Source organism: Azospirillum sp. NS33, assembly GCF_059703765.1.
Genome location: NZ_BAAKJB010000019.1, coordinates 1 through 113,354, shown reverse-complemented (window position 1 = coordinate 113,354; position 113,354 = coordinate 1). Strand labels below are relative to the sequence as shown.

Genomic DNA, 113,354 nt, shown 5'->3' with positions numbered 1-113,354 from the left:
GTCCATCACGAAGAGGCCGTTGAAGGTGACCACCCGCCCTTCGCCCAGGCCCAGCGACAAGATGGCGGCGAACAGCATCGCGACGACCGTGAAGTAGGCGACCGGCCGGGTGAACCCGTCGCCCCGGAACACGCCGAGCATCAGCAGCACCAGGCCGGCGACGGCCAGGAAGATCTCCGGCAGCGCCGGCCAAAGGTCGGGGAACTGTGCAAGCATGGCGATTCCTCTAGCGCGCGGCCAGCTCGGCGCCACCGGCGGCGGCGGCGAGCTTGGTTTCGTAGACGGAGATGAGCTGCTCGACCGAGGCCGAGGTCATGCCGAGGAAGCTCGACGGGTAGATGCCCATCCACAGCACCACCAGGATCAGCGGCACGAACACCGCGACCTCGCGCGGGCCCATGTCCATCATCGCCCGCACGTCGTCCTTGGTGATCTTGCCGAAGACGACGCGGCGGTAGAGCCACAGGGCGTAGGCGGCGCCCAGCACCAGGCCGGTGGCGGCCAGCGCCGCGACCCAGGTGTTGTCGCGGAAGGCGCCGAGCAGGATCAGGAACTCGCCGACGAAGCCCGAGGTGCCGGGCAGACCGACCGAGGCCAGGGTCATGAACATGAAGACCACGGCGTATTTGGGCATGTTGTGCACGAGGCCGCCGTAGCGCGCGATCTCACGGGTGTGCAGGCGGTCGTAGACCACGCCGACGCACAGGAACAGCGCCCCGGACACGATGCCGTGGGACAGCATCTGGAAGATCGAGCCCTCGACCCCCTGCTGGTTCAGGGTGAACATGCCGATGGTGACGAAGCCCATGTGCGCGACGGAGGAGTAGGCGATCAGCTTCTTCATGTCCTCCTGGGCCAGCGCCACCAGCGAGGTGTAGATCACCGCCACCACCGACAGGGTGTAGATCAGCGGCGTGAAGAACTCCGTGGCCTCCGGCATGATCGGGATGTTGAAGCGCAGGAAGCCGTAGCCGCCCATCTTCAGCAGGACGCCGGCCAGGATCACCGACCCGGCGGTCGGCGCCTCGACGTGGGCATCGGGCAGCCAGGTGTGGACCGGCCACATCGGCACCTTCACGGCGAAGGACGCGAAGAAGGCCAGCCACAGCCACATCTGCATCTCCCGCGGGATCGCCGTGGCGGTGATGGTCGGGATGTCGGTGGTCCCGGCGAGGAAGTACATGGCGAGGATCGCCAGCAGCATCAGCACCGAGCCCAGCAGCGTGTAGAGGAAGAACTTGAACGCCGCGTAGACCCGCCGCACGCCGCCCCACACCCCGATGATCAGGAACATCGGGATCAGCACGCCCTCGAAGAACATGTAGAAGACGACGAAGTCGAGCGCGCAGAACATGCCGACCATCAGGGTCTCGAGGACCAGGAAGGCGATCATGTACTCCTTCACCCGCTTCTGCACCGACTCCCAGCTGGCGAGGATGCACAGCGGCATGAGGAAGGTGGAGAGGATGACGAAGAGCACCGAGATGCCGTCGACGCCCATGTGGTAGGCGATGTTGAAGGTGGGGATCCACTCCACCTTCTCCACCATCTGGTAGTTGGGGTTCGCCGGATCGAAGTTGATCCAAATGAACAGGGACAGCACGAAGGTGATCAGGGTGGTCCACAGCGCCACATTGCGGGCGTTGCGGTTCACATCCTCGGGCGTGCCCCGGATGATCAGGATGAACAACGCGCCCACCAGAGGCAGGAACGTCGTGATCGAGAGGATCGGCCAGCCAGCCATTGTTCTTGTTCCCCCTTGCCCGGTCAGCCGAACATCGACAGCCAGATGACCAGCAGCACGACGCCGATCACCATCGCGAACGCATAGTGGTAGACGTAGCCGGACTGCAGGCGCGCGGTCCGCGCGGCGACGTCGCGGGTGGCCGCGGCGATGCCGTCGGGGCCGACGCCGTCGATCAGCGCCCCGTCGCCCGACTTCCACAGCCCGTAGCCGAGCGCCCGGGCGGGTCGGACGAAGGCCCAGTCGTAGAGCTCGTCGAAGTACCATTTGTTGTAGAGGAACTGGTGGACCCCCGACAGCGTGCCGGCGATGCGGCCCGGCACGCCCGGCCAGAACATGTACAGGAGGTAGGCCAGGCCGATGCCGATCAGGCCGCAGAAGATCGGCAGCACCGGCACCCAGCCGGGAAGATGATGGTGGGCCGCCTCGATGCTGTCCTGGACGTGCAGGACGAAGATCGACTCGCCCCAGAACGCCTCGCGGCCGTCGCCGATGAACCCGTCGTGGAACAGGGCGCCGGCGAACAGCGCGCCGGCCGCCAGCACGCCCAGCGGCACCAGCATGACCAGCGGCGATTCATGGACATGGGCCATGACGCGCTCGTTGGCCCGCGGCTTGCCGTGGAAGGTCATGATCAGCAGGCGCCAGGAGTAGAAGGCGGTCATGATCGCCGCGGCGATGCCGAGCCAGAAGGCGAACAGGCCGACCGGGCTGTGGGCGGCGTAGGCCGCCTCCAGGATCATGTCCTTGGAGTAGTAGCCGGCGAAGAACGGCAGGCCGGCCAGCGCCAGGTTGCCGATCCACATGAAGGCGTAGGTGACCTTGATGTGCTTCCAGATGCCGCCCATGTGCCGCATGTCCTGCTCGTCCGACATGGCGTGGATCACCGAGCCGGCGCCCAGGAACAGCAGCGCCTTGAAGAAGGCGTGGGTGAACAGGTGGAACATGGCGGCGCTGTAGGCCGACACGCCGATGGCGAAGAACATGTAGCCGAGCTGCGACATCGTCGAATAGGCGATGACCCGCTTGATGTCGAACTGGGTGAAGCCGATGGTCGCGGCGACGAAGGCGGTCAGGGCGCCGACCACCGCCACCACCTCCAGCGCGGCCGGGGCGTACTCGAAGACCGGCGACAGCCGGCACAGCATGAACACGCCGGCGGTCACCATGGTGGCGGCGTGGATCAGGGCCGACACCGGGGTCGGGCCCTCCATGGCGTCCGGCAGCCAGGTGTGCAGGCCGAGCTGCGCCGACTTGCCCATGGCGCCCATGAACAGCAGAAGGCACGCCACGGTCAGCGCCGGCACCTCCCACGACAGGAACGGCATGGTGGCGCCGGCCAGGTCGGGGGCGCGCTCAAAGATGGTGCTGAACTGGACCGACCCGGTCAGCACGAAGATGGCGAAGATGCCCAGCGCGAAGCCGAAGTCGCCAACCCGGTTGACCAGGAAGGCCTTGATCGACGCGTTGTTGGCCGAGGGCTTGTCGTACCAGAAATTGATCAGGAGGTACGAGGCGACGCCAACGCCCTCCCAGCCGAAGAACATCTGCACGAGATTGTCGGAGGTCACCAGCATCAGCATGAAGAAGGTGAACAGCGACAGGTAGCCCATGAACCGCGGCTTGTTGGGGTCGTGGCTCATGTAGCCGATGGAGTAGACGTGGACCATCGCCGACACCGTGTTCACGACCACCAGCATGACGGCGGTGAGCTGGTCGATGCGCAGGGCCCAGGACAGCTCGAAGGTGCCGACGTCGATCCAGGTGAACAGCTCGGTGGTGCGGGGCTCGCCGCCGCCGGTGATCTGGAAGAAGATCACCCAGGACAGCACGAAGCAGACCAGCAGCGACCCGGTGGTGACGGCTTGCGCGGCGGTGTCGCGCCAGTCGGCCTTGTGGGGGCCGCCATGGCCGTGGTCGCCGTGACCATGGCCGTGGTCGTGATCGTCATGGGGCGCGCCGGCGAACAGCGCGATCGCTCCGGCGACGAGGAACGCCAGCAGCGGAAGGAAGACGACGAGAACGTCCATGGCGCGGCTCAGCCCTTCATCAGATTGATGTCTTCGACTCGGATGGAGCCGCGGTTGCGGAAATACACCACCAGGATCGCCAGGCCGATCGACGCCTCGGCGGCCGCCACGGTCAGGATGATCAGCGAGAAGACCTGGCCCACCAGGTCGTTCAGGAACACCGAGAAGGCGATGAGGTTGAGGTTGACCGCCAGCAGCATCATCTCGACCGACATCAGGATGACGATGACGTTCTTGCGGTTCAGGAAGATGCCGAAGACCCCGAGGGTGAACAGGATCGCGGCGACCGTCAGGTAATGACCGAGCCCGATGTCCATTTTTAGATTCCTCCTCCGGTCGGCACTTTCCGGATTGCCACGGCCTCGTCACGGCGACGCGCGAGCTGGCGTCCGACGTTCTGTTTGCGCACGCCCTCGCGCTGGCGCAGGGTCAGCACGATGGCGCCGATCATGGCGATCAGCAGGATCAGGCCGGCGGCCTGGAACAGGTAGACGTAGTGGGTGTAGACGAGCATGCCGAGCGCGTGCGTGTTCGTCACCTGGTCGGCCGCCGGGGCGGGTGCCGCGGCCAGCCCGGCGGCCTCGGGTGCGACCACCCAGGCGCCCAGGACCACCGCCAGCTCGGCCAGCAGGATCAGCCCGACCAGCCCGCCGATCGGCAGGTAGGCCAGCGCCCCGCTGCGCAGCTCCCGGAAGTTGATGTCGAGCATCATCACGACGAACAGGAACAGCACCGCCACGGCGCCGACGTAGACGATGACCAGGATCATCGCCAGGAACTCGGCCCCCATCAGCACGCACAGGCCTGCGGCCTGGAAGAACGCCAGGATGAGGTACAGGACCGAGTGGACCGGGTTCCGCGCGGAGATGACCATCACACCGGAGGCCACCAGGATGGCGGAGAACACGTAAAATGCCAGGCTTTGCACAATCATCTTAAGTCCCCGCCTCCGCGGTCGAGGGTGTATCCGTCCCGTCCGGGCGCTGGACCGGGGGCCGGCCGCGTCCCTTGCGGGCGCCCGGCCAAAGCCCCCTCGCCCGGGGGGTTCTTAGCGGTACGGCGCTTCGGCCGCAAGGTTGGCGGCGATCTCCGCCTCCCAGCGGTCGCCGTTCGCCAGCAGCTTCTGCTTGTTGTAGAAGAGCTCCTCACGGGTTTCCGTGGAGAACTCGAAGTTCGGACCTTCGACGATCGCGTCCACCGGGCAGGCTTCCTGGCAGAAGCCGCAGTAGATGCACTTCGTCATGTCGATGTCGTACCGCGTCGTGCGGCGGCTGCCGTCGTCGCGCGGCTCGGCCTCGATGGTGATGGCCAGCGCCGGGCACACCGCCTCGCAGAGCTTGCAGGCGATGCAGCGCTCCTCGCCGTTGGGATAGCGGCGCAGCGCGTGCTCGCCGCGGAAGCGCGGGCTGATCGGCCCCTTCTCGTGGGGGTAGTTCAGCGTCGCCTTCGGCTTGAACATGTAGCGGAAGGTGAGGCCGAGGCCGGTCACCAGCTCGCTCAGGAACAGGCTGCGCGCCGTGCGATCCAGGAATGCCATGGCCGCTTCGTCTCCTTGTTGCCGCGGGCGCCAGGGCGGCGCGCCCGCGGTTTTCATCCGTGTTGCCTGTGTCCGACGTCGCTCAGTTGGGCAGCCATCCGAAGGTCACCAGCACCCCCGCCGTCAGCACCACCCAGAACAGGGAGAAGGGCAGGAAGACCTTCCAGCCCAGCCGCATCAGCTGGTCGTAGCGGTAGCGCGGCATGGTGGCGCGCACCCAGATGAAGACGAACAGGCACAGCGCGATCTTCAGCGCGAACCAGACGATCCCCGGGATCCAGTTCAGCGGCGCGATGTCCAGCGGCGGCAGCCAGCCGCCGAGGAACAGGATGGTGGTCATCGCGCTCATCAGGATCATGTTGGCGTATTCGCCGAGGAAGAAGAGGGCGAAGGGCATGGCGCTGTACTCGACCATGAAGCCGGCGACCAGCTCGGACTCGCCTTCGGGAAGGTCGAAGGGCGAGCGGTTGGTCTCGGCCAGGATCGAGATGAAGAAGACGATGAACATCGGGAACAGGGGAATGGCGAACCACACCGTCTCCTGCGCCCGCACGATGTCGGTCAGGTTGAGCGAGCCGACGCACAGCAGAACGGAGATGATGACGAAGCCCATGGAGACCTCGTAGGACACCATCTGCGCCGCCGAGCGCAGCGCGCCGAGGAAGGCGTAGCGCGAGTTCGAGCCCCAGCCCGCCATGACGATGCCGTAGACGCCCAGCGAGGAGATGGCGAACAGGTAGAGGATGCCGACGTTGATGTCGGCCAGCACCAGGCCGTAGTCGAAGGGGATCACCGCCCAGGCGACGAGGCTGAGGAAGAACGTCAGCATCGGCGCCATGTAGAAGACGATGCGGTTGGCGCCGGCCGGGAGGATCTGCTCCTTGGCGAACAGCTTGAGGCCGTCGGCGAAGGGCTGCAGCAGGCCGAACGGCCCGACCATGTTGGGGCCCTGGCGGAGCTGCATCGCGCTCATGATCTTGCGTTCGGCGTAGGTCAGGTACGCCACCGCGACCAGGAGCGGAACGACGATCGCCAGGATCTGGAGGACGATGATGATCAGCGGCAGCAGGAAGCCGCTCCAGAACTCAGCCATGGGTACCGGTCCTCTCCTGGGCGGAGCCGTCGAACGTCTCGGTGCAGCGGGCCATCGTCACCGAGGCCCGGCTGATCGGGTCCGTCATGTAGAAGTTGGCGATCGGCGACACGAAGGGCGCGGCGTCCAGCGCCCCGGCCGCGCCGAACGGCAGCCAGGTCGCCGGGGTCACGGCCCCCACCGCGGCGAAGATCGGGTTGACCGCCGCCATGCGCGCCCGGACCTGGCCCAGCGTGTCGTAGGGCAGCGTGCGGCCGAGCCGCTCCGACAGGGCGCGCAGGATCTTCCAGTCCTCGCGCGCCTCGCCCAGCGGGAAGGCCGCGAGGCGGGCCTGCTGCGGCCGCCCCTCGGTGTTGACGTAGGTCGCGTTCTTCTCGGTGTAGGCGGCGCCCGGCAGGACCACGTCGGCGCGCGCCGCACCGGCGTCGCCGTGGTGGCCCTGGTAGATCACGAAGGCCTGGCCGAGCCGGGCGGTGTCGATCTCGTCGGCCCCCAGCAGGTAGACCACCTCGATGTCCCCCGACGCCGCGCCGTCGAGGATGCCGGCCAGGTCGCGGCCGCCCTCGCCCGGCAGGAAGCCGATGTCGAGGCCGCCGACCCGGGCCGCCGCGGTGTGCAGCACGTTGTAGCCGTTCCAGCCCTCGCGGATCATGCCGGTCGCCTCGGCCAGCGCCCGCGCCGCGGCCTGGACCGCCGGGCCGTCGGCCCGCCGGAAGGCGCCCATGCCGACGATCAGCATCGGGTTCTTCGCACCCTTCAGGGTGTCCGCGAAATCGCCCGTGCCGTCCACCAGGTCTTGCAGCGCCTGCGGCCCGGTGCCGAGATGGGCGTAGGGATAGGTGAGGTCGCGCTGCTCGCCGATCAGGGCCACCTTGAGGCCCCCCATCAGGTAGCGCTTGCGGATGCGGGCGTTGACCAGCGAGCCTTCCCAGCGCGGGTTGGTGCCGATCAGCAGGATGGCGTCGGCCTGCTCGATCCCGGCGATGCCGGTGTTGAAGAGGTAGCCGCTGCGCGCCGAGGCGTCGAACCGCGCCCCGTCCTGGCGGCAGTCGAGGTTGCCCGAGCCGAGCGCGGTCATGGTGTCCTTGAGCGCCAGCATGGCCTCGACGTCCACCGTGTCGCCGGCGATCGCCGCGATCCGGTCGCCGGACAGCCCATCCAGGCGGGTGGCGATGGCCGCGAAGGCCTCGGCCCAGCTCGCCGGGTGGAGGCGGCCGCCCTTGCGCACGTAGGGCCGGTCCAGACGCTGGCGCTTCAGCCCGTCGCAGTGGTAGCGGCTCTTGTCCGACAGCCACTCCTCGTTGATGTCCTCGTTGAGGCGGGGCAGCACCCGCATCACCTCGGGCCCGCGGGTGTCGACCCGGATGTTGGAGCCGACCGCGTCCATCACGTCGATGGTCTCGGTCTTGCGCAGCTCCCAGGGCCGCGAGGTGTAGGCGTAGGGCTTGGAGGTCAGGGCGCCCACCGGGCAGACGTCGACCAGGTTGCCCGACAGCTCCGACGACACCGCCTTCTCCACGAAGGTGGTGATCTCCATGTGCTCGCCCCGGTTCACCGCGCCGATGTCGGGCACCCCCGCCACCTCGTTGATGAAGCGGATGCAGCGGGTGCAGTGGATGCACCGGGTCATGATCGTCTTGATCAGCGGGCCCATGTACTTGTCGGGCACCGCCCGCTTGTTCTCGGCGAACCGGCCGTGGTCCATGCCGTAGGCCATGGCCTGGTCCTGGAGGTCGCACTCGCCGCCCTGGTCGCAGATCGGGCAGTCCAGCGGGTGGTTGACCAGCAGGAACTCCATGACGCCCTTGCGGGCCTTGTGCACCAGCTCGGTGTTGGTCCGGATGACCATGCCGTCGCCGCAGGGCATGGCGCAGGACGCGACCGGCTTGGGCGCGCGCTCCATCTCCACCAGGCACATGCGGCAGTTGGCCGGCACCGAGAGGCGCTCGTGATAGCAGAAGCGCGGGATTTCGATGCCGAGCTGCTCGCAGGCCTGCAGCACCGAGGTGCCCGGCTCGACTTCGATCTCGATCCCGTCGATGGTGAGTTTCGGCATGGGACCTTCGGGCTCCTTACTCGGCGGCCACGCGCTGGGCGGCGTTGCGGTACTCGAGGATGCGGCGCTCCATCTCCGGCCGGAAATGGCGGATCAGGCCCTGCACCGGCCACGCCGCGGCGTCGCCCAGGGCGCAGATGGTGTGCCCCTCGATCTGCTTGGTGACGTCGTGGAGCATGTCGATCTCCGCGACGCTGGCGTTGCCCTTGACCATGCGCTGCATGACCCGGCTCAGCCAGCCGGTGCCCTCGCGGCACGGCGTGCACTGGCCGCAGCTCTCATGGGCGTAGAACTGCGACAGGCGGGCGATCGCCTTGACGATGTCGGTGGACTTGTCCATCACGATCACCGCCGCGGTGCCGAGGCCCGAGCGCACCTCGCGCAGGCTGTCGAAGTCCATCAGCACCGTGTCGCAGATCGACTTGGGCAGCACCGGCACCGACGAGCCGCCGGGAATGATGGCCAGCAGGTTGTCCCAGCCGCCGCGCACGCCGCCGGCGTGGCGTTCGATGAGCTCCTTCAGCGGGATGCCCATCTCCTCCTCGACGTTGCACGGGGTGTTCACGTGCCCGGAGATGCAGAACAGCTTGGTGCCGGAGTTCTTCGGCCGGCCCAGCCCGCCGAACCAGCCCGCGCCGCGGCGCAGGATGGTGGGAACGACGGCGATCGTCTCGACGTTGTTCACCGTGGTCGGGCAGGAGTAGAGGCCGGCCTGGGCGGGGAACGGCGGCTTGTTGCGCGGCTGGCCCTTCTTGCCCTCGATGGACTCGATGAGCGCCGTCTCCTCGCCGCAGATGTACGCGCCAGCGCCACGGTGGATGTAGATGTCGTAGTCGTAGCCGGTGCCGCAGGCGTTCTTGCCGAGCAGCCCCGCCGCGTACGCCTCGTCGATGGCGCGCTGGACGTTGGAGCCCTCGTTGTAGAACTCGCCGCGGATGTAGATGTAGCAGGCGCTGGCGCCGATGGCGTAGCCGGCCAGCAGGCAGCCCTCGATCAGCTTGTGCGGATCGTGGCGCAGGATGTCGCGGTCCTTGCAGGTCCCGGGCTCGCCCTCGTCGGCGTTCACCACCAGGTAGACCGGCTTGTCCGCGACGTTCTTGGGCATGAAGGACCATTTCATGCCGGTCGAGAACCCCGCGCCGCCGCGTCCGCGCAGCCCGGATTCCTTGACCTGCTCGATGATCCACTCCTTGCCCTTGGCGATCAGGCCGGCGGTGCCGTCCCAGTCGCCGCGCTTCTGGGCGGCCTCCAGACCGAAATCCTGGAAGCCATAGAGATTGGTGAAGATGCGGTCTTCGTCGCGCAGCATCGTCCGGGCTCCTCAGTCGTCGCCCTGGGCGACCGGGCGGTCGCCGCAGAAGGCCTTGAGCGTCGTCGGCCCGCCCATCGGCTCCGACGAGCGGCGGCCGATCTGCGAACCGGCCTCGGGGGTCTCGCCGCGCTTCAGCGCGTCGATCAGCGTCGCCATGGCCTCGGCCGAGACGTCCTCGAAATAGTCGTCGCCGATCTGCACCACCGGCGCGTTGACGCACGCCCCCGAGCACTCGACCTCGCCCAGGGTGAACTGACCGTCGTCGGTGGTCTCGCCAACGTGGATGCCGAGCTTGGACTCGCACGCCTTGACGACGTCGTCGGAGCCGCGCAGCCAGCACGGCGTGGTGGTGCAGACCTGGATGAAGTGCCGGCCGACCGGCGCCTTGTTGTACATCGTGTAGAAGGTGGCCACCTCGTACACGCGGATGCGCGGCATCTCCAGCAGGTCGGCGACGTAGTCCATGGCGACCCGCGGCAGCCAGTTCGCGTTCTGGCGCTGCGCCAGGTCGAGCAGCGGCATGCAGGCGCTGGCCTTGCGGTCCGCCGGGTACTTGGCGATGATGCGCTTCGCCAGGTCCAGGTTGTCCTGGGTGAAGGCGAAGGTGGCCGGCTCCCCGGCCGGAACCGCTGGGGTGGCGCTCATCGGTCGATCTCTCCGAAGACGATGTCCATCGAGGCGATGTTGGCGACGGCGTCGGCCAGCATGTGCCCCTTCGACATGAAATCCAGGCCCTGCAGGTGGGCGAACCCGGGCGCCTTGATGTGGCAGCGGTACGGCTTGTTGGTGCCGTCGGACACGAGGAAGACGCCGAACTCGCCCTTGGGCGCCTCGATCACCGTGTAGGTCTCGCCCGCCGGGACGTGGAACCCCTCGGTGTAGAGCTTGAAATGGTGGATGAGCGCCTCCATCGAGCGCTTCATCTCGCCGCGCGGCGGCGGCGCCACCTTGCGGTCCTGCAGGCGCACCGGCCCCTCGGGCATCTCCCGCAGGCACTGGCGGATGATGGTGTTGGACTGGCGCATCTCCTCCATGCGGCAGAGGTAGCGCGACCAGCAGTCGCCGCTGAGCCCCACCGGCACGTCGAATTCCATGCGGTCGTAGACCTCGTAGGGCTGGCTCTTGCGCAGGTCCCAGGCGACGCCCGAGCCGCGCAGCATGGGGCCGGTGAAGCCCCAGTCCAGCGCCTGCTCCTTGGTCACCACACCGATGTCGACCGTGCGCTGCTTGAAGATCCGGTTCTCCGTCAGCAGGTTGTCGATGTCGTCGCAGAACTTCGGGAAGCGCTCGGTGAAGGCCCAGATGTCGTCGACCAGGCCAGCCGGCATGTCCCAGGCGACGCCGCCGGGCCGGAAGTAGTTGGCGTGGAGGCGGGCGCCGCAGACCCGCTCGTAGAACTCCATGAGGACCTCGCGCTCCTCGAAGCCCCACAGCGACGGCGTGATCGCGCCGACGTCGAGCGCACCGGTGGTGATCGACAGGATGTGGTTGAGGATGCGGGTGATCTCGGAGAACAGCACGCGGATGTACTGGGCGCGCTCGGGCGGCTTGATCTGCAGGAGCTTCTCGATGCCGAGCACGAAGGCGTGCTCCATGCACATCGGCGACACGTAGTCGAGGCGGTCGAAATAGGGGATCGCCTGGATGTAGGTCTTGTACTCGATCAGCTTCTCGGTGCCGCGGTGGAGCAGGCCGATGTGGGGATCGCAGCGCTCGACCACCTCGCCGTTCAGCTCCATCACCAGGCGCAGCACGCCGTGGGCCGCAGGGTGCTGCGGCCCGAAGTTCATGGTGTAGGGCTTGATCTGGGTCTTGGCCGTCTGGGCGGCCATGGCGCTGGCGGACGTGGCGATGCTCACGGCTTGCTCCCCGTGTCAGGTGCCTGGACCTTCTCGTCGCCGGGCAGCATGACGTTGGTCATGCCTTCCCACGGGCTCAGGAAGTCGTAGGTGCGGAAGTCCTGGGTGAGGCGCACCGGCTCGTAGACGCAGCGCTTCTCGTCCTCGTCGTAGCGCATCTCGACGTAGCCGGTCAGGGGGAAGTCCTTGCGGAACGGGTGCCCCTCGAAGCCATAGTCGGTGAGGATGCGGCGCAGGTCGGGATGGTCGGCGAAGAACACCCCCAGCATGTCCCAGGTCTCACGCTCGAACCAGTTGGCGGCGCTGAAGACCGCCACGGCCGACGGGACCGGCGTGTCCTCGTCGGTGGCCAGCTTCACGCGGATGCGCTGGTTGTGCTTGAGGCTGAGGAGGTTGTAGACGACCTCGAAGCGCTCCTCGCGCTCGGGATAGTCGACCGCGGTGATGTCCATCAGCTGCTCGAAGCTGCAGCTGGAGTCGTCCCGCAGGAAGGTCAGCACCTTGACGACGGCCGGGCGGCGCACCGTCACCATCAGCTCGCCGAGCCGGACCTCCGTCTTGAGGACGTCCTCGCCCAGCTTGACGGCGATGTGGCCCCCGAGTTCCTTGAGCGCTTGTTCGGACATGGGTTTCAGCCTGCGTCCTTATGATTCGGTGAAGCCGGCGCGGATCACCGCGCGATGCGGTTGCCGCGGCGGATCTTCTTCTGGAGCTGCAGGATGCCGTACACGAGGGCCTCGGCCGTCGGCGGGCAACCGGGAACGTAGATGTCGACGGGCACGATGCGGTCACACCCGCGCACCACCGAGTAGGAGTAGTGGTAGTAGCCGCCGCCGTTGGCGCACGATCCCATGGAGATCACCCAGCGCGGCTCCGGCATCTGGTCGTAGACCTTGCGCAGGGCCGGGGCCATCTTGTTGGTCAGCGTGCCGGCGACGATCATGCAGTCGGACTGGCGCGGGCTGGGACGCGGGATCACGCCGAAGCGGTCGAGGTCGTAGCGCGGCATGTAGGCGTGGATCATCTCCACCGCGCAGCACGCCAGGCCAAAGGTCATCGGCCACAGCGAGCCGGTCCGGGCCCAGGCGAGCACGTCCTCGTACTTGGCGAGAATAAAGCCCTTTTCCTGGACCTCCTCGGTCACGGCGCGCAGATAGGCGTCCTGTTCCGGTCCGGGCGGAATCGGCGCCATGCGGTTGGCAGCCTCTACTCCCATTCCAGGGCTCCTTTCTTCCACTCGTAAACGAAACCGACGGTCAGGACACCGAGGAACACGATCATCGACCAGAAGCCGAACAGGCCGATGTCGCCCAGGGCGATCGCCCACGGGAACAGGAAGGCGACCTCGAGGTCGAAGATGATGAACAGGATCGAGACCAGGTAGAACCGCACGTCGAACTTGGCGCGCGTGTCCTCGAACGGCTCGAAGCCGCATTCGTAGGTGGACACCTTCTCGGCATCCGGGGCGCTGGGGCCGACGATGTACGACCCGGCGACCATCACCACCGAGATCGCGATGGCGATGAGCAGAAACACCAGGATCGGAAGGTATTCCATGATCAGCGGGTTGGACACCGCATTCCTCCCATGGGCCTCAAACGCGAGCGACGCTGCGGCCCGGGAAGGCCGTGGCGCCACACGCGGTGGGTGAAGACTGGATTAGCCCGTCAGACGCAGCGCAATATATGCCGCTTGACGGACCAAGGAAAGCGCTTTGATCGGCCCGCCAGGGCGGAATCTCATAGGAATCCCACGCTCTAGCGCTTTGAAAAGGTTCAAATTTTGTATGATGGAAAACAAGGAGGAAGATGGCGCGAGTGACGGGACTTGAACCCGCGGCCTCCGGCGTGACAGGCCGGCGCTCTAACCAACTGAGCTACACCCGCGCAATTGCCGTGTACGGCAAATCCACATTTTAAAACCCGCCACGGAGCGATCGATTGCTTTGAGGACCGCGCCCGGCGGAGGCTGTGGTGGGGCGGTTTCTAGCCCCGCCACGGCCCCCTGTCAATCAGGAAAACGCACGGCTTCCGGCCCTCCGGGGCGGCTCCGACGGCGCTGCGCGGCTAGGCCGCATCGCCGGCTGCGGCCCGGTCCCGGCGGCGCAGCCGGTCGAGGCGGTCGAAGGCGTCGAGCATGCCCGGCGGCAGGTCGCGGCGCTCGTGGCGGCCCGGACCGCCGAAGCGGGTCAGGGTCTCCTCCAGGGCGCGCGCCAGATGCTCGCTGACCTCCAGGTCCTCCTCGTCGATGGCCAGTTCGAGCGCATGGAGGATGCGGTCCCCCAGGCGGCGTTCGTCCGTCACCGTGTCCTTGCCCCCGGTGTCCTTGCCCCCGGCGTGTGCGCTCATGGCCTGCTCCTCCCACCGTCGTGCGGTCCGGGATGCACTCTACCACACTCCGGCGCGCCGCGCGCGCCGTGCTGGGGCCTCGGCGGGCGCCGCGCCGGGCCCTCGAATGCCTCCCGCGACAACCGAGTCGCCGCCGCCCCGGCGGCCGGGGCACCCCGTCGCGGCCGCCGTCATAACCGGGATACCCCCATTGATCCGGCCCGGCGGGCCACCACCTTTAACGATTGTTAACCAGACCGGAGCCATCCTTCGGGTGTTCCGTGACCCCCGGCAGGTGACCATGCTCCAGACGACGATCGATGCCCCCGCCCAGACCGACGCCGCGGCCACCCCCGCGCCGTCCCTCTCCCCGTCGGCCAGCAGCGGGTCGGCCAGCGCCGCAACGTCCGGCTCCCTGGCCGGCCTCGCCTGGCCGGCCGACGAACCGGCGGTGACCAAGCTGCGCGGCGTGCCGCTGATCGCCACCTGGGTCGTGCTGGCCGGCGCCCCCTGGGTCGTGGTGTGGCAGGTGTTGGAGCATGCCCTCTGACAAGGCCCGGCGGGGGCTCTCCCGCCGCGGCGCCGGGCCGATCGGACGCCCCAGCGCCGCAGGCGGATGAACGGGGGCGTGTGCCGGGATCATCGGGGCGCCAGTGCGCCGGGGTCATTGATGCGGCGATCCGCCGCTGGGCATGGTGGGCGATGACGGGATCGAACCGCCGACCCTCTCGGTGTAAACGAGACGCTCTACCGCTGAGCTAATCGCCCGAAATCCGTGTCGTCCGGGGCCGGCCCGGACACGGCGAACCGGCCGGTCAGGAACCGGCCGGCGCACGCGTATGCCCCGACCGGGCGTGTCAGTTCAAGGCGTCCTTGAGATTCTTGCCGGGCTTGAACTTCGGCTGCTTGGACGCCGGGATGGCGATCTTCTCGCCGGTCCGCGGGTTGCGCCCTTCGGACGCCGCACGCTCCGCCACCGCGAAGGTGCCAAACCCCACCAAACGCACCTCGTCTCCCTTTTTCATCGCGTCGGCGATGGTGTCGAACACCGCGTCGATCGCTTTGCCCGCGTCTGTTTTAGACAAACCCGCGACATCGGCCACATGTGCCACGAGATCATTCTTGTTCACTTATTCCCCCTTCCCGTTCAACGAATATAGGACAAACAAAGTCACCCCACGACTTCGCGAGATCAAAATGTAAGCACAGCGGCCACCACCCGTCAATTGGCGACGGGGGTGGCCGCTGCCGTCTGTGGCGATTTGCCGGGCGCGAGCACCCGTCAACGCCTCCTAGTGGCGCAGGACCTCGCCTCCCTGGTCGCCATCACGCGGCTTGGCGGCCGGCTCGATGGGGTCCTCGGGTTCGGTCCACTCGATCGGCTCGGGCACGCGGACCAATGCGTTGCGCAGCACCTCGTCCACCGAACTGACGGGGATGATCTCCAGCCCCCGCTTCACGTTGTCCGGGATGTCGGCCAGGTCCTTCTCGTTGTCCTTGGGGATGAGGACGTGCTTCAGGCCGCCGCGCAGGGCGGCCAGCAGCTTCTCCTTGAGCCCGCCGATCGGCAGCACCCGCCCGCGCAGGGTGATCTCGCCGGTCATCGCCACGTCCTTGCGAACGGGAATGCCGGTGAGGACCGAGACGATCGACGTGAACATCGCCACGCCGGCCGACGGGCCGTCCTTGGGCGTGGCGCCCTCGGGAACGTGGACGTGGATGTCCTTTTTCGCGAACAGGGTCGGCTTGATGCCGAAGGCGGTGGCGCGCGACTTGACGTAGCTCTCGGCCGCCTGGACGGACTCCTTCATGACGTCGCCCAGCTTGCCGGTGGTGGTGACCCGTCCCTTGCCGGGCAGCGTCACCGCCTCGATGGACAGCAGCTCGCCGCCCACCTCGGTCCAGGCCAGGCCGGTGGTGACGCCCACCAGATCCTCCAGCTCCGCCTCGCCGAAGTGGAACCGGCGCACGCCGGCGTACTTGTCGAGGTTGCGCCGGGTGACCGCCACCTTGCCGATCCCCGACGGCTTCAGAAGGATCTCCTTCACCGCCTTGCGGCAGAGGTTGGCGATCTCGCGCTCCAGGTTGCGCACGCCGGCCTCGCGCGTGTAGTAGCGGATGAGGTCGCGCAGCGCGTCGTCGGAGATCGAGAACTCGCCCTTCTTCAGGCCGTTCGCCTTGATCTGCTTGTCGATGAGGTGCCGCTTGATGATCTCGACCTTCTCATCCTCGGTGTAGCCGGCGACGCGGATCACCTCCATCCGGTCCAGCAGCGGCTGCGGCAGGCGCAACGTGTTGGCCGTGCACACGAACATCACGTCGGACAGGTCGTAGTCGACCTCCAGGTAATGGTCGTTGAAGCTGGCGTTCTGCTCGGGGTCGAGCACCTCCAGCAGCGCCGAGGAGGGATCGCCGCGCCAGTCGGCGCCCAGCTTGTCCACCTCGTCCAGGAGGAACAGCGGGTTCGACGACTTCGCCTTCTTCATGCCCTGGATGACCTTGCCGGGCATGGAGCCGATGTAGGTGCGGCGGTGTCCGCGCACCTCGGCCTCGTCGCGCACGCCGCCCAGCGACATGCGCACGAAGTTGCGCCCCGTCGACCGCGCGATCGACTTGCCCAGCGACGTCTTGCCGACGCCCGGCGGCCCGACCAGGCAGAGGATCGGCCCCTTCACCTTGTTCAAGCGGTTCTGGACCGCCAGGTACTCGAGGATGCGCTCCTTGACCTTCTCCAGGCCGTAATGGTCGGCGTCGAGGATGGTCTGCGCGTGGCGCAGGTCCTTCTTCACCTTGGTGCGCTTCTTCCACGGGATCGAGAGGATCCAGTCGAGGTAGTTGCGCACCACCGTGGCCTCGGCCGACATCGGGCTCATCGACCGCAGCTTCTTCAGCTCGGCCAGGGCCTTCTCCCGCGCTTCCTTGGACAGGCGGGTCTTGTTGATCTTCTCCTCGAGCTCGGCGGCCTCGTCGCGGCCGTCCTCGGACTCGCCCAGTTCCTTCTGGATCGCCTTGAGCTGTTCGTTCAGGTAGTACTCGCGCTGGGTCTTCTCCATCTGCCGCTTGACGCGGTTGCGGATGCGCTTTTCCACCTGCAGCACGCCGATCTCGCCCTCCATGAAGGCGTAGACGCGCTCCAGCCGCTCCGACACCGTCGCGCACTCCAGGAGCTGCTGCTTCTCCGGAATCTTCAGCGCGAGGTGCGACGCCACCGTGTCGGCGAGCTTGCCCGACTCCTCGATCTGGTTGATCGAGACCAGGACCTCCGGCGGGATCTTCTTGTTGAGCTTGATGTACTGCTCGAACTGGGAGACCACGGCGCGCGACAGCGCCTCCAGTTCCTGGGTGTCGCCGGCCTTCTCCTCGATGAGGTCGCCGTAGGCCTGGAAGAACTCCTCGTTCTCGGCGAACTTCACGATGGAGGCCCGCTGGCCGCCCTCCACCAGCACCTTGACCGTGCCGTCGGGCAGCTTCAGCAGTTGCAGCACGGTGCCCACCGTGCCGACGTCGTAAATGTCGGCGGGGGTCGGGTCATCCTGCGCAGCGTTCTTCTGGGTGACGAGAAGGATCTGCTTGTCATCCTTCATCACGTCTTCCAGGGCGCGCACGGATTTCTCGCGGCCGACGAACAACGGCACGATCATGTGGGGGAAGACCACGATGTCCCGCAGCGGCAGGACCGGATACAGGGCACCACGGGGGATTTCGAACATCGACAGGGCCTCTTGATGGGAAGACCGCCAGCCCGGGAGGGGCCTGGGGCGACACCGCCTCGTGATGAGCGCGGCGTCTTCTACGGCACCGCACTAACGTGGCACACCCCCTGTCCCCCTTCAAGGCCCGACGGCGGGGAATAGGACGCGCCGCGAACCGTTGCGCAGAGCCGCTTCCCGGCCCGGGCACGCATCGGTGGACAACCGCCGGGCGATGCGGCATCACAAGCCCATGGTCACGCCCGCCCCAGCATCGCCGGCCATGCCGGCCCCCGCGGACCGCCCCGCCCACCGCCCCGCCGACCGCCCGGCGGCGCGCCGGCTCGCCGCGGTCGACGCGCTGCGCGGCGGCGCCATCCTGGCGATGGTCGCCTATCACCTCTGCTGGGACCTCGACGCCCTGGGCTTCGCCCGCTTCGCCCTGACCGAGGCGGCGGCGTGGCTGGCCGCGCGCACCGCCATCGTCTCTGCCTTCCTCGCCCTGGTGGGGGTCGGCCTGGTCCTGGCGACCCGGCACGGGCTGGCCCCCCGCCGCCACCTGCGCCGCCTCGGCCTGCTGGTCGCCGCCGCCGCGGCGGTGTCGGCGGCGTCCTACGCGGCGTTCCCGGACAGCCCGATCTTCTTCGGCGTTCTGCACCACATCGCCCTGGCCAGCGTGCTGGGGCTGGCGTTCGTCGGTCTGCCGCCGCTCCCGCTGGCCGCGCTGGGAACGCTCGCGCTGCTCGTGCCGGCCCTGGTGGGGCCGCTCCCCGGCTTCGATGGACCGTGGCTGCGCTGGGTCGGGCTGATGAGCCACCCGCCCGCCTCGAACGACTACGTCCCGCTGTTCCCGTGGTTCGGCGTGGTGCTGCTGGGCATGGCGGCGGCCCGGGCGTGGCGGCCCGGGCCGGCGGTGGCGGCGTGGCGCCCCGGGCCCACCGGGCGCGCCCTGGCCTGGGCCGGCCGCCACAGCCTGGTCATCTATCTGGTCCACCAGCCCGTGCTGTTCGGCGCCCTCTGGCTCGCCGCGTCCGCGCTGCCCGGCCTCGCGCCGTGGTCCGACGCGCGCCAGACCCACGACTTCCTGGTGAACTGCACGGCCAGCTGCCGGGTCAACGGCGGCACCGCCGCCTCCTGCCCCGCCGCCTGCGCCTGCGTCGCCACCGACCTCAAGGCCGCCGGGGTGTGGCAGGACATGCTGGCCGGCCGGCTCCAAGGGGAGCGTCAGGCCCGCTTCGACACGGTGGTCCTGGCCTGCCTCACCGCCGACCCGAGTTGACGGGCGCGCCGGTTCAGGCGCGCCGCCGTCCCACGGTGTCGGCCACATAGGCGCCGCGGTGCCCCAGGGGCGCGTCGGGCGCCTGGGTGGTGTCCTGCGCCGTCTGGTGCTCCAGCTCGGCGTTCAACTCGGCGCCGATCAGCACCGCGTAGGCGGCCAGGTTGAGCCACAGCAGCAAGATCACCGCCGCCCCCACCGAGCCGTAGGTTTCGTTGTAGCTGGCGAAGTTGCTGACGTAGAGGGAGAAGGCGATGGAGCCCACCAGCCACAGCGCGGTGGCGGCCACCGAGCCCCAGGTCACCCAGCGCCACTTCGGCTCCCGCCGGCACGGGGCGAAGCGGTAGAGCACCGCCAGCGCCAGCATCACCGCCGCCGCCAGGATCGGCCAGCGCGCCAGGCGCACGACCCAGTCGAGCCCGCCCAGCGGCACCATTGCCAGCACCGCCGGCACCACCACCACCACCGCCAGGGTGAAGAACAGGAAGAGGATGCCGGTCAGGGTCAGGGTCAGCGACAAGGCCGCCTGGCGGATGAACCCCCGCCCCTCCTCCTCGTCGTAGACGATGTTGAGGGCGGTCACCAGGGCGCCGACGCCGCGCGACGCGCTCCACAGCGCGAACAGAAGGGCGCCGAGCGCGCCCAGGGTGAGCCCGCTGCCCGACGCCGAGGCGACGCTCTGGGCCTGGGCGCGCAGCACGTCGAGGCCCTGCGGCGGCACGATGCCCGCCAGGGTCTCGATGTGGGTTTCCACCGTCGCCAGGTCGGCAACCAGGCCGTACACCGACACCGCCGCGGCGATCGCCGGGAACAGGGCGAGCAGGGCGTAATAGGCGACGCCGCCGGCGACCATGCCCAGGTTGTCCCGGGACTGCTCCTCGTAGACGCGCCACAGCACGTCCTTCCAGCCACGCCGGGGAATGGCCCCGGGCCGGGCGGCCCCGCGCCCGCGCGGCCCCGCCTCCCGGGGGACACGGTCGGCCGCCGGCCGGTCGTGATGACGGCGGCTGAGGCCGAGCATCAGGCCAGGGCCTCGCGCACGCTGGAGAGCTGGTGGCGGATCGTCTCGATCTCGTGGAAATGGGCGCCGACCACCACACGGACGTCCTCCGGCAGGCGCTCGTGCAGGGCATCGCGGAAGAGCGCCAGCGTGCCGTCGACGCCGTGCTCCAGGGCGGCCAGCGCGTGGGCCCGCGACCGGGTGGTGGCGAGCACCTCGAACAGGTCGCGCCACGCCGGGTGCAGCGGCCCGTCGGGCTCGGGCCCGCCGCCCAGCCCGTCCAGCTCATGGCCGAGCGCGGCGGCGCTGCGGTCGAACTGGCGCGCCATGTCCGTCAGCCGGGGGGACAGGCGCAGATCGTCGAGCGCCGCGTCGGCCTCCCGGCTGCCCTCGGCGCCTTGCCGACAGGCACCGGCGAGGCCGGTCAGGAGGATGCGCACCCGCTGCTCCGAGAGGGCCGGACCGCGCTCCTGTGCGACGCCCGGCGCCTCGTCGGGCGTGCGCGAGATGGCCCAGGCCAGCCACAGCGCGCCGATCCCGATCAGGGCCACCGGGATCGGGTTGTTGCGGATCGCCCGGGCGATCCGCGTCGGCCGCCCCTGCACCACGTCGCGGACGATGTCGGTGACGGCGCCGGTCATCTGGCCCGGCGACATCCGGTATTCCAGCTCGTCAAGAGTGGAGTCCATCCGTGCGCGAATGGCGCCGATGTCCCGTTCGATGTCGCCCATGCTGCGCGGCCGGGCCGTCGGGGCTGGGTTGTCGTTGCGATCATCGGCCATGCCGGAACCTCCCTGTGACGCTGCCGCAAGGAACACCGGCGGCGCGGCAAAGGTTCCGGCAGCGCTCCCGGCGGCTCAGAGGGTGCCGGCGGCGGCCAGCAGCTCGCCGCCGCCGTCGACGATCATCCGCACGGCGACGTAGAGGATGACCGCCAGCCCGACATAGGCGATCCAGTGGTACCGGTTGAGCACCCGGGCCATCACCGTGGCGGCCGCCCCCATCAGGGCAACCGACAGGATCAGCCCGATCACCATCACCCAGACATGCTCGCGCGCCGCCCCGGCCACCGCCAGCACGTTGTCCAGGGACATGGAGACGTCGGCCACCACCACCTGCCAGATCGCCACGCCCATGGGCTTGCTGCCCGGCGCCGGGCCGCCGGCGCCCGGCTCGCCGCCGACCAGGGCCCCACCCTCCGCTTCCGCGCGCGCTTCACGCAGCTCGCGGTAGAGCTTCCAGCACACCCACAGCAGCAGGACGCCGCCGGCGAAGGTCAGCCCGATGATGGCCAGCAGCTGGGTGGCCAGGACGGCGAACAGGATGCGCAGCAGCACCGCGGCGACGATGCCCCAGAAGATCACCCGCACGCGCTGCGCGCGGGCCACCCCGGCCGCGGCCATGCCGACGACGATGGCGTTGTCGCCGGCCAGCACCAGATCGATGAAGATCACCTGGCCCAGCGCGGCCAGCTCGTTCAGGAAGAGGTCGGAGTGCACGGGTGGACGTCCTCACGCTGCGCCAGGCCCGGCTATAGCCGCCCCGACGGTCCGGCGCAAGGCGCCGGACGGTGCCGGGCCGTCACCCCTCGTGCATGAGGTCGCCGAGCTTGGAGAGCAGGTACTCCAGGTCGTCGGCCGCCAGGTCCTCGTACTGGGTGAGGATGCGCTCGATGATCCGGCGGCGGTGGCGCAGGACGTCGTCGGGCTCGCCGTCGTAGGGGGTCTGGCTGGTGACGTCGATGGCGATGCGGCAGGCCGGCAACAGGGCCGAGGGCATGCGCGCCTTGTCGTAGACCGATTTCAGGCCGAGCGGGCCGACGTCGTGGATCAGCAGCCGGGCGTTGGTCAGCGGCACGCCGGCGCGCTGCGCCATCCCCGCCTCGAAGAACGCGACGTCGCCCATGCACAGCGCCCGCACCATCAGCGACGGCGTCAGGCGGCCGGTGCGGGCGAGCTGCGCCACGAGGCGCTCCAGCGCCTGTTCGTCGCTCTCGCCGGAGAACAGGCCGACGGTCGCGCGCTCCCGGCTCTGCAGGATGAGGTCGGAGGCGGTCTTGGCCGGCAGGTCGTGGTGGGCGACCAGATATTGCTGGAGCTTCTCCGACACCACCGCCACCAGCCGCTCGGCCACGGTGACGGGCAGGCGGCTGCGGTGGACCAGCGGAGCCTGCACCACTTCGCTGCCGCCGAAGCGGTCGAGCACGCGGCCCAGCACCGCCTCGCCCAGTTGGGCGCCCTCGTTGGCCACCAGCGCGGCCACCACGCCCTCGCCGGCGGTTTCCACGATCGCCTGGGCCACGGTGGCCGACACTTCCGGGCGCTGGGCGACCGCGCCCTGCTTGGCGTCGCTGCCCGAGCGGATCACCTCCAGCAGATCGGCGTCGGTCAGGACCTGGGAGACGCTGAGGATCGGGATCGCCACGGCCTCGACGTCGCGGGCCAGGGTCAACGCCACGTCGCGCGGCAGCGACGGGCTCGACTTCAGGTTCTCCGCCAGGGACTGGCGCACCCGCACCACGGCGTCGCGCGCCATCACCCGGACGATGTCCTCCGCCAGGCGGCGCTCGTCGCTGCTCAAGGTGTTGGCCTCGAACTCGCGGGCGACCTTGATCGCAAGATCGGCGCGGGTGGCGGGCGAAGGGTCCGTCAGCAGCCGCGCGACGTCTTCCCGGCTCAGATGCTCTTTCATGGGTGCCCGACCCTCATGTTCCGCCTGGGCGCTTCGTCGACCAGGCTCCACAACGCCCGACCCCGCCGGCGGCCGCGCCGCGGCCCGCCGCGGGGATCGCGTGCAAGGCCGAATCATGGGCGGCGAAGGGTTGAACCTTCCTTAATGCCACCACGGGGCCGTGTGGTGCGCCGGACCGGCCCTGATACCCGGCCCTGTCCTCAGATATGGAACGCCGGCGGCTCGGGGAACAGGGGGGAGCGCCGCCGTCCGCCGCGCAGCACCGCGTCCAGCGCCGCGATCTGCTCGTCGACGTCCACGGTGATCGCCGAGGCCACCTCCAGCGCGCGGTCCTCGTAGACGTAGCGGTCCGGATGCGCCCGCGCCCAGGCGTCGACCGCCGCGTCGCGCCCGCGCAGCAGCTCCACGATCTGGGGCCGGAACAGGCGCAGGAACGCCGTGATCCACCGGTTGGCGGGCCAGGATGGGCGGGCGTGGTCAACGACGAAGAGGTCGAGCATGCGCACCACGTCCGGTGCGGCGTACCACGTCTCGCCGGTGACCCAGCGGTTGGTGGTGAAGAGACGGGTCGGCCGGCCCAGCGCGTCCATGCCCACCGCCACCAGGTGGCACAGCGCGTCGTTGCCGCCCCCGGCTCCGGCGGCGTCGGGCAGCGCGGCGGGACGCACCCCCTCGGGCATGCCGAGCGGGCGCAGGAAGGTGTGGAAGTGGCCGTGCTCGCCGCCCGGCCGCTCCCCCTCGGGATGGCAGTGGTAATAGTACTGGGCGTGGTACTCGCTGTCGTAGACGTCGCCCGGCGGGTAGTGCTGCCAGGCCGAGGGGGCGCCGTGGCCGCGCAACAGTTCGCCGATCACCGTGTCGCCGGTCTTGGCGAGCACCCTCAGGCAGGCGCGCACCTCGCGCCCGGCGGCGTCCATCGCCTCAAGCTCCTCGCGCGTCAGCCGCGCCAGCACCTCGGTCGACCGGTCGCTCATCACTCCCGCATCCCGCCCGTTCGCGAGCCCCCAGCATAGTCCAGAGCGGCGCGGCGATGGTACGGAAATGTCCCTATCCGTCGGCAGGTTTCACCGGATCGGGCCACAGCACCGGCCCGGCGAGACCTGCGGAGCCCTTGGTTTTGCAGGGTTTCCGAGCCCGCCCCTGGGTGGGCGGAGGTCGGCAACCCTGCCCAGGGTCAGGTGGCGCCGGCGGCCCTCACCGCGGCGCCGCGGCGCAGCGTCCAGCCCGCCAGCTGCTCCGTCACCTGGCCGAGCGCCGCGTCGAAGGCGTCGATCACCGCGGCGAAGTCGCCTCCCTGGACCGGCGCCGTCGCCTCGAAGGTTTCCCCGGCCTCGATCGTCCGCCGCGGCATCGCCACCAGCTTGGCCGCCAGGCGCACCTTGACCCGTTGCGGCTGGCCGGTGACGCGCCCGTCCGTGTACTCGGCCTGGAAGTCCCGCAGCTCGGTCTTCAAGGTGAAGTCGGCGCGCAGGCCCAGGCTGTCGCGCCCGACCGACACGATCTTGCCGCTCTCCTCGAAGGACTCCACCACCAGTCCCTGCACCATGGCCGGCGCGCGGTCGACCCACGAGACGTCGGCGAAGTAATCCAGCGAGGTCGGCGACTTGGCGACGGCGATGCGCGGGGTGTCGAGGCCGGCGGGTGCGGTGGGCGCCTCCACCAGAAGCTGCCAGTCGGCGCGCGGCAGGGCGGGGTCGAAGGTCTCGTGGGGGGTCAGGGTGTAGAGGCTGGGGGCGGTCGGGTTGAGGGCCGAGGCGCAGGCCGCCAGCGCCGACGCGGCGATCACGCCGGCCGCCAGGCCGCGCCGCGCCCGCCACAACGACGCAGGCCACGTCCCCGCCTGCGGGCGGGCCTGCCGCGGGTTGTGCCGGCTGCTCGTCATTGTCCCACCTCCACGCCTTGCCGGGTCCCGCCGAACAGGAAGTTCGTCGGGCTGTTCTCGATCCGCGTGACCACCCGGGAGAGCTGCGCCGACAGGTCGCGCAACTGGGTGACCAGCAACGTCACTTCATACAGGCCGGTGGCGGTGAAGTCGCGCACCGGTTCGCGGTTCTCCTCCACCATCGCGCCGACGCGCTCCGCCGTCACCGACAGGTTGCGCGTCAGCGTCGCCAGCTCCGCGCCCAGCGTGCGGGCGGTGCCGTCCAGGGTGGCCAGGGTGTCGGTGGCCTGGGACACCGTGCGGCGCAGCTCCGGCGCGAGATCGCCGACCGTGCCGTCCAGGGTCGCCACCAGACGGGCGACGCCGGCCATGGTGCGGTCGAGGTCCCGGGTGGCGGCGGCGAGCTGGCCGGTGATCGCCTGGCTGTTGGCGAGGATGCCGGCGATGGCCTGCTGGTTGGCGGGACCGAGCAGCGCGTCGACCCGCTCGGCAATGCCGACGATGCGGTTCAGGAGCTGCGGCGCGGCGTCCACCACCGCCGCCAGGGTGGAGGGCTTGGAGTCGATCACCGGAACGCCGCTCTCCACCGCCTTCAGCAACTCGCTGCGGTCGGTGCCGCCGGTGATCTGCACGTAGGCGCCGCCGGTGATGCCCTGCATCTCCAGCGAGGCGATGGAGTCGGTCTTGATCGGCGTCCCCTCCTGCAGCTCGACGCTGACCACGACCCGGCCGACATTGGTGGGGTCGAGGCCGATGTCGGTGACCGTGCCGACGGGGATGCCGCGGTAGCGCACCGGGCTGCCGTCCTGCAGCCCGGTCACCGAGCCCGTGAAGTAGATGAGGTAGGGATCCCGCTGCTCGTCCAGCTGGACCTTGGCGATCCACACCGTGAACACGAAGAGCCCGGCGATCAGCGACAGCACGAAGACGCCGACGAGGATGTAGCTGGCACGCGTCTCCATCGCCCTAGACCTCCGCGCGCCGCGCCGCGCGGCCGCGCGGGCCGTGGAAATAGTCGCGGATCCAGGGATGCTCGTCGTCGAGCAGCGCCTCCAGCGTGTCGACCTTGATCCTCTTGTCGATCAGCACGGCGATGCGGTCGCAGATGGAGGTCAGGCTGTCGAGGTCGTGGGTCACCATGTAGACGGTCAAGCCCAGGCTCCGTTGCAGGTTTCGGATGAGCTGGTCGAAGGCGGCGGCGCCGATCGGGTCGAGGCCGGCGGTCGGCTCGTCGAGGAACAGGATGTCGGGGTCGAGGGCCAGCGCCCGGGCGAGGCCGGCCCGCTTGCGCATGCCGCCCGACAACTCCGACGGGTATTTGGGCCCGGCCTCGGGCGGCAGGCCGACCATGGCGATCTTCACCCGGGCGATGTCGGCGACCAGCGCCGCCGGCAGCCGGGTGTGCTCCTTCAAGGGGACCATCACGTTCTCGGCCACGGTGAGGGAGCTGAACAGGGCCCCGTCCTGGAACAGCACGCCGGTGTGGGCCTTCAGCGCCCGCTCCTCCCGCGCCGACAGCCGTGCGGTGTCCCGCCCCAGCACCTCAACGGTGCCGGCGGCGGGACGGATCAGCCCGATGATCTCTTTCAGCAGCACCGACTTGCCGGTGCCCGAGCCGCCGACCACCCCCAGCACCTCGCCGGGCAGCACGTCGAGGTCGAGTCCGTCGTGGATGACCTGCCGGCCGAACCGCGTCACCAGGCCGCGCACGCGGATCACCGGCTCCGCCGGGACGGGCACCGGCTCCGCCGGGGCGGTCCCCGGGCGTGGGCCGGGAGCCGCCGCAGGGCTGTGCGCGTTGCCGACCGCCATCGTTCCCCCTTCCGCCCTAGACGCCGACAAACGAAAACAGAACCGAGAACACCGCATCGAGCACGATGACCAGGAAGATGCCTTCGACGACCGCCTTGGTCGTCAGGGCCCCCACGCTCTCGGCGCTGCCCGACACCTGGAGCCCCTCGTAGCAGCCGACCATGGCGATGACGAGCGCGAAGACCGGGGCCTTGACGATGCCGACCAGGAAGGTGCCGAGCCCGACCGCCCCCTGGAGCTGCTTGAGGAACTGGGCGAAGGTGATGTCGAGTACGACGTAGCTCATCACCGCTCCGCCGAACAGGCCCATCACGTCGGCGTAGAATCCCAGCAGCGGCAAGGTGATCATCAGGGCGATCGCGCGCGGCACCACCAGCAGCTCCATCGGGTCGAGACCCAGCGTGCGGATGGCGTCGACCTCCTGGTTCACCTTCATGGTGCCGATCTGGGCGGTGAACGCGGAGCCGGAGCGGCCGGCGACGATGATCGCCGTCATCAGCACGCCGATCTCGCGCAGCACCGAGACCCCCAGCAGATTGACCACGAACAGCTCGGCGCCGAAGCGGCGCAGCTGGTCCGCCCCCTGGAAGGCCAGCACGACGCCGATGAGGAAGGTGAGCAGGCCGAGGATCGGCATGGCGTTGAGGCCGGTCTGCTCGATGTGGCTCAGCACGGCGCGCAGGCGCAGCCGCGAGGGATGGCGCGCGATGCGCGCCAGGGTGATCGCCATCAGCCCGAAGAAGGACAGGAGATCCAGCCCCTCGCGCACCAGCGCCACCGTGCCGCGCCCGGTGCGCTCGACCATGTCGATCACCGGGTGCGGCCGCGGCTGGACCGGGCGCGGCGCGGCGGCGGCGCGGCCGACCGCCTCCAGCAGCGGCGCATGCTCGGGCCGCACGGCGGCCATCTCCACCGGGTGGCCCCCGGCCCGCAGGCGTTCGGCGAGGCGCGCCAGCAGCATGGCGCCCACCGTGTCGAGCGCCTCCAGGGCCGAGAGGTCGACCCGCACGGCGGCGGCGGCGGCGGGCCGGACGGCGTCCAGCTCCCGCGTCAGCCGCGACGCGCCTTCGAGGTCCCACCGCCCGCCGGCCGCCACCAGCCAGCCGCCGCCGTGTCCCGGCGCCGCCGTCATCCAAGCCTGTTGCGGCGCCATGCGCCCCGGTCCCCTTCGCGTTGCGTGTCTCGACGGCGCGGGCGCGCACGGCGCCGTCGCCCCCAGGTCCTGTTAACCGCGATTTGCGCGAAAAGCACGCGCCACGTACACTGCCCGCGCCCCACGACGGCGGCCGGCCCTTCCGGGCCCGGGCCGCCCCCGGCCATCACACATGGGACCGCCCGCCATGACGTCACCCACCATCGACCTGCGCCAGCACATCCGCGGGATCGCGGATTTCCCGAAGCCCGGCATCCTGTTCTACGACATTTCGCCGCTGCTGGCGAACGCCGCCGCCTGGCAGGAGGCGATCGGGCAGCTGGCCGAGGCCATCCGTCCGCACCAGCCGGACGTGCTGGTGGGCATCGAATCCCGCGGCTTCCTTCTCGCCGCCCCCCTGGCGCTGGCCCTCAACACCGGCTTCGTGATGGTGCGAAAGCGCGGCAAGCTGCCGGGCGACAAGATCACCCATTCCTACGACCTGGAATACGGCACCGACACGATCGAGGTCCAGGCCGACGCGGTCACCCCCGGCCAGCGCGTGGTCGTGCTGGACGATCTGCTGGCCACCGGCGGCACCATGGCGGCCACCGTCACCCTGCTGCGCCAGGTCGGCGCCGACGTGCGGGCCGCCGCCTTCATCATCGAACTGACGTTCCTGGGCGGCCGCGGGCGCATCGACGTGCCCTGCACCACGCTGATGCGCTACGAGTCGTGACCCCGCCGGTGCCGGCGACGCCGGGCGTCGCCCGGGCGTCCGGCCCCGGGGGCGCTCAGGCGTCCGGATCCAGCTCGGCCGCGCCGTCGAGGGCGGCGCGGTCGACCACGCCCTGGGCCGCGGCGACCAGGCAGACGTCCAGGCTCTGGTCGAGCAGGCCCATCATGGTGTCGCGGAACGCCGCCTTGTCGCCCATCGTGCGCGCCCGCTCCAGCGTGTCGCGGTAGGCGGCGAGATCGCCGGTGCGGACCACGACCGGCGGATAGCCGGCCCGGTTGAGCAGGAGGTTGGTCAGCAGCACCGCGACCGTCGCGTTGCCCTGGTAGAACGGGCGCACCGCCATCATGCGGACATGCGCCTCCACGGCGCTCTCCGGCCCCGGTTCGGTGCGCCGCAGCCAGCCGCTCAGCGCCGACATGGACACCCGCACCTTGGCCGGGTCGGGCGTCGCCGCCGCCGGCCCGTCCTCCAGCGCCCCCTCGCGGTAGGCACCGGCGCCGGGATCGATCCCCTGGAACAGGACGGCGTGCAGCGCCGCCACCGTGCGGTCCGTGACCACCCCCTGCGGCTCGTAGGAGAGGCGGGCGGCGACACGCAGCGCCTCGACGTGGTTGACCACCAACCGCTGGTCGTGGGGCCGCCGGTTGCGCAGCACCGGGCCTTTCTCCATCACCCGGACGACCTCGGCGCGGGCCAGCCCGCCGCTCTCCAGGCGTTGGCACGCCACCGTCAGCTCCGTCTCGAACCAGTCGGCCAGCGCGTGGACGACCGGCGGCGCGAGCGGACGCACGGCGTCCAGCGCCCGCTTCTTCTCGATGAGGTCGTTGAGCTGCACCACGCGGTCACCTCGCCATCGGCCGTCGGCGTCGCCGCCGTCACCCGGGGATGTATACGGGGTCGCGCCGGCGCCCGGAAGCCCCGACGTCCGCGCGGGAGCGCTTGAGGCCGCTGGATTGCCGGCGTTGGATGAGGGCTGGGGCGCGGGGTGTCCGAAGGCGGCCGGGATGCCCTCGGCGCCCTGCTGGCGGAGCTCCACGACCACACCGAGGCCCATTTCCGCCGTGAGGAGGCGGTCATGGAGGCGTCGGGATACCCGGACCTCGACCGCCACCGGGCGGCGCACCGCTCCTTCGTCGACGACGTCGACACGATCCGGCGGGCGTTCGCGGACGGCCACCCGGTGACGCTGCGCATCGACCTGATCCTCCTGCTCAGGGGCTGGCTGATCGACCACATCCAGACGGTCGACGTGCAGGTCAGGCCGTTTCTCGGCGGCGACGGCGGCGCGGCGGCGGGGCGCGGCGTCACTCCAGCCCGGCGAAGAACGCCATGATGGCCGCACCGGCGCCGTCCGGCCATTGGTGCGGGTAGAAGCGGCCGCCGGCGGTGCGGTCGGCGGCGTGGGGACACCACAGCACGGGATGGCGCGCCGCCGCGGCGCCGTAGCGCCGGCAGTTGAAGCGGTGCGGCGGCGCCGGCCGGCTGCCCGCGTCGACGCCGTTCTGGGCCAGCAGCGACCGCCGCACCCGCAACCCCTCCGACACCGGCACCAGCCGGTCCCGCGGGTTGTGCATCACCAGCGCCGCCACCGCGCCCGTGCAGGCCGCCGGGCGGCTGATGCCGCCAGCCACGGAGGCGACGCCGCGGATGGCCGCGCCGCGGGCGCAGGCCAGGCTGTTGGCGAAGGACGCCCCCAGCGAGTGGCCGACCACGAACACCCGCCCGAGGTCGAGACAATAGGCCCTGGACAGCACCCCGACCACCGTGTCGAACAGGGCGAAATCGCGCTGCCGTCCCGGGGCATCGGCGGGCGCGGCCCAGGTGTAGCGGCCCTGCGCGTCCTGCCGCCCGGCGGGGTAGACGAAGATGGTCGGGGCGCGGGCGTTGCCCTCCAGCCCGAGGTAGCGGCGCAGCCGGGCGTTGGCGGTGGTGCGCCCGTGGAAGGCGACGACCAGGTCGTGCGGCCGGGCGGGGTCGTACCCGGCCGGCGGCACGACGATCAGCCCGCGGTCGTGCCCATCGGCCCGGACCGCCGCCGGCGGAAACGCCGGGGGCGCCCGCCCGCATGCAGCCGAGGGTTGCGGGCCCGCCGCCGCGGCCGGGCCCGCCGCCAGCAGGACCATTGCCAGGGCAGCGCCCGCGACCGCCACTGTGTTCACCATCCCCGCACCTTCGGACATGTCCTTTCGTCAACAGCGGACTCGGGCCGGTGTCACAGCGCGGCGGCCGGGAGCCGCCTTAACGAAGGCGTAAACTTTTCCGGCAACCCTTGGGAGAGACGAGGAGGCGCGCATGGGTCGGACGGTGGCGGTTCTGGTTCGGGTGGTGGCGATGGCCGCGGCGATGGCCGCGGCGGCGGCACCGTCCGTCGGCGCCGGCACCGAGGCGCACGCCGCGGCCGCGACGGCGCTGCCGGACGCCTCCCTGCTGCGGACCGACGGCGACGACGGCACCGTCCTGCGCATCGACGGGGTGGTCACCGAGGATCTGGAGCGCCGCTTCACCCACGCGCTGGAGGCCCTGCCGGCGAACCGCGCGGTGGTGGTGGAGCTGGACAGCCCCGGTGGCTTCACCACCCCGGGCTACCGGATGATCGACCGCATCCTGGCCGAGCGGGCCGCCGGCCGGCCGGTCGCCACGCGGGTGCGCGGCGGCGAATCCTGCGAGAGCATGTGCGTCGGCATCTACCTCGCCGGCTATCCCCGCTTCGCCGCACCCTCGGCCGAGTTCATGGTGCACGCCCCGCGCATGGCCGACACCGGCTCGATGACGCTGCGCACGACGCGGGTCATGGTGGAGCGCCTGGTGTCGCTGGGAGCCGCCGAGGGCTGGATCGCCCGCGTCCGCAAGGCCGGCGGCTTCTCCGGCAGGGCCGATTACCGCGCCAGCGCCGATCGCCTGACCGCCGAGCGGGCCAACGTCGTCACCGAGCTGACCCGCTGACCCTCCCGCCCGCGCCGCGCCTGGCCGGCCCCGTCCTACCACTCCAGCCGGAACACCAGCACCTGCGGCCCGGCCGCGGCGGCGGCGGGGCGCAGGCCATACGCCTCGGCGAAGCGGCCGGTCACATAGGCGTGGACGGTGCGCGGCGACAGCTCGTCCGCGCCGGCCTCGCCGGACAGCGCCCGCTGGGCCTCCGGGCCGAGGGCGCCGGGGCGCCCCTGGGCGGTGAGGGTGATCCGGCCCGACGCCGCGTCGCCCTCCCCGGCCACCGACACCGTCCCGCCATGGGTCAGCGCCTCGTCGGCCAGGACGATCAGGTTGAGCAGCACCTTGGCCACGCCCTCCCGTTCGGTCATCGCGTCAGGAACCGCCCCGGCCGGCCAGTCGAGCGCCGTGCGCGAGCCCGCCACCCAGCCCTCGGCCGCGGCCCGGGTCTCGGCGAAGCCGCGCTGGTCCCGTCCGGCCATGCCGTAGGCGAGCCGGAACAGCTTCAACCGGCGCTCCGCCTGCCCCGCCGAATGCTCGATCAGCTTGATCGACTCGCCCAGGAAGGCCGAAGCCGGCTCATCCTCCATCTCCTCGATCAACTCCAGCCCGTTGTGGATCGCCCCGACCGGACTCACCAGGTCGTGGCAGACGCGCGACGCCAGGAGTTCGAGGACGCGGATGTCGAGAACCATGGACTTCCCCGGCTGGGTGGCGGCTGATGCGAACGGTTGGCAAGGGGAACTTCACGGCCCCACCGTCCTTCTTGTATCATCCATCACCGCGGGATGCCGCCGCTTTTCGGGACAGACGCCATGGATGACACGCTGGTTCCCGGCGCCTGGGTGCGCCACCCCGAGCGCCCGGACTGGGGCCTCGGCCAGGTGCAGTCCGCCATCCGCCACCGCGTCACCGTGAACTTCGAGCATGCGGGCAAGCTGCTGATCGACACCGCGGTGGTGTCCCTGGACGTGGTGGATCCCGACGGGACCCCGTCATGAGCGCGCGCCGGGCCGCCCTGGCGGTGCTGCGGGTGCTTCGGCAGGCAGCCCTTGTGCTGCCGGGCCTTGCGCTGGCAGTTCTTGTGCTGGCGACGCCGGCGCTGGCCGGGCCGGAGCCCGCGGGGGATCCGGCCCAGGGGGAAAAGCTGTTCCGCGCCTGCGCCTTCTGCCACACCCTCGAGCCCGGCGGCGGCCACCGCGCCGGACCGACCCTGCACGCCCTGTTCGGCCGACCGGCCGGGGCGGTGGAGGGCTACCCCTATTCCGAGGCGCTGCGCCGCAGCGGCATCGTCTGGACCGAGGACACCGTCGCCCGGCTGTTCGAGGTGGGCCCCGACACCATGACGCCCGGCAGCAAGATGCCCCTGCAGCGTCTGCCCGACGCCCAGGCGCGCGCCGACCTCGTGGCCTACCTGCGCCGGGCGACGGCCGCGCGCTGACGCGGCCGATCCGCCGCCCGCCATCGCCCGGCGCACTGGCGCGCGGGCGCGGCCGGCACTATTCTCCTTCCGCCGGGACCGGCGGACGCCGGCCCCGGAGAACGACACAAAAGTGCAGGGAGAGGCAGAGGCATGAAGGCCATGGTCATCGGGTTCGCGGCGGCGATCGTCATCGCCATCGGCGCCGCCGTCGTGCTGGACCGCGTGCCCAACGGCTCGGCCCAGTCGCAGTCGTCGCCGGCGGTCCGCCTGTGAGGCGGCCCCGGGGGGGCGCCGCGGCGCCCCCTCGGCCGACGGGGGCTCAGTGCGCGGGGTGCGCGGCGCCGTGCACGCCGGCGTCCTGGTCGGCGACCGGCGGGCGTTTGCGGGCGATGTAGCTGTAGACGGTCGGCACCACGAACAGCGTCAGGACGGTTCCCAGGAGCATGCCGCCGACGATGACGACGCCGATGGCCTGACGGCTCTCGCCGCCCGCGCCGTCGGCCGTCGCCAGCGGCACGGCGCCCAGCACCATGGCGCCGGTGGTCATCAGGATCGGCCGCAGGCGCATCACCGCCGCGTCCTCCACCGCCCGGGCGACCGCCACGCCGCTCCGCTGAAGCTGGTTGGCGAACTCCACGATCAAGATGCCGTGCTTGGTGATCAGCCCGACCAGCGTCACCAGGCCGATCTGGCTGTAGACGTTCATGGTGCCGCCGGTCAGGTAGAGGCCGAGCAGGGCGCCGGTCATCGACAGCGGCACCGTCAGCATGATCACGAAGGGGTCGACGAAGCTCTCGAACTGGGCCGCCAGCACCAGATAGATGAAGGCGAGCGCCAGCACGAAGGTGACGTAGAGGCCGGTGGCGGATTCGCGGAACTCCCGGCTCTGGCCGGCGTAATCGGTCTGGGCGGTGGCCGGCAGCACCCGTTCCGCCGCGCCCTGGAGGAACGTCAGGGCCTCGCCCATGGAGGTGCCCGGCGCCAGCGTCGCGGTGATGGTGGCCGAGCGCAGCTTGTTGAAGTGGTTCAGCTCGCGCGGGCTGACCCGCTCCTCCACCCGCACCAGGTTGGCCAGCGACACCATCGCGCCGGCCGTGCCGCGCACGTAGATGGCGGCGATGTCGTCGGGGTTGTTGCGGTCGAGGCCTTCCACCTGGACCATCACGTCGTACTGCTTGCCGTCGCGCTTGAAGCGGGTGACCTGGCGCCCGCCCAGGAAGGTCTCCAGGGTGCGGCCCACCGCGTCGACGGCGATGCCGAGGTCGGCGGCCTTGTCGCGGTCCAGGAAGATCCGCAGCTCCGGCTTGTTCAGCTTGAGGTCGGTGTCCAGGTTGACGAGGCCGGGAACCGTGCGGGCCTCGGCCATCATCGCGTCGACCATCCGCTGCAGGGCGGGGTAGTCCAGCGACGTCTGGATCACGAAGTTGATGGGCTTCTCCGTCGGGCTCTGGCCGAGCGACGGCGGGTTGGTCGCGAAGGCGAGCACGCCGGGGATGCCGAACAGCTTGGGGGCCAGCTGCGCGACCACCTGCTGCTGCTTGACGTCGCGGTCCGCCCAGTCCTGCAGACGGACGAAGCTGATGCCCTGGTTGACCACGGGGAAGCCGACCACCATGAACCAGGCCTCGACCTGCGGCACCTGCTGGAACAGCGCCTCCATGCGGCGGGTGTAGGCGTCGGTGTAGTCCAGGGTCGACCCCTCCGGGGCGATGGCGATGGAGACGACGGTGCCGCGGTCCTCGGTGGGGGCCAGCTCCGACTGGATGCGCGCGAACAGGGTCCAGCTCGCCGCGGCCACCAGCAGGCCGACCAGAAGCACCAGCGGCCGCGCCCGCAGCGCCGCCCGCAGCAGACGGCGGTATCCCCCGGTCATTCCCTCCAGGAAGCGTTCGACCAGGTTGTAGACGACGCCGTGCCGGGCCTGGTGGCGCAGCAGCTTGGAGCACATCATCGGCGACAGGGTCAGCGCGACGAAGCCGGACACCAGCACCGCGCCGGCCAGGGTCAGCGCGAACTCCGTGAACAGGCGCCCGGTCCGCCCGGTCATGAAGCCGATGGGGGCGTACACGGCGGCCAGGGTGATGGTCATCGCCACCACCGCGAAACCGATCTCCTTGGCGCCGATCAGCGCCGCCCGGAACGGCGGCACCCCCTCCTCGATGTGGCGGTAGATGTTCTCCAGCATGACGATGGCGTCGTCGACCACCAGGCCGATGGCCAGCACCATGGCCAGCAGGGTCAGGGTGTTGATGGAGAAACCGAAGAGCAGCATCAGCGCGAACGCGCCGATCAGCGACACCGGGATGGTGACCAGCGGCACCAGGGTCGCCCGCAAGGAGCGCAGAAAGAAGAAGATCACCAGCACCACCAGCACGATGGCCTCGAAGATGGTGCTGAACACGGCGTCGATGGAGCGGGCGATGAAGATCGAACTGTCGTAGCCGATCGCCACCGACATGCCCTCGGGCACGCTGGCGTCGATCTTCGGCAGCTGCTCGCGCACCGCGGTGGAGACGTCCAGCGGGTTGGCGGTCGACTGCTTGACCACCCCCAGGGCCACCGCGCTGCGTCCCTTGAAGCGGGCGTTGACCCGCTCGTCGCGGGCCGCCAGCTCGGCCCGGCCGACGTCGCCCAGGCGCACAAGATAGCCGTCGGCGTCGCGCAGGATGATCCGCTCGAACTCCGCCGGCGTGCGCAGGTCGGTCTCCGACACCACGGTGAACTCGCGCGCCACGCTTTCCACCCGGCCGGCCGGGATCTCCACGTTCTGCCGGCGCAGCGCCTCCTCCACGTCCTGGGGCGTGACCCGGTAGGCCGCCATGCGCGCGGGGTCGAGCCACAGCCGCATGGCGTAGCGGCGCTCGCCGAAGATCCGCACCTCCGCCACGCCGGGCAGGTTCTGCAGGCGGTCCTTGACGTAGCGGTCGGCGAAGTCGGTGACCTCCAGCGGCGAATGGCGGTCCGACGAGAAGGCCAGGTAGATCACGGGCTGGGCGTCCGCCTCGACCTTGGCGATGGTCGGCTCGTCGATCTCGTCGGGCAGGTTGCGGCGCACCCGGCCGACCCGGTCGCGGACGTCGTTGGCCGCCTCGTCGATGTCGCGGGTGAGGCGGAAGCGCAGGGTGATCTGGCTGCGCTCGGCGCGGCTGACCGAGGACAGCACGTCGATCCCCTCGATGCCGGCGAGGCTTTCCTCCAGCACCTGGGTCACCTGGGTCTCGATGATCTCCGCCGACGCGCCGTTGTAGACCGTGGTGACGTTGACCACGGGTTCGTCGATCTTGGGGTATTCGCGCACCGACAGGCGGTCGTAGGAGACCACGCCGATCAGCACGATGGCGAGGCTCATCACCGTCGCCAGCACCGGCCGGCGGATCGAGATGTCGGACAGCACCATCGGCTCAGCTCCCCGTCGGCCGGTCCGGCGCCGCGCCGCCGCCGGGAACGGCGGGCGCCGGGTTGGGCGGCATCACCGTCACCGGCGCGCCGTCGCGGATCTTCATCTGCCCGCCCGTCACCACCACGTCGCCGTCGGACAGGCCCTCGGTGATCTCCACCGCGCCGGCCCGCCGGGCGCCCAGGGAGACCCGGGTCTGCACCGCCTTGCCGTCGGCGACCGTGTAGACGAACTGGGTCTTGCCGAACGCGACCACCGCCTGCTCGGGCACCAGGATCGCGTCGGGGCGGACCGTCAGGGTCAGCTCGACCCGCGCGAAGAGGCCGGGGCGCAGGGTGTGGTCGGGGTTGGGGACGCGGGCGCGGATCACCACCGCCCGGCCGTTGACGTCGATCAGGGGGTCGATCGCGTACACCGCGCCGTCGAAGGCGCGCCCCGGCACGGCGTCCACCGTCACCGCCAGGTCCTGGCCCGGGCGCACCGCCGTCAGGTAGGCCTCCGGCACCCGGAAGTCGAGTTTCAGGGTGTCGATGGCCTCCAGGTTCACCAGGTCCTCGCCGGCCTGGACCACGTCGCCCACCGACACCCGGCGCAGGCCGAGGACACCGTCGAACGGCGCCACCAGGGTCAGCCGGTCGAGCTGGGCCCGGGCGAGCTGAACCGCCGCCTCGTCGACCATCATCTTGGACAGCGCCTGCTCGCGCGCCCGCACCGAGCCCGCGTTGTTGCGCTGCAACTCCTCGGCCCGCCGCAGGTCGCTGCGCGAGAAGCTCAAGGACGCCTCGGCCTGGGCCAGGGTCGCCGTGGCGATGGCGTCGTCGAGACGCACCAGCACCGTGCCGCGGGCGACCCGCTTCCCCTCCTCGAAGGCGATCGCGGCGACTCGGCCGGCCACCTCGGGTCGGATCACCACGGACTCGTCCGACACCAGCGTGCCGACGGCGGTCACCGTCCGGGCCACCCTGCCGACGGTCACCGGCACCGCCTCCACCGGCATGCCACCCGGCGGACCGCCCCGTCCCGCCCCCGGGCCCGCGCCCGTCCCCGACCCCGGCCCCGGCCCCGACCCCGGGCCGCCGGGGACGGGCGCGGGACGGCCGGTGGCCAGCGCGAGCAGCCCGTCCACGGTGCCGCCCGTCTCCACGAAGTGCCAATAGCCGCCGCCGGCAACGGCGACGAGACCGATCAAGGCGAAGAGGCGGAACGCGTGGCGCATGAGGAGGACCCGTCGTACCCATGGCGGACGCCCCCCGAGAGGGGCACCGCGGGTGAACTATAGCGTTCAGTCAGGGTGCCCTGTCGATGACAACCGTCACGGCCTGGCGGGCGGGGGGGTGCAGACGCGGTCGAGGCACAGCGTGCAGGGGCCATCGGGCTTGCCCCCCACCAGAACCACCGCGCCGCCGCGGCCGTGGGTCACCCGGAGGTCGGCGGGGCATCCCGGCGCGACCCGGCCACCGGGTTGGTGCGGACGGATGCACCCGCCCTCGAGGTCGATGCCGCGGCTGCAGCAGGGCGCGCCGCCGGCCGCCACCACCGCCCGGATCACCCCGGATTCAATGCGCACGTCGACCAGGACCATCGGGTCCTCCGGCACGCCGGGCTGGGCGGTGACGCCAGGCGCGTCACCGGCCTCGGCCACGCGGACCAGCGCCCGCTTGAGCCAGTACCGGTCATGTGAAAACGCGCGATCGGAGCCGGTCATTGCCTTGGCACGCCAAACACGCCCCCAGTATTCCAGCCGGCCCAATATCCCAGCCGGGCGGTCCGGTCTCAACAGGTCTTTCGCCGCGCTGCGGAGCGCGGCGCCGGCGCCCTAGTTTCCAGCCTCGGGCTTGGCGATCTCCTCGAACAGCTCGTCGCTGGCGATCAGGATGTCGACGGGGGGGTCGTAGCCGATGAGTTCCGCGGTCTTGAGGTTGAGGGCGATCTTGGACGGCGCCACCCAGCGTTGCTCGAGGTCGCGCGGCTTGGCGCCGTTCAGGATCTTGGCGATGGTCTCGGCATGGAACTGCCCGACATAGCTGTAGCCGGCCTGGGAGATGCTCATCAGCACCCCGTGCTGCACCTCCTGCGCGCCCAGCATGGAGAACGACGGCACCTTGAGCCGGTTGATCGGCTCCATCACCTCGGGAAGATTGGCGATGGTGACGCCGCGATGCACCGTGATGTAGACGGCGTCCACCTGGGGCGCCAGGTCGGCGTAGCACGCGGCGACCCGTGCCTCCGCCTCGGCCTGCGGCACGCCGCTGAACGGCGCCAGGCAGCGGACGATCTCGAAGCCGCGCGCCTCGGCCACCTTCTCGACCTCGTCGACTCCGCCGAAGGTGCGTCCCTCCGGCGTGTCCTCGTAGACGATGCCGAGGCGCTGGAAGCCGATGATGTCGTGGAAGACCTCGACCTGGCGGGCGTAGCGATCGGGCTCGACCTTGGCGTGGAGGTGGTCGAATCCGGAATCGGTCGCGCTCTTGACGATCTTCGAGGCGATCGGGTTGCTGGTCGACTCCACGACGGTGGGCACGTCGTGCTGGTCGTTCGCCAGGTCCTGCCCGGCCCAGGTCCCCATGGCGATCATCAGGTCGATGTCGCCGCGCGTGTTCAGACGGTCGAGCACCGTCGCCTTGGTCGACGGGCGCAGGTCGACGTTGAAGTTGCCGGAGGTGTAGTAGGCGTCCTTCGGAAACTCCAGATAGTCGCTGTGGACGGTGTCCGCGAACCAGCGCCAGAAGCCCCCCGGCTCCGGGTTGTTCTCCGGCGGCAGGGTCGCCGGCTCGATCCAGCCGAGTTCCATCAGCCCGCGCAGCGTCGCTTTCAGGATGACCTCGTAGTCCGGGTACTGGCCGCCTTCGAGATAGCCGATGCGCCATTTCGCCCCGTCGTGGAGGGTCGGCGCGGTCGCGTAGGTGCCCTTGTCGCCCAGCGGTTGCTCGGCCCGGGCGGGCGCCGCCGGCAGGGCCACGACGGACGAGGCGGTCAGAAGGGCGGCGACGAGCACGCCGCGCAGGCGCCGGTAGACTGAAGGCATGCTAATCCTCTTTGCTGGCCGAAGCGGGCTCGGGCGCGGCACCGGCAGGGTCCCCGTCGGACGGCAGCCCATAGTAGCGGAGCGCCAGCACGGTGATGTCGTCGGACTGCTCGGCCCCGTTGGCGTGGGCGCCGACGCTGGCCACCACCGCGTCGACGATCTCCCGCGCCGGGCGCCCGGCCAGCCGGTCGCGGGCGAGATCGAGCAGCGCCCCGTCGGAATACTGCTCGTCGTCCGGGTCCATCGCCTCGGTGACGCCGTCGGTGTAGAGCAGCAGCGTGTCGCCGGGGGCCAGGGTCACCGTGGCGGTTCCGTAGGGGATGCCCTCCATGATGCCGCACGCCATGCCCGGGCTGGCGTCCTTCAGGTAGTGCACGCCGCCGCCGGCGATCAGCAGGGGCGGGTTGTGGCCGGCGCTGGCGTAGCGGATGACCCCGGTGCGCACGTCCAGGATGCCGATCACCAGAGTCACGAACATCATGTTCGGGTTGTCGCGCGACAACTCGTCGTTGACCTGGGCGAGGATCTCTGCGGGTTCCCAAACCCGGTCGGCCACCACCTTGATCAGGGTCTTGGTCACGGCCATGAACAGCGCCGCCGGAACCCCCTTGCCCGACACGTCGCCGACCGTCAGGCACAGGTGGTGCGGGTCGAGGAAGTAGAAGTCGTAGAGATCGCCGCCCACCTCCTTGGCCGAATGCAGCGTCGAATAGAGTTCGAAGCCGTGGGATTCCGGCGGTTCGGGAAAGATCTTGGGCAGCAGGCCGATCTGGATGTCGCGGGCGATGGTCAGTTCGCTCTCGATGCGCTGGCGCGCCGCCGTGGCGTCCATCAGCAGGCGGACGTTGCTGCGCAGCGAGGTCTCCATGTAGACGAAGGCCTTGGCGAGACGCCCCACCTCGTCGCGGTGGCGCCGTGGCAGGTCGGCGATCGAGCGGCCCGTCTCGCCCGCCGCCGGCGCGGAGAAGTCCTGGGTGGAGAGGTCGTTGGCGTAGCGGGTCAGCGTCACCAGCGGCCGCGACAGGCGCGCCGCATAGAGATAGCCGAGGCCGGCGCTGACCAGCAGAACGACCGCGAAGATGCCGCCCTGACGGGCGATCAGCAGGCGCGCGGGGCGGCCGATCTCCTCGGTCGAGGTGGTCGCCACCACGTACCAGTCCAGCGCCTTGAAGTACGAGGCATGGGATTCCATCGGTTCGTCGTTCGGACCGATATGGAACACCGACGTGGCGCCGGCCTCCGTCGCCGCCGCCTTGAGGTCGTCGAGCAGCCGGTTTCCCGTCAGCGGGTTGCGCCCGGCGATGATGCCGGGATCCCCGCGCGGCGGCACGACCACCTTGTCCGACCCGTCGAAGATGAAGACATAGCCGGTGCGCGCCACCCGGATCGCCGGCATGCTGTCGCGCAGATCCTCGACGAAGGCGTCGATCTTGCGCCGCACGTCGTTTTCCACGTCGCGGATGTCGTTGACCGTGCCGACGATCCAGTCCCAGCGTGCGAACCGGAAGAAGTGGCCGAACTTGGCGACCGGCCTGTCCGCACCGGCCTCCAGCACGCGGTAGGTGGCGAAGGTTTCGCGGTAGCGCTCGGTTTCGGTGCGCACCGTGTCCACCAGGCTGCGCCCCTTGTAGTCGGTGAACCCGCCCAGGTCCTGGCCGACCATGGCCGGATCGGGATGGGCGGCGGCGTGGCCGTCGGCGTCGATGACCAGCACGTACTGCCGGACGTTCTCGTCCAGGCGCAGGGCGGCCATCCAGGCCAGCGCGGCGGTGCGCGCCCGATCCTCGCTCAGCGTGCCGGCATCGGCCAGGGCGGCGAAGTGCTCCAGCGCGGCCTGGATCACGCCGCTGGTCTGGCGCAGGTGCTCCTTGCCCGCGGTGATGGTGCGGACCTTCTCCATCAGCAAGCCGCGGTAGCGGTTGGTGATGTCACGCTTGACCAGCGTCACGACGTTCTGGGCCGCCTCCACCTCGGACTCCAGCATCGCGTGCTCGACGTCGCGTTTGCTCAGCGTCATCACCGTCGCCGCGACGATGCCCAGCAGCACGATGACCAGCAGGAAGACCTTCGCCTTGAGCGAATTCAGCACCGCAGCCATGCGCTGCCCCCGTTTCGAACCGCATCCATCCCAGGCTCCCCGCTCCACCAGGCCCGCGCGCCCGCGTCGCACCAACTAACCGCGCCCAGCCTACACCGCCTTTTCGTCGATAGGCCACTTCGGAGCGCAATATTTTCCGGCACCTTTGTTTCAGGAGCGTAACACGCACCTGTCTTCCGAATCGATTGCGACCGTGCTATTGCAGGCATGATTGCATAAGGTGCTCGCAACGGCACCGTTTGTTTGCAGCCGGGACGGGAACATCCGTTCGTGCCGCGGACCGCGGGCACCGCCGACCGCCGGCACCGCGGACGACGATCCCGGGGGCGGAGCGGGACGGGGTTCTGGCAAGGTGGGAGCGACGATGGCACGGCGCGCGGGCGGAGGCTTGTGGAAGGTCCTCCTCGGCAGCATTCTGATTCTGATCGTCGCCCAGGCGCTGAACGGCGGCCTGTCCCTGGCGTCGCTTCACAAGATCTATTTCCAGTCGCTGGTCGCGGGCATCAAGGTGGCCGGCAGCAACGGCGCGCTGAAGGTCGAGGGGGCGGTCCGCTTCGGCAAGCCGATCGAGGCGTTCTACGGCATGCAGAAGGTCGCCGACGACATCCGCAGCGCCCTGCCGGAGATCGACGACGTCGTGCTGGCCCTGCCCGACGGCACCCAGACCTACCACTCCGCGGCCACCGCGCGGCCGATCGGCCGCGCCCTGGGCGTCGCCCGGCAGGCCTTCGCCAGCGGCGAGAGCTTCGTGATGGAGGAGGAGGGCGAGGAGCATCTTGCGGTCTTCGCCATCCGCGGCAAGGGCGGCACGCTGGCCGGCATGCTGACGCTGTCCTTCCCGGACTCGCTCGTGCGCGAGCGGTTCGAGGGCGCCCTCGTCGACAACCTGAACGTGCTGGGCGTGAGCACCGCCGCGGCCATGGCGATCATGCTGCTGCACTTCGCGCTGGTGGGCGGCGGCGATCGCAGCCGGCTGCACGGGGCGCGGCTCTACGCCGTCCCGATCATCGCCATCGTGGCGGCGCAGGCGTACTACTCGTTCGAGACGGTGCAGAACTTCCGCGACCAGTACGTGTCCGTCACCCGCAGCAACGCCGGCCGCCTGACCGATCTGGTGCGGCGCGACATCGAGAGCATCCTCGGCAAGGGCATCAAGATCACCAGCCTGGTGCGGATCGAGGACCATTTCCATCGCATCGTGCAGAGCGTGCCGGAGATCGCCGACATCGAGATCCGCGACGCCGACCGCTCCCTGCTGTACCGGGTGGACCAGTCGGGCCGGGTCGCCGCGCCCGGCGTCCCGCCCGCGGACACGGACACGGACACGGACCAGGCCGCGGACGCGGAGTCCGAGTTCCAGGTGGTGTTGCCGCTGCACCGCGTCGCCGGCGACGGCAGCCGCAGCGTCGCGGGCTTCATCGAGATCCACCTGTCGCCGGAACGGATCGGCGCGGGGGTGCGCCAGCGCATGTTCGACGCCGGCACGCTGGCGCTGCTGTCGGCGCTCGCGGTGTTCGAGCTGTCGATCCTGCTGACGGTGCTGGTGCGGCGCACCCTGGGCGGCCACGGTGCCGACGACCCGGCATCGCGCCATCTGCTGGCCCGCCCGGCCGTCTTTTCCTTCCTGCTCGCGTGGGCGCTGCCGCTGTCCTTCGTGCCGCTGCAGATGCGCCAGCTCTACGAACCGATCGCCGGCCTGCCCGCCAGCATGGCCATGGCGCTGCCGATCTCGCTGGAGATGCTGTGCGCCCTGTTCGCCGCCCTGCTCGCCGGCGCGCTGACCGATCGGCGGGGCTGGCACGTGCCGTTCCTGGCCGGGGTCGTCGTCAGCATCGCCGGCGCCCTGCTGGCGGGAACCGTCGATTCGGCGATCGCGTTCGTGCTGTGCCGCGGCGTCGTCGGCCTGGGCTACGGCCTCGCCTGGATGGGCATCCAGGGGTTCGTGTTCCAGTACAGCACCCTGCACACCCGGGCGCGCGGCATCTCCAACCTGGTGGCGGGCATCTTCGCCGGCCACATCTGCGGCACGGCGATCGGCGCGATGATGGCGGAGCAGATGGGGTTCTCCTTCGTCTTCCTGGTGTCGGCCGGGGCGATGACGGTCCCGCTGCTGTTCGCCTTCGCCTTCATGCGCCCGCTCATGCACGCCCCGGACCCCGGCACCAGCACCGTGAGCGGCCCGTCCGAGGCCGCCCCCGGCGGGTCGCGCCGCGGCCTGCGGTCCGTGCTCGGCGACCGCAACTTCGTCGCGGTCATGCTGTTCAGCGTCATCCCCTTCTCCATCGCCCAGGTCGGCTTGCTCTACTACGCCCTGCCGATCTACCTGGCCGAGCAGCAGGTGAACCAGTCCAACATCGGCCGTATCCTGATGATCTACGGCCTCTCGGTCATCTACATCGCCCCCCTGGTCGCCCGTGCCGTCGACCGGACGCGGCGCAAGAAGCCGTTCATCGCCGCTGGCGGGCTGGTCGGGGGGACCGGGCTGGCATGGCTCTACGTCGACCAGGGCATGAGCGCCATGGTGCTGGCCGTCTTCCTGCTCGGCCTGGCCGCCTGTCTGGCGGGCAGCGCGCAGTCGGCCTTCGCCCTGCGCCTTCGGACCGTCCAGGCGTTCGGCGCCGGCAAGGCGATGGGGGTCCAGCGCGCCGCCGACAAGATGGGCCAGATGCTGGGCCCCCTGATCGTCGGGGCGCTGTTCACCGCGGTCGGCATGGAGGTCGGGCTGGCGGTCACCGGGGTCATCTATCTCGCCGCCACCGTGCTGTTCATCGTGGTCGCCAGCGAACGCCCGTTCCGCTCCCGCGCCGACGGCGACCCCACCCCCGACCTCGCCGCCGGCGCCGGATCCGGTGCGTCGTGACCGGCGACCCCGCGACCGCCATGATCGGTCTCGAAATGGAGATGGCCGTCGCCGACGGGGCCACCGGCGCCTCGCACGCCGTCGGCCCCTTCCTGCCCGCGCTCCACGCCCTCAAGACGGCGCGGGAGGGCGCCGCGCAACTGGAATGCGCCGGCGGGCGCCCCGTCGCGGTGCGGACGGACGGCGTCGTCAGTTCCATCGACAACGGGTTCAACAACCTGGAAAGCGCCATCGGCCCGGTGCCGGCGGGCCACGCCAACCTGGTCGAGCTGGACCGCCGGGTGTGCCGGGAACTGGACGCCGTCTGCACCGCGCTGGCCGGGGAGGGCGCGACGATCCTGAACCTGGCCGAGCATCCCTGCGCCCCGGACGACCGCACACGCTACCTGGCAACCCGGGCACCCAAACCGATCTACGACTACTGGACCGACACCCGTGGCTGGGATCACGCCGCGGGAATCGACGCCAAGGCCCAGAACAGCCCCTCGACCAGCGTGTCCTGCGACACCGCGGTGTCGGCGCTGAACACCGTGCTGGCGCTCGCCCCGGCCTTCATCGCCCTGTTCGCGAACAGCCCCTTCGAGGGCGGGCGGCTCACCGCCCGCAAGGAGAACCGGCTGACCCTCTGGCCGCGCATGTTCGCCGGGGCGGCGTTCCCCGGGGACCGCACGCTGCACACCCTGCCGCCGGCGCCCTTCCGCGATCTGCGGGACCACGTCCGCTGGATGTTCGGGCCGGGCACGGCGATGCAGTGCGTGCCGCTCACCCCGCACCACGCCTACAAGACGCTGTCCGACCTCTATCACATCGACGCGGCGCCGGACCTGCTGCGCTTCCTGGCGCACCCGCGCTGGACCGGCCGCCACATCGTCACCCACCGCGCGGTGGAGGTGGTGCCGGCCATGCACCACCTGGAGTTCCTCCAGTTCGCCAGCTTCCTCGATGCGCGCATCCGCTTCCGCTTCTCCGACGCCCCCTTCGCCACCGAGGAGTTCCTGGACGCCTGGCACGGCCCGGCGCCACTGGAGACGCTGTTCGGCGCCAGGCTGAGCGCCTGCTACATCGAGGGCCGGGCGAGCGGAGCCAACTTCCCGGACCGGGCGATGGCCGGGCTGGCCGACGGCCGCGTCGCCCGCTCGGTGGTGATCGCCCCGAGCGCGCTCCAGGCCGGGCTGCTGCGCAACCTGGACGAGGCGGCGCGGCTCGCCCGCAGCGTCCCGTGGGGCGCCGTGCCGGCCTTGCGCGCCGCGGCGATCCGCGACGGGCTGGACGGCAGCGCCGGCGGCATCGCCCTGAAGCGCCTGTGCCGGGAGGTGGTCGAGGTGGCGGCGCGGGGACTCGCCGTCGAGGAGCACTGGATGCTGACCTACCCGCTGCATGTCCTGCGGACCGGGTTGACCGGGGCCGACCACGCCGTGCGGGCCTATGACCGGTTGAACGGCCCGCCCCGGGAGCGCACCCTGGCGGTCGCCCGTGAGCGCGCGATCGCCTGGCCCCTGGCGTCCCGCCGCGACACCCCCGCGGCGGCCGACACCCTGCTGGCCGCCGGACGGTCCGCCCCCTCCGCCGCGAAGGCCGCCTCATGCTGATCGCGCAGATCACCGACCTCCACGTCGCCCCGCACGACCCGGCGGCGCCCGCCACGACCGGCTCCGGGGCGCCCGGGTCCGGGGCAGCCGGGACCGGGGCGGCTGGCACCAACGCCCGGCTCGCCGCCACGGTCGCGCACCTCAACGCCCTCGACCCGCGCCCCGATCTGGTGCTGGTCACCGGCGACCTCGCCAACACGCCGCAGCCCGGCGAGTACGAGATGCTGGACGCCCTCCTCGCGCCGCTGCGCCTGCCGCTCCGCGTGCTGCCCGGCAACCACGACGACCGCGCCGCGCTGCGCCGCGTCCTGGGTGCCCGGTGCGGGCTGCCGATGGACGGCGCGTTCCTGCACCACGTGGTGGAAGCCGGCCCGCTGCGGGTGCTGATGCTCGACACCCAGAAGCCGGGGCGGCCCGAGGGCGAGCTGTGCGAGCGGCGCCTTGCCTGGATCGCCGAACGCCTGGGCGAGGAGCCGCAGCGCCCGACGCTGCTCGCCATGCACCACCCGCCCTTCACCACCGGCCTCGCCATCGACACCATGGGCTGCGGCGGCGCGGCGGCGCTGGGCGCGCTGGTGCGCCGGCACGCCGGCCACATCGTCGGGATCGTCTGCGGCCATGCCCACCGGCCGATCGTCGCCGGCTGGGCCGGCACCACCGCCTTCGTCGCTCCCGCCACCGCGCCGCAGTTCGCGCTCGACCTGCGCCCCGGGGCGGCCTTCCGCCGCACGCCGGAACCGCCGTTCGTGGCGCTTCACCTGTGGACCGCCGACACCGGGCTGGTCACCCATCTCAGCCCGGTCGACGGGGTCGGCACCGGCGCCCCCTGAGCCGCGCCGGCGATCCCGCCCCGGCGGCCCGGCGGCCCGCTCAGCGGTCGCCGCTCCACAGCCGGTCCAGCAGGCCCGCCACCGGCATCAGCGCCAGGATGGACAACCCGGCCAGCAGCCCGGCGAAGCCGGCCATCACCGCGGCGGCCAGGGCCGGAACGGCGATGCCGGCCGTGGACAGCGCCGTGCGCACCGGGCCCGGGCGCGGGTCCGACGCCGCCCACAATGCGTCGGGCAGAACCTGCCAGGCCAGAATCAGCGCGAACGGCAGGGCCGACAGGCCGGCGTAGTGGGCATCCCAACCGAAGGTGACCGGCAGCAGGATGGCGGCGAGCACCAGCGCCAGGGCGAGGTAGGCCGGCCGGCGGTCGCCGGCCCAGGCGCCGCCGCGGGCCAGCACGGCGAAGGCCGCGCCGTAGCAGAACGGCGCCAGGGCGACGGCGGGTGCGGCGGCGGAGCCCGCCATGCCGCCCTCGGCCCCCAGCAGGTGGAGGCCGGCCAGGGCCGCGCCCGCCACGGGCGGCCCGGCCCAGGGCCGCCGGCCGAGCCCGCCGGCCAGCGCCGCGGCGGCGGCGCCCGTGAGAAGCGCCGTCATGCCCGCCATGGCCGACACCTGAGCGGCCGCCGCACCGGCCAGCACGGTCAGCGCGCCGGCCACCGCGAGCGCCACCGCGGCGGTCGGGGCCGGCGCGCGGTCGGGGCCGGCCGCGCCGGATCCGGCCATCGGTGCGCCGCCCCACAGCACCGCCGCGACGAGGCCGAGCGCCACGGCGGCCGCGAGAAGCCACGCCAGCGCAGCCGCCCCGTCGTCGGGGACCGCGGCATGGCCGGCCAGCACCGCCGCCACCGCCCCCACCACGAACGCCGGGCGCAGGCGGGCCGCCACGGAGCGCCAGACGGCGGCGCGGCGCGGCGGGAAGGCGTGGCCGGCGAGGCCGGATTCGGCATAGGTCTGGTGCGACGACGGCATCGGGCCGTGCTCCGGTGTCATGTCCATGCGTGGGTGTATGGACAACCCCGGGGAGCCCTCCCTGTTCCCGGCCACACCCTTCGGGTGGGGCGGTCACGAAAGAGTGAGAGGGGGGCCGGTGGGCGCGTATTCCGCTGGCGCGCCACCCCCGCGCCCGGCATCGTCGTGCCGTGTCGAACGCCATAGGGAGGGTCCGAACCGTGACCGCCGCCTTTACCGTCTACGGAAATTTCCTGTCCCAGCCGGCGACCCGCGTCGTGCTGTTCCTGTCCATGGCCGGCGAGTCCTTCGCCTACCGCCATGTCGAGCTGTCCGCCGGGCAGCAGAAGACGCCGGAATACCTGGCGATGAACCGCTTCGGCCGGGTGCCGACGCTGGCCCACGCCGGTTTCCACCTGGCGGAGTCCGGCCCCATCCTCACCCACCTCGCCGCCACCACCAACCGCTTCGGCGGCCACGACGAGGCGGAGCAGCTGCGCCTGGCGGAATGGCTGTCGTGGCTGGCCGACGCCCTGCTGCCGTTGCAGCGCGCCCGCGCCATCCGCCGCTTCAACCTCGACCCCAACGCCCTGCCCTTCACCGACGGCGCCGCCGCCGCCGGGATGCGCCAGTTCGACCGCCACCTCGCCGGCAAGGCCTTCCTCGAGGCCGGCCGGGTCACCATCGCCGACATCTTCGCGTTCCCCCTGGTCGACCTGGCCGAGGAGTCGGCCCTCGACCTGGCCGGCTATCCCAACGTGCAGGCCTGGCACGCCCGCATGCTGGAGCAGCCCGGCTGCCGGCGCCAGTACGATCTGATGCCGCGCGAGGACGTCGGCTGACCGGATAGGGGCCGGACGGCCGAAGGGACCGGGCCGGGGGGACCGGCAGCGAAAGGGGCGGCCGCGCGTCGCGGCCGCCCCCCGTTCCCCCTGCTCAGGATCGGCCGGCCGGTCAGTCGGCCTCGTCCGCCACGGCACGGGTGCCGGGCACCTCGTCGGGCTCCAGCGTCACCTCGGTTTCGGCATGGTGCGTGGCCTTGCGGGCGGCCGCCCGGGCGGCCAGCGTGCCGATGGCGACCACCCCCGCCGCGCCCAGCAGCGGCGCCACCGTGTGCAGGAACGGTGCGGTGTGCTCCACCCAGTCGTGCAGCATCGGGTCGGTCACCACGACCTCGCCGGCGATGTAGCCGAGCAGGGCGGCCCCGGCGGTCACCAGGATCGGGAAGCGGTTGATCGCCTTCAGAACCAGGGTGCTGCCGAACACGATCATCGGGATCGAGATGGCCAGGCCGACGATCAGGAGCACCATGTCCCCCTTGGCCGCCGCGGCGATGGCGATGACGTTGTCCAGGCTCATCACCGCGTCGGCGATGACGATGGTCTTGACGGCCGAGGCCAGCGATCCGCCGGACTGGACGTTGTGGCCGCCCTCGTCCTCCGGAACCATCAGCTTGAAGGCGATCCACAGCAGCAACAGGCCGCCGATCACCTTCAGCAGCGGGATCTCCAGCAGATAGACGATGAAGATCGTGAACACCACGCGCAGCACCACCGCCGGCGCGGTGCCCAGGATGATGCCCAGTTTCTGCTGGTGCGGCGGAAGGGAGCGGCAGGCCAGCGCGATGACGACCGCGTTGTCGCCGCTCAGAAGGATGTTGATCCAGATGATCTGGACCAACGCCATTAGAAAGTCTCCGTACTCCATGACCGTCTCAGTCTCCTCCCCTTGGGGTTTCGCGAGAACGCCAGCCGGGGGCGGTGCGCGCCTTGGCACGAAGGCGTCGCCGCGAGGGGCTGCCCGCCGATGGGGCGCCCGTCCTTGCACCTGTCCCGCCCGGCGGCGCCCTTAGCCGCCGTCCGTCCGGCCCCTGCGGCCGGGTTCGAGTGACGTCATTTGACCAGCGTGAGCGGCAGGCCCGCCGCGTTGAGCAGCTTCAGCGGGGCGCGCCGGTGGAACAGGTCGGCCAGCCCGCCGCCGCCGCCGACCGCCATGACGATGTGGCCGCACCGCTGGTCGGAGGCGTATTCGGCGATGACGGCGGGGCCACGCCCGACGGCCATCGCGCTGCGATAGTGGATGTTCGAGGATTCCAGCAGGTCGACCGCGCTGCTCAGCGTGTTGCGCGCCCGCTCGTCATGAAAGCCGCAGCGGTCCTCGGGGTCGACGAAATCGCTGATGCTCTGCGGAAGCGGCGGCCGGACGTTCAGAAGATGGATTTCGGCGCCGGTCTGCCAGGCCAGGCGAATGGCCTGGCGCACGGCGTGATCGGATGGCCCGGACCCTTCGATCGGCACCAAGATCTTCATCGCGTCCTCTTCCCAGGGATCACACCGCCCGACCGATCGTCGATGTGGGGGAAAGCCTACCATGCGGACAATTGGGGTGCAATATATTACACGCGACATGTGGCATGCCAGATGCCAAATGCAGTGCGCCGCGCATTGCCGCGCGCCCCCGGCCGCCCTATACTTCCGCCCGGGGCCGGGCGGGCGCCGGCCGGTGGCGGAGGGCCGAGGGATGGAACGAAGCAGGGGGATCACCGCGGTGCACCTGGCCGGGCTGAAGGCGCGCGGCAACCGCGCGACGCGGCCGGCGGTGCAGCCGCTGGCGCGGCCGCCGTCGCTCACCGAGGCGGCCACCGATCAGCTGCGCGCGCTGATCGTCTCCGGCGACCTGGCGGCGGGCGAATCGCTGACCGAGCAGACGCTGGCCGGCATTCTGCAAGTCAGCAAGACGCCGGTGCGCGAGGCCCTGGCGCAGCTGCGCAGCGAGGGGCTGGTGACCATTCTGCCGCACCGCGGCACCTTCGTCTTCACACCCGACGCCGACGAGGTGGCGCCGATCTGCACCCATTGGTCGACCCTGGCGTCGACCGCGCTGCGGCTGGCCATGGCGTGCGACCGGGCCGGCCTCGCCGCCGATCTGCGCGGCCTCGCCGCAACGCTGGCGTCCTCCGCCGCGGCGGAGGACGTGGCGGCGGTGGTGCGCGCCGAGGGCGCCGTCCAGGAGGCCCTGTTCGCCCGCTGCGGAAACCCCTTCCTGGCCGACGCCCACCGGCTGGTGGCGGCCAAGATTATGGCGATGCGCGTCAGCGTCGGCGCGCTGGAACGGCCCTTCGCATCGGTGCGCCACGACGCCGACGCGCTGCTGGCGGCGGTCGAGGCCAACCAGCCGGACCGCGCGGTGGAGCTGCTGTCGAGCCGGATCGAACGCGTCGCGATGTTCCTGATCGACAGCCTCGCCGCCGCCCCGGACGGGGCTGCGGACGACGGCCGGCCGACGTTCGCCGCCGCGCTCATGACCTGCTTCGGCGAGGACGGCGTGATCGCGTTCCTCCAGGAAGCCTCGATCTACCTGATGTAGGGCGGCCGGCTGCAGGGCGGCCGGAGGCGGTGCACCCCGGTGCCGGCCGCGCCCCCTACCCCGCCACGCCGAGCCAGGCGCCCAAGGGCGGCAGCGCGAGGGTGCGGCCGGCGCCGTCGGCCGCCGCCGCGCCGGCCCCGGCGGGACCCGGCAGCTCCAGCGCCCGGCAGCGCGGACGGTGCTTCAGGGACAGTTCGGCCGGGGCGTCGGCGGTGTTGAACACCGCCAGAACCCGCTCGCCGGCGGCGACCCGTTCGAAGGCCAGCACCGGCCCCGCCACCTCCACCCCCGCGACCTCCCCGGCGCCGAGCGCCGGATGGGCCCGGCGCAGCGCCAGGGCGGCGCGCCACACCGCCAGCGGGCTGTCCGCCCGCGCCTCCTGGCGGTCGATGGCCAGGGGCCGGTGCGCCGCCGGCACCGGCAGCCACGGGGTGTCGGCGGTGGTGAATCCGCAATGGTCGGCCTCGGCCCGCCAGGGCAGCGGCGTGCGGCTGCCGTCGCGCCCCTGGAACTCCGGCCAATAGGTCTTGCCGAAGGGGTCGCGCAGCTCGGCCTGGGCCAGCAGCGCCTGGGGCAGGCCGAGCTCCTCCCCCTGGTAGAGACAGACGGTGCCGGGCAGCGAGCAGAACAGGGTCGCCAGCAGGGCGTTGAAGCGTTCCGGCTCCGCCCCCGCCGGCAGCCAGCGGCTGACCGCCCGCTCGACGTCGTGGTTGGACAGGCTCCAGCAGATCAGCCCGGGGTCCGCCACGCCGGTCAGCGCCTCGGCGAACGCCTGGGCGGAGAGCGGCTGCTTGGCGACGCCCAGGGTGTAGGCGGCGTGCAGACCGCCCGGCGCGGTGTAGGCGGCGATGCGGGCGGCGCCGCCGGGTTGGCTGGACAGCTCGCCCAGCAGCACCCGCCCCTCGTAGCGGTCGCACAGGCCCCGCAGCCGTTCCAGCACGCTGCGGATGGACGGGTGCAGCATGTCGTGGACGTGGCGCTGCAGGGCGAACGGCTTCACCGGCGCCTCCCCCGTCCAGCCCACCGCGGGGTTCGAGCGCAGCTCCGGGTCATGGGCGAAGAAGTCGACCGCGTCGATGCGGAAGCCGTCGACGCCGCGGTCGAGCCAGAACGCCGCGGTGTCGAGCACCGCCTGCAGGCAGCCCGCGTCGTGCAGGTTCAAGGACGGCTGGCTGGCCAGGAAATGGTGCAGGTAGTACTGGCGCCGGCGCGGTTCCCAGCACCAGGCGCCGCCGCCGAACACCGACAGCCAGTTGTTCGGCGCGGTGCCGTCGGGCGCCGGGTCGGCCCACACGTACCAGTCCGCGTGCGGCCCCCCGCGCGAGCGCCGCGAGGCCTGGAACCACGGATGCTCGTCAGAGGTGTGGCCGCACACCAGGTCGACCACCACCTTCAGGCCGCGGTCGTGGGCCGCCGCCAGCAGGCGGTCGAACACCGCCAGGTTGCCCATGCGGCGGTCGACGGCCCGGTGGTCGGCGATGTCATAGCCGAAATCGGCCAGGGGCGAAGGGTAGAAGGGGCAGATCCACACGCCGTCCACGCCCAGCGAGGCGACGTGGTCCAACCCCGCCAGCACGCCGTCCAGGTCGCCCCAGCCGTCGCCGTTGCCGTCCCGGAAGCTCAAGGGATAGATCTGGTAGAGGGCCGCCCCGTGCAGCCATGAACGCCTGTCCGCCATGCCGGTCTCCGCACGCGCCGCCGGACCCGATCCGGCGCACCGGCGCGACGGTGACGACCTTTGACTAAGGAAGTATTACCAACGACCAGTTTCGCGGCGCCCGGTCCGGCCCGCACCGGGGCCTCCCCGCCTGGCGAGGGGCAACCCTTCGCCGGCGGCGGCCGTTGACGGCGGCAGACACCCTGTTCCGGACCTTCCGCCCATGGACGCCATCCCGCCGCCCGCCGCCGCCGCTCCCCCCCAGGACCCGGTCCTCGCCGACCCCGAGGAGGCGGCCGCCTGCGCCGGCCTCGTCCACGTCAGCGACGAGCAGCCGGGCCTCCGCCGGCGGCGGGCGGGCAAGGGATTCGTCTACCGCTGGCCGGACGGCCGAACGGTGACCGAGGCGGACACGCTGGCCCGCATCCGCAAGCTGGCAATCCCGCCGGCCTACCGGGCGGTGTGGATCTGCCCCGATCCCGACGGCCACCTCCAGGCCACCGGCCGCGATTCCCGCGGGCGCAAGCAGTACCGCTACCACCCCCGCTGGACCGAGGCCCGCGAGGGCACCAAATACGGCCGCATGCTGGCGTTCTGCCACGCGCTTCCGGCCATCCGCCGGCGGGTCGACCACGACCTCGCACGCCGCGGCCTGCCCCGGGACAAGGTGCTGGCGGCGGTGGTCCGCCTGCTCGAGACCACCCTGATCCGCGTCGGCAACGAGACCTACGCGCGGGAGAACCGGAGCTACGGGCTGACCACCCTGCACGACGAGCACGTCGCCATCGCCGGGTCGGAGCTGCGCTTCACCTTCAAGGGCAAATCCGGCAAGGAATGGAACGTGCGCCTGCGCGACCGCCGGCTCGCCCGGGTGGTGCGGGCCAGCCGCGACGTGCCGGGCGAGGAGCTGTTCCAATACGTCGACCGTGACGGGCAGCGCCACGCCATCGGGTCGGGCGACGTCAACGGGTACCTCCGGCGGATCAGCGGGGAGGACTTCACGGCCAAGGACTTCCGCACCTGGGCCGGGACCGTGCTGGCGGCCATGGCGCTGGCCGAGTTCGAGACCGTCGACAGCACGGCCAAGGCCAAGCGCAACATCACCCGCGCCATCGAACGCGTGGCCGCACGCCTCGGCAACACCACCGCGGTCTGCCGCAAGAGCTACGTCCATCCCGAGGTGGTGGACGCCTACCTCGGCGGCGAGTTGCTGGACGCCATGAAGGCCGCGGTCGAGCGCGACCTGCGCGACTCCTTGCCGGGGCTGGGCGCGGAGGAGGCGGCGGTGCTGGCCTTCCTGCGCCACCGGCTGGAACGGGAGAGCGACGCCCGTGCCCGCGAGAGCCGCCGCAACAACTCCTGAGCGCCGCCTGTTCTTCCCGACGCGGACCACCCGGCCGCAACCCGAACGCAGCATGAGGGAGACGGGCGATGGCCAAGGCGACCACCGACCATGACGAGATCCGCCGCTGGGCCGAGGATCACGGCGGCAAGCCGGCCGTGGTGAAGGGCACCGGCGACGACGGCCCCGGCCTCGGCGTCCTGCGCATCACCTTTCCCGATGCGCCGCACAATGAATCGTCGGGCATGGACCTGATCTCGTGGGACGCTTTCTTCGACCAGTTCGAATCCTCGCAGCTGGCGCTGCTCTACGACGACGCCAGCCTGTTCAACAAGATCGTCGGCCGCGACACCGTGGAGCGGCGGTCCCACGGCGACCACGACGCCAGCCGCCACTGACAGCGGCGCACGCGCGGGCGCACGCGGAGGACGCGGGCGGGCGCGGCGGACCGCAGCGACGCCGCTACCCCGTCCGCGCCCTTGCGCCTCTTCGGGCGTACCGGCAACCCGACCGGCCCTTGCGCTGTTGACAGGGGTGAGATCACCCATCGCGAGGTGCGACATGCTGACGGTCATCGCCGCCGCGTCCCTGTTCGTGGCACAGGGGACGGCGTCCTGCCCCTCCTACGACGACATCGCCAACCTGATCGTGAAGGATTTCGGGGAGCTGCCCTCGACCAACCCGACGAGCCGCGGCGGCGTGACCCTGCAGCTCTTCGCGGCGCCCGACCGCTCGACCTGGACGGCCATCCAGATCGACGACGGGCACGCCTGCATCATCGCCACCGAGGAGGATTTCTTCGGTCTGCGCCAGCCCGGCACGCCCACCTGATGCGCCCGCCGAGCCCACGCGCGCAGCCGCGTGGGCTCAGTACCAGACGCCGGGCAGGCGGTGGCGCGGCCGCCGCACGACCATCGGCAACGCCACCACCCGCACCGCCGGGTCCGGCTCGTGCGCCGCCGGGGCGTCGGCGCCGGGCAGTTCCATCAGCCGCGCCACCCGCTCCGCGGTCGCGGGATGGGTGCGCAGCAGGGACGGATCGGCGCTGGGGCGCCGGCCCGGCAGCACCAAACCCTCCCAGAACCGGCCCTGCACGCCCTCGATGCGTTGCAGGGCCGCGGCGAGGCCGAGAGGATCGCCGGTCAGCGCCGCGGCGTCGAGGTCGGCGTCGAACTCCCGGGTGCGCGAGAGGGCGAGCTGGAGCAGCGCCCCGGCCGCCGGTGCCAGCGTCAGCACCGCCACCAGCCCCCACGGCACCGGTGCGCGCTCCATCATCAGCAGCGGCAGGTTGAGCAGCAGCAAGGCCATGCCGAACAGGGACATGAAGCGGGTGAGGCTGGCCGCGAGGTCGGCGAGCCCCATGACCGTCAGGTCGTTGTTGCGGATGTGGCTGATCTCGTGCGCCAGCACGCCGCCCAGTTCACGCAGGGTCAGGGCACGGAGCAGGCCGTCGGTCAGCGCGATGGCCGCGTCCTTGCGCCCGCCCACGGTGAAGGCGTTGAGGGCGGCGCTGGGCACATAGAAGAGGTCGGGCGGCCGCTCCAGGCCGGCCCGCACGGCGAGCGCGGAGACCGCGTCGAAGAGGCGCGGCGCCTCGACCCGGCCCAGCCGCCGCGCGCCGAACAGGCCGAGCACCATCCGCGGCGACACCCGCGGCGCCAGCAGGGTGGCGGCCGCGCCGGCGACGCCCGCCCACACCACCCCCTGCCCGCCGGCGACCAGCCAGCCGCACGCCACCAGAAGGACCGCCATCCCGCCGAGCAGCAGCGCCGACTGGACAAGGTTGGCGCGCTTGCGCCGGGCGAGCACACGGTGGGCGGAGGGATCGACCATGCCGCTCATGTGGTCGGCGCGCGCGGCGCTGTCACCCCCCGGCCGTGCCCTGCGCTCATTCGGCCGGACGGCCGCCGTCGCCCTCCGCCAGCAGAGGCTCGACGGTGGCCAGCGCCTCCCGGCACTCGGCGTCGCGCCCGTCGCGGGCCGCGGTGCGCGCCTCCAGCAGCATGGCTTCGGCCTGCAGGCGCCGCGCGTCCTCCTCGGCCGCCGTCTGCGCCGGCGCCGACGGCGGCGCGGCCGCCCCCTCGGCGCCGGGCCGGACCACGCTGTCCGGCTTTTCCAGGTGGTCCATCACGGCGACCCCCAGCGACTCGTTGGTCGCCGGCGCGCTGGGCCGGGTGGCCTCGCCGTCCGCCGGGGCCGACAGGTCGATCCCGGCGTCGGCCGCCATCCGCTCGACGGCCTCCTCGCAGGATTGGGCGAGCCCGGCGGCCGGCATGGCCAGCAGCAGGGCGGTGGCGAACAGGAGCGGCCGCATCATCGGAACGTGTCCTTTGCAGTGGGGTCTGCAGAGGAAACAGCCGAGCGCGCCGTCTGTGCCCGCCCGCCCGGCCGGCTACCCCGCCAGCACGGTGATGTCGGTGTGGCTGAGGCTTCGCACGTCGAGGGTGGCGATGGTCACCGCCGCCCCGGCGCCGGTGCCGTCGGCGTCGAAGGACAGGACGCCGGTGGCGGTGTTGAAGACGAACACCGCCGCCGTGCCCGTCGGGTTGTCCAGGGCGAAGTTCTGGGCCGACAGGGTGCCGGTCGCAAGGTTGCCGAAGTTGGGGCTGACGACGGCGATGCCGTCGACCCCCGCCTCGAAGTCGGCGATGGTGTCGCCGCCCTCCGAGGAACGGCGGAAGACGAAGCGGTCGGCGCCCAGCCCGCCATAGAGGGTGTCCGCCCCCAGGTTGCCGTCGATCACGTCGTTGCCCCGCCCGCCGTACAGCAGGTCGCCGTCCTGGCCACCGAACAGGGTGTCGTCGAACTGGCCGCCGAACAGGGTGTCGGCGCCCATGTTGCCGTACAGCGCATCGGCGCCGAGCTGGCCGTAGGCGACATCGGCGTCCAGCCCGCCGAAGGCGGTGTCGCTGTCCTGCCCGCCGAAGATGGTGTCGTTGCCGAAGTTGCCGTAGAGCAGGTCGTTCTGCTTGTTGCCGTAGAGGGTGTCGTTCTCGAGCCCGCCGGTGACGGTGTCGTCCCCGTCGTCGCCGAACAGCACGTCGTTGCCCTCGGCCGAGCCGATGAAGTCGTTGCCGCCGCCGCCGCGCAGGGTGTCGTCGTCGGCTCCCAGCACGATGTACTGGGCGGCGCTGTCCCCGGTCACCACCTGGCTGCCGGCCCCGCCGGTCACCCGCACCGCGCCGACCACCGCCGCGAACTCCACGTCCTGCAACTGAAGCACCGTTCCCGACGGCAGGCCGGAGGCGTCGATCACCAGGGCCACCGGCCTATGGGTGGTGCCGGTGGTGCGGTCGCCGGTGATGACCAGGGGGGAGGAGGGCGCCGTCGTCAGCGTCGTCGTCGGCACGATGGTGCGCACCACCAGGTTCTCCTCGCCGGTCGGCAGGCTGTCCAGGAAGGAGGCGCCGACCCCGGTCATCTCGGTCTGGTCGGCGGGCTGGTCCTGGGTGCGGCTGCGGATCGCGCGGATCAGGCCGGTGAGGCCCGTCTCGGTGCCGGCCGGCGTGCTGTCGACCGTCTCTACCCGCAACCCCACGCCCACCGGCACCGCGGCCTCCAGCGTGCGCGTCCCCGTGGTCGTGTCCGTGACCAGCGGGATGTCGGCGTTGGGGGTGGTCGTGTCCTGCTCGGTCCGGGTTTCGGTGACCACGGGCACGGTGAGCACCTCGGTCTGGGTGCCGTCGGAGGCGGTCTCCGTCCCGGTCTGCACCACCACGCCGTCCACGGTCTCGGTGGTGGGTGTCGGCGTCGGGGTGGAGCCGCCCCCGCCACCGCTGTCGGGCGGCGGCGGAGCGGCCCCGGTGGTGAAGTTGAAGGTCGTCTTGTCGGTGAACCCGGCGTACGCGTTGCCGGCGGCGTCGCTGAGCGCCCCCGCCGCCACGGTGACGTAGAAGCCGCTGGAATAGGCGAGGCTGGCCGTCGGGTCGAGGGTCACCGTGGTGCCGGAGACGGTGACCCGGCCGGAGCTCGCCACGTCGAAGGTTTCCACCGGCACGTCGGCGGCGGTGTAGAGGGTGATGCTGCCCGTGCCCTTGGCCATCGCCTCGGAGAAGGTCAGCACGATGTTGCCGGAAACGTCGACGCCGGTGGCGTTGTCCACGGGCGAGAGGGTGGCCAGGGTCGGCGCCGTGGTGTCGATGACGATCGCCTTGTTGGCCCCCAGCGAGCCGGCCGCACCGGGTGTGGGCAGGGTCAGGGTCGCGTCGTTGCCGGCGGCATCGCGGATGGTGCCGCCCGACAGCGCCAGCGCGCTCGTCGACACGTAATTCAGGTCCGCCGCCGTGTCGCCCGCCTGGACCACGTAATTGAAGGTCAGGGTCCCGGTGCCGCTGCCCGAGGCGTAGGACGCCGTGCGATCCGTTATTCCCGTTTCCAGGAACAGGGTCGGCGTGCCGGTCACCGTCACCGCCTGGGGGAAGGTGACGGTGATGGCGATGGTGTCGCCCGCCTTGTAAGACCCGTCGGCGGTCGACGCCGACACCGCCGTCACCGTGGGCGACGTGGTGTCGATGACGATCGCCTTGTTCGCGCCCAGCGACCCGGCCGCCCCGGGCGTGGGCAGCGTCAGCGTCGCCGCGTTGCCCGCCGCGTCGGCGATGGTGCCGCCCGACAGCGCCAGCGCGCCGGTCGACAGGTAGTCCAGGTCCGCCGCCGTGTCGCCCGCCTGCACCACATAGTCGAAGGTCAGGGTCGTGCCGCCGCTGCCCGAGGCGTAGGACGCCGTGCGGTCGGTCGTCCCCGTCTCCAGGGTCAGGGTTGGCGTGCCGGTCACCGTCACCGCCTCGCTGAACGTCACCGTCACCGCGATGGTGTCGCCCGCCTTGTACGCCCCGTCGGCCGTCGACGACGACACCGCCGTCACCGTCGGCGGGGCCGCGTCGATGACGATCGCCTTGTTCTCGCCCAGCGACCCGGTCGCCCCGGGGCTGGGCAGCGTCAGCGTCGCCGCGTTGCCCGTGCTGTCGACGATCGTCCCGCCCGACAGCGCCAGCGCTCCGGTCGACAGGTAGTCCAGGTCCGCCGCCGTGTCGCCCGCCTGCACCACGTACATGAAGTTCAGCGTCGCGCCGCCGCTGCCCGACGTGTAGGTCGCCGCGCGGTCCGTCGTTCCCGTCTCCAGGGTCAGGGTCGGCGTCCCCGTCACCGTCACCGCCTCGCTGAACGTCACCGTCACCACGACGGTGTCGCCCGCCTTGTACGTGCCGTCTGCCGTGCTGGAGGACACCGCCGTCACCGTCGGCACCACGGCGTCGACCACGATCGCCTTGTTGGCGCCCAGCGACCCGGCCGCCCCCGGCGTCGGCAGCGTCAGGGTCGCCGGGTTGCCGGTGCTGTCGACGATGGTCCCGCCCGACAGCGCCAGCGCGCCGGTGGACAGGTAATCCAGATCCGCCGCCGTGTCGCCCGCCTGGACGACGTAATTGAACGTCAGGGTCCCGGTGCCGCTGCCCGAGGCGTAGGACGCCGTGCGGTCGGTCGTCCCGGTCTCCAGGGTCAGGGTCGGCGTCCCTGTCACCGTCACCGCCTCGCTGAACGTCACCGTCACCGCGATGGTGTCGCCTGCCTTGTAGGTCCCGTCGGCCGTCGACGACGACACCGCCGTCACCGTCGGCACCACGGCGTCGACCGCGATCGCCTTGTTCGCGCCCAGCGACCCGGCTGCCCCCGGCGTCGGCAGGGTCAGCGTCGCCGCGTTGCCCGCCGCGTCGGCGATGGTGCCACCCGACAGCGCCAGCGCGCTCGTCGACAGGTAGTCCAGGTCCGCCGCGGTGTCGCCCGCCAGGACGACGTAGTTGAACGTCAAGGTCCCGGTGCCGCTGCCCGAGGCGTAGGACGCCGCGCGGTCGGTCGTCCCGGTCTCCAGGGTCAGGGTCGGCGTGCCGGTCACCGTCACCGCCTCGCTGAACGTCACCGTCACCGCGATGGTGTCGCCCACCTTGTACGTGCCATCCGCCGTGGGCGACGACACCGCCGTCACCGTCGGCACCGTCTTGTCGTAGGTGACGGACTTGGTCGCCTGGGTCGCCGCGTTGCCCGCCGCGTCCGACACGTCGGCGGTGATCGACACCGCCCCTTCCGTCAGCCCCTGCACCTCGCCACTGGACAGCGACACCGACCACGCGCCGGCGGTCACCGTCGCCGTCTTGGCCACCCCGCCGACGTTCACCGTCACCGTGCGGCCGTCGGCTCCCACCGCGGTGCCCGACACGGTCAGGCTGGAATCGTCCTCGGTCGCGTTGATCCGGTCGTCGCCCGACACCGTCGAGATCGCCAGCGTCGGCGCGGTCTTGTCGTAGGTGATGGACTTGGTCGCCTGGGTCGCCGCGTTGCCCGCCGCGTCCGACACGTCGGCGGTGATCGACACCGCCCCTTCCGTCAGCCCCTGCACCTCGCCGCTGGTCAGCGACACCGACCATGCGCCGGCGGTGACCGTCGCGGTCTTGGTCACCCCGCCGACGTTCACCGTCACCGTGCGGCCGTCGGCGCCCACCGCGGTGCCCGACACGGTCAGGCTGGAATCGTCCTCGGTGGCGTTGATCCGGTCGTCGCCCGACACCGTCGAGATCGCCAGGGTCGGCGCGGTGGTGTCGATGACGATCGCCTTGTTCGCGCCCAGCGACCCGGATGCCCCCGGCGTCGGCAGCGTCAGGGTCGCCGCGTTGCCCGCCGCGTCGGCGATGGTGCCGCCCGACAGCGCCAGCGCGCCGGTCGACAGGTAGTCCAGGTCCGCCGCCGTGTCGCCCGCCTGGACCACGTAGTTGAAGGTCAGGGTCGTACCGCCGCTGCCCGAGGCGTAGGACGCCGTGCGGTCGGTCGTCCCGGTCTCCAGGGTCAGGGTCGGCGTGCCGGTCACCGTCACCGCCTCGCTGAACGTCACCGTCACCGCGATGGTGTCGCCCGTCTTGTACGCCCCGTCCCCCGTCGTCGCCGACACCCCCGTCACGGTGGGCGCCGTGGAGTCGATGACGATGGCCTTGTTCGCGCCCAGCGACCCGGTTGCCCCGGGCGTGGGCAGGGTCAGCGTCGCCGCGTTGCCCGCCGCGTCGGCGATGGTGCCGCCCGCCAGCGCCAGCGCGTTGGTCGACAGGTAGTCCAGGTCCGCCGCGGTGTCGCCCGCCTGGACGACGTAGTTGAACGTCAAGGTCGCGGTGCCGCTGCCCGAGGCGTAGGACGCCGTGCGGTCCGTGGTGCCGGTCTCCAGGGTCAGGGTCGGCGTGCCGGTCACCGTCACCGCCTCGGTGAACGTCACCGTGACGGCGATGGTGTCGCCCGCCTTGTACGCCCCGTCCGCCGTCGTCGCCGACACGCCGCTCACCGTCGGCACCGTGCGGTCGAGGGTGTAGGTCTCGCCCGACGAATAGTCGCCGTTGTTGGCCCCCGCGCCGCCGAGCGGCGTGGGCAATGCGGTGACGATGGTGTCGTCGTCGACCACGTCGAGGCGGATCGTCCCGTCGCCGCTGCCGGTTCCCACCGTCACCGTCCAGGTCGTCCCCGCGCCGGTCACGTTGGTGACGGACGCCCCCGTCACCCCGCCCGTCGTGGTCACCGTGAAGTCGCTGGCGTCGACACCGCTGACGCTCTGGCTGAAGGTCACCGTGTAGGTGACGCTGGCGGCATTGGTGGTCGCCGTCGCCGGCGTCGTCCTCGTGATCGAGGAGACCGACGGCGGCGTCGCCGTGATGTTGTCGAGGATCAGGTTCTGCAGCGAGAACCATGGGGCGGAGTCGGCGCCGGTGAAATCTTCGGAAAACTCGATCGAGAAGCTGCTGATCTGCAGAAATTCGTTGGCACTGCCGAACGTGTTTTCCGTGTGCGCAAAAATACCATTGTCGGTCGTCGCGAGGGTCCCGGTCTTGGTGCCACTCTTGTTCGTGGTCAGGGTGTAGCCGGCGCGGTTGGTTTGGCCGGTCGTGCTGTCGAACATCTTGATGGACTGCAGATCGAAGGTGTAGCCCACCATCGTCACAGTGATCTTCAAGGTGTCCGCACCACCTTGCGACGTTCCGTCCAGCAGCGTGTAACCCGGGGCGAGGCCGTAATAATACCCGAGGATGACGCCACTGACGTCGGTGTACTGCTCCAGCGTGAAGGTCAGGTCGTAACCGTTCTCGGTGAAGGTTTCCGATGCCGCGCCGGTCACGGTGTCCGAGCCGGACGTGGCCAACGTGAACGTGGTCGGGGCGAGCACGGCCGCGAAGCGGTCCTGGCCCGCCGCGGTGATCGCCACGGCGGTGGCGACGTCGCCGACCGTCGCGTCCAGCCGCCAGTCGCCACCCAGGGCGGCGGCCCCGGTGGGGCCGGTGGACGCCGCGACGTCGGCCCCCACCAGCTCCGCCAGCGCGGACACGAACCGCCCGCCGTCGCCGGCGGCCACGTCGCAGCCGTACAGCAGCAGGTCGCCCCCCGGCGCAAGCGCCCCCCCCAGCGCGGCGAGGTCGCCGGCCCGGGCGACCGCGCCGTCGCGGTCCAGCGCCAGCGTGCCCAGCCGGAGGCTTCCCTCCGTCCCGTGGCTCAGCACGTGGATGGCGTCGTAGCCGGTCTTCCCCGCGGCCCACGCCGCCATCTGCGCCAAGCCGTCGCCGGTGCCGTCCAGCACCACCACCGCGACCCCCGGCGCCACGCCGTTGGCGAGGTCCTGCCAGCCGGACACGGCGGTGTCGATGAAGGCCACCTCCCGGTGCCCGGCGGCGTTGAGCGCGGGGTCGGCCTGGCGCAGGACCTGGACGGAACCGGCCCCGTCCAGCGGGGAGATCGTCTCGGCGTTCCCACCACCCATGCCCGAATCGCGTGCCATATCCATCATCCCTGCCTCAGACCGTCCCGGCGAACCCGATGCCTCCCGCCCCGAACGCTGCAGCGTGCCGCCCGTCCGGCTGGCCGCCGGCACCCATGGAACGCAAACGTTGCAGCCGCGGCTGGCAAACCGTATGAAAGCGATATACCGCGGCATACGCCGTCCTCGCAAGACAAGAAACGCCGCATGCGAACGGTCCCGATGCCCCAACACAGTAGTCGGGCCGACTCCAATCGAATCGCACGCCAAGTCACCGCACCCGCGGCCAGCTCCTGACACCCGGTGACCTGTGACGTGTTTTACGTTCGCTTAACCTTGCGTTGCCAGCGCCTGATGCGGACCGGCAACGGCAGCCCACGGCAACTCCGCCACGCAACGCTTGATCCACACATGTCTCGCGGGCGCTCGTCGCGGCTGCCACCGCCGGGCCGGGTGCGGCGCTCCGGCACCGCCTCCGTGGTCGCGACCAGGGCGGCCCCGCCCGACCGACGGGCGGAGCCGCGCTGTGACGCGCCGGTTGTGGCCCGGTCAGGGCCGGTCAGGGAAGATGCCGTTCTCCATGATGCAGGCGGTCAAGGCCAACACCGGCGCCTGGGTGGGAACGGTCATGGCGGCGTCCGGCACGCCGGTCGGCTCGACCGTCACCGTGCCGCCGCTGCCGCCGGTGACGGTGAGGGTGACGTCGCCCTTGGCGCTGCCGACGAGCGTCCCGCCGGACGCGGTGCCGCTCACGGTACCGGTCGCGCTGCCGGTTACCGCGCCCGCCGGGCCGATGATCGTGGTGTTGCCGTTCCCCGCCGGAGCGTAGATGTTCGGCGCCGGCGAACTGCCGGATGTCAGCAGCACGTTGTCACCAACGTTCTGGTTGCGCCCGGCAACGTTCGTGGTGCCGATCTTCGCGTCGGCGGAGACGTTCAGATTGGCGCTGGCACTGAAGGGCAGGCCGCTCACCGCGCCGTCGAGTGGAATGTCGACGGTGCCGCCGACGGTGCGGCCGCTGCCGCCGCTGCTCGTGAAGATGGCGCCGTGGGTGTGCCAAGGCAGCGGCACCGCCACGGTCACCTGCCGCTGGCCGTCCTGCTGCCCCACCTGGTAGGGGCTCAATCCCGGACCTTGGCCGGGGCCGACGGGCGCTCGGCCGCGCAGGTCCGGCAGCCCGAAATTGGTCCGGGCATCGCCGCCATACGTCGTTCCGAGCAAGGCGTACAGCGCCTGGTAGCCGTTGATGGGGAGCAATCGGCCGTCCGCCGGCAGCCAGCCGCGCGGGCAGAACTGGTTGGCGAAATAGCAGACGGTACCGATGTAGGAGTCCGGGCTGCACGCGGCAGCCGGGGTGCTGGCACCGGCGCTCACGGCGAGCGCAGCGGCGGCAAGCAACGCCGAACGAAACGTCCTGGTCACGATTGCATTTCCTTCCCGTCGGTTGTGATGCGGGCCACATGGGACCGCCATGCGCTGCAACATGGCCCGTCGCGCGGCGCCATGGTCGCATTGCCGCGTCACGTCGCGCCCTGGCCATCATTGTCATGCAACCGCTGAATGTCGCTTGATTTTTTCCAACAAATTTCGACAGTCCGCAGGCACTGTGCGTCGTGGCAGCGCGCGACATGGCACCGTGACGAACCGGGCGGGCCCGCGCAGCCACCGCCGTCCGCGATCCGCTGCCGGAGAAACCCGCCCGATGCGCCGTCCCGTGCCCGCCGTGCTGCTGCTCGCCACGCTCCTGTGGTCCGGATGGCCGGGCGCGGCGTTCGCGCAGCTGCCCGATCCCCCGCCCCGCCCCGCCGACCGGCCGCCGCTGCGGCTGCACGATGCGACGCCGCGCGTTCCCGAAGCGGCGCCACCGCCCCCGCCGCAGGACCGGGGGGCGCCCCCCCCAATCAGCACGCCCGCCACGCCCCTGGTTGCCATGCCGCCGTCGGCGCCACCCCTGTCGGCCCCGCCCACCCCCCCGTCGGCGCCACCCGCCCCCCCGCCGCCGGCGCGCACGGACGCGGTGGCCGTGGTCCAGGGGTTCTACGCGGCGCTGGGGCGCGCCGACGGGGTCGCCGCGAACAGCTTCCTGGTCCCGGAGAAGCGCGGCCGCGGCGCGTACGACCCGCAGGGCATCGCCGCCTTCTACGGCGCCATGGCGGAACCGCTGGTGGTCCATGCCACCGGCCGCCTGGACGAGCGGATCGTCCGGGTGCGCTACACCTACCTGCACCGCAGCGGCCGGCGGTGCAACGGCGCCGCCGATGTCGCGCTGACCCCGGGGAACGGCGGGTTGCTGATCGAACGCATCCGCCCGCTCAACGGATGCTGAGGGCGACTCGGCGCGAATGCCCTTGACAACGTGCCGCATCGCACAACATACAGAAGCGTCTTTCGGGGTCTTGTCACCCCACCCGTTCCGCCGCCGGTGTCCCGGCCGCCCCGGCCGCACGGCGCCGGCCGGCGCCGACACCGCCGCGGAACGCAGGATACGGATCACGCACCGCCGATCGGTGCACGCCCGCCTGGCAGCGTCGAATGCCGGCACCGCACGAAGACGTCCCCTAACGACCCGCACGATCACGAAAAGAGAGTCTATGAGCCTTCACAGATCCCGTGGGCGCGCCGCGTCCCACGGCCGGCCGGCCGCATCCCGCGGCACGGCAACGCCGAACCACGGCCGCGCACCGGCGCGCGCCGCCCGGCCCAAGGTCGGCCCCGTGCCGGGCGCCGACGAGGTGCTGTTCCTGCCGCTCGGCGGCTGCTCGCGCATCGGCATGAACATGGCGCTGTACGGTCATGCCGGGAAATGGCTGATCGTCGACGCCGGCGTCGCCTTCATGGGCGACGAGGCGCCGGGCATCAACGCCCTGATGGCCGATCCCACCTTCATCGAGCGGCGCATGGACGACGTGGTCGGCCTGGTCGTCACCCACGCCCACGAGGACCACATCGGCGCCATCCACCATCTGTGGCCGCGCCTGACCTGCCCGATCTACGCCACGCCCTTCGCCTCGGTGGTGATCCGCGAGCGCCTGAAGGAGAAGGGCAGCCTGCGCGAGGTGCGGCTGAAGACCTTCGAGGTCGGCGCCGCCTTCGACGTCGGCCCGTTCCGGGTCGAGAGCATTGCCGTCACCCACTCGATCCCCGAGCCGGTGGCCCTGGCCATCCGCACCGGTGCCGGCACGGTGCTGCACACCGGCGACTGGAAGCTGGACCCCGAGCCGCTGGTGGGGCAGACCGCCGACATCGCGGCGTTCAAGCGCCTCGGCGACGAGGGGGTGCTGGCCATGCTGTGCGACAGCACCAACGCCGACGTCGAGGGCGCCACCGGCTCCGAAGCCGAGGCCCGCGCCGGGCTGATCGAGGCCTTCGCCGGCCGCAAGGGTGCCATCGCGGTGACCGGCTTCGCCTCCAACGTCGCCCGCATGAGGGCGGTGGCCGAGGCGGCGGCGGCCAACGACCGCAAGGTGGTGCTGGCCGGCCGGTCGCTGCTGCGCATGGAGGCGGCGGCGCGCGCCTGCGGCTTCCTGGACGGGCTGCCCGATTTCCTCAGCGTCGAAGAGGCGGCGTGGACCGACCGCCGCACCCTGGTGATGATGTGCACCGGCAGCCAGGGCGAGGAGCGCGCGGCGCTGAGCCGGGTTGCCCGCGGCAACCACCGCCAGCTCTGGCTGGAGGCCGGCGACACCGCGATCTTCTCCGCCCGCGCCATCCCCGGCAACGAGGACGCCATCGGCTCCGTCCAGGACCACCTGCGGGCCCGCGGCGTCGCGGTGCTGACCCCGGCCGACGCGCCGGTCCACGTGTCGGGCCACCCCAAGCGCGACGACCTGCGCCGCATGTACGAGATGGTGCGGCCGCGCTTCGCGGTGCCGGTGCACGGCACCATGGCGCACCTGGAGGCGCACGCCCGGCTCGCCCGCGAGTGCGGCGTGGAGCGCGCGCTGGTGGTGGAGGACGGCGACCTGGTGCGGCTCTCGGCCGCGCACACGGCGGTGGTCGGCCACACCGAGCCGCGGCGCCTCGCCGACGACGGCCGGGCGCTCACCCCGTGGGAAGGCACCCTGGCCCCGGGCGACGCCGTGCAGAAGCTCGCCCTGGCGGCCTGACGGCGGTGTCCGCCACCAACGGTCCGGGCGGCCCGGGCGGCCCGGCGCGCGTGGTGGTCGACACCAACGTGTTCGTCGCCGCCGGGTTCAAGCCGCACAGCGCCGCCGCCCGCGTGCTGGAGGCGGTGCGCGAGGGACGGCTTCGGCTGGTGTGGGACGGGCCGACCCGCAGCGAGACACGCGCGGTCGTGACCCGCATCCCCCGGCTGGAATGGGCGCGCGTCGCCGGCCTCTTCCGGGCGGAGGACGAGCACACCGCGCCGACCGACCCCGGCGCATTCACCGTGGTGCAGGACCCGGGCGACCGCAAGTTCGCGGCGCTGGCCGCCGCCACCGGGTCGGTCCTGGTGAGCAACGACGCCCACCTCCTGTCCTGCGACGGCGCCATCGGCGCCGCGGTGGTCACGCCGCGGGCGTGTCTGGGGATGTGGGACGCCGCCGCCGCTCCGGCCGCCGCTCCGGCCGCCGGCCGGCCGCTGGCGGCGGAACCGGCAGCGGCATCCCCCGCTGCACCCACGCGCGCAGGCGGGCCGCGAAATCCGGGGTGACGGAGGCGTTCCACATCAGCAGCGCCCACACCGCCACCGCATCCGGTGCGCCGAGCGCCGCGGCCAGCCGCTCGCAGCCGGCGTCGATCCCCGCCCCGGACCCGCCGGCGGCCGCGAGCCGCGCCCGGATCACCGCCGGCCAGGGCTGGCGCAACTGGCAGCGGACATCGAAAAGATCGGCGGGCGGCGGGCGGCGCGGCATGGCGGACGGGCTCCGGGTGGGCGGTACGGATGGCAACATCCTGCGCAACCACCCGTCGCCGCGGCCCTCAGGGGTTACCCCCTCGGCGGGCGTCCGTTGCGGCCGATCTCCCGGTCGAGCGCCCCGCCCTCCCCCGCGTTGGTGACCCCCCACTCCGCATCGCACGGCCCGTCGTCGCCGCGCACGGCGGTTCCCCGGCCCCGGAATCGCCCGCGCCGGCTTGGCGCGGCGCGGCGCCATCCCACTTGACTCCCTGCCGGTGTGCCGCACCCCGCGGCCGGCAGGGCGCAAGGGGGATCTGTGATCGGAGCTCCGGACATCGCCGCGCTGCGGCCGCACCTGGCGTGGCTGGACGACCGCCGTCCGGCGATGGAGCGGCTGGTGCAGCGCTGGGCGGCGATCAATTCCGGGTCCGGCACCCCCCCCGGTCTCGCCGCCATGGCCGACGCGCTGGCGGCCGACTTCGCTCCCCTGGGCACGCTGCACCGCCATCCCACCCCGGCCGGCGACCTGCTGAGCCTGGAACGCCGGCCCGACGCGCAGCGCCGGATCGTCCTGGCGATCCACTACGACACGGTGTTCGGGCCCGACCACCCCTTCCAAACGGTGCAGGCGCTGGACGCCGACACCCTGAACGGGCCCGGCGCCGCCGACGCCAAAGGCGGCATCGCCGTGCTGCTGCACGCGCTGCTGGCGCTGGAGCGCAGCCCCTTCGCCGCCGGGGTGGGCTGGCGGGTGCTGCTGAACCCGGACGAGGAGACCGGGTCCCACCACTCCATCGCCGCCATGACCCGGGCGGCCGCCGGCGCCGATTTCGCCATGCTGTTCGAGCCCGCCCTGGAGGACGGCACCATGGCCGGGGCGCGCAAGGGCAGCGGCACCTTCACCCTGTCGGTCCACGGCCGCGCCGCCCACGCCGGGCGGGCCTTCGCCGACGGGCGCAACGCGCTGACCGCGCTGGCGTCGGCCATGGTGGCGCTGGACGCCCTCAACGGCCGGCGCGCCGGCGTGACCGTCAACGTGGCCCGTGTCACCGGCGGCGCCCCCAGCAACGTCGTTCCCGACACCGCCCACGCCCACCTCAACATCCGGGTCCCGACCCCGGAGGACGCCGCCTGGGCCGAGGCCGCATGCGCCGCCGTCGCCGCCACGCTGGAGCGGCGCGACGGCATCCGCGCCACCCTGCACGGCGGGTTCTCCCGCCCGCCCAAGCCGGCCGACGCGCGCCAGCGCCACCTCCAGGCCTGGGTCGGCGGGTTGGGGGCGGCGCTGGGGGTGCCGGTGTCCTGGCGCGACACCGGTGGGTGCTGCGACGGCAACAACCTGGCCGCCGCGGGGGTCCCCAACATCGACACGCTGGGCCCGCGCGGCGGCCTCATCCACAGCGACGGGGAGTACGTGCGGCTGGACAGCCTGGTCGAGCGCGCCGCCCTGTCCGCGACCATGCTGATGGCGGTGGGCGCCGGCGCGTTCGCCTGGCCCGAGCCCGCCGGCACGGAGGCCGGGCGGTGAGCGCGGCGGGCGCGTTGATGCTGCGGCCGGCCCGGCCGGCCGACCGCGACGCCCTGGTGCGGCTGGCGGAGACCGCCGGCGGCGGCCTCACCACCCTGCCCGCCAGCGCCGAGGCGCTGGAACGCCGCATTGCCCGCTCCTGCGAGGCCTTCGCCGCCGCCATCGAGGCACCCGGCGGGGAATCCTACCTGATGCTGGCCGAGGACCCGGCCGACGGCCGCATCGTCGGCAGCTCCGGGCTGTTCTCCGCGGTCGGGCTGGAGGCCGGCTTCTTCAACTACCGCATCGTCCGCCTGACCAAGACGTCGCGCGAGCTGGGGGTGCGGGTGGACGCCCGGCTGCTGACCCTGGTCAACGACTTCACCGGGGCCACCGAGGTCGGCACCCTGTACCTCGCCCCGGGCCGGCGCGGCGGCGGCAACGGCCAGCTTCTGGCACGCAGCCGGTACCTGGTCATGGCCCAGTTCCCCGACCGCTTCGCCGACACCGTGGTGGCGGAGATCCGGGGCTGGCTGACCCAGGACCACCAGAGCCCGTTCTGGGACGCCATCGGCCGCCACTTCTTCCGCATGCCCTTCCCCGAGGCCGACCTGTTGAGCGGCCTCGGCAACTGCCAGTTCATCGCCGACCTCATGCCCAAGCACCCGATCTACGTCGACCTCCTGCCGCCCGACGCCCAGGCCGCCGTCGGCAAGCCCCACGACCAGGCCCAGCCGGCGCTGGCCCTGCTGCTGCGCGAGGGGTTCCGCTTTTGCCAGGCCGTCGACATCTTCGACGGCGGCCCGCTGGTGGAGGTGCGGCGCGACGACATCCGGACGGTGCGCGACAGCCTGGAGGCGCCGGTGGAGCGCCTGTTTCCCGGCGGCGGCCCGCCCACCCACATCGCCGGCACCACCGACCTCGCCGCCTTGCGCGTCGCCCGCGTCCATGCCCGGGTCGGCGCCGATGGCGGCCGCACCGGGGTGGCGCTGGCCGAGGCCGACGCGCGGCGCCTCGGCGTCGGGCCGGGCGCCGCGCTGCGCCTGGTCGCCCTCGACGGAGGCGCCCGATGACCCGTCCCGCCCTGCTGATCGGCGACTGGCGCGCCGGCCGCGGGCCGCGGCTGCGGTCCGAGGACCCCTGCACCGGCGCCACCGTGTGGGAGGCCCCATCGGCCGACGCCGCCGACGTGGCCGAGGCGGTGGTGGTCGCCCGCACCGCCCAGCCCGGCTGGGCCGGCTGTGGCCCCGCCGCCCGCATCGCCGTGGCCGAGGCCTACCGCGCCGTGCTCGAGGCGCGGCGCGACGGGCTGGCCGCCGCCATCGCCGCGGAAACCGGCAAGCCCCGCTGGGAGGCCGCGGCCGAGGTCGCGGCGATGATCGGCAAGGTCGCGCTGTCGGTGGCGGCCTACCACGAGCGCACCGGGGAACGCCGCGCCGGGGAGGGGGCCGGTGCCGCCACGCTGCGCCACCGCCCGCACGGCGTCGTGGCGGTGTTCGGCCCCTACAATTTCCCCGGGCACCTGCCCAACGGCCACATCGTTCCGGCGCTGATCGCCGGCAACTGCGCCATCTTCAAGCCCAGCGAACGCACGCCGCTGGTGGCCGAGCGCATGGCCGCGTGCTGGGTCGAGGCCGGCCTGCCGGCGGGCGTGCTGTGCCTGGTGCCGGGCGGGCGGGACACCGGCGCCGCCCTGGCCGACCACCCCGGCATCGACGGCCTGTTCTTCACCGGCAGCGCCGCCACCGGCACGGCCCTGCACCGCCGCTTCGCCGGCCGGCCCGGCACCATCCTGGCGCTGGAGATGGGCGGCAACAACCCGCTGGTGGTGTGGAGCGTCGCGGACACCGCGGCGGCCGCCGGCATCGTCGTCTCCTCGGCCTACGCCACCGCCGGGCAGCGCTGCACCTGCGCGCGCCGCCTGATCGTGCCGGCGGGACCGGAGGGCGACCGGGTGGTGGCCGCGGTCGCGGCGCTGGCCGGCCGGCTGCGCGTCGGCCCGCCGGACGCCGAGCCGGCGCCCTTCATGGGGCCGGTCATCGACAACGCCGCCGCCGACGCCCTGCTGGCGGCCCAGGACGGGCTGCTGGCGGCCGGGGCGGAGGCGCTGCGCCCGCTGGCCCGCACCGTGCCCGGCCGTCCCTTCCTCGCCCCGGGTCTGGTCGACGTGACCGGCGTCGCGGCACGCCCGGACGAGGAACTGTTCGGGCCGCTCCTGCAGGTGGTGCGGGTCACCGGGTTCGAGGCGGCGCTGGCCGAGGCCAACGCCACCCGCTATGGGCTGGCGGCGGGGCTGGTGTCCGACGACGGGGCGCTGTGGGAACGGTTCCGCCACGCCGCCCGGGCCGGCATCGTCAACTGGAACCGGCCGCTCACCGGCGCCTCCAGCGCCGCGCCGTTCGGCGGAATCGGCGCCAGCGGCAACCACCGCCCCTCGGCGTGGTACGCGGCGGATTACTGCGCCCACCCCATCGCGTCGCTGGAGGCCCCGCGGCCGGAGGACCCGACCCCCGCGATGACCGGGCTGGCGCCATGACCGGGGACGGGGAACGCACGGTGGAGGCCAATTTCGACGGGCTGGCCGGACCGACCCACAGCTTCGCCGGCCTGTCCTGGGGCAACGTCGCCTCGGCCGGCAACGCGCGGCGCGCCTCCGACCCGCGGGCGGCGGCCCGCCAGGGACTGGCGAAGATGCGCCTGCTGATGGAGCGCGGCGTCGTCCAGGGGGTGCTGCCGCCCCACGAGCGCCCGCACCTGCCGACCCTGCGCGCCCTGGGCTTCGCCGGCAGCGACGGCGCGGTGCTGGAGGCGGCGTGGCGGGCCGACCCCAGCCTGGTGCTGGCCTGCGCCTCGGCGTCGGCGATGTGGGCGGCGAACGCCGCCACCGTGTCGCCCTCGGCCGACTGCGCCGACGGCCGCGTCCACCTGACGCCCGCCAACCTGGTCGCCATGCCCCACCGCGCCATCGAGGCCACGGTGACCGCCCGGGTGCTGCGCGCCCTGTTTCCCGAAGGGGAGCGCTTCGCCCACCACCCGCCCCTGCCCGCCCACGCCGCCTTCGGCGACGAGGGGGCGGCCAACCACACCCGCCTGGCCGCCCGCCACGGCGCCCCGGGGGTCGAATTCTTCGTCCACGGCCGCCGTGCCTTCGCCGCCGGCGGCCCGGCGCCGGCCCGCTACCCCGCCCGCCAGACCGCCGAGGCCGCGGCGGCGGTGGCGCGCCTGCACCGCCTCGACCCGGCCCGCACGGTGTTCGCCCAGCAGGCTCCCGCCGTGGTCGACGCCGGTGCCTTCCACAACGACGTGGTGGCGGTGGGCAACGGCCCGGTGCTGCTGTTCTGCGAGCACGCCTTCGTCGACACCCCGGCGGTGCTCGACACCCTGCGCCGCGCGCTGGACGGGGTGGGAACGGCGCTGCACCCCATCCCCGTGCCGGTCGCCCGGGTGCCGGTGGAGGCGGCGATCCGCAGCTACCTCTTCAACTCCCAGCTCCTCGACCGTCCGGAGGGCGGCATGCTCCTGCTGCTGCCCGCGGAATGCCGGGAGGAGCCGGCGGTCGCCGCCTGGGTGGCGGAGACGCTGGCGGCCGGCGGCCCGATCGCCGAGGCCCTGCACGTCGACCTGCGCCAGAGCATGCGAAACGGCGGCGGCCCGGCCTGCCTGCGCCTGCGGGTGGTGCTGAACGCTGCCGAACGCGCGGCCGCCAACCCCGCGGCGTTCCTCGACCCGGCCCGGGCCACGGCGCTGGAGTCCTGGATCGGCCGGCACTACCGCGACCGCCTCGCCCCCGACGACCTGCGCGATCCCCACCTGCTCGACGAGGGCCGCCGGGCGCTGGACGAGCTGACCGGGCTGCTGCGGCTGGGGGCGGTCTACGACTTCCAGCGCTGACGCCCAGGCGTCGCCTCACACGCAGGGCCGGATGTAGGGCGCGTTGACCGCCCACAGCTCGTCCAGCAGCGCCACCGCGGCGTCGGTGGAGGTGACGACCGGGTCGATCAGCAGGGCCTGCAGGGCGATCTCCTTCGACGCGTGGACCGCCGCGTCCACCGCCAGCTGCTGCACGCCGGCCTGGACCTGGAGCAGCTTGGCGATGGCGTCGGGCAGCGGCCCGAGCGACACGGGGTGCACGCCCCCGGCGTCGGCCACCACCGGCACCTCCACCGCCAGGTCCGGCGGCAGGTTGGGGATGGCGCCGCGGTTCATCACGATGGCCGATTCGATCCAGCGCTTGCGGTTGTGCAGGACGCCGCCGATGGCCGCCACCGCCCGCTCCCCCCAGGACGGCTTCAGCCAATCCTCGGGCAGGGGGCGGGTGCCCGCCACCACCTCGTCGATCAGGGTCTGGAGATACGCGCGGTTGGTCGCGTCGCCGGCGAAGTCGAAGCCGCGCTCCCCGGCTTCCCAGCCGTAGGGGAGGTATTCGCCCATGTGGTCGTCGCCGCAGGTCGGCCACAGCCCGAAGGCGTGGAAGAGGCGCCGGGTCAGGGGCGTGAAGGCGGGGTCGTGCGCCGCCTCGCGCGCGCGCAGCGCCGGGTAGAGGTCGCGGCCGGTGGCGGCCTCGCGGATGTGGGTCAGCCACTGGAAGTGGTTGAGACCGGCCCCCACCACCTCCACCTCGGCCTCCGGCCGGCCGAGGATCTGGCAGACGAACCACCGGGCCATGAAGATGCCGTGGCACAGCCCCATCGCCTTCAGCGGCGTGTGGCGCCCCAGCGCCAGCACGATCCGGCTTTCCGGATTGGAGAAGTTGATGAACAGGGCCTCGGGGCAGAGGTCGGCCACGTCGCGGGCGAGGTCGAAGATCAGCGGCAGGGTGCGCAGGGTGAAGAACAGTCCGCCGGGCCCGCCGTTCTCCCCCAGCGTGTGACGGATGCCGTGCTTCCGGGGGATCTCGAAGTCGAGCTGCCACAGGCGGTTGCGGTCGATGGCCACGGAGTTGACGACGAATCCGGCGCCGTCGAGGGCGGCCCGGCGGTCGGTGGTGTGCTCGATCCGCAGCGACCGGCCGGTGGCCGCGTCGAGGCGCCGCGCCAGCCCGGCCATGCGCTCCAGCGCCGCCGGGTCGGTGTCGACCAGGACCAGGGTGGCGCCCGCCAGCTCGTCCGTGGCGAACAGGTCCTGAAAGAGGCTGACCCCGAAGGCGGCGCTGCCGGCGCCGATGAAGACGATCTTCGTGGTGTCGCCGCTGCGCCCGCTCATGGCCCGACTCCGCGCCTGCCCATGACCACAGCCTAAGCCCAAGCCGTGCCCGTGTCGCCCCGCGATTTTGCCGCACCGTGATTGCAACGCATTGCAATGCAACAAAAATTCGTCGCCGGTGGAGAGCCGTGGCGCGGCGGCGCGGGATGCGTCATGCTTCGTCGACGCCGCCGCGTGGGACACCGACCATGACCGCCTATGCCTTTCCGAAGGGATTCCTGTGGGGCGCCTCCACCGCCGCCTACCAGATCGAGGGGGCGGTCGACGCCGAGGGGCGCGGGGCCTGCGTGTGGGACACCTTCACGGCCGCCGGGCGCATCCAGGACGGCAGCAGCGCCGCCGTGGCCTGCGACCACTACCACCGCTGGACCGGGGATGTGGCGCTGATGAAGGAGGCGGGTTTCACCGCCTACCGCTTCTCCATCGCCTGGCCGCGCGTCCTGCCCCAGGGGCGCGGCGCGGTCAACGGGCCGGGCCTGGACTTCTACGACCGCCTGGTGGACGGGCTGCTGGCCGCCGGCATCCGGCCGATCGCCTGCCTCCACCACTGGGACCTGCCGCAGCCCCTGGAGGACGACGGCGGCTGGCAGGGCCGGGGCATCGTCGGCGCCTTCGCCGACTACGCCCGGGTGGTGGCGGCCCGCCTGGCCGACCGGGTCGGCGACTGGATGATGCTGAACGAGCCCAACGTGGTGGCGACCCACGGCTACGGCACCGGCGAGCACGCCCCCGGCCACCGCCTGGGGGAGGACGGCATCCTGCGCGCCCTGCACCACCAGAACCTGGCCCAGGGGGCGGCGCTCCGCGCCCTGCGGGCCGAGCACGCCGGGCTCCGCCTGGGCACGGTGATCAACCTCCAGCCCTGCCGGGCCGAGGACGACCGGCCGGAGAACCTGGCCGCCGCGGCGCGCTGGGACGCGGTGTGGAACCGGGTGGCGCTGGACGGCGTGCTGCGCGGCGCCATCCCGCCCCTGCTGGCCGCGCGCATGGCGGCGATCGTCCGGCCCGGCGACGCGGAGGCGATCCGCTTCCCCCTCGACCTCCTGGGCATCAACTACTACTCGCGCATGACCATGAAGCACGAGGCCGGGCGGCCGTTCGACGTCGGGTGGGGCGACGCCCACTGCGACCGCTGGACCGCCATGGCCTGGCCGGTGCAGCCGGACGGCCTGTACGACCTGCTGTGCGAGATGCGCGACCGCTACGACAACCTTCCGGTGTTCGTCGCCGAGAACGGCGCCGCCTACGATGACGCGGTGTCGGCGGACGGCCGGATCCGCGACGCCGAGCGGGTGGCCTTCCTGCGCGACCACCTCGTCGCCGTCGCCCGGGCGGCGGCCGCGGGCTGCAACGTCACCGGCTATCTCTGCTGGAGCCTGCTCGACAACTTCGAGTGGGCGTTCGGCCTGTCGAAACGCTTCGGCATCGTGCGCGTCGACTACGACACGCTGGAACGGACACCGAAGGACAGCTACCGCTTCCTGGCCGAGGTTGCCCGCCGTGGCGTGTTGGATGCCTGAGCGGACCCCCATGGCCACCCCGACCGCAGCGCCCCCGCCCCCATCCCCGCCCCCCTCCCCGCCGCACCGCGCCGCCTTCGCCCGCCGCTTCCTGGACCTGGCGGGGGGCTACTGGTCGGGTCCCGACCGCTGGAAGGTGCGCCTCCTGTCGGCGGCGCTGCTGGCGCTGACGGTCGTCAGCGTGGTCGTGCCGGTGCTGATCAACCTGTGGAGCCAGCGCTTCTTCGACGCCCTGGAGCAACGCTCCATGGACCGCTTCCTGGCGATGATCGCCGCCATCGTCGGCATCATCGCGCTCAACATCGTCACCATCGTGCTGCACCTGCGGGTGAAGCGGCGCCTGCAACTGGGCTGGCGCGCCTGGCTGACCGACCGGCTGCTGAACGACTGGGTGTCGCAGGGCCGGCAGCACCAGGTGACCCATCTGCCGGGCGAGCATGACAACCCCGACGGCCGCATCGCCGAGGACGTCCGCATCGCCACGGAATACGCCTTCGAGCTGGGCCTCTCGCTGACCTACTGCGTGCTCCTGCTGTTCAGCTTCACCTCGATCCTGTGGGAGCTGTCGGGGGCGCCGGAGATCACCCTGTTCGGCCACCCGGTCGCGGTGCCGGGATACCTGCTCTATGTCGCCCTGCTCTACGCCGGGGCGGCCACCACCATCGCCATGCTGATCGGCCAGCCCCTGGTGCACGCCGCCAACCGCCGCCAGCGGTACGAGGCGGATTTCCGCTTCGGCCTGGCCCGGGTGCGCGAGCACGCCCAGGAGGTCGCCCTGCTGCACGGCGAGGGCGACGAGCGGCGCCGGCTGGGCGGGCTGTTCCAGGGCGTGCGCCGCGGCTGGCACCGCCAGACCCGGGCGCTGTCCAACATGATGACCTTCACCTCGGCCTATTCGGTGCTGTCGACCGCCGTGCCGATCCTGGTGGCGGCGCCGCGCTACATCGGCGGGGCGATCACGCTGGGCGTGCTGATGCAGACCGCCCAGGCCTTCCAGCAGGCGGTGGCGGCGCTGTCATGGCCCATCGACAACCTGCCGCGCGCCGCGGAGTGGAAGGCCTCGGTGGAGCGCGTGCTGGGCCTGCACGAGGCGCTGACCCAGCTCGACGCGGCGGCCGACGGCGACGCCCGGGCGCGCATCCTGGTGGAGCGCCTGGACACCGAGCGGAACCTCTGCTTCCACGGGGTCGCCATCACCGAGACCGACGGGCGGCCGCTGGTCGAGCGGTTCGACCTGACGGTCGAGCCGGGTGAGCGGGTGCTGATCACCGGCGACGCCGGCGCCGCGCTGCGCCTGTTCCGCGCCGTCGCCCGGGTGTGGACCTGGGGCACCGGGCGGATCTCCCTGCCCGCCCACACCCGCGTCTTCTTCATGCCGCAGCGCCCCTACCTGCCCCACGGTGCGTTGCGGGCGGCGCTCAGCTACCCCGCCGTCCCGGAGACGGTGGGCAACGCGGCGGCGCAGGCGGCGCTGGCCCGGGTCGGTCTGGCCCACCTGGTGCCACGCCTCGACGACGCCGGCCATTGGGACGAGGTGCTCACCCTGCCGGAGCAGCAGCGGCTCGGCTTCGCCCGCCTGCTGATCCGCCGCCCCGACTGGATCTTCGTCGAACACGCCACCGATTCCCTGGACCCGGCCGAGGAGGAGGCGCTGCTGGCCCTGCTCGACGAGGACTTCCCGCGGGCCACCCTGCTGACCATCGGCAGCCACCCCGGCCTGGCGGCCCACCACCGCCGCACGCTGGTGCTGGAGCGCGCCGGCGACACGGTGCGGCTGCGCGAGGCGAGCGCCCGGCTGGTGGAACCGGCGGCGTAGCGCCCGGCCCGCCCGGCGCGGCTCATCCGGCCGGGTAGGGCCGCTCCTGGAGGAGGCGGGCGAGGTGTGCGGCGTTGCGGGCGGCCATGGCGGAGGTGGAAAGGATGGCCTCGGGCGTCCGTTCCAGATCCCTGAAATCGGTCTTCTCCATGGCCCGGCCGACCCAGTAGCACACCGCGTTGGCGGCCAGGGTGAACCCGACGTCGTTCAGCGCCTGGAACAGCGCGGCCGAGACGTGGTGGGCGCCGTCCTCGTTGCCGACGACGGCGACCAGCGCGACCTTGCCGGAGGACACCAGGCGCCCCTGCGCGTCGGTCTCGCCGAGGAAGGCGTCCATGCGCTCCAGCACCCGCTTGCAGACGCTCGACGGCTGGCCCATCCAGATCGGCGTGCCGAGCACGAGGATGTCGGCGTCCAGCACCCGGCGCCGCAGCGCGGGCCAGGCGTCGCCGGGCCCCTCGTCGGAGGTGACGCCCGGCTTGACGTCGTGGTCGGCGATCCGGACGGTGCCCGCCGCCTCCACCCCGTGGCGTGCCAGGTCGCCCAGCAGAAGGCCGATCATCGCATCGGTCGACGATGGCCGGCTGGACGGCTTCAGGGTGCAGTTGAGCGCGATGGCCTTGAGCGGCATGCCGTCCTCCTGAGGCTGTGATGGTCCAAGCCGAGCCAACATCGGGCGGCGGGAAAGGTTGCCGGCCGGCCGTCCCCGGCCATCATGCCCGTTCCGCGGCGGCGCCGCCGACGCTAGGATCGGGCGCCGTCCCCCCGCCACCGGAGTGCCCGTCGATGCCCACCCCGCCGCCCGCCGCGGCCCCGCTGCGCGCCGACTTCGTCTGGGGCGTCTCCACCTCCGCCTACCAGATCGAGGGAGCGGCGGCCGAGGACGGGCGCGGCCCCAGCATCTGGGACCGCCATTGCCGGACCGTCGGGGCGGTCCACAACGGCGACACCGGCGACGTCGCCTGCGACCACTACCACCGCTGGCCCGAGGACGTGGCCCTGCTGCGCCGGCTGGGCGTCGACGCCTACCGGCTGTCGGTCTCCTGGCCGCGGGTGCTGCCGAAGGGGCGTGGGGCGGTCAACCCGACCGGCCTCGACTTCTACGACCGCGTCATCGACGCCCTGCTGGAGGCGGGCGTCGAGCCCTGGCTGTGCCTCTACCACTGGGACCTGCCGCTGGCGCTCCACGACCTCGGCGGCTGGTCCAGCCGCGACTGCGCGGGCTGGTACGCCGACTACGCCGCCCTGTGCGCCCGCCGCTACGGCGACCGGGTCACCCGCTGGGCCACCTTCAACGAGTTCTCGGTGTTCACCCTGTTCGGCTACGCCATCCCCTGGGCGGCCCCGGGGATCGTCGACCGCGACCAGCACCTGCGCGCCATACACCACGTCAACCTCGCCCACGGCGCCGGGGTCGACGTGCTGCGGTCGCTGGTGCCGGGCGCATCGATCGGCGCCATCCACAACCGCCAGGTGGTGGTGCCGGAGAGCGACACCGCCGAGGACCGCGCCGCCGCCGCCCTGCTGGACGAGCACTGGAACCTCGCCTTTCCCGACCCCCAGCTGCTGGGCCACTACCCGCCGCGGCTCGCCGCCGCGCTGGAGCCCTACGTGGCAGCCGGCGACCTCGCCCGGATCTGCCGGCCGGTGGACTGGTTCGGCCTCAACCACTACGGCCCCATCTTCGCCAAGGCCGACCCGGCCGGCACCTGGGGCTACGGCTGGGGCGCCGCGCCGCCGGACCAGCCCGACCACGGCGTGGGCTGGCCCATCTTCCCCGACGCCTTCCGCGACGAACTGCTGGCCATCACCCGGCGCTACCGCACGCCCATCGTGGTGACGGAGAACGGCTGCGGCGGCAGCGACGCGCCGGACGCCGCCGGCGCGGTCGACGACCCGCACCGCATCGCCTATCTCGCGGTCTACCAGCGCGCCCTGCGCGACGCCGTCGCCGCCGGCGCCGACGTGCGCGGCTTCTTCCTGTGGTCGCTGCTGGACACCTTCGAGTGGGGCAGCGGCTACGGCAACCGCTTCGGCCTGGTCCACGTCGACTTCCAGACCCTGGCGCGCACACCCAAGACGTCCTTCCACTGGTACGCCGACCTGGTCGCCCGGGAACGGGCGGCGGCCGCGGCGCCCGCCCGCCGGCTCCCGCCCGCCGCCCGGTGCTGACCGCCGTGACCGATCCCGCCGCAACCGACTCCGCCGCAACCGCCCCCGTCGCGCCGCTCACCGTCCACGCGTTCACCGGCGGCGCCACGGTGCCCGCGGCGCGGTTCCGGGTGCGCCAGCACATCGCCCCCCTGGCCGCCCTGGGGATCGCGGTGACCGAGAGCTGGCCCGGCCTCGGCGCCTACCCGCCGCGCGCCCGCGCGCTGCGCCCGCTGTGGGCCGCCGGCACCCTGGCCCAGCGCCTGCCCGCCGTCGCCGCCAGCCACCGCGCCGACGTGGTGGTGCTGCAGCGGGAGATGCTGTCCACCCTGGTGACCCTGGAAGGGCTGACCGGGCGGCCGCGCGTGCTCGACGTGGACGACGCCATCCACCTCTACCGCGGCGGCCGCAGCGCGCGGCGCCTGGCCGGCCTCTGCGACCTGGTGATCTGCGGCAACGGCTGGCTGGCCGACCTCTACCGGGCGTGGGCACCGGCCGTCGCCGTGCTGCCCACCGCCATCGACACCGGCGCGCTCACCCCCGCCCCGTGGCCCGACCCCGGCGACCGGGGCGCGGGAACGGTGATCGGCTGGATCGGCACGTCGGGCAACCTGCCCTACCTCCAGGCGATCGAACGGGCGCTGGCCGCCGTGCTCGCACGTTTCCCGCGGGCGCGCCTGGAGGTGTGCTGCGACGCGCCGCCCGCCCTGCCCGCCCTGCCGGCCGGCCGCGTCGCCTTCACGCGCTGGAGCGAGGCCGCGGAGCCGGGCTTCTTCGCCCGCCTCGGCGTCGGCCTGATGCCGCTGGCCGACGGCGACTGGGAACGCGGGAAATGCAGCTTCAAGATGCTCCAGTACATGGCGGCCGGCCGGCCGTCGGTGGTCTCGCCGGTGGGCATGAACCGGGACGTGCTGGCGCACGGTCCCGTCGCGCTGGGCGCCGGAGGCACGGAGGCGTGGGTGGAGGCGCTGAGCGGCCTGCTCGCCGACCCCGCGCGGGCCCGGGCCATGGGCGCCGCCGCCCGCGCCGCGGTGGCCGCGCATTACGGCGTGGCGGCGCTGGCGCCGCGGCTGGCCGGGCTGCTGCGCGGCGTCGCCGGGCGCTAGGGGCGGGCAGCAGGCGGAGGCCGGCGGCGGCGGCCGTCAGGCGGCGGCGGCGGCCAGGATGCGGACCTGCTGGGACAGCTTCTGGAAGGCGCGCTCCTCGATCTGGCGGATGCGCTCGCGGCTCACGCCGTACTCGCCGGCCAGCTCCTCCAGCAGCTTTGGCGTGGCGGCCAGGCGGCGGGCGGTGAGGATCGCGCGCTCGCGGTCGTTCAGCGTCTCCAGGGCCCGCTGGAGCAGGGTGCGGCGGTGCCGGGCCTCGCTGCGCTCGGCCAGCGCGTCCTCGGCGCTGGGCCGGTCGTCGGCCAGGAAGTCCTGCATCTCGGCGCGGCCCTCCACCGACACCGGCGCGTTCAGCGACGCCACCGGCTGGGCGAGCCGGCGGTTCACCTCCACCACGTCGGCCTCGGGGACCGCCAGGGTGCGGGCGATCTGGCGCACGCTCTCGGGTTGCAGGTCGCCGCCGCCGATCTCGCCCAGCTTGCGCTTCAGGCGGGACAGGCCAAAGAACAGCTTCTTCTGCGAGGCCGTGGTGCCGAGCTTCACCATGCTCCACGAGCGCAGGATGTATTCCTGGATCGACGCCTTGATCCACCACATGGCGTAGGTGGACAGCCGGAAGCCGCGCTCGGGCTCGAACTTGCGGACGGCGGTCATCAGGCCGATGTTGCCCTCGCCGACCAGGTCGGCGAGCGGCAGGCCGTAGCCGCGGAAGCCGGACGCGATCTTGACCACCAGGCGCAGATGGCTGCTCACCAGCTTGCGGGCGGCGTCGACGTCGCCATGCTCGCGCCACGCGGTGGCCAGCACGTATTCCTCCTCCACCCCCAGCACGGGGATGCGGTGGACCTGGTCGATGTAACGGGACAGGGATTCGCCGGACTGCGGCGACGGCAGCGCTAGAGCGGTGCTCATGTCACATCCTCGTGGAAGCGATATGACCAATCGCCCGGCCCCCGCACGGAGCGGCCGGGACCTCCGACTCCGGAGGTGGGGCAATTCTACGCCGGCTTCCGCCGGAGTCAACCGGCAGCGACCGCGGGCAGTGTCTCAGTTTGACATCAGCGCCGGAACGCGCCGGCTTTCCGCGTGTCGGGACAGCCAGCGACCCCCGCGGCAGCAGCCCATTCTGCATTCCGCCCCGGCGGAGGCTGGCGAGCGTGACGCTCTCAAGGCAGACCTGCCAAGGGAAAGGCAACTCAGACCGCGCCGGATTTCGACGGCGGATCACTCCGCCGGTTCCGCCGCCGCCGCCCGCACCGCAACGCTGCGCCGTTCAAGCGCAACGACCGGATGCTCGACGTGCTGCCGATCGGCGTTGTCGCCTTTCCCGGCTCCGGCAATGTCCCAGAACCTGGCTGACAAGGCTCGCGGTATGGGCATACCTCAACCCGCGGTAATGACCCGAGCCGAATGGTCCGAACTTCCGTGTTTCAACGTCCCGGAGACGGACCACGACAGACGCGGGTTCATCCGCGGGCGCGCCTGACGGAGGTGATCAGGCGGCGACGGCGACCGCCCGGGTTCGCACGCCTCCCAGCACGACCAGCGCCGCCAGCAGCAGCACGATGCCGCTGACGCTGAAGACCCCACCGGCGCCGGTGATGCCGAAGATGGCGCCACCGGCCGCGGCGCCGGTGGCGATGGCGAGTTGCACCGCCGCGACGAAGAGGCCGCCGGCGCTTTCCGCCTCGTCCGGCACGGTGCGGGTGATCCAAGTGGACCAGGCCACGGGCACGGCGCCGAAGGCGACGCCCCACAGCGCGATCAGCACCGAGGCGACGACCGGCGAGCCGCCCAGCGCGGCCAGCCCGAGCCCGAGGAGCCCCATGGTCAGCGGCATGACGGCCAGGGTCAGCCGCATGCTGCGCTCCAGCAGCGCGCCGCCGAGATAGGTGCCGGCGAAGTTCGCCACGCCAAAGCCCAGCAGGATGCCCGACACGCCGCTGACGCCGACACCGGTCACCGTCTCCAGGAACGGCCGGACATAGGTGAAGAGCGCGAAATGCCCGGTGAAGACGAGAACGATCGACAGCATGCCGAGCCCGACGCCCGGCCGCGCCAGCACCTCGCCCAGCGTCCGGAGGCTGGTATGGCCGCTCGGCGCCATGCGCGGCAGCGTCAGGAACTGCGCCACCAACGCCACCAACCCCAGCCCGCCGGCCATAAGGAACACCGCGCGCCAGCCGAGCAGGTCGCCCAGATAGCTTCCGACCGGCGCCGCGAAGACCGTGGCGGCCGACACGCCGCTGAAGATCATCGACAACGCCCGCGGGATCATCGCCTCCGGCACCAACCGCATGGCGATCGCGGCCGACATGGCCCAGAAGCCGCCGAGCGCCACCCCCAGCAGCACCCGCCCGACCAGCAGGGACAGCAGGTCGGGGGCAAGGACAACCACCAGGTTGGACACCAGCAGCAGCGCCGAAAAGCCGAGCAGCACGTGACGCCGGTCGAGCCGGCGGGTCGCGGCGGAGATGAGCAGGCTGGCGACCAGCGCCACCACGGCGGTCGCGGTGACGGCCTGGCCGGCCATCGCCTCGGTTACGTGCAGGTCGGCCGCCATCGGCGTCAGCAGGCTGGCCGGCAGAAACTCCGCCGTCACCAGCCCGAACACGCCGAGCGTCAGGGAGAAGACGGCGCCCCATGCGGGCTCCCTCGGCGCGGCGCCGGCCGGCCTCACAGGTCCCATCATGTTCTGTCCTCGCTGGAAGGTTATGTTGCGGCGCAGAATAGGGTAGGAAGACCGGACGATCCATGCCATAACGTCCGCATCTTTTGATCAATGGTCCGGATATGCCTGACCCGACCCGTCTCCATCCCGGTGCCGACCATCCCAGGGCCGACCTCGTCAGCGAGCTTCTGCTCGGCATGCGGCTGACCGGCGTGCAGTACCGCCGCATGCAGGTCGCCCCTCCCTTCGGCATCGGCTTCGGCACGGTGGAGGGGCGGGCGCAATTCCATTTCATCGCCCGCGGGCCGGTCGTGCTGCGGCTGCTCGCCGGCGGCACCTCTACGCTGAGCACGGGTGACGCGGTGCTGCTGCCACGCGGCGGCGCGCATGAGCTGCTGTCGGCGCCGGAGCTGCCGGCCCGCGATGTTTTCAGCTTCGCGACGGCGCCTCTGTGCGGCAATGTCAGCGCGCTTGAATCCTGCCCTGCCGAAAGCTGCCGCACGAAGGACGCGGTCATCTTCACCGGCTGCATGGAGTTCGACCTCGGCGCCATGCAGCCGCTGGTCGGCTTGATGCCCGAGGTGATGCAGGTCGGCACCCTGCTCGACCGCTACCCCGAGATGCTGCCGATGCTGGAGGCGATGGAGCGCGAGGCGCGGGCCGAGCGCGCCGGTTATGCCGGTATCCTGGCCCGGCTGGCCGACGTGGTGTCCGCCTCCATCGTGCGCGGCTGGGTGGAATGCGGCTGCGGCGATGCGCGCGGCTGGATCGACGCGTTGCGCGACCCGCGGCTCGGCCGCGTCATCTCGGCGCTGCATCGGGACCCCGGCCGCAACTGGACCGTGGCGGAGCTGGCCGCGGAGATGGGGGCCTCGCGCTCCGTTTTCGCGGAGCGCTTCCTGGCGGTGACCGGCGTGACCCCGGTCCGCTATGTGACGGAACTGCGCATGCAACTGGCCGCCCAGTGGATCGGGCGGGAGCGGTTGTCGATCGAAACCGCCGCGCATCGGCTCGGCTACGGCTCTCACGCCGCCTTCAGCCGCGCCTTCAAGCGCATCATGGGCTACTCGCCCGGTGCTTCGCGCAACGCGGCATCATAGCACCGGCATGATCGGGGCCGGGTGGTGGGCCGGTTCCTTCACAAGGCGGTCCGGACGTCGTCGCCGGTGACCTGACCAACGGAACCGCGCCGGGAAGGGTGTTTTTCAGCAGCCTGTTAGGCATTGGTGATCGCCATGGGCCGCCACCGCGCGGGCTGGACATCATCGCCGATTCGCTCAAGGAGGCGAACGACGTCGGCATCGGCCGGCGCGGGTCTGCTCCGGGTAACAGCTGTGACGTGCAGAGCTTCACGGCATCGCCTCCATGCGTTCCGCCAAGCATATGGCACCGGCGGGCGACGGAGCGGCACCCGGTCAAGGGCCGTCGAATGTCAAACGGAGACACTCCCCGACCGCATCCGCCAGCGCCGCGATGTCGCCGAGGCCGGTGTCCGGGTTCATCAGGGCCAGCCGCAGCCAGCGCCGGCCCCGGAACAGGGTGGAGGAGACGTAGTGGCGCCCGCCCTCCAGCAGAAGCCGGCGCACGCGGAGCTGGCGCGCGTCGTCGCCGGCGAGGCGGAAGCAGACGATGGTGCTTTCCGGCTCCACCGCCACCTCGAGCCCCGGCCGGGCCCGCAGCAGCGCCGCGGCGTCCCGGGCCAGCGCGGTCTGGCGCTCGACATGGGCGGCCACCCCACCCTCGCCCTCGGCGGCCAGGGCGAAGAACAGCCGCAGCCCGAGCGCCGCCTTGGTGCATTCCACCGTGCGGTGGATGAAGTCGAAGCCGGGCTCGTCCTTGTCGTGGAAGAGATAGCTCGCCTCCTCCTGGAAGGCGCCGTCGAGGTCGCGGTGGTCGCGCACCAGGACGGCGGCGCACAGCGCCGGGGTGCGCAGCATCTTGTGGGCGTCCCACACCAGGGAATCGGCCAGCTCCACCCCGTCCAGGGCGTGGCGCAGCCGCGGCGACACCAGCGCCGAGGCGCCGTGGGCGCCGTCGACGTGCAGCCACGCCCCATGCTCCCGGCACACCGCGGCCACCGCCCGCACCGGATCGTACAGGCCGGCGGCGGTGGAGCCGGCGACGGCGACCACGGCCAGCACCCGCCGTCCCTCCCGGCGCAGCCCGGCGAGCGCCGCGTCGAGCCGGTCGGGATCGAGCCGGCCGTCGGCGTCGCACGGCGCGGCGCGCAGGGCGTTCTGGCCGAGCCCGAGGATGCCGGCGGCACGGCCGATCGAATAGTGGCATCCGGCCGGGGCGACGATCACCAGGTCGCCGGGCGTGCCCTCCTGCCAGGCGTCCGGCGCCACCCGGGCGCGGGCCGCCGCCAGCGCGGTGAGGTTGGCCAGGGAGCCGCCGTGGGTCAGCACGCCGCCGCCATGGTCGTGGCCATGGCCATGGCCGGGCGCCCCCGGCGCACCGGGCGTCGGCGCCGGCCGCCAGCCGGCCTTGCCGAGCATCCAGTTGACCACCGCGTGCTCCACCGTCGCGGCCGACGGGCCCATCTCGTAGATCGCCATGGGGTTGTTGGTGGCCGCGTCGACCAGCGCCGCGACCGCCCCCAGGGGGTGCGGCACCGCCACCTGGTGGGCCATGTTGCCGGGGTGCTGGAGCCGGCACGCCGCGGCGAGGTAGGCGTCGAGGAAGGCGCGCAGCGCCTCGCCGCCCAGCCCGCCCTCGGCGATCAGGCGGTCGACCGCCAGCCGCTCGGCGACCACCGCCATCGGCTCCTGCCGGACCACCGGCACGCGCCGCGCCCGGGCGGCGTCGACGTACCCCCGCAGCGCGTCCAGCGCGACCGCGCACTCCGTCCCCAGATCCATGCTGTCCTCCCTCGGCGGCGTCGGCGACGAGCATGCACCGGGCGGGCGGCGCATGTCCTTGCGAAATCGCCTTGGGCATGGCACGTCGTTGGAGGATTCGACCAAAGAACGATGCCGATGGAGTGAAAGATGCTCAAGACCCTGGACGGGTTCGACCACCGCATCCTCCAGGCCCTGCAGGGCGAGGGGCGGCTGGCCAACGCCGAGCTGGCCGAGCGCATCGGCCTCTCGGCGACGCCGTGCCTGCGCCGGGTGCGGGCGCTGGAGCAGGCGGGGGTGATCCGCGGCTACCGCGCCGACCTCGACCGCACCCGCGTCGGCCTGGGCCTGACGGTGATGGTGGGGGTCAAGGTGGACGGCCACCGCGACGACCGCGCCACCGCCATCCAGGAGGCCTTCGCCGCGATGGCCGAGGTGGTGTCCTGCCACCTCGTCTCCGGCGAGGCCGATTTCCTGCTCGAGGTGGTCGTCCCCGACCTCCAGGCCTACGAGGCCTTCCTGCTGGGGCGGCTGCTGAAGCTGCCGATGGTCAAGGACGTGCGCAGCAGCTTCGTCATCCGCACCGTCAAGGACAAGGCGCCGCTTCCGCTCGGCCACCTCTGAGCGCGTGGGCGGGCTTGGAAAACCTGCCAAACCGGAGAGTCCGGCCGGGCGCCGCGCCCGCCCCGGCGCTCACCCGCCGGACGGTGGCGCGGCGTGCACCAGGTCGGGCTCCATGACGAAGGGCAGCGTGCCGACGTTCTCGCGCTGCGGCGGCAGCGGGCGGCGCACCGGCTCCACCGCCACCGGGCGGCCGCTGGCCAGCGCCGCCTCGATGGCGACCGCGACGCGGACGTCCGCCAGGCCCTCCAGGGCGTCGGGCTGCGGCGGCCGGTCGTCGAGGATGCACTGGGAGAAGTAGCGGGTCTCGGCACCGAAATGGTCGGTGTGGGGGAAATTGCGGGTTTCCGTCCCGCTCGCCGTCTTCAGGCGGAACGACAGGGCGTTGGCGAAGTCGAATCCCGGCTCGACGTGGATCTGCCCCTCGGTGCCGACGATGCGGTAGGCGTCCACGGGGTCGGCGCCATAGCTCACCACGAACTGGGCGAGCCGTTCGCCGGGAAAGCGCATCGTCACCGACACCGCCTCGGGCACGCCGCCGAAGCGCCGGGAATCCCCCATGGCCGCCATCGCCATGACCTCCACCGGGTCGGACCGGAAGACATGGCGGGCCATGTTGATGGGGTAGGCCCCCATGTCGGGCACCGGCCCGCCCCAATAGCCCGACTTGGCGCGGTGGTTGGCGGCGGCGACCTGCTGGGCGAAGGTGCAGGTGAAGGCCCGCACCTCGCCCAGCCGGCCGGCGTGGACCAGTTCCAGGATCTCCACCGTGGCCGGCTCGAAGTGCAGGCGGTAGCCGACCATCAGCTTGGCCCGGCCGCGCGCCGCGGCGTCGACGATCGCCTGGGCCGCCTCTTCGCCGTCCGCCAGCGGTTTCTCGCACAGCACGTGCACGCCGGCGTCCAGCGCCCGCACGGCGTGGTCGCGGTGCAGGGCGTTGGGGGTGGCGACGTAGACCGCGTCGATGGCGCCGGAGGCCAGAAGCGCGTCGTAGCCGTCGTACCCGCAGACCTGGGCGGCCGGCACGCCGTACTTCGCGGCGAGCGCCCGCCCCTTCTCCGCGTCGCCGGTCACCAGCCCCGCCAGCACCGAATTGCCGGTCTGCGCCAGCGCCGGCATGAAGGCCTGCTGGGCGATCCAGCCGGCGCCGACGACGGCGTAACGCACGGGGGACCGGTTCGGGTCGATGTCGCTCATGATGTCGCCTTCCGTTGCTGCGCTGCCCCGTCCCCAACACCCGGCGGCCGCCGGACGTCGCGGGCCGCGCCGTTTGCGCAGGGCAGCCTGGACCCGGGGGCGCCTTGATGCCAATCCCCCGCGCGCGTTATATGACCAAAGCCCCAAGCGCCGGCCGCAGCGAGACGCGCCTCCCGGCGCCCGCGCGTCGGAGGACCCCCCGGCCATGAGCGTCGAGCCCTTCAGCCTCGTGCTGTCGCTGTTGCAGCAGATGTGCGTCTACCTGGTGATCGCCTGGCTGCTCAGCCGCACGCCGCTGTTCCTGCCGGTGATGCACGTCACCGTGCGCTGGCCGCACCGCCTCGCCTGCTACGCGCTGTTCTCCATGTTCTGCATCATGGGCACCTATTTCGGCCTGCAGATCGACGATTCCATCGCCAACACCCGGGCCATCGGCGCGGTGCTCGGCGGCATCCTCGGCGGCCCGTCGGTCGGCGTCTCGGTGGGGCTGACGGGGGGCCTGCACCGCTATTCGCTGGGCGGCATGTCGGCAACCGCGTGCGCCATCTCCACGGTGGCGGAGGGCCTGATCGGCGGGCTGGTGCACCGCCACCTCATGAACCGCGGCCGCATCGACGACCTGTTCAACCCGGTGCGTGTGGGCGTGGTGACGCTGTGCGCGGAAGTGACCCAGATGCTGATCATCCTGGCGGTGGCGCGGCCCTTCCCGGCCGCGGTGCACCTGGTGCAGGTGGTGGCGCTGCCGATGATCGTCGCCAACACCCTGGGGGCGGCGCTGTTCATGCGCATCCTGCTCGACCGCCGCGCGCTCATCGACAAGCAGTCCAGCGCCTTCTCCGCCAAGGCCCTGAAGATCGCCGCGCGGGCCGACGGCGTGCTGCGCGGCGGCTTCGACGCCGAGAGCAGCGCACGCGTCGCCCGCATCCTCTACGAGGAGACCGGGGTCGGCGCCGTCGCCATCACCGACCGGGAGAAGCTGCTGGCCTTCATCGGCATCGGCGACGACCACCACATCCCCGGCACTCCCATCAGTTCGCCCCAGACCCTGGAGGCCATCGCCGCCAACAAGGTGCTCTACGCCGACGGCAACGAGGTGTCCTACCAGTGCTCGATCGACCCGCACTGCCGGCTCGGCGCGTCGCTGGTGATCCCGCTGGTCGGCGAGGACGACCGGGTGGTCGGTGCCATCAAGCTGTACGAGCCCAAGACCAAGATCTTCTCCACCATCAACCGCACCCTGGGCGAGGGCATCGCCCGCCTATTGTCCGGGCAGATCCTGGCCGGGCGCTACGAGCGGCAGAAGGCGCTGCTGGCGCAGTCGGAGATCAAGCTGCTGCACGCCCAGGTCAACCCGCACTTCCTGTTCAACGCGCTGAACACCATCTCGGCGGTGATCCGCCGCGACCCCGAGCAGGCGCGCCAGCTGATCCAGAACCTCTCCACCTTCTTCCGCAAGAACCTGAAGCGGCCGGGCGGCCTCGCCACCCTGGCCGACGAGATCGAGCACGTGAACGCCTACCTGCAGATCGAGCTGGCCCGCTTCCCCGACCGCCTGCGGGTCGCCATCGACGTGCCCGACGCCTTGCGGTCGGCGCGCCTGCCGGCCTTCCTGCTCCAGCCCCTGGTGGAGAACGCCATCAAGCACGGCACCTCCCAGCTCTTCGACGTCGGCCATGTCCGGATCGCCGCGGCCCGGGACGGCGGCGACCTCGTGGTGTCGGTGGAGGACAACGCCGGCCTCTACGAGCCCGGACCCGGCGGCGACGGCCTGGGCATGGGCAACGTCGACGGGCGCATCAAGGCGCGCTTCGGCGACGCCTACGGGCTGCAGGTGGCGTGCGATCCCGACACGCGCACCCGCGTCGCCGTGCGCGTCCCCCTCGACCTGCCCGCCACGACGGAGGCCGCCGCCCGATGATGACCGTGCTGATCGTCGACGACGAGCCGCTGGCCCGCGACGAGCTGCGCCGCCTGCTCGAGGCGGCGCCCGACATCCGCATCCTCGGCGAATGCGCAAACGCCATCGAGGCGATCGGCGCCATCAACCGCCAGGCCCCCGACGTGGTGTTCCTGGACGTCCAGATGCCCCGGGTCAGCGGCCTGGAGATGCTGGGCATGCTGGACCCCCAGCGCATGCCGCGCATCGTCTTCCTGACCGCCCACGACGCCTACGCGGTGCAGGCGTTCGAGGAGAACGCCTTCGACTACCTGCTGAAGCCGGCCGACCCGGCGCGCCTGGAAAAGACCCTGCAGCGGCTGCGCCGCGACCGCGCGCCCCAGGACGTCAAGGTGCTGAAGGGCGCCGACGAGCTGCGCCAGATCCCCTGCACCGGGCACAACCGGGTCACCTTGATGAAGCTGGCCGACGTGGAGTACGTGGTCTCCCGGCCCGCCGGCGTCTATGTGGTCGGCGAGGACGGCCAGGAGCGCTTCACCGAGCTGACCCTGCAGACCCTGCAGGACAAGAGCCCGCTGCTGCGCTGCCACCGCCAGCACCTGGTCAACCCCGACCGCATCGCCGAGATCCGCTTCGTCGACAACGGCCTGGCCGAGATCCGCACCTCGGGCGGCCACACGGTGCCGGTCAGCCGCCGCTTCCTCGGCGCGCTGAAGGAGCGGCTGGGGATCGCCTGACCGGCCGCCCCGCGACCGCCCTCATGGTGGCGCGAGGAAACCTCATTTGGCACCGCCCCCGGACTCGCCCACGCTGCCACGGCGCCGCATCGCCACCACGGCGGCGCCACCACGGGGGGCGGGAGGGCGGGGAATGAGGGCACGGACACAGGAGAGCCCGGGCGGGCGGGAGGGCGAACGCCGGGGCGGGGCGGCCGCCGGCGCTCCGGACCCGGACCCGGGAGAGCCCTTCGGCGTCACCGCCGCCGACGGCCACCGCGTCCACGGCCGGGTCTGGGAGGGCGGCGGGGGCGGCCCGGTGGTGGTCATCCACGCCGCCACGGCGGTGCGGGCGCGCTACTACGCGCGCTTCGCGGCGTGGCTGGCGGGCCAGGGCGCGACGGCGCTGATCTTCGACTACCGCGGCATCGGGGAGTCGCGCACCGGGCCGCTGCGGGCCCTGGAGGCGGGGTGGGTCGACTGGGGCGCGCTGGACGCCGAGGCGGTGCAGGCCCACGCGCAGCGGCGCTGGCCCGATCGCGTCCACGCGGCGGTCGGCCACTCCATCGGCGGCTTCGCCATCGGCCTGGCGCCGAGTTCGGCGGGGCTGGCGCGCATCGTCACCGTGGGCGCGCAGTTCGCCTACTGGCGCGACTACGCCCGGCCCCGGCGGCTCGCCATGTATCTGAGATGGCACCTGCTCATGCCCTGGCTGACGCGGCCGCTGGGGTACTTTCCGGGCGCCCGGCTCGGCTGGCTGGAGGACGTGCCGCGCGGCGTGGTCCGCGACTGGAGCGGCATGGGGCCGCGCTTCGAGGAGAGCGTGGCGACGTCCCTGGACCGCGCCGCGCTGGCGGCCCGGCACGGCGCCACCGGGGCCCGGCTGCTGGCGGTCGGGCTCAGCGACGATCCCTTCGCCACCGACGCCGCCATCGCCCGCCTGCTGCGCTACCACACGGGCAGCGACCGCACCCACCTGCGCCTCGCCCCCGGCGACGCCGGCGTCCCGGAGATCGGCCACTTCGCCTTCTTCCACGCCCGCTTCGCCGGAACGCTCTGGCCGCTCGCCCGGGACTGGCTGTTCACCGGAGGCCTGCCGCCGGGCAGCCCCGGGACGGTGGTGGCCCGCCACCCGCCGGGCGGCTGATCCGCCACCGGGTCACGGCGCCGGCACCGGCGTCCCGGCCGCCGCGTCCCAGCGCCAGTGGGCCGCGCCCGGTGCGATCCGCACGCCCCCGACCCAGCGCTCCCGCGGCCCCAGCGACAGCCCGTCCCGGCCGCCGTCCAGCACCGCCCGGCCGGCGTCGGTGAGGCGCGGGCGCCAGTGCGGCCAGCCCGCGCCGGTCCCCTCCCCCTCCAGGACCAAGGGCGGGTCCGCGGCGCCGGCCATCGCCTGGAGGATGCCGAGGAACATGACGTCCCCCAGCCAGGGCCGCGGCTCGCGCTCCAGCATCAGCGCGCGGAACACCCGGCCCACGGTCAGGTCGCCGGGCGCGATCAGTTGCAGCGCCAGGCGTTCGGTCAGGGACAGGCCGTCGGCGGTCCATGGCAGCTCCTGGAGATGGCGGCGCACCGCCCCCGGCAGGTCCGGCAGGCCGGGCAGCGGACCGCCCGCCAGAGCCGCGAGCGCGCGGGGGTCGGGCCGGCGCAGGGCGTCCCAGACCTGGCGCCCCGCGGCGAGGCCGGCTGCGCCCACCGGCTGGCGGCGCGGCCACAGCGTGCGCATGGCCTCGGGCGGAAGCTGGCCCAGGCCGATGAAGCGCATGCCGCCCGGGAAATGGTCGATGGAGATCAGCTCCAGCACCTCCGGCGCGCCGCCCTCGGCGAACGCGGCCAGCCACCGGGCGAGACAGAGCTGGTCGTAGCTGTCGTGCTCGCACCACAGCACGATCCGCGCGTAGCGGGACGCGGCACGGGCCAGCTCCTCCTCTTCGCGCCGCAGCTTCACCGTGACCGCGTCCAGGTCCGCGGTGTCGAGCGCGTCGCCCCAGGCCTCGGCGATGAAGCGGGCCCGCACGTCGAGCAGGTCGGGGACGTCCGGCACCGGCCCCTGGCAATAGGGGTTGGAATGCTCCAGGAAGTCGCCGGCGAAACCCGCCGCGAGCAGGCCCTCGCGGATGTCCGAGCCGCAGCGGAGGTGCAGGGTGTGGCGGTCGCCGTCGGGGGCCGGGGCGCCGGCGGCGATGGCGGCGCGCGAGCGCCCCAGCGCGGCGATGTGGGCCTTCAGGCGCGGCCAGCTCGGGCAGCCCAACTCGCGGGCGACGACGAACTGGGCGTCGGCCAAGCGGGCGCGGTCCGGGGGACCGGCGCGGTGGGCCGACCAGCGGGCCGCCGCCGCCGGGTCGCCCGCCCGCAGGGCGCGCAGCAGCTCCTTGGCGCGGGTCTTCTGCTGGGCGAGGTCGAGGCGAAACGGCGGCTCGGACCGAACGGGCCGTTCGGGCATGGCGTTCCCTTTCCATCCACGTCCGTGCCCGCCGTCAGACTGAAAAGGGAAATGGACAGACCCCAGGCTCAGTGGTTGCGGGCGCAGCCCTTTCCGCGGACGTGGAGGGGCCAACCCGACCCGCCCGCCAGTAGAGCCGAGCGCGCCCGCCCGGTCAATCGTCGCAGCACATGCGCGCGGCGTGCCCCATGGCCTCCGCCCGCTTGAAGGCGGCGAAGTCCATCGGCGGCTCCCGCCCGCCGCCGGCGGCGTGCTCGGCCAGGTAGCGTTCGTAGGAATCGTCGCGGAACAGGGCGCACAGGCCGGTCCATGCGGCGCGGAGGTCGGGGCGTGGCATCGGCGGGTCTCCAGTCGTCACCGGCCACCACCCTACCCCCGCGGCGCCGCGCCGCGGCCGCCATCCGGGCGAGCGGCGCCCGGGAGGGCCCGAGCGGTCGCCCCGTGGCGGCCAGCGGTGACGGCGAACGTTCCGCGCCAGCAGGTTGGTCTGGCCGGCGATGTCGCTGATCAGCCCGACCATGTCGCCGATTGACCACACCACCATTTCCAGGACGTGGCCGCAGAGGCCGGAGAAAGCTGCGGTCCCCGGACGATGGTGGTGCGGTCAATGGGGCGCCGTCACCACCCGATGGCGCGCGGCAGCCAGGTCGCCAGGCCCGGCCACAGGAAGATCAGGGCGACGGTGACGAGCTGGAGGCCGATGAAGGGGACCACGCCGCGGTAGATGTCGAGGGTGGCGACCTCCGGCGGGGCGACGCCGCGCAGATAGAACAGGGCCCAGCCGAACGGCGGGGTCAGGAACGACGTCTGCAGGATGGCGGCGATCAGGGTGGCGGTCCACACCGGGTCGACGCCGGCCGCCTGGAGCACCGGCAGGAACATCGGCACGACGATGTAGCTGATCTCGATCCACTCGATGAAGAAGCCCAGCACGAAGATCAGGGCGATCATGAAGAGGACGATGCCGTCGCCGCCGCCCGGCACCATGGCGAAGGCGTCCTGCACCAGCCGCTCGCCGTGCAGCCCGCGGAAGGCGAGCGCGAACACCTGGGAGCACACCAGGACGAACATCATCACCGCGGTGAGACGGGCGGTGGTCTGCACGGTGTCCACCAGCACCCGCCCGCTCAGCCGTCCGGCCAGCGCCGCCACCAGGATGCTGCCCACCGCCCCCATCGAGGCGGCCTCGGTGGGTGCCGCCACGCCGCCGATGATGGAGCCCAGCACCGCCAGGACCAGCGCGATCGGCGGCACGCCGACGGTCAGCACCTTGCGCAGCAGCACCCGCCCGGGCATGGCCCGGCGCTCCTCCAGGGGCACCGCCGGCACCATGGCGGGCCGCACCACCCCCAGGAGCAGCATGGACGCGCAGAAGACGGCGGCCAGCAGAAAGCCGGGGCCGACCGCGGCGGCGAACAGGGTGCCGACGGACTCGCCCATGATGTCGGCCAGCAGGATGAGGATGAGGCTGGGCGGGATGAGCTGGCCCAGGGTGCCCGAGGCGCAGATGGTGCCGCAGGCCAGCGCCTTGTCGTAGCCGCGGCGCAGCAGCGCCGGCAGGGTCAGCAGGCCGAGCGTCACGATGGTGGCGCCGACGATGCCGGTGGTCGCCCCCATCAGCACGCCGACGATGACGATGCCGACGCCCATGCCGCCACGCACCCCGCCGGCGACATGACCGATCACCTCCATCAGGTCGTCGGCGATGCGCGACTTCTCCAGCATCACCCCCATGAAGACGAACAGCGGAATGGCGATCAGCGTGTAGTTGGCGGTGACACCGAAGATGCGCGCCGGCAGCAGGTTGAACAGCAGCGACCCGAAGCCCAGCCAGCCGAACACGAAGCCGCTGACCGCCAGGGTCAGGGCGACGGGGATGCCGATGGCCAGCATCGCGAAGAAGGACAGGATGCAGCCGATCGCCAGCATCTCATTGAGCGGCATCGCGGCCTCCTGAATCCCCGGTGCGCAGCACGTCGCCCTCCGGCCGCGGGGCGGCCAGCGCCAGGGCGGCGCGCAGCACGGCGGCCAGGCTCTGCAGGCCGAGCAGGGCGAAGCCCGCCGGGATCATCGCCTTGAGGACGTAGCGGTGGGTGAGCCCGCCGGGGTCGGCCGATTGCTCGCCGATGGCGTAGGACTGCAGGACGTAGGGAATGGACAGCTTGACCACCAGCACGCACAGGATCAGCGCGAACAGGCAGGACGCCAGGTCGATCGCCTGGCGCGTCCGCAGCCCCATGCGTCCGTACAGCACGTCGACCCGGACATGGCCCTCGTGCTGGACCGCGTAGCCGATGCACAGCAGGGCCAGCGGCGACATCAGATGCCACTCCAGCTCCTGCATCGCCACCGAGCCGGTGTTGAAGGCGTAGCGCATCAGCACGTTGCCGGCCATCACCAGGACCAGCGCCAGGGCGCTCCACGCCGCCACCCGGCCGGACCAGTCGACCACCACGTCGAGCGCGCACGCCGCCCGGTCGAGGGCCCCCGTCCAGGGGGCCCTCGCCGCGTAACCGGATTGCGCCACGATCAGGCCCCGAGCTTGCCGCGGATCTGCGTCTGGTAGACGGCCTCGGACACGCCCGCCCAGCTGTCGTGGTTCGCCTTGAAGGCCATGAAGGAGTCATGGACCTTCTTCACCAGCGGGTCCTTGGCCGCGGCGTCGGACAGCACCTGGGCGGTCGCCTCGCGCAGCTTCGGCACCATGGATTCCGGCAGCGGCTGGGCCTTCACCCCCTCGTTGGTGACGAGGTCGGCCAGGGCCTCGGCGTTGGTCGCCTCGCACCAGGTGTGGCTGATGGTGTTGCAGGCCGCGGCGGCGGCGCGGACGATCGCCTGGAGGTCGGCGGGCAGGGAGTCCCAGGCGGCCTTGTTGACGATCAGCTCGGTCACGTTCGAGGTCTCGTGCCAGCCGGTGGTGTAGTAGTTCTTGGCCGCCTTGTGCAGGCCCAGCCGGCGGTCCTGGTAGGGGCCGACGAACTCCGCCGCGTCGATCACGCCGCGCTCCAGGGCCGGGAAGATCTCGCCGCCGGGCAGCAGCTTCACGTCGACGCCGAACTGGGCGTAGACCTTCCCGGCCAGGCCGGGGATGCGCATCTTCAGGCCCTTGAGGCTTTCGATCGACTCCAGCGGCTCGCGGAACCAGCCGGTCATCTGAACGCCGGTGTTGCCCATGGGCATGGGCACCAGGTTGAAGGGGGCGTAGACCTCCTCCCACAGCTGCTGCCCGCCGCCGTGATAGAGCCAGGCGTTCATGCCCTGGAAGTTCAGACCGAACGGCACGGCCGTGAAGTACTGGGCGGCGAAGGTCTTGCCGGCCCAGAAATAGGCGTTGGCGGCGTTCATCTCGATGGTGCCGGCGGACACCGCGTCGAAGCCCTCGAGCGCCGGGATCAGCTCGCCCGCGGCGAAGTGCTGGATCTCCAGCCGGCCGCCGGACATCGTCTTCACCATCTCGCAGAAGTCGGTGGGACTGCCGGGCCCGGCGACGTAGAAGGGCGACCCCGGCCCGTAGGCGTTGGTCATCTTCCACTGGAAGGTCTGCTGGGCCCGGGCGACGTGCGGCGCGGCGATGGTGGCGGAGGCGGCCGTACCGACAACCGCGGTCTTGACGAACGAACGACGATCCATGACGTGGTCTCTTTCCCTCGATTGGATGCAATGCGTCTCGCCAGGGCTACTGCATCCGGCATGCCACACTCCGGTATGGCAGTACACTTGCACATCCGCCCATACACGAGACCCCCGGGCGCCGAAAAAGCAGGCAGCCGGCGCCCGTGTGCACAATCGCCGCTCATGGCGAGGTTGGCGGACCGTTGACGGGGCACACCATGCGCCGCGTCACCCCAGTTCCTGGAAGAGGCTGCCCCACCCGTGCACGCGGCGGGTGTCGACGCCGGCCAGGCGCAGGGCCTTCCACACCACCGTGGCCACGCTGTCGTAGACCGGGATGCCCAGCGCCGCCTCGACCCGCGCGGCCACCGGCCCGCCGCGCATGTTGGTGCAGACGATGGCGATGGCCTCGGGACGCGCCCCGGCCACCTCCGCGCACATCCGCTCGATCACCCCTTCGGACACCTCGGAGAACGCGACGTTCACCCGCTCGCCCAGGTGCCGCTCGGCCACCACGTCGAAGCCGGCGGCGCGGTGCGACCATCGCCTCGGGCGGCCTCGAGGATCGGGGCCAGGTCGAACTGCCCCAGCACCCCGGGCGCCAGGGAGATCTCGGTCACCCGGAAGCGGCCGAAATGGGCCGACACCTCCGGCAGGACGGCCAGCATGGCGCTCGTCACCGGCTCCAGAACCGTGTTCGAGGAGGGGGTGAGCATGCCGAGAAGGGTGCGGGTCATGGTGCGACCGCCGGCTCCCGCCACGGCGGCAGGCCGGCGACAAGGTCCGCCAGGACCGCCGGCCCGCCCTGGGCGACCCACACCGCCGCGGCGAGGTCGGCGAAGTGCAGCAGCAGGTCGAGGTCGAGGCGGCTGTAGGTGCCGCGCGCCTGGGTCGCCACGTTGAACATGCCCAGCACCGTGCCCTGCCACTCCACCGGCGCGTAGAGGGCCGAGCCCATGCGGCCGGTCGACAGGATCTGGCGGAACAGGGTGTCGTCGTCGGTGTTGGGCAGCACCACCGCCTCCCCCGTGCGCACCACATAGCCGGGGCGGCTGTCCTGGATGCTGATGCGCAGGCGGTGCTGGTCGGGGGGAAAGTCGTGCTCGGCCATCAGCACGAGGTGGTCGCGGGCCGGGGCGGCGAAGAAGACGCCGGACACGCCGAAATCGGTCTCGCCGGGCTTGATGGCCCCGGGCCGGTGGCGCGCCTCGGCGTCGCCCAGGCAGGACCGGGCCGCCCGGGTCAGCGCCGCCACGGCGGCCTCGGGACCGTGGGCGTGGCGCGCCTCGACCGAGGCGGCGCGCAGGGCCGACAGGACGGCGCGGGTGTGGCTGAGTTCGTCGATCACGATGCGGCCTCGTCCCCGAAATGCTTGAAGTGGCGCTTCGCGAACGCCCGCTGGTTGTTGTAGATGGAGCCGCTGTTGCGCGTCGGCACGGGCATGCGGACGAAGGCGCCGTCGAAGCCCACCACGTTGGTCGGCTCCCCGGCCACCAGGCGGCGGTTGTACTCCTCGTACTCCACCCCGTAGAACAGCGGCCAGGCGTCGGCCGCGGCGTACTCGAAGAACAGGATGCGCCGTTTGCGGGCGGATTCGTTGAGCGCCGAGCCGTGGATCAGCAGCGGGTGGTGGAACGACACGGTGCCCGCCGGCCCGGTCACCGGCACGGCGGCGTCGAGGTCCAAGGTCCCCGGGTCGATGGCGCCGACGAAGTAGCCGTCGTCGTGGTGGTCGCGCAGCCCCGCGGCGTGGGTGCCCGGCAGCATCAGGATGGGGCCGTTGTCGAGACCGACGTCGTCGAGCATCACCGCGGCGATGGCCAGCGCCATCCGGGAATGGGGAATGAACGCCCAGTCCTGGTGCCACTCCAGCGGCGCGCCGTACCGCGGCGCCTTCAGGTTGACCTTGCTGTGGTGCAGCCGCACCGCCGGCCCCAGCAGGCGGGTGACCACCGCCAGCAGCGCCGGATGGCGCGCCGTCGCCATGTAGAGCGGGTCGACGTCGTGCGGCTTCTTGATGCGCCGCACCCGCGGGTCGTCGGGGGTGTGGGACTCCTCCAGGTCGTAGACGGCGTTCTCCGCCTCCACGCCCTGCGCCCCGGCGATGACGCGGTCGGTCAGGTCGGCGAGGGCCGCGACCTCCGCCGGGGACAGCAGCCCCGCGGCGACGCAATAGCCCTGCCGGTCGAAGTCCTGGGCCAATTGGCCGGTGTCCATGGGTGTTCCTCCGGGATCAGGTGGGGTGGCGTTCGACGATGGCGGCGAGCACGGCGCCGCCGGGCGGCCCCTGGTGCTCGGCCCCGCCGGACAGGTAGACGTGGGTGTCGCCGGTGACCGCCCCGAGCACACCGCCGAGGAAGGCGCGGTAGTGGCGCACGGGGTGGATGTCGCTGTCGTCCAGCATCACGTGACGGGCGGCGCGCAGCCGGTCGCCAGCGGGCGGCTCCCCCTTGACGATCAGCCCGGCCAGCCGGACCGGGCCGTGCGGGTCGGCCTGGCCCCGCTCCAGCGCCACCCCCAGACGGCCGAGCAAGGCGGCCACGGCGGGGGCATCGAGGGGATCGCGCAGGACGCAGCTGCCGACCCGCTGCGGCCCCCGCCAGCCCGCGGCGTTGCCGAGCACCAGGACGCTGGCGCGGTCGTCGTCGACGCCGGCGGTGACGCAGGCCCGGCCGGTGAACAGGTCGGGGCGGCCGGCGATGGCGTCCTCGGTGGCCTCGGCCGCCGCCACGTCCCCCAGCGCCACGGCGACGCCGAGCGCGCTGGCGGCGCGCGAGCGCGCCTTCATGGCGCCGATCGCGGACGCCGACAGGCCGGCCGCCTGGGCCGGGTCATGGAACGCCGCCGGCTTGGGGATCGGGCACTTGACCTGGACGAAGGCGACGTCGCCGGGGTCGGCGATGCCCGCCTCGGCCATGGCGGCGCGGGTCGCCGCGGCGGTCGCGGCGATCTGGACGGCCCGGCCGATCGCCGTCGCCACCAGCGGCGCCGAGGCGGCGACGGCGAGCGCCATGGCCGGCCCGCCGCCCGCCACCACCGCCTCCGCCTCCGCCTCGGCGGCCGGGCCGGCGCAGAACACCAGCAGGTGCGGGGCGATCATCCCCTCGGTGCCGCCGGACAGGATGAAGAGCACCCGCCGGCGCACCTCCGCCGGTGACACCCCGAGGGAGCGGGCCAGCGCGCCGGCCACGGTGACGGTGGCGAACTCCCGGGTGTGGTCGTTGGTCAGGCCGTTGCCGGGGGTCTTGCCCATGACCGCGACGACGCGGGTGGGATCGATCACGCCGGCCTCGACCAGCGCGGCCAGGGGCGACGGGTCGCCGGGGTCCGGCATCGCCACGCGGACCACCCGGGCGGTGCGCGGCGGCAGGGCGCTGATCATGGGCCGAACTCTCCATAGCGGGTGACGGGAAAGGGCGAGGCGGCGAGGCACTGGCAGAAGGCGGCGGCGTGGGGGGCCAGCGCCTCGGCCAGGGCGCGCCGTCCGGCGACGGTGGCGTGGATGCGCGCCACCGTCGCCTCGACGCGGGCCCGCAGGCGCTCCAGGTCGACCAGGGTGGGACGGCCGTCCTCCACCACCGTGCGCCCGCCGACCATCACCCGGCGCACCGCCGCCCCGTTCTCCACGAACAGCACCTGGGTGAGCGGTGCGTTGAGCGGCAGGTAGTTGACGTGGCCGAGGTCGAGGAACACCAGGTCGGCGTGGCAGCCCGGGGCGATCCGGCCGAGCCGGTCGCCCATGCCGATGCCGGCCGCGCCGCCGCGGGTGGCCATGGCGAAGGCCTCCGCGGCGCTCAGCCAGCGCGCCGGGTCGGGGCCCATGGCGTGGGACAGCAGCGCCGCCGTGCGCATCGCCTCGAACATGTTGAGGCCGTCGGCGCAGCTCGACGCATCGGTGCCGATGCCGACGGCGATGCCGCGCTCGACCATGCGCCGGGCACGGGCGAGGCCAGAGCCCAGGCGCAGGTTGCTGCCGGGGTTGTGGGCGATGGCGGCGCCCCGGGCGGCGATGCGGTCGAGGTCGGCGTCGTCCACCCACACCGCGTGGGCCGCAGTGAAGCGATCGCTCAGCAGGCCGGCGGTGTCGACCCGCGCCGTCAGGCTCTCGCCATAGCGGGACAGGCCCGCCACCGCCTGCACCTTGGACTCGGCCAGGTGCATGTGGGTGCGCAGCCCAGTCTCCGCCGACAGCGCGGCGCAGGCCCGCAGCAGCCCGTCGGAGCAGTGCAGCGGGATGGTCGGGGCGAAGCCCAGGGGCGCCACCTCCGCGTCGAACGGCCACGCCGCGGCGATGCGGCGGACCGCCGCCACCAGCGCCTCCGGACCGGCGAAGCCGATGGCGCCGACCTGGTCGCGCAGGGCCTCGGGCAGCGCCTCCATGAGGCCGGGGATGGCGCCCCACAGGCCGGTGTCGGCCAGCATCGGCATCATCTGGACGCGCATGCCGGCGTCGACGTGCCCTTGCGCCGCCGCGGCGATGCCCTCCGGCGTCGGCAGCGGGATCTCGTTGTGGAGGTCGACCGCGGTGGTGCAGCCCTTGATCAGCATCTCCACCGCGCCGAGCTGGGCCGCGACGTAGCGGTCATCGGGCGTCAGCAGGGCGTTGGTCCACGGCCCGTGGGCGAGGTGGAGCTCGAGGGTCCAGCGGTCCTGCACCCCCTTGGCGAAGGTCAGGTGGCTGTGGGTGTGGGCGTTGACGAGACCGGGCATGACGAGGGTGCCGGCCGCGTCCAGCCGCGCCGTGCCCTCCGGCGGCGGGGCGCCCGGCGGCAGCAGCGCGGCGATCCGGCCGTCCGCCACCAGCAGGTCGGCGGGGGCGGCGTCGGGCCGGTCGGCGTCGAGAATCCGGGCGCCGGCGATCAGCAGCGGCCGGCCGGGGGGCGGGGGCGTCACGGCCGCGCCTCCCCGGCCACCAGGACGCAGTCGGCGGGGTCGATCGCGACGACCACGGCGTCGCCGGGGGCGGGCAGCGGACGCCCGTCGGCCTTGACCGCCGCTTCCAGGCGCCGGCCTCCCGTCAGGGCGAGGTCGAGGCGCAGGTCGGCGCCGAGGTAGTGCAGCCGGGCGACCGTGGCCGGCAGGCGGTTGAGCCCGCCCCCGGTGATCGCCATCGGGTCGAGGACCCGCACCCGTTCCGGGCGGATCGCGACGCCCGCCGGGGGCGGGGCGCCCACCCGGGGCGCCGGCGGAACGGCGTGCAGCGGCCAGCCCTCGCTGGTGCGGAAGACCACCGTGCCCTCCGTGCCGGCCCCTTCCACCGCGCCGTCGAACCAGTTGCAGCGGCCGAGGAACGCGGCGACGAAGGCCGTCGCCGGGCGCTCGTACAGGTCGCGGGGCGGCCCCACCTGCTGCACCCGCCCCTGGTTCATCAGGACGATCCGGTCGGCCATGGCGATGGCCTCCTCCTGGTCGTGGGTGACGATGAGGGTGGTGGTGCCGGCCTCCGCCAGGATGTCCCGCAGCTCGTGCCGCAGGTCGTGGCGCAGCCGGGCGTCGAGGTTGGACAGCGGCTCGTCCAGGAGCATCACCGCCGGGTTCGGCGCCAGCGCCCGGGCCATGGCGACGCGCTGCTGCTGGCCGCCGCTGAGCTGCGCCGGCCGCCGTTCCTCCAGCCCGTCGAGACGGACCAGGCGCAGCACCTCGCGCCGCCGCCGCTCGCGCTCGGCCCGGCCGACACCGCGGCGCCTCATGCCGTAGTCGACGTTCTCCGCCACCGTCATGTGCGGGAACAGGGCGTAGTCCTGGAAGACCAGGCCGATGTTGCGCTCGTAGGGGCGGGCGGCACTCATGTCGCGCCCGGCGATGGCGACCACCCCGGCGTCCGGCCACTCGAAGCCGGCGAGGACGCGCAGGGTCGTCGTCTTGCCGCAGCCGCTGGGGCCAAGCAGGGCGACGCACTCGCCGCGCTTCAGGTCGAAGGACACGGCGTCGACGGCCGGCATGCCACCGAACCGCTTGGTCACGTTCTGAAGCTCGACGACGGGCGCGGGGGTGACGGTCATGCGCGATGGATCCCATAGCCGATCACCCGGTCGAGCCCGACCAGACGGTCCAGCACGACGATCGCCAGCGCGGACAGGCCGACGAACAGGGTGGAGACGGCGGCGACGGTGAGGTTGAGGTTGGCCCGCATCTCCGCCACCAGGGCCACCGGCAGCGTCGTGGTGAAGGGGTCGGACAGGAACAGGCTGACCGCCACCTCGTCGAAGGACAGCACGAAGGCGAACAGGGCACCGGACAGGATGCCGGTGCGCGCCAGCGGCACCACCACGTCGACGTAGGCGCGCACCTCGCTGGCGCCGAGGATCATCGCCGCCTCCACCAGCGAGCGGCGGATGCCGACCAGGGCGGCCAGGGTGGCGCGCAGGGTGAACGGCACGGTGATGATGACGTGGCCCATCAGCAGCCGCCACCAGCCGTCGCGCACCCCCAGGGTGGCGCACAGCGCCAGGATCGAGAAGCCGACGACCACGGTGGGCACGAACTTCGGCGCCAGGAACAGGGTCTCCAGCGCGTCGCGGCCGGGAAAGCGGAAACGGTCGAGGAAGACGGCGGCCAGCCCGCCGGCCACCACCGAGATCGCGGTGGCCAGCAGCCCGATCTCCAGGCTGACGCGCAGCCCGTCGAGATAGGCGGTGTTCTCCCACAGCGCGTCGTACCACCGCCCGGACCATGCCGGCGGCGGGAACGGCCCGATGTACTCCCGCGCGTCGAACGACAGCACCACCGACACCGCCAGCGGGATCACCAGGAACACCACCGCCACGCCGAACAGGGCGACGAACAGCAGCGAGGCGACCCAGTCGCCGAGCCGCCTCATCGCGCACCCGCCGGGGTGGGCCAGAGGCGGCGGACCAGCGCCGTCAGCCCGAAGGCGACGCCGAAGGACAGCACCAGCATGACCATGCCGATGGCCGCGCCGGAGGGGAAGTTGGCGATCTCCGAGAAGCGGATGTACATGAGGTTGGACACGAACAGCACGACCCCGCGGCCGAGGATCAGCGGCACCACGAAGTTGCTGATGCACATGGCGAAGGCGATCAGGAAGGCGGACAGCAGACCGGGCACGGCCAGCGGCAGCACCACCCCCGCGACCGCCCGCCAGCGCGGCGCCCCCAGCGCCATGGCCGCCTCCTCCAGGCGCGGGCTGATGTTCTGCACCGTCCCCACCAGGGTGAGCGCGACCAGCGGCAGCACGAGGTGGAGCAGTCCGAAGACCACCTGCACCTCGGCGAAGGCGGCGCTCGACGGCGCCATGCCGAGCAGCGCCGCCAGCCCCTTCAGCGGCCCGGTCGGCCCGTAGGCCATGAGGATGGCGTAAAGCCGGGCCACCACGCTGAGGAACAGCATGGCGATCAGCAGGCCGAGGATGGCCTTGCGCAGCCCGGCCCGCGCGGTGCGGGCGGTGACGTAGGCCAGGGGAAAGCCCAGCACCAGGGCCAGCAGGCTGACGATGGCGCCGATCCGGAACGTCTCCCAGAAATAGAAGGCGTAGGCCGGGTCCAGGAGATGGGCGTAGTTGGCCAGGGTCAGCGGCTGGTCGGCCTGCCCGCCGACCCGGCCGCCGACGAACGCGCGCAGGCTCTCCTGCGCCAGCAGGGCGAGCGGGGCGGCCAGCAGGCCGGACAGCAGCAGCCCGCCCGGCACCAGCAGAAGCCACGCGGCGGGGGCGGGGCGCATCCCCGTCACGCCCGCAGCAGCGGAACGATCTCGGTCTCCCAGCGCTGGGCCCAGTCGTTCACCTGCGACGACAGGTAGCCGAAGTCGGCGACGTAGGCGTGCTGCGCCAGCTCGTCCGGCCGGTAGTAGAAGTCGGCCGCCTTCTCGCCCACGTTCGCCTTGGGGTTGGTCGGGCCGGAGCCCAGCGGGATGTTGTAGGTCTCGTTGACCGCGGCGCCGGCGAAGTGGTTGGCGAAACGTTTGGCCGCGGCGACCCGGTCGGACTTCAGGATGGCGAAGCCCTCGTTGTAGAGGAACCCCTTGTTGTCCTTCAGCCGGTTCAGGATCTTGACCGGGAAGCGGTCCTTCACCACCGACCAGCCGCCGTTGTTGAAGAAGGCCACCGACACGTCCCCGGCGCTCATGGCGTTGATGAATTCGGAGTTGTTGTTGATGACCCGGCCGATGTTGCCGCGCCGGGCCAGCTCCTTGAGGAAGTCCCACCCCGGCTCGATGTTGCGCTCGTCGCCGCCGCGCTGCATGGCCAGCGTCACCAGCAGAAGCCCGGTCAGGTTGACCGGATAGGGCACGCAGATCTTGCCCTTGAAGCGCGGCTCCAGAAGCTGCTCGATGGACTCGATGGGCTTTTCGACCAGGTCGGTGCGGTAGCCCCAGAAGGCGCCGGCGGTGCTGAGCGGCACGCTCATGAGCTGCCCCGCCGCGTTCTTCTGGAAGAACACCTCGGGGATCTCCTTGAGGTTCGGCATCTCCTCGACGCTGACCGGCTCCAGCCAGTCCTCGTTGATCATGGCGCGGAACACCGGGTCCCAGCACGAGATCACGTGGTAGGGGACGGTCGGCCAGTTCGGCTTGATCTTGGCGACGATCGCCATGGCCCCGCCGGCGTGCAGCTCCCAGGCGATGCGGTCGCCGGTCTCCTGCTCGTAGGGGGCGACGATCTTCTTCGAGACGTCGATCCAGGCGGCGCCCCACTGCACCACCATCAGGTTGGTGCCGGCGGCGTGGGCCGGCGACACCAGGCCCCGCCCCAGCGGCCCCGGGGCGACGGCCGCCGCCGTGCCCGCGAGGGCTGCCCCCGTCATCCATTGCCGGCGCGTCAGTCCGCTCGTCATGCCTGGCCTCCATCCCGTCCGTGTGAACCGTGTGGCCATTCACATATCAAGATGTGTGCCAATATCTTCGCCGATTGGAATCAATGAATCCGCCTTGTCCTCGGCCACCTCCTGCTCAATGGTTGTCCATTCTGCTGCATCATTTGGATACAATATGGACTCAGATTGGTCACGTCCGGCCGAAGACCAGGCCGAAGTCGACCTCCGGCGGGCGATCGTCGGGGAAGCGGAGGCGGCGCTGCACCGCCTCGAGGTGGCTGGTCATCAGCGCCAGGCTGCGCTCCACGTCGCGCGCCGCGATGCGCTCCACCAGGGCGTCGTGCTCGTCGACGGAGCAGCAGGGCGCGGCGTGGGTGTCGTAGAGCATGTTGATCAGCGTGGTCTGGGCCACCAGCTGGGCGATGAAGCGGGCCAGCGACCGGTTGCCGGCCAGCGCCCCCAGCACCAGGTGGAACTCGGCGATCAGGCGGCGGGCGTCGGCCCGTTCGCCCTCGTCGAGCGCGGCCCGCTGGCGGGCCACATGGGCCCGCAGCACGTCCAGATCGGCGGCCGTGTGGTGGCGCGCCACGGTGGTGACGACGTCGCCCTCGACCAGGCGGCGCGCCGCGTAGATGTCGTTGGCGTCGTGGCGCGTCGGCCGGGCGACGAACGCGCCGCGGTTCCGGAACACCTCGACCACCCCGGCGAAGGAGAGCTGGCGCAGGCTCTGGCGGATACGCGTGCGGCTGACGTTGAACACGGCGGAGAGCTGGTCCTCGCCCAGCTTCGTGCCGGGCGGCAGCTTGCCGTCCTGGATGGCATCGAAGATCTCCGTGTAGATCGGATCGTCCGCCGGCGCAGGGAACAGCGAGGCGCTCATCGACCTCGTCATCGGCAGGGAGTCCTCGGCGGTGTCGCGTCGTCTGGGCATCGGCTCGGGCTGCGTTGTGCGGGCAAGGCGCACATTGTATCCAGGACGGGGGGCTTTTGCACGCGCATTGGTGGCGCCGCGGCCCTCATCTTCGGCTCACCCTCGCTGCACCATTGGCAGCCAGGTGCCGCCCGCGTGGGCACAACCTGCCGCGACAGCGAGCATATCTTAGTATGGCGCTGGGAATTGTGGCGTCATGCAATTGGATACGATCTGGCATCCCTCTTGCTTACCATTCTGGTGCACAGGAGAGGATGAGGCATGCGCTCCGATCTCGCGCTCTCGGCGGTGGTGACGGTCGCCGGCATCGTCGCCCTGGCGATCCTGCCCCAGCAGATCGCCGGGTACGGCTACGACAGCATCGGCGACATGCGCTCGCCGGTGGTGTTCCCGGCGCTCTCGGCGGCGTTGCTCGTGGTGCTGGGAACGCTGCTCGGCCTCGCCACCGTGCTGCGCCGCACCGCGGCACCGGACGGTGAGGGGGAGCGCCCCGGTCTGCGCACCCTGGCGGTGTTCGCCATCGTCGTCGGGTACGCGGGCGCGGTGCCGTGGATCGGCCTGCCGGCGGCGAGCTTCCTGGCCTTCCTGCCGATGGCGTGGGCCTTCGGGTACCGGCGCCCGGTGCCGGTGCTGCTGACGGCGGTCGGCACCATCGCCCTGGTCCTCTTCCTGTTCGGCCATCTCCTGCTGATCGTGTTCCCCGACCCGAAGGTGACGCTGTGGTGATGGACAGCCTGCTGGCCGGACTGGCCTTCCTGGCCAATCCCTATTCGATCGGCGCCGCCGGCGTCGGGCTGGTGGTCGGCATCGTGGTCGGCGCCCTGCCGGGGCTCACCGCCACCATGGCGGTGGCGGTGCTGTCCCCGTTCACCTTCTTCATGGACGCCGCCATCGGCATCCCCTTCCTGCTGGGCGTCTACAAGGCGGCGATCTACGCCGGCTCGATCCCGGCCATCACCATCAACACGCCGGGCACCGCGGCCGCCGCCGCCACCGCCCTCGACGGCCACGCCCTGGCGCGGCGCGGCATGGCCCGCAAGGCGCTGGAGATGAGCCTCTTCGCCTCGGTCTTCGGCGACCTGCTGGCGACCATCGTCCTGATCTTCTCGGCGACGGCCCTGGCCTCGGTCGCCCTGCGCTTCGGCGCGCCGGAGTTCACCGCGCTGTTCCTGTTCTCGCTGACCATGATCGCGGTGGTCAGCGGCGGCAACGCCATCAAGGGGCTGATCAGCGCCGCCGTGGGGGTGTTCATCGCCTGCATCGGCCTGGACCCCATGTCCGGCTACAACCGCTTCACCTTCGGCTCGGTCGATCTGATGGGCGGGGTGTCGCTGGTGCCGCTGCTGATCGGCATGTTCGCGCTGAGCGAGATCCTGATCCGCAGCGAGACCCTTTTCGCCGGAACGGCGAACGCCGGCGGCGGCCCGCGCCTGACCTGGACGGAGTTCCGCGCCACCGTGCCGACCCTGGTCCGCTCATCCGGCATCGGCGCCTTCATCGGCGCCCTGCCCGGGCTGGGGGCGGAGATCTCCTGCTGGATCGCCTACGGCATCGCCAAGCGCCGGTCCCGGCGGCCGCAGGAGTACGGGCGCGGCTCGCTGGAGGGGCTGGCCGCGGCGGAGGCCGGGAACAACGCGGTCTGCCCCGCCGCCCTGGTGCCGCTGCTGGTCTTCGGCATCCCCGGCGACACCGTCACCGCGGTGCTGCTGGGCGCCTTCATGGCCCAGGGGCTCACCCCCGGGCCGATGCTGTTCCAGAGCCACGGCGCCACCGTCTACGGGCTCTTCGCCATCCTGCTGGTGACCAACCTGATGCTGCTGGGCATCGGCCTGCTGGCGGTGCGCTGGCTGCCGCGGATCACGACGCTGCCGGAAGGGCTGCTGTTCCCGGCGGTCACCATCCTCTGCGTCGCCGGCGCCTTCGCCGTCAACTCCAGCCTGTTCGACGTCTACGTCATGGTGGCCGGCGGGGCGGCCGGCTACCTCATGCGCAAGACCGGCGTGCCGGTGCCGCCCCTGGTGATCGGGCTGCTCCTGGCGCCGGGGCTGGAGAACAGCCTGCGCCAGACCATGATGCTGTCCGACAACAGCCTGGCCATCTTCGCCGAGCGCCCCATCGCCGCCGGCATCCTGGCGCTCGCCGTCCTCACCATCCTTGGCTCGGCCCTGCGCGGCCGGAGCCTGCCCCGCCTTTTCCAAGCGCAGTGGAGGTTCAAGTGACGTTCCGACTTCTGGCCGCCGGTGTCCTGCTGGCGTCGACCCTCGGCGCTCCGGCGGTGTCCGCCGACGAGTTCCCGTCCAAGCCCATCCGCTTCGTGACGCCCTACCCGCCGGGTGGCGCCACGTCGCTGCACGCGGCGATCATCACCACCGCCGCGGAGCCCTTCTTCGGCCAGCCGATGATCTCCATCATCCGGGCCGGCGGCGGCGGCGTGGTCGGCACCGCCGAGGTGGCGAAGGCCGAGCCGGACGGCCACACCGTGCTGTTCGGCGACCCCACCATCATCAGCCTGCGCCCGCAGGTGGAGCAGCTTCCCTTCACCGCCGGCGACTTCATCCCGGTGGCCCGCATCAACTACGCCCCCGCGGTGTTCGTGGCCGGCAAGGAGGCCCCCTTCGCCGACCTCAAGGGCATGGTCGCCTACGCCAAGGCCAACCCCGACGGGCTGGTCTACAGCTCCGACAACGTCAACGGCCTGACCTACGTCGCCTTCGAGATGCTGAAGAAGGAGACGGGCACGACGATGAAAGGGATCGAGTTCGGGGGCGGCGGTCCGGCCATCACCCAGCTTCTCGGCGGCAACACCATGGCCTACGCCGGGCTGCCCACGGTGGTGGGCGAGCACATCGCGTCGGGCGCGGTGAAGCCGATCTGCGTCGCCGACACCCAGCGCTGGGAGGGCTTCAAGGACGTCCCCACCTGCGCCGAGGCCGGCGCGCCCATCGTCTGGCATTTCTGGCTGGGCGCCCTGGTGCCGAAGGGCACGCCCGACGAGCGCGTGAAGCGCCTGTCCGACGGCTTCGCCGAGCTGGTCAAGGACGAGGGCTTCCTGCGGCTGGTCGGGCGCATCAACAGCCGCATCGACTTCCAGCCCCACGACGTCTTCGCCAAGACCCTGGAGCAGGAGCGCGAGACCCTGAGGGCGCTGTACGTGTCGCTGGGCAAATTGCCGGGCTGAGGCGGAGCGCACGCACACACGGGGGCGGCGCCCGGCGCGCCGTCCCCTCGTCATTTCCGAATTCTGTGGAACGGGCATCATGGCGGCTTGGACGTTGACGGGGGCGACCGCCCTCATCGGACCGGAGGCGCGGGCCAGCGACGGCCCGGTGGACATCGTCATCGAGGGCACGCGGATCGCCGCGATCCGCCCGGCCGGCAGCGCGCCGCCGGTGGGCACGGTGATCGACGCCCGCCACCGCCTGGTGGCGGCCGGCCTCATCAACGGCCACCACCACAGCCACGAGCACTACCACAAGGGCCGTTACGACCGGGTGCCGCTGGAGCTGTGGATGAACAACGTCCGCCCGCTCGACCCCATCCCTTTGACGGCGCGCCAAGTCTACCTGCGCACCCTGGTCGGCGCCATCGAGGCGCTGCGCTCGGGCGCGACCACCATCGTCGACGACCTCAACGCCAGCCCGATCCTCCACCGCAACCACGTGGCGGCGGCGTTCCAGGCCTACCGCGACGCCGGCATCCGCGCCCTGGTCGGGGTCACCCTGTTCGACAAGCCGTTCTTCCGCGCCATGCCCTTCGTGGACGAGGAGTTCGAGCCGGAGCTGCTGGCCGAGCTGGACGGCACGCCGCGCACCCCGGTGGCCGAGGTGACGGCCTTCGTGCGGGAGCTGGCGCGCGACCACCACCCCGCCCGCGACCGCGTCGGCTGCATCGTGGCGCCGTCGGCGCCGCAGCGCTGCACCGACGAGTTCCTGCTGGAGATGCGCGCCTTCGCCGACGAGTTCGACCTGCCGCTGATGACCCATGTGCAGGAGACCCGCCTGCAGGCGGTGAGCGGCCCGCTGCTCTACGGCTGCACCATGCTGGAGCACCTCGACCGCCTGGGTATCCTGAAACCCAAGACCACGGTGATCCACGCGGTGTGGCTGACGCCGGGCGAGATCGAGCGGCTGGCGGCGTCGGGCGCCACCGTGCAGCACAACCCCAACAGCAATCTGAAGCTCGGCTCCGGCCTCGCCCCCCTGCGCGCCCTGCTGGACGCCGGGGTGAACGTCAGCCTGGGCACCGACGGCTGCGGGTCGATCGAGACCGTGCACATGCTGAAGACGGTGTCGACCACGGCGCTGGTGCACAAGCTGCGCGGCGACGACCACGAACGCTGGATCGGCGCCGAGGAGGCCTGGCACGCCGGCACCATGGGCGGGGCGCGGGCCCTGGGCTTCGGCGACTCCCTGGGCGCGGTGGAGGAGGGGCGGACCGCCGACCTGACGGTGTGGCGTCTCGACCGCATCCCCTTCGTGCCGCTGAACGATCCCCTGCGCCAGCTCGTCTACAACGAGACCGGGGCCGGCCTCGACACCGTGTTCGTGGACGGCGAGCCGGTGATGCGCGACGGCCGGCTGACCCGCATCGACGAGGACGCCCTGCTGGGGGAGATCGCCGAGGCCCACGCCCAGATCGCCCCCCACATCGCCCGCTCCGAGTCCCAGGTCGGCCGCCTGTCCGCCGCCTATGGCCGGATCTGGCAGCGCTGCCGCGGCCTGGAGCTGGGCGCCGGCACCTACCCCGCCAAGCTGCCGTTCTGAGCGTCGTGGGGGGTGCCGCCGCTCGCCCCCCGGCGCCGACCGCTCGCCCGCCCGATCCGACCGCTCGCCCGATCCGACCCCACGGAGGGTGTGGATACTCCTACCGTGACGGCAGTTCCTATCCAGGAGAGCCGTCATGGATCACGCCATTACGTTTGTGATCGCGACACTCTGCATCCTCGCCATCTGCTACCGCTTCTACGGTATCTTCTTCGTGCGCAAGGTGCTCCGTGCCGACGATTCGGAAGTGACCCCGTCCCACGCGTTGGAGGACGGTCGCAACTACGTTCCGACGAAGAAGTGGGTCACCGCCGGCCAGCACTTCGCCGCCATCGCCGCCGCCGGCCCGCTGGTCGGTCCGGTCCTCGCCGCCCAGTTCGGCTACCTCCCCGGCTTCGTCTGGCTGCTGGTGGGCGTGGTGATCGGCGGTGCGGTGCACGACACGGTCGTGCTGTTCGCCTCCATGAAGCACAAGGGCCAGTCCCTGTCGGAGGTGGCCAAGGCCGAGCTCGGCCCCGTCGCCGGCTGGTGCACGGGCCTGGCCATGCTGTTCATCATCACCATCACCATGGCCGGCCTGTCCATGGTCGTGGTGCACGCGCTGGAGCGCAACGCCTGGGGCACCTTCGCCGTCTTCATGACGGTGCCGATCGCCATCGCGCTCGGCCTCTACGAGCGCTACAGCGGCCATTCCAAGGGCGCCACCTATGTCGGCGTCGGCGCCATCGCCGCCTCGGTCTTCCTCGGCCCGTATCTGGAAGGCACGCTGCTGGGCAGCTGGCTGACCCTGCACGCCGACACCGTCGCCATCGCCCTGCCGGTCTACGCGTTCTTCGCCACCGCCCTGCCGGTGTGGATGCTGCTGACGCCGCGCGGCTACCTCTCCAGCTTCATGAAGATCGGCGTGTTCGGCGCCCTGGTGGTCGGCGTCGTCTTCATCAACCCGGAGATCCGCTTCCCCGCGCTGACCGAGTTCATCCACGGCGGCGGCCCGGTGCTGAGCGGCCCGGTGTGGCCCTTCATCTCGATCACCATCGCCTGCGGTGCCATCTCCGGCTTCCACGCCTTCATCGGCTCGGGCACCACGCCCAAACTGATCGACAAGTGGAGCGACATCCGTCCCGTGGCCTTCGGCGGCATGCTGGCGGAATGCCTGGTTGGCGTCATGGCGCTGATCGCCGCCACCGCCCTCCACCCCGCCGACTACTTCGCCATCAACTCCGCCCCCGCGGCCTTCGCCGGCCTGGGCATGGAGGTGGTCGACCTGCCGCGCCTCAGCGAAGCCATCGGCCTCGACCTCTACGGCCGCACCGGCGGTGCCGTGACCCTGGCCGTGGGCATGACCGAGATCTTCACCCGCATTCCCTGGTTCGACACCCTGGCCGCCTACTTCTTCCAGTTCGTGGTGATGTTCGAGGCGGTGTTCATCCTGACCGCGGTGGACAGCGGCACCCGCGTGGCGCGCTACCTGATCCAGGACCTGGGCGGCGACGTCTACGCTCCCCTGAAGCGCCTCGACTGGACCCCCGGCGTGCTCGCCGCCAGCGCGCTGGCCTGCGTGGCCTGGGGCTACCTGCTCACCTCGGGCGACATCAACTCGGTGTGGGCGTTGTTCGGGGTGTCCAACCAGCTCATGGCCTCCGTCGGCCTGATCATCGGCGCCACCGTCATTCTGCGGATCTCGCAGCGCCGCGCCTACATGCTGACCTGCCTTGTCCCCCTGGCATACCTCTTCGTCACCGTGAACTACGCCGGGTACTGGATGATCGCCAACGTCTATCTGAATCCGCTGGCGAAGGGCTACAGCGTGTTCAATGCCTTGATCTCGATCATCATGCTGACCCTGGGTTTCGTCATACTGGGGGCGGCCATGCGGAAGTGGCGCGAGATGCTCAAGGCCATCCAGCCCGACAGCCTCCCCGTCGCCGCCACCCCGGCCGAGTGAGAGCGCAGAGCTTAGAGACCAAGGTTTTTCGACACGGAGGGGCCGCCGCCATCGGGGCGGCGGCACCCTCGCGAAACGGGAAAGCTACGATCATGGACACCTTGTTGACGGAACCGCTCGTCGCTTCGCCGGAAACGGCGCCCCAGCCCTGGCGTGGATTCGCCGGGGGGTCGTGGCAGCACGACGTCAACGTGCGCGACTTCATCGTCCGCAACGTCACCCCCTATGAAGGCGACGCCACCTTCCTGGCCGGCCCGACCACCCGCACGCGCAGCCTGTGGGACACGGTGGCCGAGCTGCTGAAGCGCGAGCGCGCCGCCAAGGGCGGCGTGCTGGACGCCGACACCGAGACCATCTCCTCCATCACCGCCCACGCCCCCGGCTTC

The 113,354-nt window shown here is 72.0% G+C and carries 101 protein-coding genes, 2 tRNA genes and 1 pseudogene (1 of these 104 running past the window's edge); 38 read left to right on the top strand and 66 right to left on the bottom strand.

Annotated elements, in window-relative coordinates; translation table 11 throughout:
- From nuoN to AC6H2I_RS17670, 16 genes are all read right to left on the bottom strand, one after another.
- On the bottom strand, positions 1-216 hold the start of the coding sequence (nuoN, locus tag AC6H2I_RS17745; protein ID WP_497502009.1) for an NADH-quinone oxidoreductase subunit NuoN. Its footprint begins 1,233 nt before the window's first position; only the first 216 of its 1,449 coding nucleotides appear in the window; it begins with the start codon at positions 214-216; the stop codon falls past the left edge of the window.
- Positions 217-226: 10 nt separating this feature from the next.
- Entirely contained in the window at positions 227-1,744 is a 1,518-nt protein-coding gene (locus tag AC6H2I_RS17740; RefSeq protein WP_497502008.1) for an NADH-quinone oxidoreductase subunit M, read from the bottom strand.
- 23 nt (positions 1,745-1,767) lie between these two features.
- Positions 1,768-3,774: an NADH-quinone oxidoreductase subunit L gene (nuoL, locus tag AC6H2I_RS17735; RefSeq protein ID WP_497502007.1), complete on the bottom strand. Its 2,007-nt coding sequence runs from the start codon at positions 3,772-3,774 to the stop codon at positions 1,768-1,770.
- 8 nt (positions 3,775-3,782) lie between these two features.
- A complete protein-coding gene (gene nuoK / locus AC6H2I_RS17730) occupies positions 3,783-4,091 on the bottom strand; it encodes an NADH-quinone oxidoreductase subunit NuoK (protein ID WP_497502006.1) in 309 nt (102 codons plus the stop codon).
- A gap of 2 nt (positions 4,092-4,093) precedes the next feature.
- The gene (locus tag AC6H2I_RS17725; RefSeq protein ID WP_497502005.1) at positions 4,094-4,708 is read right to left on the bottom strand and encodes an NADH-quinone oxidoreductase subunit J; all 615 of its coding nucleotides are present in this window, start codon (positions 4,706-4,708) and stop codon (positions 4,094-4,096) included.
- A gap of 114 nt (positions 4,709-4,822) precedes the next feature.
- Positions 4,823-5,311 carry an NADH-quinone oxidoreductase subunit NuoI gene (gene nuoI, locus AC6H2I_RS17720; RefSeq protein ID WP_497502004.1) on the bottom strand — a complete coding sequence of 163 codons (489 nt, stop codon included), beginning with the start codon at positions 5,309-5,311 and terminating at the stop codon, positions 4,823-4,825.
- 82 nt (positions 5,312-5,393) lie between these two features.
- A complete protein-coding gene (gene nuoH / locus AC6H2I_RS17715) occupies positions 5,394-6,404 on the bottom strand; it encodes an NADH-quinone oxidoreductase subunit NuoH (RefSeq protein ID WP_497502003.1) in 1,011 nt (336 codons plus the stop codon).
- Entirely contained in the window at positions 6,397-8,460 is a 2,064-nt protein-coding gene (gene nuoG, locus AC6H2I_RS17710; protein WP_497502002.1) for an NADH-quinone oxidoreductase subunit NuoG, read from the bottom strand. The genes nuoH and nuoG overlap by 8 nt, the downstream gene beginning before the upstream one ends.
- 16 nt (positions 8,461-8,476) lie before the next feature.
- Positions 8,477-9,769 (bottom strand): NADH-quinone oxidoreductase subunit NuoF, encoded by a 1,293-nt coding sequence (nuoF, locus tag AC6H2I_RS17705; protein ID WP_497502001.1) that lies wholly within the window; start codon positions 9,767-9,769, stop codon positions 8,477-8,479.
- A gap of 12 nt (positions 9,770-9,781) precedes the next feature.
- The gene (gene nuoE / locus AC6H2I_RS17700; RefSeq protein ID WP_497502000.1) at positions 9,782-10,417 is read right to left on the bottom strand and encodes an NADH-quinone oxidoreductase subunit NuoE; all 636 of its coding nucleotides are present in this window, start codon (positions 10,415-10,417) and stop codon (positions 9,782-9,784) included.
- Positions 10,414-11,604, bottom strand: coding sequence for an NADH-quinone oxidoreductase subunit D (locus AC6H2I_RS17695; protein ID WP_497502040.1), 1,191 nt, complete (start codon positions 11,602-11,604; stop codon positions 10,414-10,416). Before AC6H2I_RS17695 ends, nuoE begins: the two co-directional genes overlap by 4 nt.
- A gap of 23 nt (positions 11,605-11,627) precedes the next feature.
- Positions 11,628-12,257 (bottom strand): NADH-quinone oxidoreductase subunit C, encoded by a 630-nt coding sequence (locus AC6H2I_RS17690; RefSeq protein ID WP_497501999.1) that lies wholly within the window; start codon positions 12,255-12,257, stop codon positions 11,628-11,630.
- Positions 12,258-12,301: 44 nt separating this feature from the next.
- Entirely contained in the window at positions 12,302-12,847 is a 546-nt protein-coding gene (locus AC6H2I_RS17685; RefSeq protein WP_497501998.1) for a NuoB/complex I 20 kDa subunit family protein, read from the bottom strand.
- Positions 12,838-13,206, bottom strand: a complete 369-nt coding sequence (locus AC6H2I_RS17680; RefSeq protein WP_497501997.1) for an NADH-quinone oxidoreductase subunit A — start codon at positions 13,204-13,206, stop codon at positions 12,838-12,840. Before AC6H2I_RS17680 ends, AC6H2I_RS17685 begins: the two co-directional genes overlap by 10 nt.
- A gap of 234 nt (positions 13,207-13,440) precedes the next feature.
- Positions 13,441-13,517: transfer RNA gene (locus AC6H2I_RS17675), tRNA-Asp, on the bottom strand.
- Between the two features lie 180 nt (positions 13,518-13,697).
- Positions 13,698-13,979 carry a hypothetical protein gene (locus AC6H2I_RS17670; protein WP_497501996.1) on the bottom strand — a complete coding sequence of 94 codons (282 nt, stop codon included), beginning with the start codon at positions 13,977-13,979 and terminating at the stop codon, positions 13,698-13,700.
- Between the two features lie 253 nt (positions 13,980-14,232).
- Here AC6H2I_RS17670 and AC6H2I_RS17665 point away from each other — a divergent pair, with 253 nt between their 5' ends.
- Entirely contained in the window at positions 14,233-14,508 is a 276-nt protein-coding gene (locus AC6H2I_RS17665; RefSeq protein ID WP_497501995.1) for a hypothetical protein, read from the top strand.
- Between the two features lie 143 nt (positions 14,509-14,651).
- On the opposite strand, the gene AC6H2I_RS17660 is transcribed toward AC6H2I_RS17665, so the two are convergent.
- From AC6H2I_RS17660 to lon, 3 genes are all read right to left on the bottom strand, one after another.
- Positions 14,652-14,726: transfer RNA gene (locus AC6H2I_RS17660), tRNA-Val, on the bottom strand.
- Positions 14,727-14,815: 89 nt separating this feature from the next.
- Positions 14,816-15,088, bottom strand: coding sequence for an HU family DNA-binding protein (locus AC6H2I_RS17655; protein ID WP_497501994.1), 273 nt, complete (start codon positions 15,086-15,088; stop codon positions 14,816-14,818).
- A 162-nt stretch (positions 15,089-15,250) separates the two neighbouring features.
- Entirely contained in the window at positions 15,251-17,668 is a 2,418-nt protein-coding gene (lon, locus tag AC6H2I_RS17650) for an endopeptidase La (RefSeq protein WP_497501993.1), read from the bottom strand.
- Positions 17,669-17,930: 262 nt separating this feature from the next.
- On the opposite strand from lon, the gene AC6H2I_RS17645 reads away from it, so the two are divergent.
- Entirely contained in the window at positions 17,931-18,926 is a 996-nt protein-coding gene (locus AC6H2I_RS17645; RefSeq protein ID WP_497501992.1) for an acetyltransferase domain-containing protein, read from the top strand.
- 13 nt (positions 18,927-18,939) lie between these two features.
- On the opposite strand, the gene AC6H2I_RS17640 is transcribed toward AC6H2I_RS17645, so the two are convergent.
- The 9 genes from AC6H2I_RS17640 to AC6H2I_RS17600 all read right to left on the bottom strand — a co-directional run bounded on the left by AC6H2I_RS17640 (position 18,940) and on the right by AC6H2I_RS17600 (position 27,461).
- On the bottom strand, positions 18,940-19,944 hold the full coding sequence (locus AC6H2I_RS17640) for a YihY/virulence factor BrkB family protein (RefSeq protein ID WP_497501991.1): 1,005 nt from the start codon (positions 19,942-19,944) through the stop codon (positions 18,940-18,942).
- On the bottom strand, positions 19,944-20,705 hold the full coding sequence (locus tag AC6H2I_RS17635) for a DUF3618 domain-containing protein (RefSeq protein ID WP_497501990.1): 762 nt from the start codon (positions 20,703-20,705) through the stop codon (positions 19,944-19,946). The genes AC6H2I_RS17640 and AC6H2I_RS17635 overlap by 1 nt, the downstream gene beginning before the upstream one ends.
- Before the next feature lie 75 nt (positions 20,706-20,780).
- Positions 20,781-21,422 (bottom strand): TerC family protein, encoded by a 642-nt coding sequence (locus AC6H2I_RS17630; RefSeq protein WP_497501989.1) that lies wholly within the window; start codon positions 21,420-21,422, stop codon positions 20,781-20,783.
- 82 nt (positions 21,423-21,504) lie between these two features.
- Complete coding sequence (gene spbR / locus AC6H2I_RS17625) at positions 21,505-22,614, bottom strand: SpbR family protein (protein WP_497501988.1); 1,110 nt, start codon at positions 22,612-22,614, stop codon at positions 21,505-21,507.
- Between the two features lie 200 nt (positions 22,615-22,814).
- A complete protein-coding gene (locus tag AC6H2I_RS17620; RefSeq protein ID WP_497501987.1) occupies positions 22,815-23,588 on the bottom strand; it encodes a DUF6969 family protein in 774 nt (257 codons plus the stop codon).
- Positions 23,589-23,788: 200 nt separating this feature from the next.
- The gene (locus tag AC6H2I_RS17615; protein WP_497501986.1) at positions 23,789-24,496 is read right to left on the bottom strand and encodes an ABC-type transport auxiliary lipoprotein family protein; all 708 of its coding nucleotides are present in this window, start codon (positions 24,494-24,496) and stop codon (positions 23,789-23,791) included.
- Positions 24,493-25,458, bottom strand: a complete 966-nt coding sequence (locus tag AC6H2I_RS17610; RefSeq protein ID WP_497501985.1) for an MlaD family protein — start codon at positions 25,456-25,458, stop codon at positions 24,493-24,495. Before AC6H2I_RS17610 ends, AC6H2I_RS17615 begins: the two co-directional genes overlap by 4 nt.
- A gap of 4 nt (positions 25,459-25,462) precedes the next feature.
- Entirely contained in the window at positions 25,463-26,236 is a 774-nt protein-coding gene (locus AC6H2I_RS17605) for an ABC transporter ATP-binding protein (protein WP_497501984.1), read from the bottom strand.
- 88 nt (positions 26,237-26,324) lie between these two features.
- Positions 26,325-27,461, bottom strand: coding sequence for an MlaE family lipid ABC transporter permease subunit (locus tag AC6H2I_RS17600; protein WP_497501983.1), 1,137 nt, complete (start codon positions 27,459-27,461; stop codon positions 26,325-26,327).
- 202 nt (positions 27,462-27,663) lie between these two features.
- Here AC6H2I_RS17600 and AC6H2I_RS17595 point away from each other — a divergent pair, with 202 nt between their 5' ends.
- Entirely contained in the window at positions 27,664-28,179 is a 516-nt protein-coding gene (locus AC6H2I_RS17595; RefSeq protein WP_497502039.1) for an adenine phosphoribosyltransferase, read from the top strand.
- Between the two features lie 55 nt (positions 28,180-28,234).
- On the opposite strand, the gene AC6H2I_RS17590 is transcribed toward AC6H2I_RS17595, so the two are convergent.
- Positions 28,235-29,017 carry a Fic family protein gene (locus AC6H2I_RS17590; protein WP_497501982.1) on the bottom strand — a complete coding sequence of 261 codons (783 nt, stop codon included), beginning with the start codon at positions 29,015-29,017 and terminating at the stop codon, positions 28,235-28,237.
- 147 nt (positions 29,018-29,164) lie between these two features.
- Between AC6H2I_RS17590 and AC6H2I_RS17585 the strand changes: the two genes are divergently transcribed.
- The gene (locus tag AC6H2I_RS17585; protein ID WP_497501981.1) at positions 29,165-29,512 is read left to right on the top strand and encodes a bacteriohemerythrin; all 348 of its coding nucleotides are present in this window, start codon (positions 29,165-29,167) and stop codon (positions 29,510-29,512) included.
- Here the strand turns inward: AC6H2I_RS17585 and AC6H2I_RS17580 are convergent.
- Positions 29,484-30,341, bottom strand: a complete 858-nt coding sequence (locus AC6H2I_RS17580) for a CE1 family esterase (RefSeq protein WP_497501980.1) — start codon at positions 30,339-30,341, stop codon at positions 29,484-29,486. The genes AC6H2I_RS17585 and AC6H2I_RS17580 overlap by 29 nt on opposite strands.
- 130 nt (positions 30,342-30,471) lie before the next feature.
- Here AC6H2I_RS17580 and AC6H2I_RS17575 point away from each other — a divergent pair, with 130 nt between their 5' ends.
- Entirely contained in the window at positions 30,472-31,122 is a 651-nt protein-coding gene (locus AC6H2I_RS17575) for an ATP-dependent Clp protease proteolytic subunit (RefSeq protein WP_497501979.1), read from the top strand.
- Between the two features lie 35 nt (positions 31,123-31,157).
- On the opposite strand, the gene AC6H2I_RS17570 is transcribed toward AC6H2I_RS17575, so the two are convergent.
- The gene (locus AC6H2I_RS17570; RefSeq protein WP_497501978.1) at positions 31,158-31,802 is read right to left on the bottom strand and encodes a histidine phosphotransferase family protein; all 645 of its coding nucleotides are present in this window, start codon (positions 31,800-31,802) and stop codon (positions 31,158-31,160) included.
- Between the two features lie 120 nt (positions 31,803-31,922).
- On the opposite strand from AC6H2I_RS17570, the gene AC6H2I_RS17565 reads away from it, so the two are divergent.
- The 3 genes from AC6H2I_RS17565 (at position 31,923) to AC6H2I_RS17555 (ending at position 32,803) form a co-directional block, all read left to right on the top strand.
- The gene (locus tag AC6H2I_RS17565) at positions 31,923-32,108 is read left to right on the top strand and encodes a DUF3553 domain-containing protein (RefSeq protein WP_497501977.1); all 186 of its coding nucleotides are present in this window, start codon (positions 31,923-31,925) and stop codon (positions 32,106-32,108) included.
- A complete protein-coding gene (locus AC6H2I_RS17560; protein ID WP_497501976.1) occupies positions 32,105-32,548 on the top strand; it encodes a c-type cytochrome in 444 nt (147 codons plus the stop codon). The genes AC6H2I_RS17565 and AC6H2I_RS17560 overlap by 4 nt, the downstream gene beginning before the upstream one ends.
- Positions 32,549-32,680: 132 nt before the next feature.
- Positions 32,681-32,803, top strand: a complete 123-nt coding sequence (locus AC6H2I_RS17555; RefSeq protein WP_497501975.1) for a hypothetical protein — start codon at positions 32,681-32,683, stop codon at positions 32,801-32,803.
- A gap of 46 nt (positions 32,804-32,849) precedes the next feature.
- Here AC6H2I_RS17555 and AC6H2I_RS17550 read toward each other — a convergent pair whose 3' ends face one another.
- The 5 genes from AC6H2I_RS17550 to AC6H2I_RS17530 all read right to left on the bottom strand — a co-directional run bounded on the left by AC6H2I_RS17550 (position 32,850) and on the right by AC6H2I_RS17530 (position 41,050).
- Positions 32,850-35,927: an efflux RND transporter permease subunit gene (locus AC6H2I_RS17550; protein ID WP_497501974.1), complete on the bottom strand. Its 3,078-nt coding sequence runs from the start codon at positions 35,925-35,927 to the stop codon at positions 32,850-32,852.
- 4 nt (positions 35,928-35,931) lie between these two features.
- Complete coding sequence (locus tag AC6H2I_RS17545) at positions 35,932-37,143, bottom strand: efflux RND transporter periplasmic adaptor subunit (protein WP_497501973.1); 1,212 nt, start codon at positions 37,141-37,143, stop codon at positions 35,932-35,934.
- A gap of 96 nt (positions 37,144-37,239) precedes the next feature.
- Positions 37,240-37,632, bottom strand: a complete 393-nt coding sequence (locus AC6H2I_RS17540; RefSeq protein ID WP_497501972.1) for a hypothetical protein — start codon at positions 37,630-37,632, stop codon at positions 37,240-37,242.
- A 111-nt stretch (positions 37,633-37,743) separates the two neighbouring features.
- Complete coding sequence (locus AC6H2I_RS17535) at positions 37,744-38,952, bottom strand: ABC transporter substrate-binding protein (protein WP_497501971.1); 1,209 nt, start codon at positions 38,950-38,952, stop codon at positions 37,744-37,746.
- Between the two features lies 1 nt (position 38,953).
- A complete protein-coding gene (locus AC6H2I_RS17530; RefSeq protein ID WP_497501970.1) occupies positions 38,954-41,050 on the bottom strand; it encodes a SpoIIE family protein phosphatase in 2,097 nt (698 codons plus the stop codon).
- A gap of 364 nt (positions 41,051-41,414) precedes the next feature.
- Between AC6H2I_RS17530 and AC6H2I_RS17525 the strand changes: the two genes are divergently transcribed.
- Genes AC6H2I_RS17525 through AC6H2I_RS17515 form a run of 3 tightly spaced genes read left to right on the top strand, consistent with a single transcriptional unit; the run spans position 41,415 to position 46,329 of the window.
- Entirely contained in the window at positions 41,415-43,910 is a 2,496-nt protein-coding gene (locus tag AC6H2I_RS17525; RefSeq protein ID WP_497501969.1) for an MFS transporter, read from the top strand.
- Complete coding sequence (locus tag AC6H2I_RS17520; protein WP_497501968.1) at positions 43,907-45,499, top strand: glutamate-cysteine ligase family protein; 1,593 nt, start codon at positions 43,907-43,909, stop codon at positions 45,497-45,499. Before AC6H2I_RS17525 ends, AC6H2I_RS17520 begins: the two co-directional genes overlap by 4 nt.
- Entirely contained in the window at positions 45,493-46,329 is an 837-nt protein-coding gene (locus AC6H2I_RS17515; RefSeq protein WP_497501967.1) for a metallophosphoesterase, read from the top strand. The genes AC6H2I_RS17520 and AC6H2I_RS17515 overlap by 7 nt, the downstream gene beginning before the upstream one ends.
- 40 nt (positions 46,330-46,369) lie before the next feature.
- Here AC6H2I_RS17515 and AC6H2I_RS17510 read toward each other — a convergent pair whose 3' ends face one another.
- On the bottom strand, positions 46,370-47,299 hold the full coding sequence (locus tag AC6H2I_RS17510) for a UbiA prenyltransferase family protein (protein WP_497501966.1): 930 nt from the start codon (positions 47,297-47,299) through the stop codon (positions 46,370-46,372).
- A gap of 200 nt (positions 47,300-47,499) precedes the next feature.
- On the opposite strand from AC6H2I_RS17510, the gene AC6H2I_RS17505 reads away from it, so the two are divergent.
- Positions 47,500-48,120 carry a glutathione S-transferase family protein gene (locus tag AC6H2I_RS17505; protein WP_497501965.1) on the top strand — a complete coding sequence of 207 codons (621 nt, stop codon included), beginning with the start codon at positions 47,500-47,502 and terminating at the stop codon, positions 48,118-48,120.
- A 112-nt stretch (positions 48,121-48,232) separates the two neighbouring features.
- On the opposite strand, the gene AC6H2I_RS17500 is transcribed toward AC6H2I_RS17505, so the two are convergent.
- On the bottom strand, positions 48,233-48,964 hold the full coding sequence (locus AC6H2I_RS17500; RefSeq protein WP_497501964.1) for a TerC family protein: 732 nt from the start codon (positions 48,962-48,964) through the stop codon (positions 48,233-48,235).
- A gap of 206 nt (positions 48,965-49,170) precedes the next feature.
- A complete protein-coding gene (locus AC6H2I_RS17495; RefSeq protein ID WP_497501963.1) occupies positions 49,171-49,587 on the bottom strand; it encodes a universal stress protein in 417 nt (138 codons plus the stop codon).
- 211 nt (positions 49,588-49,798) lie between these two features.
- Between AC6H2I_RS17495 and AC6H2I_RS17490 the strand changes: the two genes are divergently transcribed.
- Positions 49,799-50,644, top strand: coding sequence for a GntR family transcriptional regulator (locus tag AC6H2I_RS17490; protein ID WP_497501962.1), 846 nt, complete (start codon positions 49,799-49,801; stop codon positions 50,642-50,644).
- 55 nt (positions 50,645-50,699) lie between these two features.
- Here AC6H2I_RS17490 and AC6H2I_RS17485 read toward each other — a convergent pair whose 3' ends face one another.
- The gene (locus AC6H2I_RS17485; protein ID WP_497501961.1) at positions 50,700-52,322 is read right to left on the bottom strand and encodes an alpha-glucosidase; all 1,623 of its coding nucleotides are present in this window, start codon (positions 52,320-52,322) and stop codon (positions 50,700-50,702) included.
- Between the two features lie 202 nt (positions 52,323-52,524).
- Between AC6H2I_RS17485 and AC6H2I_RS17480 the strand changes: the two genes are divergently transcribed.
- From AC6H2I_RS17480 to AC6H2I_RS17470, 3 genes are all read left to right on the top strand, one after another.
- Entirely contained in the window at positions 52,525-53,664 is a 1,140-nt protein-coding gene (locus AC6H2I_RS17480) for a DNA topoisomerase IB (protein ID WP_497501960.1), read from the top strand.
- A gap of 68 nt (positions 53,665-53,732) precedes the next feature.
- Positions 53,733-54,041, top strand: coding sequence for a hypothetical protein (locus tag AC6H2I_RS17475; protein ID WP_497501959.1), 309 nt, complete (start codon positions 53,733-53,735; stop codon positions 54,039-54,041).
- 163 nt (positions 54,042-54,204) lie between these two features.
- Positions 54,205-54,474, top strand: coding sequence for a hypothetical protein (locus tag AC6H2I_RS17470; RefSeq protein ID WP_497501958.1), 270 nt, complete (start codon positions 54,205-54,207; stop codon positions 54,472-54,474).
- 36 nt (positions 54,475-54,510) lie between these two features.
- Here the strand turns inward: AC6H2I_RS17470 and AC6H2I_RS17465 are convergent, their stop codons facing one another.
- From AC6H2I_RS17465 to AC6H2I_RS17450, 4 genes are all read right to left on the bottom strand, one after another.
- Positions 54,511-55,476: a zinc metalloprotease HtpX gene (locus AC6H2I_RS17465; RefSeq protein ID WP_497501957.1), complete on the bottom strand. Its 966-nt coding sequence runs from the start codon at positions 55,474-55,476 to the stop codon at positions 54,511-54,513.
- Between the two features lie 55 nt (positions 55,477-55,531).
- The gene (locus AC6H2I_RS17460; protein WP_497501956.1) at positions 55,532-55,960 is read right to left on the bottom strand and encodes a hypothetical protein; all 429 of its coding nucleotides are present in this window, start codon (positions 55,958-55,960) and stop codon (positions 55,532-55,534) included.
- A gap of 75 nt (positions 55,961-56,035) precedes the next feature.
- Positions 56,036-62,440 (bottom strand): DUF4347 domain-containing protein, encoded by a 6,405-nt coding sequence (locus AC6H2I_RS17455; protein WP_497501955.1) that lies wholly within the window; start codon positions 62,438-62,440, stop codon positions 56,036-56,038.
- A 528-nt stretch (positions 62,441-62,968) separates the two neighbouring features.
- Entirely contained in the window at positions 62,969-63,841 is an 873-nt protein-coding gene (locus AC6H2I_RS17450; RefSeq protein WP_497501954.1) for a phage tail protein, read from the bottom strand.
- A gap of 280 nt (positions 63,842-64,121) precedes the next feature.
- On the opposite strand from AC6H2I_RS17450, the gene AC6H2I_RS17445 reads away from it, so the two are divergent.
- The 7 genes from AC6H2I_RS17445 to astB all read left to right on the top strand — a co-directional run bounded on the left by AC6H2I_RS17445 (position 64,122) and on the right by astB (position 72,657).
- Positions 64,122-64,745: a hypothetical protein gene (locus AC6H2I_RS17445; protein ID WP_497501953.1), complete on the top strand. Its 624-nt coding sequence runs from the start codon at positions 64,122-64,124 to the stop codon at positions 64,743-64,745.
- Positions 64,746-65,133: 388 nt separating this feature from the next.
- Positions 65,134-66,525: a ribonuclease J gene (locus tag AC6H2I_RS17440; RefSeq protein ID WP_497501952.1), complete on the top strand. Its 1,392-nt coding sequence runs from the start codon at positions 65,134-65,136 to the stop codon at positions 66,523-66,525.
- Between the two features lie 5 nt (positions 66,526-66,530).
- Positions 66,531-67,073 carry a PIN domain-containing protein gene (locus AC6H2I_RS17435; protein WP_497501951.1) on the top strand — a complete coding sequence of 181 codons (543 nt, stop codon included), beginning with the start codon at positions 66,531-66,533 and terminating at the stop codon, positions 67,071-67,073.
- A 502-nt stretch (positions 67,074-67,575) separates the two neighbouring features.
- Complete coding sequence (locus AC6H2I_RS17430) at positions 67,576-68,787, top strand: hydrolase (RefSeq protein WP_497501950.1); 1,212 nt, start codon at positions 67,576-67,578, stop codon at positions 68,785-68,787.
- Positions 68,784-69,839 carry an arginine N-succinyltransferase gene (locus AC6H2I_RS17425; protein ID WP_497501949.1) on the top strand — a complete coding sequence of 352 codons (1,056 nt, stop codon included), beginning with the start codon at positions 68,784-68,786 and terminating at the stop codon, positions 69,837-69,839. Before AC6H2I_RS17430 ends, AC6H2I_RS17425 begins: the two co-directional genes overlap by 4 nt.
- Complete coding sequence (gene astD, locus AC6H2I_RS17420; protein WP_497501948.1) at positions 69,836-71,302, top strand: succinylglutamate-semialdehyde dehydrogenase; 1,467 nt, start codon at positions 69,836-69,838, stop codon at positions 71,300-71,302. Before AC6H2I_RS17425 ends, astD begins: the two co-directional genes overlap by 4 nt.
- Positions 71,299-72,657, top strand: coding sequence for an N-succinylarginine dihydrolase (gene astB, locus AC6H2I_RS17415; protein ID WP_497501947.1), 1,359 nt, complete (start codon positions 71,299-71,301; stop codon positions 72,655-72,657). Before astD ends, astB begins: the two co-directional genes overlap by 4 nt.
- A 15-nt stretch (positions 72,658-72,672) precedes the next feature.
- Here the strand turns inward: astB and AC6H2I_RS17410 are convergent, their stop codons facing one another.
- A complete protein-coding gene (locus AC6H2I_RS17410) occupies positions 72,673-73,968 on the bottom strand; it encodes a family 4 glycosyl hydrolase (protein WP_497501946.1) in 1,296 nt (431 codons plus the stop codon).
- Between the two features lie 188 nt (positions 73,969-74,156).
- Between AC6H2I_RS17410 and AC6H2I_RS17405 the strand changes: the two genes are divergently transcribed.
- Positions 74,157-75,488 carry a GH1 family beta-glucosidase gene (locus AC6H2I_RS17405; RefSeq protein ID WP_497501945.1) on the top strand — a complete coding sequence of 444 codons (1,332 nt, stop codon included), beginning with the start codon at positions 74,157-74,159 and terminating at the stop codon, positions 75,486-75,488.
- Between the two features lie 10 nt (positions 75,489-75,498).
- Positions 75,499-77,304, top strand: a complete 1,806-nt coding sequence (locus AC6H2I_RS17400; protein ID WP_497501944.1) for an ABC transporter ATP-binding protein/permease — start codon at positions 75,499-75,501, stop codon at positions 77,302-77,304.
- 22 nt (positions 77,305-77,326) lie between these two features.
- Here the strand turns inward: AC6H2I_RS17400 and AC6H2I_RS17395 are convergent, their stop codons facing one another.
- Entirely contained in the window at positions 77,327-77,935 is a 609-nt protein-coding gene (locus AC6H2I_RS17395; protein ID WP_497501943.1) for a flavodoxin family protein, read from the bottom strand.
- A gap of 155 nt (positions 77,936-78,090) precedes the next feature.
- Between AC6H2I_RS17395 and AC6H2I_RS17390 the strand changes: the two genes are divergently transcribed.
- Both AC6H2I_RS17390 and AC6H2I_RS17385 read left to right on the top strand, forming a co-directional pair.
- The gene (locus tag AC6H2I_RS17390) at positions 78,091-79,476 is read left to right on the top strand and encodes a GH1 family beta-glucosidase (RefSeq protein WP_497501942.1); all 1,386 of its coding nucleotides are present in this window, start codon (positions 78,091-78,093) and stop codon (positions 79,474-79,476) included.
- 5 nt (positions 79,477-79,481) lie between these two features.
- Positions 79,482-80,561, top strand: a complete 1,080-nt coding sequence (locus AC6H2I_RS17385) for a glycosyltransferase (RefSeq protein WP_497501941.1) — start codon at positions 79,482-79,484, stop codon at positions 80,559-80,561.
- Positions 80,562-80,597: 36 nt separating this feature from the next.
- On the opposite strand, the gene rpoH is transcribed toward AC6H2I_RS17385, so the two are convergent.
- Complete coding sequence (gene rpoH, locus AC6H2I_RS17380; RefSeq protein WP_497501940.1) at positions 80,598-81,473, bottom strand: RNA polymerase sigma factor RpoH; 876 nt, start codon at positions 81,471-81,473, stop codon at positions 80,598-80,600.
- A 583-nt stretch (positions 81,474-82,056) separates the two neighbouring features.
- Positions 82,057-83,253, bottom strand: coding sequence for an MFS transporter (locus tag AC6H2I_RS17375; protein ID WP_497501939.1), 1,197 nt, complete (start codon positions 83,251-83,253; stop codon positions 82,057-82,059).
- A 101-nt stretch (positions 83,254-83,354) separates the two neighbouring features.
- Between AC6H2I_RS17375 and AC6H2I_RS17370 the strand changes: the two genes are divergently transcribed.
- Complete coding sequence (locus AC6H2I_RS17370; protein ID WP_497501938.1) at positions 83,355-84,332, top strand: AraC family transcriptional regulator; 978 nt, start codon at positions 83,355-83,357, stop codon at positions 84,330-84,332.
- Positions 84,333-84,647: 315 nt separating this feature from the next.
- On the opposite strand, the gene AC6H2I_RS17365 is transcribed toward AC6H2I_RS17370, so the two are convergent.
- The gene (locus AC6H2I_RS17365) at positions 84,648-86,093 is read right to left on the bottom strand and encodes a pyridoxal phosphate-dependent decarboxylase family protein (protein WP_497501937.1); all 1,446 of its coding nucleotides are present in this window, start codon (positions 86,091-86,093) and stop codon (positions 84,648-84,650) included.
- A 129-nt stretch (positions 86,094-86,222) separates the two neighbouring features.
- On the opposite strand from AC6H2I_RS17365, the gene AC6H2I_RS17360 reads away from it, so the two are divergent.
- On the top strand, positions 86,223-86,696 hold the full coding sequence (locus AC6H2I_RS17360) for an Lrp/AsnC family transcriptional regulator (protein ID WP_497501936.1): 474 nt from the start codon (positions 86,223-86,225) through the stop codon (positions 86,694-86,696).
- Positions 86,697-86,765: 69 nt separating this feature from the next.
- Here AC6H2I_RS17360 and AC6H2I_RS17355 read toward each other — a convergent pair whose 3' ends face one another.
- A complete protein-coding gene (locus AC6H2I_RS17355) occupies positions 86,766-87,890 on the bottom strand; it encodes a Gfo/Idh/MocA family protein (protein WP_497501935.1) in 1,125 nt (374 codons plus the stop codon).
- Between the two features lie 205 nt (positions 87,891-88,095).
- Between AC6H2I_RS17355 and AC6H2I_RS17350 the strand changes: the two genes are divergently transcribed.
- The 3 genes from AC6H2I_RS17350 to AC6H2I_RS17340 all read left to right on the top strand — a co-directional run bounded on the left by AC6H2I_RS17350 (position 88,096) and on the right by AC6H2I_RS17340 (position 91,650).
- Positions 88,096-89,808, top strand: coding sequence for a LytS/YhcK type 5TM receptor domain-containing protein (locus tag AC6H2I_RS17350; RefSeq protein WP_497501934.1), 1,713 nt, complete (start codon positions 88,096-88,098; stop codon positions 89,806-89,808).
- Complete coding sequence (btsR, locus tag AC6H2I_RS17345) at positions 89,805-90,524, top strand: two-component system response regulator BtsR (RefSeq protein ID WP_497501933.1); 720 nt, start codon at positions 89,805-89,807, stop codon at positions 90,522-90,524. The genes AC6H2I_RS17350 and btsR overlap by 4 nt, the downstream gene beginning before the upstream one ends.
- Before the next feature lie 133 nt (positions 90,525-90,657).
- Positions 90,658-91,650, top strand: coding sequence for an alpha/beta hydrolase family protein (locus tag AC6H2I_RS17340; protein WP_497501932.1), 993 nt, complete (start codon positions 90,658-90,660; stop codon positions 91,648-91,650).
- A gap of 12 nt (positions 91,651-91,662) precedes the next feature.
- Here the strand turns inward: AC6H2I_RS17340 and AC6H2I_RS17335 are convergent, their stop codons facing one another.
- The 16 genes from AC6H2I_RS17335 to AC6H2I_RS17260 all read right to left on the bottom strand — a co-directional run bounded on the left by AC6H2I_RS17335 (position 91,663) and on the right by AC6H2I_RS17260 (position 106,260).
- Complete coding sequence (locus AC6H2I_RS17335) at positions 91,663-92,946, bottom strand: DUF1835 domain-containing protein (protein WP_497501931.1); 1,284 nt, start codon at positions 92,944-92,946, stop codon at positions 91,663-91,665.
- A gap of 154 nt (positions 92,947-93,100) precedes the next feature.
- Positions 93,101-93,283, bottom strand: a complete 183-nt coding sequence (locus AC6H2I_RS17330) for a YbdD/YjiX family protein (protein ID WP_497501930.1) — start codon at positions 93,281-93,283, stop codon at positions 93,101-93,103.
- Between the two features lie 281 nt (positions 93,284-93,564).
- Positions 93,565-94,890: a TRAP transporter large permease gene (locus AC6H2I_RS17325; protein ID WP_497501929.1), complete on the bottom strand. Its 1,326-nt coding sequence runs from the start codon at positions 94,888-94,890 to the stop codon at positions 93,565-93,567.
- The gene (locus AC6H2I_RS17320; RefSeq protein WP_497501928.1) at positions 94,877-95,473 is read right to left on the bottom strand and encodes a TRAP transporter small permease subunit; all 597 of its coding nucleotides are present in this window, start codon (positions 95,471-95,473) and stop codon (positions 94,877-94,879) included. Before AC6H2I_RS17320 ends, AC6H2I_RS17325 begins: the two co-directional genes overlap by 14 nt.
- 2 nt (positions 95,474-95,475) lie before the next feature.
- A complete protein-coding gene (locus AC6H2I_RS17315) occupies positions 95,476-96,576 on the bottom strand; it encodes a TRAP transporter substrate-binding protein (protein WP_497501927.1) in 1,101 nt (366 codons plus the stop codon).
- 210 nt (positions 96,577-96,786) lie between these two features.
- Entirely contained in the window at positions 96,787-97,071 is a 285-nt protein-coding gene (locus tag AC6H2I_RS17310) for an aspartate racemase/maleate isomerase family protein (RefSeq protein ID WP_497501926.1), read from the bottom strand.
- Positions 97,041-97,295, bottom strand: a complete 255-nt coding sequence (locus tag AC6H2I_RS17305; RefSeq protein ID WP_497501925.1) for a hypothetical protein — start codon at positions 97,293-97,295, stop codon at positions 97,041-97,043. Before AC6H2I_RS17305 ends, AC6H2I_RS17310 begins: the two co-directional genes overlap by 31 nt.
- Positions 97,292-97,906 (bottom strand): GAF domain-containing protein, encoded by a 615-nt coding sequence (locus AC6H2I_RS17300; RefSeq protein ID WP_497501924.1) that lies wholly within the window; start codon positions 97,904-97,906, stop codon positions 97,292-97,294. The genes AC6H2I_RS17305 and AC6H2I_RS17300 overlap by 4 nt, the downstream gene beginning before the upstream one ends.
- On the bottom strand, positions 97,903-98,775 hold the full coding sequence (locus tag AC6H2I_RS17295) for a phytanoyl-CoA dioxygenase family protein (protein ID WP_497501923.1): 873 nt from the start codon (positions 98,773-98,775) through the stop codon (positions 97,903-97,905). The genes AC6H2I_RS17300 and AC6H2I_RS17295 overlap by 4 nt, the downstream gene beginning before the upstream one ends.
- A gap of 16 nt (positions 98,776-98,791) precedes the next feature.
- A complete protein-coding gene (locus AC6H2I_RS17290) occupies positions 98,792-99,940 on the bottom strand; it encodes a ring-opening amidohydrolase (protein WP_497501922.1) in 1,149 nt (382 codons plus the stop codon).
- The gene (locus AC6H2I_RS17285; protein WP_497501921.1) at positions 99,937-101,451 is read right to left on the bottom strand and encodes an amidohydrolase family protein; all 1,515 of its coding nucleotides are present in this window, start codon (positions 101,449-101,451) and stop codon (positions 99,937-99,939) included. Before AC6H2I_RS17285 ends, AC6H2I_RS17290 begins: the two co-directional genes overlap by 4 nt.
- Positions 101,448-102,560 (bottom strand): ABC transporter ATP-binding protein, encoded by a 1,113-nt coding sequence (locus tag AC6H2I_RS17280; protein WP_497501920.1) that lies wholly within the window; start codon positions 102,558-102,560, stop codon positions 101,448-101,450. The genes AC6H2I_RS17285 and AC6H2I_RS17280 overlap by 4 nt, the downstream gene beginning before the upstream one ends.
- Positions 102,557-103,378, bottom strand: a complete 822-nt coding sequence (locus tag AC6H2I_RS17275; protein ID WP_497501919.1) for an ABC transporter permease — start codon at positions 103,376-103,378, stop codon at positions 102,557-102,559. Before AC6H2I_RS17275 ends, AC6H2I_RS17280 begins: the two co-directional genes overlap by 4 nt.
- On the bottom strand, positions 103,375-104,238 hold the full coding sequence (locus AC6H2I_RS17270; RefSeq protein ID WP_497501918.1) for an ABC transporter permease: 864 nt from the start codon (positions 104,236-104,238) through the stop codon (positions 103,375-103,377). The genes AC6H2I_RS17275 and AC6H2I_RS17270 overlap by 4 nt, the downstream gene beginning before the upstream one ends.
- 5 nt (positions 104,239-104,243) lie before the next feature.
- Positions 104,244-105,350, bottom strand: a complete 1,107-nt coding sequence (locus tag AC6H2I_RS17265) for an extracellular solute-binding protein (RefSeq protein WP_497501917.1) — start codon at positions 105,348-105,350, stop codon at positions 104,244-104,246.
- 169 nt (positions 105,351-105,519) lie between these two features.
- Positions 105,520-106,260 carry a GntR family transcriptional regulator gene (locus AC6H2I_RS17260; RefSeq protein WP_497501916.1) on the bottom strand — a complete coding sequence of 247 codons (741 nt, stop codon included), beginning with the start codon at positions 106,258-106,260 and terminating at the stop codon, positions 105,520-105,522.
- A gap of 261 nt (positions 106,261-106,521) precedes the next feature.
- Here AC6H2I_RS17260 and AC6H2I_RS17255 point away from each other — a divergent pair, with 261 nt between their 5' ends.
- The 6 genes and pseudogenes from AC6H2I_RS17255 to AC6H2I_RS17230 all read left to right on the top strand — a co-directional run.
- A complete protein-coding gene (locus tag AC6H2I_RS17255; protein WP_497501915.1) occupies positions 106,522-106,986 on the top strand; it encodes a tripartite tricarboxylate transporter TctB family protein in 465 nt (154 codons plus the stop codon).
- Positions 106,986-108,479 carry a tripartite tricarboxylate transporter permease gene (locus AC6H2I_RS17250; protein ID WP_497501913.1) on the top strand — a complete coding sequence of 498 codons (1,494 nt, stop codon included), beginning with the start codon at positions 106,986-106,988 and terminating at the stop codon, positions 108,477-108,479. The genes AC6H2I_RS17255 and AC6H2I_RS17250 overlap by 1 nt, the downstream gene beginning before the upstream one ends.
- Positions 108,476-109,438, top strand: coding sequence for a Bug family tripartite tricarboxylate transporter substrate binding protein (locus AC6H2I_RS17245; RefSeq protein WP_497501912.1), 963 nt, complete (start codon positions 108,476-108,478; stop codon positions 109,436-109,438). The genes AC6H2I_RS17250 and AC6H2I_RS17245 overlap by 4 nt, the downstream gene beginning before the upstream one ends.
- Positions 109,439-109,517: 79 nt before the next feature.
- Complete coding sequence (locus AC6H2I_RS17240) at positions 109,518-111,023, top strand: amidohydrolase family protein (RefSeq protein ID WP_497501911.1); 1,506 nt, start codon at positions 109,518-109,520, stop codon at positions 111,021-111,023.
- A gap of 136 nt (positions 111,024-111,159) precedes the next feature.
- Entirely contained in the window at positions 111,160-112,968 is a 1,809-nt protein-coding gene (locus AC6H2I_RS17235; RefSeq protein WP_497501910.1) for a carbon starvation CstA family protein, read from the top strand.
- 92 nt (positions 112,969-113,060) lie between these two features.
- A pseudogene (locus AC6H2I_RS17230) lies at positions 113,061-113,354 on the top strand (formate acetyltransferase); the annotation flags it as partial.

Bases quoted from the DNA above. Each gene is read 5' to 3' on its own strand.
- astB (WP_497501947.1), top strand. From the start codon at position 71,299: ATGACCGGGGACGGGGAACGCACGGTGGAGGCCAATTTCGACGGGCTG.
- AC6H2I_RS17295 (WP_497501923.1), bottom strand. From the start codon at position 98,775: ATGGACACCGGCCAATTGGCCCAGGACTTCGACCGGCAGGGCTATTGC.
- AC6H2I_RS17515 (WP_497501967.1), top strand. From the start codon at position 45,493: ATGCTGATCGCGCAGATCACCGACCTCCACGTCGCCCCGCACGACCCG.
- AC6H2I_RS17475 (WP_497501959.1), top strand. From the start codon at position 53,733: ATGGCCAAGGCGACCACCGACCATGACGAGATCCGCCGCTGGGCCGAG.
- nuoK (WP_497502006.1), bottom strand. From the start codon at position 4,091: ATGGACATCGGGCTCGGTCATTACCTGACGGTCGCCGCGATCCTGTTC.
- btsR (WP_497501933.1), top strand. From the start codon at position 89,805: ATGATGACCGTGCTGATCGTCGACGACGAGCCGCTGGCCCGCGACGAG.
- AC6H2I_RS17405 (WP_497501945.1), top strand. From the start codon at position 74,157: ATGACCGCCTATGCCTTTCCGAAGGGATTCCTGTGGGGCGCCTCCACC.
- AC6H2I_RS17240 (WP_497501911.1), top strand. From the start codon at position 109,518: ATGGCGGCTTGGACGTTGACGGGGGCGACCGCCCTCATCGGACCGGAG.
- nuoE (WP_497502000.1), bottom strand. From the start codon at position 10,417: ATGAGCGCCACCCCAGCGGTTCCGGCCGGGGAGCCGGCCACCTTCGCC.
- AC6H2I_RS17260 (WP_497501916.1), bottom strand. From the start codon at position 106,260: ATGCCCAGACGACGCGACACCGCCGAGGACTCCCTGCCGATGACGAGG.
- AC6H2I_RS17265 (WP_497501917.1), bottom strand. From the start codon at position 105,350: ATGACGAGCGGACTGACGCGCCGGCAATGGATGACGGGGGCAGCCCTC.
- AC6H2I_RS17340 (WP_497501932.1), top strand. From the start codon at position 90,658: ATGAGGGCACGGACACAGGAGAGCCCGGGCGGGCGGGAGGGCGAACGC.
- AC6H2I_RS17235 (WP_497501910.1), top strand. From the start codon at position 111,160: ATGGATCACGCCATTACGTTTGTGATCGCGACACTCTGCATCCTCGCC.
- AC6H2I_RS17510 (WP_497501966.1), bottom strand. From the start codon at position 47,299: ATGCCGTCGTCGCACCAGACCTATGCCGAATCCGGCCTCGCCGGCCAC.
- AC6H2I_RS17280 (WP_497501920.1), bottom strand. From the start codon at position 102,560: ATGACCGTCACCCCCGCGCCCGTCGTCGAGCTTCAGAACGTGACCAAG.
- AC6H2I_RS17275 (WP_497501919.1), bottom strand. From the start codon at position 103,378: ATGAGGCGGCTCGGCGACTGGGTCGCCTCGCTGCTGTTCGTCGCCCTG.
- AC6H2I_RS17600 (WP_497501983.1), bottom strand. From the start codon at position 27,461: ATGGCGCCGCAACAGGCTTGGATGACGGCGGCGCCGGGACACGGCGGC.
- astD (WP_497501948.1), top strand. From the start codon at position 69,836: ATGACCCGTCCCGCCCTGCTGATCGGCGACTGGCGCGCCGGCCGCGGG.
- AC6H2I_RS17725 (WP_497502005.1), bottom strand. From the start codon at position 4,708: ATGATTGTGCAAAGCCTGGCATTTTACGTGTTCTCCGCCATCCTGGTG.
- AC6H2I_RS17365 (WP_497501937.1), bottom strand. From the start codon at position 86,093: ATGGATCTGGGGACGGAGTGCGCGGTCGCGCTGGACGCGCTGCGGGGG.
- AC6H2I_RS17535 (WP_497501971.1), bottom strand. From the start codon at position 38,952: ATGCCTTCAGTCTACCGGCGCCTGCGCGGCGTGCTCGTCGCCGCCCTT.
- AC6H2I_RS17460 (WP_497501956.1), bottom strand. From the start codon at position 55,960: ATGATGCGGCCGCTCCTGTTCGCCACCGCCCTGCTGCTGGCCATGCCG.
- AC6H2I_RS17545 (WP_497501973.1), bottom strand. From the start codon at position 37,143: ATGCGCCACGCGTTCCGCCTCTTCGCCTTGATCGGTCTCGTCGCCGTT.
- AC6H2I_RS17610 (WP_497501985.1), bottom strand. From the start codon at position 25,458: ATGGAGACGCGTGCCAGCTACATCCTCGTCGGCGTCTTCGTGCTGTCG.
- AC6H2I_RS17635 (WP_497501990.1), bottom strand. From the start codon at position 20,705: ATGGCCGATGATCGCAACGACAACCCAGCCCCGACGGCCCGGCCGCGC.
- AC6H2I_RS17580 (WP_497501980.1), bottom strand. From the start codon at position 30,341: ATGGTGAACACAGTGGCGGTCGCGGGCGCTGCCCTGGCAATGGTCCTG.
- AC6H2I_RS17455 (WP_497501955.1), bottom strand. From the start codon at position 62,440: ATGGCACGCGATTCGGGCATGGGTGGTGGGAACGCCGAGACGATCTCC.
- AC6H2I_RS17370 (WP_497501938.1), top strand. From the start codon at position 83,355: ATGCCTGACCCGACCCGTCTCCATCCCGGTGCCGACCATCCCAGGGCC.
- AC6H2I_RS17410 (WP_497501946.1), bottom strand. From the start codon at position 73,968: ATGAGCGGGCGCAGCGGCGACACCACGAAGATCGTCTTCATCGGCGCC.
- AC6H2I_RS17315 (WP_497501927.1), bottom strand. From the start codon at position 96,576: ATGGATCGTCGTTCGTTCGTCAAGACCGCGGTTGTCGGTACGGCCGCC.
- nuoF (WP_497502001.1), bottom strand. From the start codon at position 9,769: ATGCTGCGCGACGAAGACCGCATCTTCACCAATCTCTATGGCTTCCAG.
- spbR (WP_497501988.1), bottom strand. From the start codon at position 22,614: ATGAAAGAGCATCTGAGCCGGGAAGACGTCGCGCGGCTGCTGACGGAC.
- AC6H2I_RS17465 (WP_497501957.1), bottom strand. From the start codon at position 55,476: ATGGTCGATCCCTCCGCCCACCGTGTGCTCGCCCGGCGCAAGCGCGCC.
- rpoH (WP_497501940.1), bottom strand. From the start codon at position 81,473: ATGAGCACCGCTCTAGCGCTGCCGTCGCCGCAGTCCGGCGAATCCCTG.
- AC6H2I_RS17250 (WP_497501913.1), top strand. From the start codon at position 106,986: ATGGACAGCCTGCTGGCCGGACTGGCCTTCCTGGCCAATCCCTATTCG.
- AC6H2I_RS17330 (WP_497501930.1), bottom strand. From the start codon at position 93,283: ATGCCACGCCCCGACCTCCGCGCCGCATGGACCGGCCTGTGCGCCCTG.
- AC6H2I_RS17640 (WP_497501991.1), bottom strand. From the start codon at position 19,944: ATGCTCGGCCTCAGCCGCCGTCATCACGACCGGCCGGCGGCCGACCGT.
- AC6H2I_RS17360 (WP_497501936.1), top strand. From the start codon at position 86,223: ATGCTCAAGACCCTGGACGGGTTCGACCACCGCATCCTCCAGGCCCTG.
- AC6H2I_RS17620 (WP_497501987.1), bottom strand. From the start codon at position 23,588: ATGAGCGACCGGTCGACCGAGGTGCTGGCGCGGCTGACGCGCGAGGAG.
- AC6H2I_RS17500 (WP_497501964.1), bottom strand. From the start codon at position 48,964: ATGGCGTTGGTCCAGATCATCTGGATCAACATCCTTCTGAGCGGCGAC.
- AC6H2I_RS17695 (WP_497502040.1), bottom strand. From the start codon at position 11,604: ATGGCCGCCCAGACGGCCAAGACCCAGATCAAGCCCTACACCATGAAC.
- AC6H2I_RS17530 (WP_497501970.1), bottom strand. From the start codon at position 41,050: ATGGCTGCGGTGCTGAATTCGCTCAAGGCGAAGGTCTTCCTGCTGGTC.
- AC6H2I_RS17670 (WP_497501996.1), bottom strand. From the start codon at position 13,979: ATGAGCGCACACGCCGGGGGCAAGGACACCGGGGGCAAGGACACGGTG.
- AC6H2I_RS17355 (WP_497501935.1), bottom strand. From the start codon at position 87,890: ATGAGCGACATCGACCCGAACCGGTCCCCCGTGCGTTACGCCGTCGTC.
- AC6H2I_RS17550 (WP_497501974.1), bottom strand. From the start codon at position 35,927: ATGGTGCTGTCCGACATCTCGATCCGCCGGCCGGTGCTGGCGACGGTG.
- nuoL (WP_497502007.1), bottom strand. From the start codon at position 3,774: ATGGACGTTCTCGTCGTCTTCCTTCCGCTGCTGGCGTTCCTCGTCGCC.
- AC6H2I_RS17395 (WP_497501943.1), bottom strand. From the start codon at position 77,935: ATGCCGCTCAAGGCCATCGCGCTCAACTGCACCCTGAAGCCGTCCAGC.
- nuoH (WP_497502003.1), bottom strand. From the start codon at position 6,404: ATGGCTGAGTTCTGGAGCGGCTTCCTGCTGCCGCTGATCATCATCGTC.
- AC6H2I_RS17740 (WP_497502008.1), bottom strand. From the start codon at position 1,744: ATGGCTGGCTGGCCGATCCTCTCGATCACGACGTTCCTGCCTCTGGTG.
- AC6H2I_RS17575 (WP_497501979.1), top strand. From the start codon at position 30,472: ATGGGTCGGACGGTGGCGGTTCTGGTTCGGGTGGTGGCGATGGCCGCG.
- AC6H2I_RS17555 (WP_497501975.1), top strand. From the start codon at position 32,681: ATGAAGGCCATGGTCATCGGGTTCGCGGCGGCGATCGTCATCGCCATC.
- AC6H2I_RS17570 (WP_497501978.1), bottom strand. From the start codon at position 31,802: ATGGTTCTCGACATCCGCGTCCTCGAACTCCTGGCGTCGCGCGTCTGC.
- AC6H2I_RS17615 (WP_497501986.1), bottom strand. From the start codon at position 24,496: ATGACGAGCAGCCGGCACAACCCGCGGCAGGCCCGCCCGCAGGCGGGG.
- AC6H2I_RS17290 (WP_497501922.1), bottom strand. From the start codon at position 99,940: ATGATCAGCGCCCTGCCGCCGCGCACCGCCCGGGTGGTCCGCGTGGCG.
- nuoG (WP_497502002.1), bottom strand. From the start codon at position 8,460: ATGCCGAAACTCACCATCGACGGGATCGAGATCGAAGTCGAGCCGGGC.
- AC6H2I_RS17255 (WP_497501915.1), top strand. From the start codon at position 106,522: ATGCGCTCCGATCTCGCGCTCTCGGCGGTGGTGACGGTCGCCGGCATC.
- AC6H2I_RS17685 (WP_497501998.1), bottom strand. From the start codon at position 12,847: ATGGGAGTAGAGGCTGCCAACCGCATGGCGCCGATTCCGCCCGGACCG.
- AC6H2I_RS17565 (WP_497501977.1), top strand. From the start codon at position 31,923: ATGGATGACACGCTGGTTCCCGGCGCCTGGGTGCGCCACCCCGAGCGC.
- AC6H2I_RS17390 (WP_497501942.1), top strand. From the start codon at position 78,091: ATGCCCACCCCGCCGCCCGCCGCGGCCCCGCTGCGCGCCGACTTCGTC.
- lon (WP_497501993.1), bottom strand. From the start codon at position 17,668: ATGTTCGAAATCCCCCGTGGTGCCCTGTATCCGGTCCTGCCGCTGCGG.
- AC6H2I_RS17560 (WP_497501976.1), top strand. From the start codon at position 32,105: ATGAGCGCGCGCCGGGCCGCCCTGGCGGTGCTGCGGGTGCTTCGGCAG.
- nuoI (WP_497502004.1), bottom strand. From the start codon at position 5,311: ATGGCATTCCTGGATCGCACGGCGCGCAGCCTGTTCCTGAGCGAGCTG.
- AC6H2I_RS17400 (WP_497501944.1), top strand. From the start codon at position 75,499: ATGGCCACCCCGACCGCAGCGCCCCCGCCCCCATCCCCGCCCCCCTCC.
- AC6H2I_RS17375 (WP_497501939.1), bottom strand. From the start codon at position 83,253: ATGATGGGACCTGTGAGGCCGGCCGGCGCCGCGCCGAGGGAGCCCGCA.
- AC6H2I_RS17540 (WP_497501972.1), bottom strand. From the start codon at position 37,632: ATGACCGGCTCCGATCGCGCGTTTTCACATGACCGGTACTGGCTCAAG.
- AC6H2I_RS17325 (WP_497501929.1), bottom strand. From the start codon at position 94,890: ATGCCGCTCAATGAGATGCTGGCGATCGGCTGCATCCTGTCCTTCTTC.
- AC6H2I_RS17445 (WP_497501953.1), top strand. From the start codon at position 64,122: ATGCGCCGTCCCGTGCCCGCCGTGCTGCTGCTCGCCACGCTCCTGTGG.
- AC6H2I_RS17645 (WP_497501992.1), top strand. From the start codon at position 17,931: ATGCCGGCCCCCGCGGACCGCCCCGCCCACCGCCCCGCCGACCGCCCG.
- AC6H2I_RS17470 (WP_497501958.1), top strand. From the start codon at position 54,205: ATGCTGACGGTCATCGCCGCCGCGTCCCTGTTCGTGGCACAGGGGACG.
- AC6H2I_RS17485 (WP_497501961.1), bottom strand. From the start codon at position 52,322: ATGGCGGACAGGCGTTCATGGCTGCACGGGGCGGCCCTCTACCAGATC.
- AC6H2I_RS17525 (WP_497501969.1), top strand. From the start codon at position 41,415: ATGGCACGGCGCGCGGGCGGAGGCTTGTGGAAGGTCCTCCTCGGCAGC.
- AC6H2I_RS17480 (WP_497501960.1), top strand. From the start codon at position 52,525: ATGGACGCCATCCCGCCGCCCGCCGCCGCCGCTCCCCCCCAGGACCCG.
- AC6H2I_RS17270 (WP_497501918.1), bottom strand. From the start codon at position 104,238: ATGCGCCCCGCCCCCGCCGCGTGGCTTCTGCTGGTGCCGGGCGGGCTG.
- AC6H2I_RS17305 (WP_497501925.1), bottom strand. From the start codon at position 97,295: ATGACCCGCACCCTTCTCGGCATGCTCACCCCCTCCTCGAACACGGTT.
- AC6H2I_RS17490 (WP_497501962.1), top strand. From the start codon at position 49,799: ATGGAACGAAGCAGGGGGATCACCGCGGTGCACCTGGCCGGGCTGAAG.
- AC6H2I_RS17335 (WP_497501931.1), bottom strand. From the start codon at position 92,946: ATGCCCGAACGGCCCGTTCGGTCCGAGCCGCCGTTTCGCCTCGACCTC.
- AC6H2I_RS17350 (WP_497501934.1), top strand. From the start codon at position 88,096: ATGAGCGTCGAGCCCTTCAGCCTCGTGCTGTCGCTGTTGCAGCAGATG.
- AC6H2I_RS17495 (WP_497501963.1), bottom strand. From the start codon at position 49,587: ATGAAGATCTTGGTGCCGATCGAAGGGTCCGGGCCATCCGATCACGCC.
- AC6H2I_RS17690 (WP_497501999.1), bottom strand. From the start codon at position 12,257: ATGTCCGAACAAGCGCTCAAGGAACTCGGGGGCCACATCGCCGTCAAG.